At 62.9% G+C, this 112,721-nt stretch carries 115 protein-coding genes (2 of these 115 only partly in view); 73 read left to right on the forward strand and 42 right to left on the reverse strand.

What is annotated here, in order from left to right; genetic code table 11:
• Positions 1 to 2,046, forward strand: the 3' portion of a protein-coding gene (metE, locus tag ACWF6P_RS11565; RefSeq protein WP_452621103.1) for a 5-methyltetrahydropteroyltriglutamate--homocysteine S-methyltransferase. It extends 261 nt beyond the left edge of the window; the window shows 2,046 of its 2,307 coding nt (coding positions 262–2,307); its start codon lies off the left edge, out of view; it ends in the stop codon at positions 2,044 to 2,046.
• Between the two features lie 72 nt (positions 2,047 to 2,118).
• Positions 2,119 to 3,159: an NAD(P)-dependent alcohol dehydrogenase gene (locus ACWF6P_RS11570; RefSeq protein WP_452621104.1), complete on the forward strand. Its 1,041-nt coding sequence runs from the start codon at positions 2,119 to 2,121 to the stop codon at positions 3,157 to 3,159.
• A gap of 37 nt (positions 3,160 to 3,196) precedes the next feature.
• Here ACWF6P_RS11570 and ACWF6P_RS11575 read toward each other — a convergent pair whose 3' ends face one another.
• Positions 3,197 to 3,991, reverse strand: a complete 795-nt coding sequence (locus ACWF6P_RS11575; RefSeq protein ID WP_020906739.1) for an RNA polymerase sigma factor SigF — start codon at positions 3,989 to 3,991, stop codon at positions 3,197 to 3,199.
• Positions 3,988 to 4,419, reverse strand: a complete 432-nt coding sequence (locus ACWF6P_RS11580) for an ATP-binding protein (RefSeq protein ID WP_230816889.1) — start codon at positions 4,417 to 4,419, stop codon at positions 3,988 to 3,990. The genes ACWF6P_RS11575 and ACWF6P_RS11580 overlap by 4 nt, the downstream gene beginning before the upstream one ends.
• 391 nt (positions 4,420 to 4,810) lie before the next feature.
• Here ACWF6P_RS11580 and ACWF6P_RS11585 point away from each other — a divergent pair, with 391 nt between their 5' ends.
• A complete protein-coding gene (locus ACWF6P_RS11585; RefSeq protein WP_283304882.1) occupies positions 4,811 to 5,254 on the forward strand; it encodes an STAS domain-containing protein in 444 nt (147 codons plus the stop codon).
• Between the two features lie 68 nt (positions 5,255 to 5,322).
• Here ACWF6P_RS11585 and ACWF6P_RS11590 read toward each other — a convergent pair whose 3' ends face one another.
• Complete coding sequence (locus tag ACWF6P_RS11590; RefSeq protein WP_452621105.1) at positions 5,323 to 6,591, reverse strand: glycosyltransferase; 1,269 nt, start codon at positions 6,589 to 6,591, stop codon at positions 5,323 to 5,325.
• A 120-nt stretch (positions 6,592 to 6,711) separates the two neighbouring features.
• Between ACWF6P_RS11590 and ACWF6P_RS11595 the strand changes: the two genes are divergently transcribed.
• On the forward strand, positions 6,712 to 7,125 hold the full coding sequence (locus ACWF6P_RS11595) for a DUF6292 family protein (RefSeq protein ID WP_378447095.1): 414 nt from the start codon (positions 6,712 to 6,714) through the stop codon (positions 7,123 to 7,125).
• A 22-nt stretch (positions 7,126 to 7,147) separates the two neighbouring features.
• Here ACWF6P_RS11595 and ACWF6P_RS11600 read toward each other — a convergent pair whose 3' ends face one another.
• Positions 7,148 to 7,717 carry a DUF2231 domain-containing protein gene (locus ACWF6P_RS11600; protein ID WP_452621106.1) on the reverse strand — a complete coding sequence of 190 codons (570 nt, stop codon included), beginning with the start codon at positions 7,715 to 7,717 and terminating at the stop codon, positions 7,148 to 7,150.
• Positions 7,718 to 7,832: 115 nt separating this feature from the next.
• On the opposite strand from ACWF6P_RS11600, the gene ACWF6P_RS11605 reads away from it, so the two are divergent.
• On the forward strand, positions 7,833 to 8,054 hold the full coding sequence (locus ACWF6P_RS11605; protein ID WP_230816894.1) for a hypothetical protein: 222 nt from the start codon (positions 7,833 to 7,835) through the stop codon (positions 8,052 to 8,054).
• A gap of 16 nt (positions 8,055 to 8,070) precedes the next feature.
• Here the strand turns inward: ACWF6P_RS11605 and ACWF6P_RS11610 are convergent, their stop codons facing one another.
• Together ACWF6P_RS11610 and ACWF6P_RS11615 are read right to left on the reverse strand one after the other, a co-directional pair.
• Positions 8,071 to 8,925 carry a polyphosphate kinase 2 family protein gene (locus ACWF6P_RS11610; RefSeq protein ID WP_452621107.1) on the reverse strand — a complete coding sequence of 285 codons (855 nt, stop codon included), beginning with the start codon at positions 8,923 to 8,925 and terminating at the stop codon, positions 8,071 to 8,073.
• A 57-nt stretch (positions 8,926 to 8,982) separates the two neighbouring features.
• Positions 8,983 to 9,717, reverse strand: a complete 735-nt coding sequence (locus ACWF6P_RS11615) for a TetR/AcrR family transcriptional regulator (RefSeq protein WP_378537479.1) — start codon at positions 9,715 to 9,717, stop codon at positions 8,983 to 8,985.
• A gap of 171 nt (positions 9,718 to 9,888) precedes the next feature.
• Here ACWF6P_RS11615 and ACWF6P_RS11620 point away from each other — a divergent pair, with 171 nt between their 5' ends.
• The 5 genes from ACWF6P_RS11620 to ACWF6P_RS11640 all read left to right on the forward strand — a co-directional run bounded on the left by ACWF6P_RS11620 (position 9,889) and on the right by ACWF6P_RS11640 (position 14,146).
• Positions 9,889 to 11,169, forward strand: coding sequence for a DUF445 domain-containing protein (locus ACWF6P_RS11620; RefSeq protein WP_378447269.1), 1,281 nt, complete (start codon positions 9,889 to 9,891; stop codon positions 11,167 to 11,169).
• A gap of 103 nt (positions 11,170 to 11,272) precedes the next feature.
• Entirely contained in the window at positions 11,273 to 11,779 is a 507-nt protein-coding gene (locus tag ACWF6P_RS11625) for a helix-turn-helix domain-containing protein (RefSeq protein WP_452621108.1), read from the forward strand.
• On the forward strand, positions 11,772 to 12,599 hold the full coding sequence (locus tag ACWF6P_RS11630) for a heparin-binding hemagglutinin (protein WP_452621109.1): 828 nt from the start codon (positions 11,772 to 11,774) through the stop codon (positions 12,597 to 12,599). Before ACWF6P_RS11625 ends, ACWF6P_RS11630 begins: the two co-directional genes overlap by 8 nt.
• 95 nt (positions 12,600 to 12,694) lie before the next feature.
• Entirely contained in the window at positions 12,695 to 12,991 is a 297-nt protein-coding gene (locus ACWF6P_RS11635) for a DUF2516 family protein (protein WP_003941505.1), read from the forward strand.
• 123 nt (positions 12,992 to 13,114) lie between these two features.
• Complete coding sequence (locus tag ACWF6P_RS11640) at positions 13,115 to 14,146, forward strand: alpha/beta fold hydrolase (protein ID WP_378537482.1); 1,032 nt, start codon at positions 13,115 to 13,117, stop codon at positions 14,144 to 14,146.
• Between the two features lie 12 nt (positions 14,147 to 14,158).
• Here ACWF6P_RS11640 and purU read toward each other — a convergent pair whose 3' ends face one another.
• A complete protein-coding gene (gene purU, locus ACWF6P_RS11645) occupies positions 14,159 to 15,046 on the reverse strand; it encodes a formyltetrahydrofolate deformylase (RefSeq protein ID WP_003941509.1) in 888 nt (295 codons plus the stop codon).
• A 64-nt stretch (positions 15,047 to 15,110) separates the two neighbouring features.
• Between purU and deoC the strand changes: the two genes are divergently transcribed.
• Positions 15,111 to 15,776 carry a deoxyribose-phosphate aldolase gene (gene deoC / locus ACWF6P_RS11650; protein WP_452621110.1) on the forward strand — a complete coding sequence of 222 codons (666 nt, stop codon included), beginning with the start codon at positions 15,111 to 15,113 and terminating at the stop codon, positions 15,774 to 15,776.
• Here deoC and ACWF6P_RS11655 read toward each other — a convergent pair.
• Positions 15,773 to 16,543, reverse strand: a complete 771-nt coding sequence (locus ACWF6P_RS11655) for an LmeA family phospholipid-binding protein (protein WP_378447101.1) — start codon at positions 16,541 to 16,543, stop codon at positions 15,773 to 15,775. The two genes, deoC and ACWF6P_RS11655, sit on opposite strands and share 4 nt — an antisense overlap.
• 127 nt (positions 16,544 to 16,670) lie before the next feature.
• Between ACWF6P_RS11655 and ACWF6P_RS11660 the strand changes: the two genes are divergently transcribed.
• The 3 genes from ACWF6P_RS11660 (at position 16,671) to ACWF6P_RS11670 (ending at position 21,110) form a co-directional block, all read left to right on the forward strand.
• A complete protein-coding gene (locus tag ACWF6P_RS11660; protein ID WP_452621111.1) occupies positions 16,671 to 17,249 on the forward strand; it encodes a type IV toxin-antitoxin system AbiEi family antitoxin domain-containing protein in 579 nt (192 codons plus the stop codon).
• Between the two features lie 312 nt (positions 17,250 to 17,561).
• Positions 17,562 to 18,995 (forward strand): Ig-like domain-containing protein, encoded by a 1,434-nt coding sequence (locus ACWF6P_RS11665; RefSeq protein ID WP_452621112.1) that lies wholly within the window; start codon positions 17,562 to 17,564, stop codon positions 18,993 to 18,995.
• 81 nt (positions 18,996 to 19,076) lie between these two features.
• Complete coding sequence (locus tag ACWF6P_RS11670) at positions 19,077 to 21,110, forward strand: Ig-like domain-containing protein (protein ID WP_452621113.1); 2,034 nt, start codon at positions 19,077 to 19,079, stop codon at positions 21,108 to 21,110.
• Between the two features lie 69 nt (positions 21,111 to 21,179).
• Here ACWF6P_RS11670 and ACWF6P_RS11675 read toward each other — a convergent pair whose 3' ends face one another.
• The 3 genes from ACWF6P_RS11675 to ACWF6P_RS11685 form a co-directional block, all read right to left on the reverse strand.
• Positions 21,180 to 21,968: a class I SAM-dependent methyltransferase gene (locus tag ACWF6P_RS11675; protein ID WP_230816907.1), complete on the reverse strand. Its 789-nt coding sequence runs from the start codon at positions 21,966 to 21,968 to the stop codon at positions 21,180 to 21,182.
• 7 nt (positions 21,969 to 21,975) lie between these two features.
• Positions 21,976 to 22,476 (reverse strand): DUF2505 domain-containing protein, encoded by a 501-nt coding sequence (locus ACWF6P_RS11680; protein ID WP_378447105.1) that lies wholly within the window; start codon positions 22,474 to 22,476, stop codon positions 21,976 to 21,978.
• Between the two features lie 100 nt (positions 22,477 to 22,576).
• Entirely contained in the window at positions 22,577 to 23,074 is a 498-nt protein-coding gene (locus ACWF6P_RS11685; RefSeq protein ID WP_378537496.1) for a DUF2505 domain-containing protein, read from the reverse strand.
• 74 nt (positions 23,075 to 23,148) lie between these two features.
• Here ACWF6P_RS11685 and ACWF6P_RS11690 point away from each other — a divergent pair, with 74 nt between their 5' ends.
• From ACWF6P_RS11690 to ACWF6P_RS11705, 4 genes are all read left to right on the forward strand, one after another.
• A complete protein-coding gene (locus tag ACWF6P_RS11690) occupies positions 23,149 to 24,192 on the forward strand; it encodes a UDP-N-acetylmuramate dehydrogenase (RefSeq protein ID WP_378537498.1) in 1,044 nt (347 codons plus the stop codon).
• Between the two features lie 32 nt (positions 24,193 to 24,224).
• On the forward strand, positions 24,225 to 25,421 hold the full coding sequence (locus ACWF6P_RS11695; protein ID WP_378447108.1) for a L,D-transpeptidase: 1,197 nt from the start codon (positions 24,225 to 24,227) through the stop codon (positions 25,419 to 25,421).
• A 130-nt stretch (positions 25,422 to 25,551) separates the two neighbouring features.
• Positions 25,552 to 27,123: a hypothetical protein gene (locus ACWF6P_RS11700; protein ID WP_452621114.1), complete on the forward strand. Its 1,572-nt coding sequence runs from the start codon at positions 25,552 to 25,554 to the stop codon at positions 27,121 to 27,123.
• The gene (locus ACWF6P_RS11705) at positions 27,120 to 27,878 is read left to right on the forward strand and encodes an ESX secretion-associated protein EspG (protein ID WP_452621115.1); all 759 of its coding nucleotides are present in this window, start codon (positions 27,120 to 27,122) and stop codon (positions 27,876 to 27,878) included. The genes ACWF6P_RS11700 and ACWF6P_RS11705 overlap by 4 nt, the downstream gene beginning before the upstream one ends.
• 15 nt (positions 27,879 to 27,893) lie before the next feature.
• Here ACWF6P_RS11705 and ACWF6P_RS11710 read toward each other — a convergent pair whose 3' ends face one another.
• The 3 genes from ACWF6P_RS11710 to ACWF6P_RS11720 are packed head-to-tail and all read right to left on the reverse strand — an operon-like array spanning position 27,894 to position 31,972.
• The gene (locus ACWF6P_RS11710) at positions 27,894 to 28,643 is read right to left on the reverse strand and encodes an SDR family NAD(P)-dependent oxidoreductase (protein ID WP_452621116.1); all 750 of its coding nucleotides are present in this window, start codon (positions 28,641 to 28,643) and stop codon (positions 27,894 to 27,896) included.
• A 15-nt stretch (positions 28,644 to 28,658) separates the two neighbouring features.
• Entirely contained in the window at positions 28,659 to 30,998 is a 2,340-nt protein-coding gene (locus ACWF6P_RS11715) for an arylsulfatase (RefSeq protein WP_452621117.1), read from the reverse strand.
• Complete coding sequence (locus ACWF6P_RS11720; RefSeq protein ID WP_378537508.1) at positions 30,995 to 31,972, reverse strand: TauD/TfdA dioxygenase family protein; 978 nt, start codon at positions 31,970 to 31,972, stop codon at positions 30,995 to 30,997. The genes ACWF6P_RS11715 and ACWF6P_RS11720 overlap by 4 nt, the downstream gene beginning before the upstream one ends.
• Positions 31,973 to 32,314: 342 nt before the next feature.
• On the opposite strand from ACWF6P_RS11720, the gene ACWF6P_RS11725 reads away from it, so the two are divergent.
• Complete coding sequence (locus tag ACWF6P_RS11725) at positions 32,315 to 33,586, forward strand: ROK family transcriptional regulator (RefSeq protein WP_378447114.1); 1,272 nt, start codon at positions 32,315 to 32,317, stop codon at positions 33,584 to 33,586.
• 15 nt (positions 33,587 to 33,601) lie between these two features.
• On the opposite strand, the gene ACWF6P_RS11730 is transcribed toward ACWF6P_RS11725, so the two are convergent.
• The gene (locus ACWF6P_RS11730; protein ID WP_452621118.1) at positions 33,602 to 33,961 is read right to left on the reverse strand and encodes a YybH family protein; all 360 of its coding nucleotides are present in this window, start codon (positions 33,959 to 33,961) and stop codon (positions 33,602 to 33,604) included.
• Positions 33,962 to 34,031: 70 nt separating this feature from the next.
• On the opposite strand from ACWF6P_RS11730, the gene ACWF6P_RS11735 reads away from it, so the two are divergent.
• Positions 34,032 to 34,901 carry a LysR family transcriptional regulator gene (locus tag ACWF6P_RS11735; protein ID WP_452621119.1) on the forward strand — a complete coding sequence of 290 codons (870 nt, stop codon included), beginning with the start codon at positions 34,032 to 34,034 and terminating at the stop codon, positions 34,899 to 34,901.
• Here ACWF6P_RS11735 and ACWF6P_RS11740 read toward each other — a convergent pair.
• From ACWF6P_RS11740 to ACWF6P_RS11750, 3 genes are all read right to left on the reverse strand, one after another.
• Complete coding sequence (locus ACWF6P_RS11740; RefSeq protein ID WP_378549194.1) at positions 34,867 to 35,871, reverse strand: tocopherol cyclase family protein; 1,005 nt, start codon at positions 35,869 to 35,871, stop codon at positions 34,867 to 34,869. The genes ACWF6P_RS11735 and ACWF6P_RS11740 overlap by 35 nt on opposite strands.
• Positions 35,868 to 36,260 (reverse strand): PaaI family thioesterase, encoded by a 393-nt coding sequence (locus ACWF6P_RS11745; protein WP_003942017.1) that lies wholly within the window; start codon positions 36,258 to 36,260, stop codon positions 35,868 to 35,870. Before ACWF6P_RS11745 ends, ACWF6P_RS11740 begins: the two co-directional genes overlap by 4 nt.
• A 64-nt stretch (positions 36,261 to 36,324) precedes the next feature.
• Complete coding sequence (locus tag ACWF6P_RS11750) at positions 36,325 to 37,098, reverse strand: PIG-L family deacetylase (RefSeq protein ID WP_019744397.1); 774 nt, start codon at positions 37,096 to 37,098, stop codon at positions 36,325 to 36,327.
• Between the two features lie 111 nt (positions 37,099 to 37,209).
• Between ACWF6P_RS11750 and ACWF6P_RS11755 the strand changes: the two genes are divergently transcribed.
• The 8 genes from ACWF6P_RS11755 (at position 37,210) to ACWF6P_RS11790 (ending at position 45,700) form a co-directional block, all read left to right on the forward strand.
• Positions 37,210 to 38,436: an MFS transporter gene (locus ACWF6P_RS11755; protein ID WP_452621120.1), complete on the forward strand. Its 1,227-nt coding sequence runs from the start codon at positions 37,210 to 37,212 to the stop codon at positions 38,434 to 38,436.
• Positions 38,382 to 39,209, forward strand: coding sequence for an alpha/beta fold hydrolase (locus ACWF6P_RS11760; protein WP_378638103.1), 828 nt, complete (start codon positions 38,382 to 38,384; stop codon positions 39,207 to 39,209). Before ACWF6P_RS11755 ends, ACWF6P_RS11760 begins: the two co-directional genes overlap by 55 nt.
• A 42-nt stretch (positions 39,210 to 39,251) precedes the next feature.
• Positions 39,252 to 40,580, forward strand: coding sequence for a D-inositol-3-phosphate glycosyltransferase (gene mshA, locus ACWF6P_RS11765; protein ID WP_452621239.1), 1,329 nt, complete (start codon positions 39,252 to 39,254; stop codon positions 40,578 to 40,580).
• Complete coding sequence (locus ACWF6P_RS11770; RefSeq protein WP_452621121.1) at positions 40,577 to 41,074, forward strand: YbjN domain-containing protein; 498 nt, start codon at positions 40,577 to 40,579, stop codon at positions 41,072 to 41,074. The genes mshA and ACWF6P_RS11770 overlap by 4 nt, the downstream gene beginning before the upstream one ends.
• A gap of 139 nt (positions 41,075 to 41,213) precedes the next feature.
• On the forward strand, positions 41,214 to 42,815 hold the full coding sequence (locus ACWF6P_RS11775) for an AMP-binding protein (RefSeq protein ID WP_378549202.1): 1,602 nt from the start codon (positions 41,214 to 41,216) through the stop codon (positions 42,813 to 42,815).
• Positions 42,816 to 42,861: 46 nt separating this feature from the next.
• A complete protein-coding gene (locus ACWF6P_RS11780; protein WP_003941992.1) occupies positions 42,862 to 43,617 on the forward strand; it encodes a phosphoglyceromutase in 756 nt (251 codons plus the stop codon).
• A 161-nt stretch (positions 43,618 to 43,778) separates the two neighbouring features.
• Positions 43,779 to 45,014 (forward strand): sensor histidine kinase, encoded by a 1,236-nt coding sequence (locus tag ACWF6P_RS11785; RefSeq protein ID WP_378549206.1) that lies wholly within the window; start codon positions 43,779 to 43,781, stop codon positions 45,012 to 45,014.
• On the forward strand, positions 45,011 to 45,700 hold the full coding sequence (locus ACWF6P_RS11790; protein ID WP_003942020.1) for a response regulator transcription factor: 690 nt from the start codon (positions 45,011 to 45,013) through the stop codon (positions 45,698 to 45,700). Before ACWF6P_RS11785 ends, ACWF6P_RS11790 begins: the two co-directional genes overlap by 4 nt.
• 88 nt (positions 45,701 to 45,788) lie before the next feature.
• On the opposite strand, the gene ACWF6P_RS11795 is transcribed toward ACWF6P_RS11790, so the two are convergent.
• Positions 45,789 to 46,574 carry a hypothetical protein gene (locus tag ACWF6P_RS11795; protein WP_378537815.1) on the reverse strand — a complete coding sequence of 262 codons (786 nt, stop codon included), beginning with the start codon at positions 46,572 to 46,574 and terminating at the stop codon, positions 45,789 to 45,791.
• Between the two features lie 66 nt (positions 46,575 to 46,640).
• Here ACWF6P_RS11795 and ACWF6P_RS11800 point away from each other — a divergent pair, with 66 nt between their 5' ends.
• Genes ACWF6P_RS11800 through ACWF6P_RS11810 form a run of 3 tightly spaced genes read left to right on the forward strand, consistent with a single transcriptional unit; the run spans position 46,641 to position 49,598 of the window.
• The gene (locus ACWF6P_RS11800; protein WP_003941975.1) at positions 46,641 to 47,591 is read left to right on the forward strand and encodes a Ppx/GppA phosphatase family protein; all 951 of its coding nucleotides are present in this window, start codon (positions 46,641 to 46,643) and stop codon (positions 47,589 to 47,591) included.
• Positions 47,591 to 48,706: a hypothetical protein gene (locus ACWF6P_RS11805; protein ID WP_452621122.1), complete on the forward strand. Its 1,116-nt coding sequence runs from the start codon at positions 47,591 to 47,593 to the stop codon at positions 48,704 to 48,706. Before ACWF6P_RS11800 ends, ACWF6P_RS11805 begins: the two co-directional genes overlap by 1 nt.
• Positions 48,707 to 48,713: 7 nt before the next feature.
• Positions 48,714 to 49,598 carry a sugar phosphate isomerase/epimerase family protein gene (locus ACWF6P_RS11810; protein WP_452621123.1) on the forward strand — a complete coding sequence of 295 codons (885 nt, stop codon included), beginning with the start codon at positions 48,714 to 48,716 and terminating at the stop codon, positions 49,596 to 49,598.
• Here the strand turns inward: ACWF6P_RS11810 and ACWF6P_RS11815 are convergent.
• The 4 genes from ACWF6P_RS11815 to ACWF6P_RS11830 form a co-directional block, all read right to left on the reverse strand.
• Positions 49,578 to 51,011, reverse strand: a complete 1,434-nt coding sequence (locus ACWF6P_RS11815; protein WP_378647661.1) for an HAD-IB family hydrolase — start codon at positions 51,009 to 51,011, stop codon at positions 49,578 to 49,580. The genes ACWF6P_RS11810 and ACWF6P_RS11815 overlap by 21 nt on opposite strands.
• Positions 51,008 to 53,344, reverse strand: a complete 2,337-nt coding sequence (locus ACWF6P_RS11820) for a glycerol-3-phosphate 1-O-acyltransferase (RefSeq protein WP_452621124.1) — start codon at positions 53,342 to 53,344, stop codon at positions 51,008 to 51,010. Before ACWF6P_RS11820 ends, ACWF6P_RS11815 begins: the two co-directional genes overlap by 4 nt.
• A gap of 3 nt (positions 53,345 to 53,347) precedes the next feature.
• Positions 53,348 to 54,814: a wax ester/triacylglycerol synthase domain-containing protein gene (locus ACWF6P_RS11825; RefSeq protein ID WP_452621125.1), complete on the reverse strand. Its 1,467-nt coding sequence runs from the start codon at positions 54,812 to 54,814 to the stop codon at positions 53,348 to 53,350.
• A 155-nt stretch (positions 54,815 to 54,969) separates the two neighbouring features.
• A complete protein-coding gene (locus tag ACWF6P_RS11830; protein WP_452621126.1) occupies positions 54,970 to 55,593 on the reverse strand; it encodes a TetR/AcrR family transcriptional regulator in 624 nt (207 codons plus the stop codon).
• A gap of 153 nt (positions 55,594 to 55,746) precedes the next feature.
• Between ACWF6P_RS11830 and ACWF6P_RS11835 the strand changes: the two genes are divergently transcribed.
• The 7 genes from ACWF6P_RS11835 (at position 55,747) to ACWF6P_RS11865 (ending at position 61,191) form a co-directional block, all read left to right on the forward strand.
• Entirely contained in the window at positions 55,747 to 56,385 is a 639-nt protein-coding gene (locus ACWF6P_RS11835) for a MerR family transcriptional regulator (RefSeq protein WP_452621127.1), read from the forward strand.
• Positions 56,382 to 57,227: a thioesterase family protein gene (locus ACWF6P_RS11840; RefSeq protein ID WP_378447126.1), complete on the forward strand. Its 846-nt coding sequence runs from the start codon at positions 56,382 to 56,384 to the stop codon at positions 57,225 to 57,227. The genes ACWF6P_RS11835 and ACWF6P_RS11840 overlap by 4 nt, the downstream gene beginning before the upstream one ends.
• A 34-nt stretch (positions 57,228 to 57,261) precedes the next feature.
• A complete protein-coding gene (gene proC, locus ACWF6P_RS11845) occupies positions 57,262 to 58,077 on the forward strand; it encodes a pyrroline-5-carboxylate reductase (RefSeq protein WP_378550300.1) in 816 nt (271 codons plus the stop codon).
• Positions 58,078 to 58,203: 126 nt separating this feature from the next.
• Entirely contained in the window at positions 58,204 to 58,440 is a 237-nt protein-coding gene (locus tag ACWF6P_RS11850) for a helix-turn-helix domain-containing protein (RefSeq protein WP_003941845.1), read from the forward strand.
• 244 nt (positions 58,441 to 58,684) lie between these two features.
• Positions 58,685 to 58,786 carry a 30S ribosomal protein bS22 gene (locus ACWF6P_RS11855; protein ID WP_003402602.1) on the forward strand — a complete coding sequence of 34 codons (102 nt, stop codon included), beginning with the start codon at positions 58,685 to 58,687 and terminating at the stop codon, positions 58,784 to 58,786.
• Positions 58,787 to 59,023: 237 nt separating this feature from the next.
• Positions 59,024 to 60,157: an NAD-dependent epimerase/dehydratase family protein gene (locus ACWF6P_RS11860; RefSeq protein WP_452621128.1), complete on the forward strand. Its 1,134-nt coding sequence runs from the start codon at positions 59,024 to 59,026 to the stop codon at positions 60,155 to 60,157.
• A complete protein-coding gene (locus ACWF6P_RS11865; protein ID WP_452621129.1) occupies positions 60,154 to 61,191 on the forward strand; it encodes a lysophospholipid acyltransferase family protein in 1,038 nt (345 codons plus the stop codon). Before ACWF6P_RS11860 ends, ACWF6P_RS11865 begins: the two co-directional genes overlap by 4 nt.
• A gap of 39 nt (positions 61,192 to 61,230) precedes the next feature.
• On the opposite strand, the gene ACWF6P_RS11870 is transcribed toward ACWF6P_RS11865, so the two are convergent.
• Positions 61,231 to 62,226 (reverse strand): HAD family hydrolase, encoded by a 996-nt coding sequence (locus tag ACWF6P_RS11870; protein ID WP_378638147.1) that lies wholly within the window; start codon positions 62,224 to 62,226, stop codon positions 61,231 to 61,233.
• A 200-nt stretch (positions 62,227 to 62,426) separates the two neighbouring features.
• Between ACWF6P_RS11870 and ACWF6P_RS11875 the strand changes: the two genes are divergently transcribed.
• From ACWF6P_RS11875 to ACWF6P_RS11930, 12 genes are all read left to right on the forward strand, one after another.
• The gene (locus tag ACWF6P_RS11875; RefSeq protein ID WP_452621130.1) at positions 62,427 to 62,687 is read left to right on the forward strand and encodes a glutaredoxin family protein; all 261 of its coding nucleotides are present in this window, start codon (positions 62,427 to 62,429) and stop codon (positions 62,685 to 62,687) included.
• A gap of 141 nt (positions 62,688 to 62,828) precedes the next feature.
• Positions 62,829 to 63,716, forward strand: coding sequence for a redox-sensing transcriptional repressor Rex (locus ACWF6P_RS11880; protein ID WP_042923244.1), 888 nt, complete (start codon positions 62,829 to 62,831; stop codon positions 63,714 to 63,716).
• Positions 63,713 to 65,074: a glutamyl-tRNA reductase gene (locus tag ACWF6P_RS11885; RefSeq protein WP_452621131.1), complete on the forward strand. Its 1,362-nt coding sequence runs from the start codon at positions 63,713 to 63,715 to the stop codon at positions 65,072 to 65,074. Before ACWF6P_RS11880 ends, ACWF6P_RS11885 begins: the two co-directional genes overlap by 4 nt.
• Positions 65,071 to 66,045 (forward strand): hydroxymethylbilane synthase, encoded by a 975-nt coding sequence (gene hemC, locus ACWF6P_RS11890; RefSeq protein ID WP_378447131.1) that lies wholly within the window; start codon positions 65,071 to 65,073, stop codon positions 66,043 to 66,045. Before ACWF6P_RS11885 ends, hemC begins: the two co-directional genes overlap by 4 nt.
• 60 nt (positions 66,046 to 66,105) lie before the next feature.
• Positions 66,106 to 67,668, forward strand: a complete 1,563-nt coding sequence (locus ACWF6P_RS11895) for a bifunctional uroporphyrinogen-III C-methyltransferase/uroporphyrinogen-III synthase (protein ID WP_003941969.1) — start codon at positions 66,106 to 66,108, stop codon at positions 67,666 to 67,668.
• A gap of 74 nt (positions 67,669 to 67,742) precedes the next feature.
• On the forward strand, positions 67,743 to 68,717 hold the full coding sequence (hemB, locus tag ACWF6P_RS11900) for a porphobilinogen synthase (RefSeq protein WP_378537544.1): 975 nt from the start codon (positions 67,743 to 67,745) through the stop codon (positions 68,715 to 68,717).
• Positions 68,718 to 68,790: 73 nt separating this feature from the next.
• A complete protein-coding gene (locus ACWF6P_RS11905) occupies positions 68,791 to 69,453 on the forward strand; it encodes a hypothetical protein (protein ID WP_452621132.1) in 663 nt (220 codons plus the stop codon).
• A gap of 57 nt (positions 69,454 to 69,510) precedes the next feature.
• Positions 69,511 to 69,666 (forward strand): hypothetical protein, encoded by a 156-nt coding sequence (locus ACWF6P_RS11910; RefSeq protein ID WP_019744371.1) that lies wholly within the window; start codon positions 69,511 to 69,513, stop codon positions 69,664 to 69,666.
• Between the two features lie 15 nt (positions 69,667 to 69,681).
• Complete coding sequence (locus tag ACWF6P_RS11915; protein ID WP_378447134.1) at positions 69,682 to 70,119, forward strand: hypothetical protein; 438 nt, start codon at positions 69,682 to 69,684, stop codon at positions 70,117 to 70,119.
• Complete coding sequence (locus ACWF6P_RS11920) at positions 70,112 to 70,627, forward strand: hypothetical protein (protein WP_378447135.1); 516 nt, start codon at positions 70,112 to 70,114, stop codon at positions 70,625 to 70,627. Before ACWF6P_RS11915 ends, ACWF6P_RS11920 begins: the two co-directional genes overlap by 8 nt.
• The gene (locus tag ACWF6P_RS11925; protein WP_378447136.1) at positions 70,620 to 70,892 is read left to right on the forward strand and encodes a hypothetical protein; all 273 of its coding nucleotides are present in this window, start codon (positions 70,620 to 70,622) and stop codon (positions 70,890 to 70,892) included. Before ACWF6P_RS11920 ends, ACWF6P_RS11925 begins: the two co-directional genes overlap by 8 nt.
• A gap of 31 nt (positions 70,893 to 70,923) precedes the next feature.
• Positions 70,924 to 71,205 (forward strand): metal-sensitive transcriptional regulator, encoded by a 282-nt coding sequence (locus ACWF6P_RS11930; RefSeq protein WP_003942012.1) that lies wholly within the window; start codon positions 70,924 to 70,926, stop codon positions 71,203 to 71,205.
• A gap of 12 nt (positions 71,206 to 71,217) precedes the next feature.
• Here ACWF6P_RS11930 and ACWF6P_RS11935 read toward each other — a convergent pair whose 3' ends face one another.
• A complete protein-coding gene (locus ACWF6P_RS11935; RefSeq protein ID WP_378537550.1) occupies positions 71,218 to 71,829 on the reverse strand; it encodes a TetR/AcrR family transcriptional regulator in 612 nt (203 codons plus the stop codon).
• 254 nt (positions 71,830 to 72,083) lie between these two features.
• On the opposite strand from ACWF6P_RS11935, the gene ACWF6P_RS11940 reads away from it, so the two are divergent.
• The 9 genes from ACWF6P_RS11940 (at position 72,084) to ACWF6P_RS11980 (ending at position 81,658) form a co-directional block, all read left to right on the forward strand.
• Positions 72,084 to 72,830, forward strand: a complete 747-nt coding sequence (locus tag ACWF6P_RS11940; protein WP_452621133.1) for a 3'(2'),5'-bisphosphate nucleotidase CysQ — start codon at positions 72,084 to 72,086, stop codon at positions 72,828 to 72,830.
• Positions 72,827 to 73,732: a sulfate adenylyltransferase subunit CysD gene (cysD, locus tag ACWF6P_RS11945; protein ID WP_452621134.1), complete on the forward strand. Its 906-nt coding sequence runs from the start codon at positions 72,827 to 72,829 to the stop codon at positions 73,730 to 73,732. The genes ACWF6P_RS11940 and cysD overlap by 4 nt, the downstream gene beginning before the upstream one ends.
• Positions 73,732 to 75,633 carry a sulfate adenylyltransferase subunit CysN gene (gene cysN, locus ACWF6P_RS11950; RefSeq protein WP_452621135.1) on the forward strand — a complete coding sequence of 634 codons (1,902 nt, stop codon included), beginning with the start codon at positions 73,732 to 73,734 and terminating at the stop codon, positions 75,631 to 75,633. The genes cysD and cysN overlap by 1 nt, the downstream gene beginning before the upstream one ends.
• Before the next feature lie 24 nt (positions 75,634 to 75,657).
• On the forward strand, positions 75,658 to 76,017 hold the full coding sequence (locus ACWF6P_RS11955) for a nuclear transport factor 2 family protein (RefSeq protein ID WP_452621136.1): 360 nt from the start codon (positions 75,658 to 75,660) through the stop codon (positions 76,015 to 76,017).
• Positions 76,011 to 76,802 carry an SDR family oxidoreductase gene (locus ACWF6P_RS11960; protein WP_452621137.1) on the forward strand — a complete coding sequence of 264 codons (792 nt, stop codon included), beginning with the start codon at positions 76,011 to 76,013 and terminating at the stop codon, positions 76,800 to 76,802. Before ACWF6P_RS11955 ends, ACWF6P_RS11960 begins: the two co-directional genes overlap by 7 nt.
• 24 nt (positions 76,803 to 76,826) lie before the next feature.
• A complete protein-coding gene (locus ACWF6P_RS11965; RefSeq protein WP_452621138.1) occupies positions 76,827 to 77,972 on the forward strand; it encodes a sulfotransferase family protein in 1,146 nt (381 codons plus the stop codon).
• Between the two features lie 27 nt (positions 77,973 to 77,999).
• Entirely contained in the window at positions 78,000 to 79,061 is a 1,062-nt protein-coding gene (locus ACWF6P_RS11970) for a DUF1214 domain-containing protein (protein WP_378537567.1), read from the forward strand.
• A 23-nt stretch (positions 79,062 to 79,084) separates the two neighbouring features.
• Complete coding sequence (locus ACWF6P_RS11975; protein WP_452621240.1) at positions 79,085 to 80,713, forward strand: ABC transporter substrate-binding protein; 1,629 nt, start codon at positions 79,085 to 79,087, stop codon at positions 80,711 to 80,713.
• A gap of 69 nt (positions 80,714 to 80,782) precedes the next feature.
• The gene (locus ACWF6P_RS11980; RefSeq protein WP_452621139.1) at positions 80,783 to 81,658 is read left to right on the forward strand and encodes a TIGR03619 family F420-dependent LLM class oxidoreductase; all 876 of its coding nucleotides are present in this window, start codon (positions 80,783 to 80,785) and stop codon (positions 81,656 to 81,658) included.
• Here ACWF6P_RS11980 and ACWF6P_RS11985 read toward each other — a convergent pair.
• From ACWF6P_RS11985 to ACWF6P_RS12045, 13 genes are all read right to left on the reverse strand, one after another.
• Positions 81,649 to 81,834: a TetR/AcrR family transcriptional regulator gene (locus ACWF6P_RS11985; protein WP_452621241.1), complete on the reverse strand. Its 186-nt coding sequence runs from the start codon at positions 81,832 to 81,834 to the stop codon at positions 81,649 to 81,651. The genes ACWF6P_RS11980 and ACWF6P_RS11985 overlap by 10 nt on opposite strands.
• A complete protein-coding gene (locus tag ACWF6P_RS11990; RefSeq protein WP_452621140.1) occupies positions 81,747 to 82,208 on the reverse strand; it encodes a TetR/AcrR family transcriptional regulator in 462 nt (153 codons plus the stop codon). The genes ACWF6P_RS11985 and ACWF6P_RS11990 overlap by 88 nt, the downstream gene beginning before the upstream one ends.
• A gap of 639 nt (positions 82,209 to 82,847) precedes the next feature.
• On the reverse strand, positions 82,848 to 83,540 hold the full coding sequence (locus tag ACWF6P_RS11995; protein ID WP_452621141.1) for a hypothetical protein: 693 nt from the start codon (positions 83,538 to 83,540) through the stop codon (positions 82,848 to 82,850).
• A 1,386-nt stretch (positions 83,541 to 84,926) separates the two neighbouring features.
• Complete coding sequence (locus ACWF6P_RS12000; RefSeq protein WP_452621142.1) at positions 84,927 to 85,412, reverse strand: hypothetical protein; 486 nt, start codon at positions 85,410 to 85,412, stop codon at positions 84,927 to 84,929.
• Positions 85,413 to 85,710: 298 nt separating this feature from the next.
• Positions 85,711 to 85,917 carry a hypothetical protein gene (locus ACWF6P_RS12005; protein ID WP_452621143.1) on the reverse strand — a complete coding sequence of 69 codons (207 nt, stop codon included), beginning with the start codon at positions 85,915 to 85,917 and terminating at the stop codon, positions 85,711 to 85,713.
• A gap of 143 nt (positions 85,918 to 86,060) precedes the next feature.
• Positions 86,061 to 88,622, reverse strand: coding sequence for a cutinase family protein (locus tag ACWF6P_RS12010; protein ID WP_452621144.1), 2,562 nt, complete (start codon positions 88,620 to 88,622; stop codon positions 86,061 to 86,063).
• Positions 88,623 to 88,796: 174 nt separating this feature from the next.
• Positions 88,797 to 89,366, reverse strand: a complete 570-nt coding sequence (locus tag ACWF6P_RS12015) for a hypothetical protein (RefSeq protein ID WP_452621145.1) — start codon at positions 89,364 to 89,366, stop codon at positions 88,797 to 88,799.
• A 219-nt stretch (positions 89,367 to 89,585) separates the two neighbouring features.
• Positions 89,586 to 90,620 (reverse strand): hypothetical protein, encoded by a 1,035-nt coding sequence (locus ACWF6P_RS12020; protein WP_452621146.1) that lies wholly within the window; start codon positions 90,618 to 90,620, stop codon positions 89,586 to 89,588.
• Positions 90,617 to 91,819, reverse strand: a complete 1,203-nt coding sequence (locus tag ACWF6P_RS12025) for a sensor histidine kinase (protein ID WP_452621147.1) — start codon at positions 91,817 to 91,819, stop codon at positions 90,617 to 90,619. The genes ACWF6P_RS12020 and ACWF6P_RS12025 overlap by 4 nt, the downstream gene beginning before the upstream one ends.
• Entirely contained in the window at positions 91,816 to 92,475 is a 660-nt protein-coding gene (locus ACWF6P_RS12030; protein ID WP_452621148.1) for a response regulator transcription factor, read from the reverse strand. Before ACWF6P_RS12030 ends, ACWF6P_RS12025 begins: the two co-directional genes overlap by 4 nt.
• A 644-nt stretch (positions 92,476 to 93,119) precedes the next feature.
• Positions 93,120 to 93,293, reverse strand: coding sequence for a hypothetical protein (locus tag ACWF6P_RS12035; protein ID WP_452621149.1), 174 nt, complete (start codon positions 93,291 to 93,293; stop codon positions 93,120 to 93,122).
• Positions 93,294 to 93,467: 174 nt separating this feature from the next.
• A complete protein-coding gene (locus tag ACWF6P_RS12040) occupies positions 93,468 to 95,399 on the reverse strand; it encodes an acyl-CoA dehydrogenase family protein (RefSeq protein WP_452621150.1) in 1,932 nt (643 codons plus the stop codon).
• Positions 95,400 to 95,459: 60 nt separating this feature from the next.
• Positions 95,460 to 95,807, reverse strand: coding sequence for a hypothetical protein (locus ACWF6P_RS12045; protein ID WP_452621151.1), 348 nt, complete (start codon positions 95,805 to 95,807; stop codon positions 95,460 to 95,462).
• A gap of 110 nt (positions 95,808 to 95,917) precedes the next feature.
• Here ACWF6P_RS12045 and hemL point away from each other — a divergent pair, with 110 nt between their 5' ends.
• The 7 genes from hemL (at position 95,918) to ACWF6P_RS12080 (ending at position 103,930) form a co-directional block, all read left to right on the forward strand.
• Positions 95,918 to 97,243 carry a glutamate-1-semialdehyde 2,1-aminomutase gene (gene hemL, locus ACWF6P_RS12050; RefSeq protein ID WP_452621152.1) on the forward strand — a complete coding sequence of 442 codons (1,326 nt, stop codon included), beginning with the start codon at positions 95,918 to 95,920 and terminating at the stop codon, positions 97,241 to 97,243.
• Positions 97,244 to 97,309: 66 nt separating this feature from the next.
• Positions 97,310 to 97,969, forward strand: coding sequence for a histidine phosphatase family protein (locus ACWF6P_RS12055; RefSeq protein WP_378447149.1), 660 nt, complete (start codon positions 97,310 to 97,312; stop codon positions 97,967 to 97,969).
• Entirely contained in the window at positions 97,966 to 98,571 is a 606-nt protein-coding gene (locus ACWF6P_RS12060; protein WP_378447150.1) for a TlpA disulfide reductase family protein, read from the forward strand. The genes ACWF6P_RS12055 and ACWF6P_RS12060 overlap by 4 nt, the downstream gene beginning before the upstream one ends.
• Positions 98,572 to 98,573: 2 nt before the next feature.
• Positions 98,574 to 99,422 carry a cytochrome c biogenesis CcdA family protein gene (locus ACWF6P_RS12065; protein WP_283304941.1) on the forward strand — a complete coding sequence of 283 codons (849 nt, stop codon included), beginning with the start codon at positions 98,574 to 98,576 and terminating at the stop codon, positions 99,420 to 99,422.
• The gene (gene resB / locus ACWF6P_RS12070; protein WP_452621153.1) at positions 99,419 to 101,083 is read left to right on the forward strand and encodes a cytochrome c biogenesis protein ResB; all 1,665 of its coding nucleotides are present in this window, start codon (positions 99,419 to 99,421) and stop codon (positions 101,081 to 101,083) included. Before ACWF6P_RS12065 ends, resB begins: the two co-directional genes overlap by 4 nt.
• Entirely contained in the window at positions 101,080 to 102,042 is a 963-nt protein-coding gene (gene ccsB, locus ACWF6P_RS12075; protein WP_378447152.1) for a c-type cytochrome biogenesis protein CcsB, read from the forward strand. Before resB ends, ccsB begins: the two co-directional genes overlap by 4 nt.
• Before the next feature lie 619 nt (positions 102,043 to 102,661).
• Positions 102,662 to 103,930, forward strand: coding sequence for an AAA family ATPase (locus tag ACWF6P_RS12080; protein ID WP_452621242.1), 1,269 nt, complete (start codon positions 102,662 to 102,664; stop codon positions 103,928 to 103,930).
• A gap of 25 nt (positions 103,931 to 103,955) precedes the next feature.
• Here the strand turns inward: ACWF6P_RS12080 and ACWF6P_RS12085 are convergent, their stop codons facing one another.
• Positions 103,956 to 104,162 carry a hypothetical protein gene (locus ACWF6P_RS12085; RefSeq protein WP_060939066.1) on the reverse strand — a complete coding sequence of 69 codons (207 nt, stop codon included), beginning with the start codon at positions 104,160 to 104,162 and terminating at the stop codon, positions 103,956 to 103,958.
• 184 nt (positions 104,163 to 104,346) lie between these two features.
• Entirely contained in the window at positions 104,347 to 104,559 is a 213-nt protein-coding gene (locus ACWF6P_RS12090; RefSeq protein ID WP_230812117.1) for a BldC family transcriptional regulator, read from the reverse strand.
• A gap of 262 nt (positions 104,560 to 104,821) precedes the next feature.
• Between ACWF6P_RS12090 and ACWF6P_RS12095 the strand changes: the two genes are divergently transcribed.
• Together ACWF6P_RS12095 and ACWF6P_RS12100 are read left to right on the forward strand one after the other, a co-directional pair.
• Positions 104,822 to 105,208, forward strand: coding sequence for a DUF4229 domain-containing protein (locus tag ACWF6P_RS12095; protein ID WP_452621154.1), 387 nt, complete (start codon positions 104,822 to 104,824; stop codon positions 105,206 to 105,208).
• On the forward strand, positions 105,205 to 106,308 hold the full coding sequence (locus ACWF6P_RS12100) for a PLP-dependent cysteine synthase family protein (protein ID WP_452621155.1): 1,104 nt from the start codon (positions 105,205 to 105,207) through the stop codon (positions 106,306 to 106,308). The genes ACWF6P_RS12095 and ACWF6P_RS12100 overlap by 4 nt, the downstream gene beginning before the upstream one ends.
• Here ACWF6P_RS12100 and ACWF6P_RS12105 read toward each other — a convergent pair.
• On the reverse strand, positions 106,206 to 106,874 hold the full coding sequence (locus tag ACWF6P_RS12105) for a GNAT family N-acetyltransferase (RefSeq protein ID WP_452621156.1): 669 nt from the start codon (positions 106,872 to 106,874) through the stop codon (positions 106,206 to 106,208). The genes ACWF6P_RS12100 and ACWF6P_RS12105 overlap by 103 nt on opposite strands.
• A 122-nt stretch (positions 106,875 to 106,996) precedes the next feature.
• Here ACWF6P_RS12105 and ACWF6P_RS12110 point away from each other — a divergent pair, with 122 nt between their 5' ends.
• The 4 genes from ACWF6P_RS12110 to ACWF6P_RS12125 are packed head-to-tail and all read left to right on the forward strand — an operon-like array spanning position 106,997 to position 109,042.
• Positions 106,997 to 107,734 carry a lysophospholipid acyltransferase family protein gene (locus ACWF6P_RS12110; RefSeq protein WP_452621157.1) on the forward strand — a complete coding sequence of 246 codons (738 nt, stop codon included), beginning with the start codon at positions 106,997 to 106,999 and terminating at the stop codon, positions 107,732 to 107,734.
• Between the two features lie 55 nt (positions 107,735 to 107,789).
• On the forward strand, positions 107,790 to 108,041 hold the full coding sequence (locus tag ACWF6P_RS12115; RefSeq protein WP_230812121.1) for a helix-turn-helix domain-containing protein: 252 nt from the start codon (positions 107,790 to 107,792) through the stop codon (positions 108,039 to 108,041).
• Positions 108,042 to 108,046: 5 nt separating this feature from the next.
• A complete protein-coding gene (locus ACWF6P_RS12120) occupies positions 108,047 to 108,613 on the forward strand; it encodes a Clp protease N-terminal domain-containing protein (RefSeq protein ID WP_378638215.1) in 567 nt (188 codons plus the stop codon).
• A 48-nt stretch (positions 108,614 to 108,661) separates the two neighbouring features.
• A complete protein-coding gene (locus tag ACWF6P_RS12125; protein WP_003941998.1) occupies positions 108,662 to 109,042 on the forward strand; it encodes a phage holin family protein in 381 nt (126 codons plus the stop codon).
• 12 nt (positions 109,043 to 109,054) lie between these two features.
• Here ACWF6P_RS12125 and ACWF6P_RS12130 read toward each other — a convergent pair whose 3' ends face one another.
• The gene (locus tag ACWF6P_RS12130; RefSeq protein ID WP_452621158.1) at positions 109,055 to 109,924 is read right to left on the reverse strand and encodes a 1,4-dihydroxy-2-naphthoate polyprenyltransferase; all 870 of its coding nucleotides are present in this window, start codon (positions 109,922 to 109,924) and stop codon (positions 109,055 to 109,057) included.
• A gap of 49 nt (positions 109,925 to 109,973) precedes the next feature.
• Between ACWF6P_RS12130 and ACWF6P_RS12135 the strand changes: the two genes are divergently transcribed.
• On the forward strand, positions 109,974 to 112,721 hold the 5' portion of the coding sequence (locus ACWF6P_RS12135) for a BTAD domain-containing putative transcriptional regulator (protein WP_452621159.1). The gene runs 501 nt beyond the window's last position; 2,748 of the gene's 3,249 nt are visible here — the first part of the coding sequence; the start codon lies at positions 109,974 to 109,976; the stop codon falls past the right edge of the window.

The raw sequence follows: 112,721 nt of genomic DNA on the forward strand, positions 1-112,721 counted from the left end.
CGGTTCAAGCCGCTCGAGGGCGCACTCGATCCGCTCGATTTCTACTTCACGATGGCCCGCGGTCGCCCCGACTTCCCGCCTCTCGAGCTGGTGCGCTTCTTCGGCACGAACTACTACTACCGTCAGCCCGAGATCGACGCGAACACGGTGTTCTCGCTCAACTCGGAAGCACTGCTCGACGAGTTCGAACGTGCGAAGGCGCGCGGCATCGAATTGCGCCCCGTCATCATGGGACCCGTTTCGCTGCTTCTGCTCTCGAAGGTCGGGCCCGCCACCGAGAAGTCCGATCCGAACTTCACCCCACTCGATCTGTTGGACGCAATCCTGCCCGAGTACGAGAAGCTCTTCGAGCAGCTCGCCAAGGCCGGTGCCACCTGTGTTCAGTTGGACGAGCCTTCGGTGACCGAGGACCGCACCGCCGAGGAGCTCGCGGCTCTGGGACGTGCATACGAGAAGCTTTCGACGGCCCCGCTGCGCCCGCGCCTGTTGGTGACGGGCCCCTACGGCAAGTTCGGCGAAGCCCTCAACATCTTGGCGCCCACCAAGATCGAGGCCTTCGGTCTGGACTTGGTGCACGGCAAGATCACGGCCGAGGAACTGGCCGCGGTGCCGAACATCAAGCGCAAGCGCATCTACGCAGGCGTCGTCGACGGCCGCAACGTGTGGCGCGTCGACCGGTTCAACACCTTGACGTACCTGAACGAACTCAAGGACGTCGTACCTGACCTCGTCGTCTCCACCTCGTCGTCGCTGCTGCACGTGCCGTATGACGTGCTCTCCGAGTACGACATTCCGGGAGACGTCGCAGACCGTTTGGCTTTTGCGAAGCAGAAGGTCGGCGAGGTCGTCTCACTGGCGAAGGCGCTCACCGAAGGTCCTTCGGACAAGTGGCGTAAGCGTCCGACGAAGGTGCACTTCAAGCTCAAGCACGCAGTCCGTGCTCGGGTCAACGCGATCAAGCCCGAAGATCGTGTGCGTGCACCGTACGAGGAGCGTCGCAAAGCTCAGCAGGAACGGTTGAACCTGCCTTTGGTTCCGGCCCAGACGCTGGGTTCATTCCCGCAGACCGACGCGATTCGCCAGGCTCGTTACGAACTCGGCCAGGGGCGTTTGGAGTGGGACGACTACTACAAGCGCATCCAGGAAGAGATCGAGCGCACAATCCGTCTGCAAGAGGACATCGGTCTCGATGTTTTCGTGCACGGCGAGCACGAGCGCAACGACATGGTCCAGTACTTCGCCGAACTGCTCGAGGGCTATGCCTTCACGCACAACGGTTGGGTTCAGGCCTACGGATCTCGTTGTACGCGTCCGCCGATTCTCTACGGAGACATCGCACGTCCGAAGCCGATGACGGTCGAGTGGATTGCGTACGCGCAGTCGCTGACCGACAAGCCGGTCAAGGGCATGCTGACGGGTCCTGTCACCATGATCGCTCGTTCGTTCGTGCGTCAGGATCAGCCGCTCTACGAAACGGCAGAGCAACTGGCACTTGTGATTCGAGACGAAATCGCGGATCTCGAAGCCGCCGGAATCGCCATCATCCAGGTGGACGAGCCGGCAATTCGTGAACTGCTGCCACTGCGTGAGGACGGCCGGGAGGCCTACCTGGACTGGGCCGTCGACGCGTTCCGTCTGGCAACAGGTGGAGCGAAGCCGGAAACACAGATCCACACACATCTGACGTACTCCGCTCGGTCGTCGGTGGTCGACGCCATCGAACGGTTGGACGCAGATGTGACGGCAATCGTCGCGACCCGCTCCATCACGTGGGTTCTCGAAGCACTCAAGGGAGGCGCGCTCACACACGGCGTCGGCCCCGGTGTCTACGAATCTCGTTCGGCTCGGATTCCGGACATCGACGAGCTCGACGAATTGCTGACTGAGGCAAGCGAATCGATCTCCCTCGATCGTTTGTGGGCAAACCCGGACGGTGGCCTCAAGACCCGCCATCCGTGGCAGCTCGAGCCTTCGCTGCGCAACATGGTTGCGGCCGCGAGGCGCCTGCGTCGTCGGGCCGAGCAAGCGGAGCGCGACGCCGGGTAAGTCACGTAAAGAACAAGTCATGGAGGGGCCTGCGAGTTGCAGGTCCCTCCATGCACGGGTAGGCATGTGTGCATGGTTACTGCTGCTGCTTATGCCGCGACGTCCGCTGACGGTCCCCTCGAGAAGACCACCGTCGAACGCCGTGAGCTCGGTCCACTGGACATTCTCATCGACATCAAATTTGCCGGCATCTGCCATTCCGACATCCACACCGCTCGCAACGAGTGGGGCGGAGCCAAGTACCCGATCGTCCCCGGACACGAAATCGCCGGTGTCGTCGCCGCCGTGGGTTCCGATGTCACCAAGCACAAGGTCGGCGACCGCGTCGGCGTCGGCTGCTTCGTCGACTCGTGCGGGGAGTGCGAAGCCTGCACCGCCGGCGAAGAGCAGTACTGCCGCAAGGGTGTGACCGGTACGTACAACGCCACCGGCCGCGACGGTGAGCGCACTCAGGGCGGCTACTCGACGCACATCGTCGTCACCGAGCATTTTGTTCTCTCGATCCCCGAGGGCATCGAACTCGACGTTGCCGCGCCGCTGCTGTGCGCAGGCATCACCTTGTACTCACCGCTGCGGCACTGGAACGCCGGCCCCGGCAAGAAGGTCGCCATCATCGGTTTCGGCGGCCTCGGTCACGTCGGTGTGAAGATCGCCAAGGCGCTCGGAGCGGAAGTCACCGTCCTGAGCCAGACACTCGGCAAGAAAGACGACGGGCTTCGCCTCGGCGCCGATCACTACTACGCGACCAACGACCGTGAGACGTTCAAGGCTCTTCGCGGCGAGTTCGACCTGATCCTCAACACGGTCTCGGTCAATCTAGACATCGACGCCTACATGTCCCTGCTCGCCATCAACGGCACTCTCGTCGAACTGGGCCTGCCGGAGAAGCCGATCGAAGTTCGGGCATTCTCGCTCGCCGCAAACCGTCGTAGTCTCGCCGGTTCCATGGTCGGCGGTATCCCGCAGACACAGGAGATGCTCGACTTCTGCGCCGAGCACGGCATCGGCGCAGAAATCGAACTGATCCCGGCGAGCGACATCAACGACGCTTACGAGCGCGTGATCAAGAGCGATGTGCGATACCGATTCGTGATCGACACCGCAACGATCTGACCCGCTCGGTCCCGCTCAGTCGAATTGTTCGCGGAGCTCAGTCGAGTTGCTCGCGAAGATTACTCAGTGTCTTCGCGAGCAACCTCGACACGTGCATCTGGGATACGCCGACTTTCTCGGCGATCTGTGTCTGCGTCAGGTTTCCGAAGAATCTGAGCATCAACACCGTCCGCTCTCGTTCGGGAAGCTTGTCGAGAAGAGGGCGCAACGCCTCGTGATTTTCGACGTTCTCGAGTGCTGCGTCGTAGTCACCGAGTGTTTCCACGAGCGGAAGATCGTCGGTGTGATTGGACGCGGCACCGTCGACCGAGACGGTCTGGTACGCATTGCCGGCGATCAACGCCTGGGCGACTTCTTCGCGTTCGATTCCTAACGTCTCGGCCAACTCGTCGACGGTCGGGGCGTGCCCGAGTTGCTGGGACAGCTCACTGATCGCCTGCCCGAGTTGGAAATGCAACTCCTTCATCCGACGCGGAACTCGTAGCGCCCAACCGGTGTCACGGAAGTGTCGCCGAACTTCACCCATCACGGTGGGAACTGCGAACGAGACGAAATCGGAGCCGCGCGTGGAATCGAAACGGTCGACGGCGTTCACCAGACCGAGCCGTGCCACCTGAACCAAATCGTCGTGCGCCTCACCGCGCCCGTCGAATCGCCTGGCAATGTGCTCGGCCAACGGTAGGCACCTGGTGATGAGTGCAGTGCGCACTCGTTCGTACTCGGGGCTGTGGGGTTCGAGGGTCCGCATTTCCTCGAAAACTGGTATGACGTCCCGATATTCGTCGGTGGACCGCCGACGCGGGCGTGAGGGGCCGTCTGCGGAAGCGGTCACAGGCGCCCGCTGAGGGCCTTGGTGAACTTCATGGTCGTGATGTAGCCGGCACCGCCGAGGTTCTCTTCCTGGTCGAGCGAAATCGAATCCGTCAGTTCGGTGAGGATGTGCCACCCGAACGAGCGCTGACTGCCGTCCTCGTACTCCGTGGTGGTCGTCGAAACAGACACGTGCAGTTGTGGGGGAGTGAAGACGAACCGACACACCAGAACCGAATCAGGGGCAGCACGAACAATCAGATGCGTACAGATTTCGTCCATGGCCAGCTTGATGTCGGCTATGGCGTCGAGATCGAAATTTTCCTGAATGGCAACGGTGGCAGCCAGTGCACGCAAAATCGACAGCTGATCGAGAGTCGCTTGAATCCTCAACTCCACGACCGGTTGAGTCTGATCCTGATCGGGCTCGAGTGCGCTGAGGTGTGCCATAAGTTCTCCGGATCGTCGTACCAGGGGTCGCCGTGAAGTCTGGTGCCGAGAACGATACCCATCTCGACCTTCACAGTGACCCCCGAACACGAAATTTCGTCGATGGTGGTGCCGGGGTAATCGGCACAGTTCTGCTCACGACCGTTGGCGGTCGCAACATCGGATTACCTCGCGGAACCGCAGACCAAACCACATTTTTGTTCGGAACACCGAAACGAATGGTCGCAACGCACTTGTGACGTCGGTCATGCTGGCGTACTGTTTCAAACCGAGGTTGAGCACACAGCCGATGAGGGATTGATCCGTAATTCTGGAGACCCGTTCATCGTGCGTCTCCTTCGGAGGTCCCTTCTCTTTTGCAGAGTGTAAACCGTTGCGGGATGGGAGAACCATGACTGTTGTTCCAGGATCATCTATTTCAGGCTTTACGAACGCGGCGAAGGGATCGGTTGATTACGGACCTCCCGCGACCGGGACAGCGACCGCATCATTTCACGCGCACCGCATCAGTGCACAGACCGCTGTGATTCAAGTTCGTGGCGAGATCGACCTGATGAGCGCCAATGCTTTTCGTGACTACTTGACGTACCACGTGGCCGCGGACCGGACACTGGTCGTTGATCTCTCCGAACTCGAATTCATGGGGACGTGCGGCTTGTCCGTGCTGTCGGTGCTGTCGACGCGATCACGCGACGTGGGCGGCACACTGGCGCTCGTCTGCGCTCGCCCGGTTCAAAGGTTGCTCAAAGCAGCTGGTCAGGAGTCGATGTTTGCCTGCTACGAGTCGCTGGATCATGCGATCGGCCTCGAAGAGACCCGACGTTTCCCGGCTTGATTCCGCAGTTTCACTCCAAACTTCGTGAAATCAGCCTCGTGAAATCAGGTTCGTAGAGCCCGTCAGCGTCAGTGCACTTCACTTCGGTGAGTGCCCTTGTGTTGGCGGGCTCTCGGCGGTGCTGTGACGCACCGGCCGTAGGTTCGGACCACTTCGGTGGCGACGTGATCCCACGAATACGATTCGCACGCGCGAGCGCGACTCTGCCGTGCAAACGCTGCGCCTTCGTCCTCGTCGTCGAGAAGATGCCGGACTGCCCGCGCGGTTTCCACCGGATTGTTGACCGGGACCCGCCGCCCGGTGAGCCCGTCGATCACGGTATCCCGCAGTCCGCCAACAGGAGTCGCCACAACCGGCACTCCGCACGCCATCGCCTCCAGAGCCGCGATTCCGAACGGTTCGTATCTGGGGGTACAGACGAGGGCGTCGGCCGATCGCATCAGTTTCGGTAGTTGGCGGTGCGGAACCCGTCCCAATAGTTGGACTCGATCTGCGACGCCGAGTCGCTCGGCAAGCTTGACCAAGCGGATCGCCACCTCGTCGGTGCTCAGTTGTGCGACGGGCGGCCCACCGATCACTACCAACTCCGTATCCGGCAGCGAAGCCAGCGCGGCGACGGCAACATCGAAGCCCTTCTGCTCCACCAGCCTTCCGACGCAGATCAATCGATGCGGTGCGGTCTTCTTCGCGGCGGGTCCCTCAGGGGTGAACGCTTCGGTGTCGACGCCCGAGGGCACCATCGTGGTCCGTGATCGTGGTGATCCCTGCCGAACCAGATCGAAGATTTCGTCCGAACTGGTCGCGATGACATGGGTTGCGCCCCTGGCGATCAACGGTTCCAGGTGAGTCCGCTCCGAGGGGCTGTCGTCGGCTGCTCCGAGGTGGCGGTGCGCCGCAGATCCCAGGGAATGGAATGTCTGAAGTACAGGGATGCCGAGCGAGCGGGTCGCGAGTTCCGTTGCCACACCAGACATCCAGAAGTGCGAGTGCACCACATCGGGTCGGTCGGTACTCCACTGAGCGCGCAGAATGCTGGCAAAGGTTCCCAGGTGAGGGAGGATTTCGGCATCCGGGAGAGCCTGTGTCGGACCGGCCTCGAGATAGTCGACGCAGTACCCGGCGCGAGCGCGAACGCGGTCCGGTCCACCGACATGCGCCCTCCGGGTGAAGACAGTGACGTCGTGTCCGGCGCGAACCAAGGCCGCGGACAGTTCGTCGACGTGCAGGTTCTGTGCACCAGCTGCCGAGCAGCCCACCGGTGCGAGTGGATCGGCGTTGACCGACACCATGGAGATCTTGAGCATTCGTCCGGGAGCCATAGCGGGCGAGTACTTCATCGGGTCCCCTCTCCACTTGATCGGTTCGTCTGGGGATACCCGGAGTCCATGATCTGAACCGGGTTTCGGCGCGGTCAGCGCTGGGCACATTCCAAACACGATGGCGAGGAGTGAGGTTCGATGACAGAACAAATGCTGGTCGACGCAACCGTCGGACTCGGGTTCGAGCGGTACGTACAACGTGTGGCGGTCGGCGTGGGAGCCGGCATCGAGCAATGGTGCTGCAGGCGCGAGCACCCTCTGGAGGCCTACATCGCGTTGGACCGAACGGTGCCGCGTTTTCCCGGGCGTGAGGTGGCGTTGCTCTGGGAGGAGACGTGCGGTTGGGCCCTGGCCGTGGAGACTCGTTCAGGGGAGGACCTCATCGTTCTCGGATATCTGGGCGAACACGCGGTGCCGGCCCCCGGCGCCGTTGCCGACTTTGCCGCGACACTGGGCACCCGCAGCCCGCACTGGGTGATGAACAGGCCGCTGGCGGATTCGGACGAGACCGCGCGAGAACTGCGGAGCTATTCCGGAAGTGCTTACGCCTGAACAGTATTCAGATTCTATAAGCTCAGTTGACCACGTCCAGGATGGGATCGAGAACGGGCGTCGAGGCAGCTTCGACGCCCGGATCGTCCATGAGTCGAAAGACGATGTGACCGCCGAGCGCACCACCGACGCCGACCGCGGCGAGTCCCAGCGCCGAGAGAACTCTCGCCAGCGCTAGTGAGTCCTTCCCGCGCAGCCGGTACGACGCGGCAAAGGACCAGATGCCCACTGCATTCGACGCAGCGTGCACCAGTCCCACACGGCGGGCGACGTCGCCACGTTCGGACCAGTCCAGCCAGCCCGTCAGCAAAACCGGTGGCGTCGAGACCAACCCGAGCCCGATCAGCCGTCGTGCTGTCTGCGGATCGCCTAAAACATCGAAGATCAGCGACGCCGTCCAGGCGCCCGCCGGAATCGCCACGAGGGCGGGATGGATGGGGTGTCCGACGGCAGCGCCGCGGAGAAGCGCTGCGACAGTACGTGACCTGTCGGATCGCTCGGTGATCGCGAGGATCCTGCGCCTCATCCCAGTGGACGGACCGTCCAGTCCGCGCGCCGATTCGATTCCGCGATAAAGAGTTCCGATGTCCATGTAATTCGGCTACCCGGCGGGGTCGTCGGGAAACCTCGAGAGAAAGAGTGTCTTGTCGACCGTCATGGTCCGGCGTACGGTCGAAACGAAAGAGATCCGACCGGAGGAGCGAACGATGAAGCTCAATCTCTTTGCAGCGTGGGCGTCGTATTTCCTGGTGTTGGCCACAGTGGTCTGCCTCGGCAGTTTCCTGGTGGCGGCAGGTTCAGGACAGGGTGGTTGGGCATTGATCGCCGGACTCGCCGGCGTCGCGTCAATCGGCCTCGCGGTAGCCCTGTACGCCAGCACTGTGCGTCACGACCACAAAGTGCACCGCGAATCCCCACACCTGTTCTGATCAGGCCTGCTTCTGATCAGGACTGTGCGAGTCGCTCCTTTTCCGCTTCGATGTCGAAGTTGGCAGGAGGCCAGTCGAGGTCGAGCTTTTCGAGAGCGTCGATCAGCAGCTCCGTGACCGCAATTCGGCTGTACCACTTGCGATCACACGGCACGACGTACCACGGTGCGTGCTCGGTGGACGTCTTGTCGAGCATTGCCTGATACGCCTGCTGATAAGCCGGCCACAAACCGCGCTCGGTCACGTCGCCCGGGTTGTACTTCCAATACTTGTCCGGACGATCGAGACGCTCTTCCAGTCGCTCCTTCTGTTCGTCGAGCGAGACGAACATCGCGACCTTCACGATGGTGGTTCCGGCGTCGACGAGTTCCTTCTCGAACTGGTTGATCTCGTCATAGCGTTTGCTCCAGACATCCTCCGGGACAAGATCGTGAACGCGCACGACCAGGACGTCCTCGTAGTGGGAGCGATCGAACACACCAAGATAGCCGCCGCGAGGTAGTTCCTTCTTGATCCGCCAGAGGTAGTGGTGTTGCTTCTCCTCTTCGGTCGGGACGCCGAAAGCTGCGTGCTGAACTCCCGAAGGATCCACGTGACCGATCACGTGCCGGACCATGCCGCCCTTGCCTGCGGTGTCCATTCCTTGCAGGACCAGCAGAATCGAGCGGCTGTCTCCGGACCGGCCGTTGGCGTACAGCAACTCCTGCAAGTCGGACAGAACCGCGCCGCGCTCCTCGAGCAGGCGTTCGCCGTCAGCTTTGTTTCCGGTGAATCCCGGAGTGCTGTTGCGATCGAGTTGATCGAGTTCGAACCCGGGCTCTGCCCGCAAGGTCTTGGCGGCCGGTGTTTCCCACAGCGAGTCTTGTGCCATGCCGAAAGAGTGCCACAGGATCGACCCCTGTGGCTCGAAAGTTCGGTCTCGGGCGAGTCAGTCCTCGGCAGGCTTGACGAGGGGGTGCGGAACCGACTTGAACTTGGCCGGTGATCCGTTGACCGCCGCGATGCCGGTGATGCCGCCCCACGTCATCATCGTGAGGTAGTCGATCAGCGATTCTGCGGACATCGACTTGTTGGAGATCCACCAGTGCGTCGCGAGCTGAATTCCGCCGACGATCCCGAAGGCCCACGGCAGGGAGCCGCCGGAATCCATCTCCATCTCGCGCAGCCGATTGCCCAACACCGTGGAGAGCAATTCGGCGATCATGCGCTCGGAGTCGGCAACGACGTCGCGGTTGGCGCCGGCGCCGTTGGCCATCACGTAGAGGTAGATGTCCGGGTCGGATGCCACCGTCTCGACGTATGCGGTGATGCTGGCCTGAGTGAGTTCGAAATCGTCGAGATCACCGCTGATCGCCTCGTAGATGCGCGGCGAGAGGATGGTCTCGACGTACCGCATCATCGTGGCGGTGGTGAGGTCGCTCTTGTCGGCGAAGTAGCGGTAGAGCACGGTCTTGGAGACACCGATCTCGGATGCGATCTCGTCCATGCCGATCTCACGCCCGCGCGCCCGGATTGCGGCGATGGTGCCGTCGACGAGTTCCTCGCGGCGAGCGATCTTGTGCTCACGCCAACGACGCTTGCGGCCGTCGGATTTCTCGGGCTTCGCATCAGCAACGACTGTGCCGTCTACCTGCTCGTTGTCCTGCACGGCATTCTTGGCCACGAGTCATCTCATATCTGTGGTGCGAGCCACGTCCGATCGGTCTACTTTTCCGTTCCAGCTTAATGTCCGTGCCTTTATCTCGGGCACTCACATCCGCAGTTAGGGGGATTAGGTCCTGCAGAATCAGACATCGTGTCGCTCGCGCTACGCCGCGTCACACCTTTCGGCACAATGGCGAGGGTGCAGCAACTGAGCCTCTCCGCCTTCGACGACGCCGCCAAGCGTCGGGACCTTCGCAAGATGAAGGTCTTCGCCACGGGCCTCCTCGGCTTCGCGACGGTGGTCTACATCTTCTGCCGGTGGCAGGAATCCCGCGGTGCCGGAGAGTGGGTCGGATACGTCCGGGCCGCGTCGGAGGCCGGCATGGTCGGCGCACTTGCCGACTGGTTTGCCGTCACCGCACTCTTCCGTCATCCGATGGGGCTTCCCATCCCGCACACCGCGATCATCAAGCGCAAGAAGGACCAGCTCGGGGCCAGCCTGAGTTCGTTCGTCGGTCAGAACTTCCTGGCTCCCGAAGTTGTGTCGGCCAAGGTGCAGCAGGCGCAGATTCCGCTCCGACTCGGCACGTGGATGGCTGAACCTGCCAATGCCGCTCGCGTCGCCGCCGAGACGTCGACGGTCTTGCGCGGCATGGTCGAGGTTCTTCGTGACGAGGACATCGCCCAGATCATCGACAACACGATCGTGAAGCGTCTCGCCGAGCCGATGTGGGGACCACCGATCGGCCGAGTGCTCGGTGAGCTTCTCAAGGACAACAAGCAACTGCCGATCATCGAACTGCTGGCCGAGCGCGCGCATCAGTGGGCTCTCGGCAGCCAGGAAACGATCGATCGTGTGATCGTTCGTGATTCGCCGGCATGGTCGCCGAAGTTCGTCGACGCCATGCTGGGGGAGAAGATCTACAAGGAGCTCGTCGAGTTCACCTGGAAAGTCCGTTCCAATCCCGAGCACGAGGTGCGCCTCGCGGCCAATCGCTTCCTGATCGATTTCGCCGATGATCTGCAGAACGACCCGGAGACCATCAAGAAGGCCGAGGGGATCAAGGCCGAGATCATGGGCCGCGAGGAAGTGACCGGTCTGGCGTCGTCGACGTGGCAGGTCGCCAAGCGACTCATCATGGAGTCCGTCGACGATCCGAACAGCACCCTGCGAACCAAGGTCGCGGAGAACGTGGCCGGCTTCGGAGTCCGGCTGCGCGACGACGACTCCATGCGCGCGAAGGTCGACGGCTGGCTGGTGCAGGGCACCAAGTACATCGCGGAGAACTACACCGACGAGATCACCGGGGTCATCAGCGACACGGTCGAGCGGTGGGATGCCGACGAAGCAAGCGAAAAGATCGAATTGCAGGTCGGTCGCGACCTTCAGTTCATCCGTATCAACGGCACCGTCGTCGGGTCGATCGCCGGTCTGCTGATCTATACGATCTCGACGCTCATCTTCGGCTGAACTGTCCGGTATGTGACGTCCACCACGAGTGCTAGCAGTAGTGCTTGCAATAGTTAGCACCCTCTCCTATCCTGGGAAATGTCCACTGGAAAGGGAGGACGCAATGCCAGCGAAGTCGACGAACTCCGATGACGGAGATCGTGAATCATCCGGTGCCGCAGCCGGAGCAAGCGACTTGGCAGCTCGCGTCGTCAGCTCTGCGGCACACGACATCGGGGGGTTCATTCGTGCACAGCGGGAAGCCGCCCAAGTTTCGATGCGCCAACTTGCCCAACTCGCCGGCGTCAGCAATCCGTATCTGAGTCAGATCGAACGCGGATTGCGCAAACCGTCGGCAGACGTACTGGCGCAAATTGCCAAGGGCCTTCGAGTCTCCTCGGAAGTCCTGTACGTCCAAGCGGGATATCTCGAACAACGCCCGCACAGTCCCATCAGGGACGCGGTGTTGGCCGAGACGGCCATCAACGAACGGCAGAAGCAAGTACTGCTCGAAATCTACGACTCGTTCTGTCGCGAGAACGAGTCGACCAGACCAGCCGCAGCGCCCGATTCCGCTGAATCGGCCGCAATTCCAGACACCGAGACTTCACCAGGAGAAAAAGATGACTGACAAGAATGCCATCGACAGCGTCAAGACCTCGCTCTACGCCGCCGTCGGTGCAGGCGACCTCGTTGTCCAGGCCGTAGCCGACGTCGTTGCTCAGGTTCGTGAGCGCGCCGAGAACACCCAGGGTGACGTCAACGGCCGTGTCGACGGTGCCCGCGAGAAGCTCGCTTCCGTCCAGGGTGACGTCGCCGAGAGCGTCGAGGCACTGCGCGAGCGTCTCGCAGGCCTCCCGTCCGAGCTGCCCGAAGAGCTCGCCGAGCTGCGCGAGAAGTTCGCACCCGAGGAGCTCCGCAAGGTCGCCGAGGCATACCTCAAGGTTGCCGGCGACCTGTACAACTCCCTCGCAGAGCGCGGCGAAGACGCAGTCGAGCGCATCCGCAAGCAGCCCGCAGTCGAAGAAGGCATCGCTGCTGCAGAGTCGGCACTCGGCGACGCCGTCGAGCTGACCGAAGACGCACTCGGAACCGTTGCTCGTCAGACGCGCGCCGTGGGCGAGCAGGCTGCCAAGCTGGCCGGCCGCGCTGCCGGACGCATCTCCGACACCGCAGAAGAGGTCGGCGAGAAGATCTCTGACGCCGGCGAGAAGATTGCCGACGCCGGCGACGAGGCCGCACTGAAGGTCCTCGACCTCGGTGACCAGGCTGACGAGGCTTCCAAGGAAGCTGCCGCTCGCGTGACCGCTGCTGCTTCCGACGTCCAGGAGCGCGCAACTGCCGCCGCCAAGAAGGCCGCTCCGGCCAAGGCTGCACCCGCGAAGGCTGCACCGGCCAAGGCCACCGCGCCGGCTCCGGCCAAGAAGGCTGCTCCGGCCAAGAAGGCCTGATTTGCCCAGCTCTACCTGACGAAGGCTCCCGCGCTCAGCCGAGTGTGGGAGCCTTCGTGTTCGTCGGGAACCGGATGAGAACTTAGGATGTAGTTGTGACTCAAGTCGATGGGCTAGTCGGTCTGATCTTTCTCGCACTCAAAGTGCTCGCGTTGGTGGGCGCTGTCTACGCGATCGTTCATGCTGTCAGGCAGCGCCCGGACGCCTTCACCGCCGTCAACAAGTTGACCAAGCCGATCTGGCTGGGAATCCTGATCGTCGCGGCGTTGATCCTTTTGGCGACGTCCCCTGTCGGTCTCCTGGGCATCATCGCGGTCGTAGCAGTGTGCGTGTATCTCGTCGACGTTCGACCGCGGGTGGATGACATCCAGCACGGCGGTTCTCGCTGGTAGTGTGCTGCCCCACTCTTCGCTCCAACGCTGACAACAGGCGTTGTTCGAGTGATAGTGTCGGTTAACGACAGTCACACATAGATTGCATCCGTCTGTCGTCAGCAGCAGTCAGGGGTAAAACGTATGTCCAGTCGTTCGCGGACCACAGAGCTTCGAGTACTGGCAGGCGCCGTCGGAGTGGGAGCACTCGTCGCGGCGGTCGCTGGGATCCGTCATCGCCGATCCACTCGCGGTTTGACTCTCTCGAGCGACGTCGAGCCCAACGCACTTTTGAAGGCTCCGACGCTCAAAGCTGACATCAGTGAACTGACCACCGACGACGGTGCGATCATCAACATCCGGGCTTACGGTCCCGTCGACGGCGATCCGATCGTTCTCAGTCACGGCTGGACGTGCTCAACCGAATTCTGGTACCCGCAGGTCAATGCGCTTGCCGGCGAATACCGCGTCATCACCTACGATCAGCGCGGTCACGGCCGCAGCACCGTCGGCAATCTTCCGCTCGGGCCGGACGTCCTTGCCGACGACCTCTCTGCTGTGCTGGCAGCAACGGTTCGCGAGGACAAGAAGGCCGTCATCGTCGGTCACAGCATGGGCGGGATGAGCATCATCGCCTGGGCTGGTCGCCACCCCGACGAGGTCAAGAAGTACGCATCGGCGGTCATGCTCGCGAGCACCGCGAGCGAGAGGTTGATCGCGGAGACCACGGTCATCCCGCTGCCCAATCGTTTTCCTCGGGTGCCGGTCCCGGTGGGCCGCGCCATTCTCAGTTCGCCCGTTCCTTTCGTCTCCTCGGGCGCGATGACGAAGGCGATCCAATACGTCTCGATGTCACCGAACGCGACCAAGGCCGAGATTCAGTTCTGCGAGAACATCGTTCGCGAGTGCAAGCCCCGCATCCGTGGCGGTTGGGGAGCAGCGCTGAGCACCCTCGACATTCACGAGGGACTCGACAATCTCGAAGTGCCGACCACCGTGCTCGTCGGTTCGCTCGATCGACTCACTCCGCCGGTCCACGCGCGCAAGCTTGCGCAGGTCCTCGACGACGCCGGCAACCTCGAACGGTTGATCGTGTTGCCGGGTGTCGGTCACATGTCGTCGATCGAGAACATCGACGAGTTCGACAAGGAAATCGTGCGACTGCGCAACCTCTAGCGCACCGCTGCTCTAGCTGAAGACAACCGTCTTGCGCCCGTGGACCAGAACACGATCCTCGAGGTGCCAGCGCAGTCCGCGTGAGAGCACGAGCTTTTCGATGTCTCGACCTTGACGGACCATGTCGGCGACATCGTCGGCATGGTCCACACGGATCACGTCCTGCTCGATGATCGGACCGGCATCGAGTTCGGCGGTCACGTAGTGGCACGTGGCGCCGATCAATTTCACACCGCGCGCGAAGGCCTGGTGGTACGGGCGGGCACCGATGAACGACGGCAAGAAGCTGTGGTGGATGTTGATCGCGCGTCCGGCCCAGTGCTCGCACAGTGATTCGGGCAGCACCTGCATGAAGCGTGCAAGAACTACGGCGTCGGGGTTGTGAGCGTCGACCAGGGCGCGGACCTTCTCGAAGGACGGTCCCCGTTCAGCCGGGTCCTTGGCGAACGGAACGTGGTGGAAGTCGATCCCGTGGCGCTCGGTGACACTGCGCAGATCCTCGTGGTTTCCGATGACGGCGCTGATTTCTGCCGGAAGTTCTCCGCCCGCAGCGCGGCCCAGGAGATCATGCAAGCAGTGACCTTCCTTGCTCACGAGCAGCACGATCTTCTTGGGAGCACCCGAGTCGTGAAGAGTCCACTCGGTTTCCGGACCGATCTCGGCTGCAACAGCTTTGAACCGTTCACGAAGCTCGTCGATGCTCATGCTCACCGAAGACGCACGGACCGCCTGCCGCGTGAAGAACCATCCGGTGTCGGCATCGGCGTGATACGCAGCTTCCACGATCCATCCACCGACGTCGGTGAGAAAGGTCGAGATGCGTGCGACGATGCCCGTGGTGTCGGGGCAGCCGAGGGACAGAACATAGCGACGATCGTCGATCGAAGGTGCAGCGGTCATGCGGCCTAGTCTCTCAGGTGCGGCTGCGGCGACGGTCGTGTGGTGGTGTGCCAAGCTTTCCATCATGTCTGAAGCCGCACTTACTCGTTCCCACGTTGCCGCGATGGTGGACCACACTCTGCTCAAACCCGAAGCCACCGCGGCCGATGTGACGGCCCTGATCGACGAAGCACGCAGCCTCGGTGTGCTGGCTGTTTGTGTCTCGCCGTCGATGTTGCCGATTCGCGCCGACGGACTGGTGACGGCGGCCGTCGTCGGATTCCCGTCGGGGAAGCATCATTCGCTGGTCAAGGGCGCTGAAGCGCGACTGGCCGTAGATCAAGGCGCAGCCGAGATCGACATGGTCATCGACGTAGGAGCGGCGGTTGCCGGCGACTACAGCGCGGTGTTGGCAGACATCCTCACCGTCCGCGAGGCGATGGGGGAGAGTGCGATCCTCAAAGTGATCCTCGAAACCGCAGCGCTGTCCGACGAGGCCATCGTCGAATGCTGCCGCGCAGCCGTGCGCGCCGGGGCGAACTTCGTCAAGACCTCCACCGGATTCCACCCGGCAGGCGGGGCAACCGTCGAGGCCGTCGAACTGATGGCGCAGACCGTCGGCCCGGGCGTGGGAGTCAAGGCCAGTGGCGGAATACGTACGGCGCAGGCGGCGCTCGACATGATCGCGGCCGGCGCCACCCGCCTCGGATTGTCCGGAACCCGAGCAGTATTGGACGGACTGACCGACTAGGTCAGCAGGCCGCAGCTGTCCGGCACCGCCGAGGTGTTCTGGTTGTTCGCGTCGGCGACGGGCATGGCGTAGGCGCCACCCTCGAGCGAGATCTCGATAGCGTCGTCGGTGACGGTCAGCTTGGTGGGCTTCATGTCCAGCGGGTACGTCTGCAGGCTGTCGGTCAGTGTCTGGACGATGCCGTCGACCAGGTCGGTAGGCAGACCCAATCCGAGAATCTCGGCGCCGACGGTCTGAACGTCGACCACACCGTTCGTGACGGTGGGCTTGACCGTGAGCTTCGCGAGCCCGACGGGTCCGACGTCGAATGCGAGTGTTCCGGCGCTCGAGTCGGCGGTGACGCCGGAGACGAGGCCACCGAAGGTCTGCTCCTGCAAGGTGGCGAGAATGCCTGCGGTGGACCAGTTGACGTCGGCGCTCGAGCTGCCGATGGTGCCGCTGTTACCCGCCGAGGGCTGCAAGTTGATGTCGTTCACTTTCGCGTGAACCTGCATTCCCGTTGCGGGGCCGAACGAAGAGTCGTCACTGTCGATGCTGATGTACGGCACCTTCTTGTCGACTGCCTGCAGGAGTACGGGCTTCCAGCTCAACCCGACATCGACCTGGGATCCCAGTTCGCTCTGGAATTGGTCGGCCATGCAGGTCTTCACCTGGTTGCGTACGTACAGTTCTCCACCGACGAGTGCCGCGACGAGTACGGCGATCACCACGAGAAGGATGATGAGCACTCGGTTGCGCGGACGAGGGTTGTTCGCTGCGACAGTCATTCGCAAGATTCTTCCCGACGAGTCTGAACGAACTCTGTGAATACGCACTTCCTCATTCCTGTGATGCGCGACACAGTCGCCCGTAGTCTGTTCGAAACGGCGTTTTCGACAGTCACCGGAGGTGGTCATGGCTTCGGACTACGAGTCACTCGAGTTGCTGGCGCTACGACAGTGTGGATTTGTCACGGCTCTCCAGGCATCCGAACTGGGTTTCGGTCTGGCCCTGATGGACGAGATGACGGAATCCGGAGCTTGGACGTGTGAGTGTCGCGGACTCTTTCGCCTCGAACGCGTCAGACATACCGCCTTGGACGAATTTGCGAAGTGGTGCACGTGGTTCGCCGGTAGCGCCACTGTCTCCCACTACAGTGCCGCAGATCTGCATGGCCTCGGGCACCTACAACCTCGCTTCATTCATCTCTCCGTTGCGCACCCTCTCGCGGCGCCGACCCGCCAGGTCGCCCTGCACCGACTGCCGCTCGCGGACGACGAGTGTGAACAGATCGGACCTATCCGCATCACCACGCCGTTGCGTACCGTGCACGACCTCGCTTCCGGTGGAATTTCTCAAGTGCTGCTCAACGAAGTAGTCGCCGATGCGGTGGCGATCGGTCGACTCGACGCGCACGAGTTGTATCTCTCGTGCGAGAGCGCCAGTGTGGATGTTGCTGTTCGAGTGGAGTTGGCGCTCGCCGCAAGCCTGTAATCGAGATTAATTCTTTTATGCTTCTGCGACCTTCTGGCATCACGTCCGAAATCGAATATGACGCCGATTTCAGAGATTTGAGATGCGCTACGTCGGGGCGAACATTCTCTCTTTCTCGCAGGTAGAACGGTATTGCGGTCGGTGGTCTAGGACTTTAGGCCTAGGGTCACCGCAGCTCGGCGATGTCGCGGATGAACTAAATCTTCGAAAAGCGTAGTTACTTTACAGTCAATGGGATAACGTCACGGCATCGAAAGCAGACGGACGCTTGTCCTGGACGGCTGTCTGCCCCGTTTGTCGAGAGGGTTGTGGATGTCCGTGAGTGGTGTTCGTCGTGTAGTCGGTGGTTTGAGTGTGTTTGCTGTTGCTGCGGGTTTCGCGGTGGTGGCGGGCGTCGGGGTTGCTGGTGCGGCTCCGGTGACGGCTGAGTTCAATTCCGATGGGTACAAGGTGACTCGGACGATCAGCAACGGCACGCCGTCCGAGGGTGATGTGATCACGTCGAAGACGGTGTTCAAGCGAACTGCTGGGGTTCACAATCTGTATGCGGTACGCGATTTTCATCCGGCGTGTATGACGTATGTCGACGGTTCGGCGACGGTGAACGGTAGTGCGTTCAGGGTCAACGAGGTGGCGGCTAATTCTGTTCGGTTGAGTGCGGGACTTACGGAATGGCCGATGTGGGGCGGCGACGTGAAGACGTTCGAGTTCCAGTATCGCGTTGGTGCGGATTGTGCGCGTGGTACCGATTTGTCGACGACGGTGCATTTCGACGGCACGGTGCTCGTTGACGACACGACGAATGGTCGTGGTCCGTCGATCAATGTTCAGAAGAACATTTCGACGACTGCCGTGTCGCCGGTCAGTGGCGCTCAGGTGGGGCAACCGGTGACCTTGAGTGCGACGGTAACCGGTGGTGCCGACGGTGATTCAGTCGAGTTCTTCGACGCCGGTTCCAAGATCGGTGCGGGCACTCTTGCCAATGGTGTTGCAACAACAGCATGGACGCCGACCACCCGTGGAGATCACTCGATCACAGCGAAGTTCGCCGACACGGCGCGCGCCGTCGGTTCGGCTTCGGCTCCGGTGAACGTGAACGTTTCGCAGGCCGATGCTCAGTCCAGCACGACCCTGGCGCCGATCTCGGGCGCCCAGGTCGGCAAGTCGACCACTCTCAAAGCGACGGTATCTGCGTCGGGCACCGGTGGAACAGTCACGTTCAAGATCGGTGGAACGGTGCTGGCTTCGGTACCGGTGGCCGGCAACGGTGAAGCCACCTACGCCTGGGTTCCGACTGTTGCCGGCGCACAGACGGTGGAAGCAGTATTCTCCGGCCGATCGGGCGTCACCGGGTCGAGTACCACCGCAAATGTGACAGTTGCCGAACAGCCCGCTGGAACAACAAGTTCCACAACAGATCTCAGTGTAGGAGCGGGGCAGGTGGGCGTAGCGCAGACCATCTCCGCTCAGGTCAGCCCCGCAAATGCCGGTGGCACAGTCACCTTCAAGGACGGTGAGTCGGTCATCGGCACGGCAACGGTTGACTCTTCCGGAAAGGCCAGCATTTCGTGGAAGCCCGCAACTCAGGGTCAGCGAGTTGTCGCTGCCGAGTACTCGGGCGCCGGCACGGTGACGGCGTCGTCCGATCAGGTCTCCGTGCAGATCGCCGCACCGGTTGACGGTGGAGAACCCGGCACCGGCGGGACCGGTTCGCTCGGCAGCCTCGGCAACATCTTCGGCTCCTAGCCGCCGACACCTGGTGATGCCCCGCCCGCGTTCGGTGGTGGGGCATCACCCATTTCGCTCACTTCTCGAGAAGGAAAATCTATGTCTGTAGGTTCTGCACGCCGTGCAGTTGCAGGTTTGAGTGTGTTTGCTGTTGCTGCGGGTTTCGCGGTGGTTGCGGGTGTCGGGGTTGCTGGTGCGGCTCCGGTGACGGCTGAGTTCAATTCCGATGGGTACAAGGTGACTCGGACGATCAGCAACGGCACGCCGTCCGAGGGTGATGTGATCACGTCGAAGACGGTGTTCAAGCGAACTGCTGGGGTTCACAATCTGTATGCGGTGCGCGATTTTCATCCGGCGTGTATGACGTATGTCGACGGTTCGGCGACGGTGAACGGTAGTGCGTTCAGGGTCAACGAGGTGGCGGCTGATTCTGTTCGGTTGAGTGCGGGACTTACGGAATGGCCGATGTGGGGCGGCGACGTGAAGACGTTCGAGTTCCAGTACCGAGTTGGTGCGGATTGTGCGCGTGGTACCGATTTGTCGACGACGGTGCATTTCGACGGCACGGTGCTCGTTGACGACACGACAAATGGTCGTGGTCCGTCGATCAACGTTCAGAAGAACGTTTCGGCGACGACCCTGTCACCTGCGGACGCCGTAAAGGTAGGGCAGTCTGTTTCGCTGAAGGCGGCAGTGACCGGTGGTGCCGACGGTGATTCGGTGGAGTTCTTCGACGCCGGTTCCAAGATCGGTGCGGGCACGCTCGCCAATGGTGTTGCAACACTTGCCTGGACACCGGCTGACGTCCGAACGCACAGCGTGACGGCCAAATATCTCGGCAATGCGAAGGTATCGACCTCGACGTCTTCGGCTGTCAACGTCGTCGTCTCCGAAGCCGACAAGAGCACTGCCACCACGATCACCGGTCCCGCAAGTGCGGTGGCGGGTGAGTCCGTGACCGTCGAGGCTACGGTGTCGCCTACTCCGGCGGGTGGCACGGTGCAGTTCAAGGACGGTGCAACCGACGTCGGCGGCGCCGTCGCCGTCGATGCCAACGGCAAGGCTTCGCTGTCGAATTCCTTTGCAGAAGGCGCGCATTCGATCGTGGCGGTGTACTCCGGCTCGGGTGCGTACCAGGCCTCGACGTCTGCGCCGCATGCGTTGACGGTCGCTCCGGTAGTGGTCGAGGAGAGCACCACGACCACCCTCGTCGGCCCGTCGACAGGTTCGACAGGGGAGGCCTTGTCGTTCACCGCCTCCGTCTCGACCGGTGCTGCAGGCGGAACCGTGCAGTTCAAGGAAGGTGGCAGGGATCTGGGCTCCCCGATTCCCGTGGACGCCTCGGGTAAGGCAACAACCACGCCGACCTTCAACGTGGCGGGCGAGTACAGCATCACCGCTGTGTTCTCGGGCTCGGGCAACTACCTGGGTTCGACCTCGAACATTCAGACTGTGAACGTCAAGGCGCCGGCTCCCACCGACCAGCAGACCCAAACGGCCTTGACCGTTCCGGCGGACGCAAAAACCGGTACGGCAGTTGGTCTCTCCGTGATCGTCACGCCGACTCCGGTAGGCGGCACGGTGCAGTTCAAGGACGGCTCGGGCAATCTCGGCTCGCCGGTGTCGGTCGTCGACGGCAAGGCGTCGATCATGCACGAGTTCGCGAGCGTCGGCACGCATGACATCACGGCCGTGTACTCGGGTGCCACGGGATTCCTCACCTCTACCTCGGCCGCGCGGGCGGTTTCGGTTACGGCTCCGGCCGCGGAGGATCAGGAAACGTCTATCACCGTGAGCGCCCCGGCCTCAGCGGTCAAGGGCGCGAAGGTCGATCTTGTTGCGGCAGTTGTGCCTACGCTCAGCGCAGGAACGGTCCAGTTCATGGATGGAGCCACCCCGATCGGGGGACCGGTTGCCGTGGTGAACGGCAGGGCCACGCTCTCGCATACTTTCACCGAACTCGGCGATCGTCGAATCACCGCGGTGTTCAGCGGAACTGACGGCTACCTCGGTTCCGAGACCCAGGCTGCCGTCACCGTCAAGGTCACGGCAGAGTCTGACGGCGGCGATCCCGGCAACGGCGGCAGTTCGACCGGTTCGCTGGGAAGCCTGGAAAACATCTTCGGGTCCTAGCCTGACGCCGACACAAGACGCCCCGCTGCGGAGAACACCTCCGCGGCGGGGCGTTTCCCGTCTGTGAGTTCAGGGATTCGGCGCTACGACATGCCAGGGCACGGTCAAGATGCAGTCACGAAGGCGTCGACGCGCGGGTTGGACCGGAATTCCCTGTGCCCGAAGAATTTCCAAGGCGGCGGCCCACCGGTGGCGAGGGCCGAACGAGGCGTGCGGCGCAGCAGTGGCCCAGGCTCGATCGGCAGCGCTGAGCAACGCATGGATCGGTTCGCCCGGAACGTTGCGATGGATGAGAGCTTTCGGCAGTCGTTCCGCGATGTCGGACGGTCGCTCGATGTCGAAGGGGTCCCAAGCCAACGTCAGCGTCAGCGGACGATCGGCGTCGAGAAGTACCCAGGCGCAACGCCTCCCGAGTTCGTCGCAGGTGCCGTCGAGTAACAGTCCGCCCGGTGCGAGACCGGACTGGATGTGCGACCAGGCCGAATCGACCGCGTCCTCCGGGTACTGCCGGAGAACGTTGAATGCTCGCACGAAAACGGGTGTGAGACCGGCCAGTTCGAATCCACCGCGGGCGAAGCTGACACCGTCACGACTCTCGACCACGCGGGCGGGGTCGATCTCGAGTCCGATGACCCGTCGGTCCCGCCGGACAGCGGTGAGGCGGCTTGCCATCTCGAAGGTGGTATCCGGCCTCGCCCCGTAGCCGAGGTCGACTATCAACGGATCGGCTGCGTTGTTCAGGGCGTGCGCGATCGTGCGGTTGTGGACAATCCACCGGTCACTTCGTCGCAGTCTGTTGATCCCCGTCGTGCCACGGGTGATGACCCCCTCGATCTTCGGGGGTGGAGCCTTCTTCACGCCGGCTTCAGCGAGCGGCGAGCCAGGTCGCGGTGACCTGGGCCTCGGTGCGGAACAGATCTACGAGGTTGATCAGCATGAGCTGTTCCAACTTCGCGCCGATGAACGGGATGAATACCTTGGCCTCGGACGTGGTTCGCAGTGTGGACCCGGTATCGGTAGCGAACAACTCCATGGTTCCGGACAGACTTCCCGGCCCGGCGGGGATGGAAGCCTCATATGTTCCGGTCACGGTGTCACCGAAGGTGCCGTACGACTCCTTGCGAGTGATGACAAGATCCTTCTTCATCACCGTCTGAGCGATGTCCGGCAAATCGGTGCGCGGAAGAATGTGGTGGAGCACGAGATCGATTCCGGAATCGGTGACCTCGAAATGTTCCACATGGTTCTCGGAATGCTTGCGCATCTCCTCGACGCGGGCCTCCCAGTACGAACGGTCCGCCAGCGCCGCATAGACCTGCTCGGGGGAATGCTGATAGCGGGCGGAGTAGTCGATGCGGCGAGCCATGATCGGAAAGAATACCTGTTACACGCTGTGACAAGCCAAATTGGCCGTATCAAAAGACGCCAAATTGGCCGTATCCACAACAGTCGCCGCCCGCAGGGTCTTACTTCGCGATCCACTCCCGGGTGAAGTCCTGTTCGGCCTGGATGAGCCGGACAACCTCGTCGACTATCGCGCTCTCGATCTTTCCGCCGAGGAACGGGATCTTGACCTCGACCTCACCGTCGACCTCGAGAGTTGCGGAGTTCTCGTCACCCGTCAGAACCTGGGTGCCCTCGATCCGGGCGGGAACACCGTCGACGTGGGCGGAGAAGGTACCGGTAGCCCTGCCGTCTTTGAACGGAGCCATCGTTTCACTGCGCTTGATGACGATGTCGCCGTTGACGACCTTCGACACCATGCTCGGGAGGTGCTCGGCGGCAATGATCTGCGACATCGTGACCGCGACGGTCTCGTCGCGGACGGTCAGCTCTTCGATCGTTGCGCCGGGACCACCGACAGCGACGATTCGGTCGCGCCAGTACTGCTCGGAGGTCACCGCCTCATGGACCTTCTCGGCGGGGACTGTGTACTTCGACGAATGCTCGATGCGACGGCTCACGATTGTGGAGGCTACCGTTTATCGATGTGTGGGACGTAACCATTGGCAGACGCGTCGTGGAATCAGGCGCTTTCGTGTCCGAGAACGTTGACTTGTCAGGATTGACGACGCTGCGAATCGGGGGACCGGCGCGGCTGCTCGCAGAATGTCCGACGACGCAGTCGTTGATCGACGTCGTGACGCTGCTCGATCGCGAGCAGATCCCGACGCTGATTCTCGCCGGCGGATCGAATCTCGTGATTTCCGACGAGGGATTCGACGGAGTTGTCGTTCGTGTGGCCAACACCACCGTGAGCCTCGACACGGACCGCGTCGTTGCCGAAGCGGGTGCGGTGTGGGACGAAGTAGTCGGCCAATCCGTCGCCGCGGAGTTGGGTGGCCTCGAGTGTCTCTCCGGGATTCCGGGCTCCACTGGTGCGACGCCGGTACAGAACGTCGGCGCGTACGGCGTCGAGGTGGGCTCGCGACTCCGGCGAGTTCAATTGCTCGACCGGCGCAATGGCGAAGTGTCGTGGGTCGAACCGTCGAAACTCGAATTGGGTTACCGGTCGAGCGTCCTCAAGCATTCGGACGCAGCACTGGTTCTCGCCGTCGAATTCGACGCGTCGACCGACGGATTGAGCGCCCCGCTCGCGTACCGCGAACTGTTCACCGCGCTGGGGGCAGAAGAAGGCGCGCGGTTGCCTGCGTCGCAGGTCCGTGAGGCAGTTCTGGGACTTCGGACAGGCAAAGCGATGGTCCTCGATCCGTACGATCACGACACCTGGAGCGCGGGTTCCTTCTTCACCAACCCCGTTGTGCCGGGCGACAAGCTGCCTGCCGTGCTCGCAGCCATCGCCGAACAGCTCGGCGACGTCACCGTGCCGCAGTTCCCCGGCAGTGGTGGAACCAAGCTCTCAGCCGGATGGTTGATCGAACGGGCCGGATTCTCGAAGGGTTATCCCGGCGAAGATGCACCGGCCCGGCTGTCGACCAAGCACACCTTGGCGTTGACCAACAGAGGGTCCGCAACGAGTGCGGATGTGGTCTCGCTCGCGCGGGCAGTGCGCGACGGGGTCGAGGCCGCGTTCGGCGTCCGCCTGGAACCGGAACCGGTAACTGTGGGCTGCACCGTCTGATTCCTGACAGAGCCCGCAGGTAGCCTGTTGAAGTGCATGAGCTGGGTGGTCGGAGAAGTCGTTCGCGTCTTGTTGCGTTGGTAGCTGTATTGCTCGCTGTGATGGTGGCCGTCGTCGGCTGCACGATCGGCGGCAAGGACGGACAGGGCGGCGCGGCGGCCGCCGAACCAGCACCGGTGGCGACCGTGGTGTCGACGCCGGCGCCCGGCACCAAAGATGTCAGCCCGGTCGCCCCCGTCTCGGTAGCGGTGACCCAGGGAACGCTGTCCGACGTCAACCTCAGCAACGCGGCCGGTAAAGCCGTCGCCGGACAACTGTCGCCCGACAAGACATCGTTCACCGTCAGTGAGGCACTCGGCTACGGCACCACGTATTCGTGGTCGGGCTCGGCAACCGGAACCGACGGTAAATCCGTGCCAGTCCAAGGGAGCTTTACGACGGTTGCCCCGGAGTCGACCACCGGCGCCACCCTCAACATTGCCGACGGCCAGGAAGTTGGCATCGCGGCACCGATCACCGTGCAGTTCGACAACTCCGTCGTCGACAAGGCGGCCGTCGAGAAGGCACTTGTCGTGACCACCGTGCCGCCCACCGCCGGATCGTGGGCTTGGCTGGCTGACGACAACGGCGGATCTCGGGCCCATTGGCGCCCGGCCGATTACTGGGTGCCAGGAACGACTGTCCATCTGGATGCCAAGCTCTACGGCTTGAACTACGGCGGTGGCGCCTACGGCGACCAGGATCTCACCCTCGATTTCACGATCGGTCGCAGCCAGATCGTGAAGGCGAATGCACCGAGCCACCGCATGCAGGTGGTGCGCGACGGCCAGACGATCATGGACATTCCCGTCAGCTACGGCGAGGGCAACGAACCCCGAAACGTCACGCGCAGTGGCATTCACATGGTGACCGAGAAGTACGAAGACTTCATGATGTCCAACCCGCCGTTCTACGAGAACGTGCGCGAGCGTTGGGCTGTGCGCATCTCCAACAACGGCGAATTCATCCACGCCAATCCTGAAACCACCGGGGTGCAGGGCTCGTCGAACGTCACGAACGGTTGCATCAACCTGTCGACGTCCGACGCGCAGGAGTACTTCGGAACGGCCCTCTACGGTGACCCTGTCGAGGTGACCGGCACGTCGATCGACCTGTCCCCTGCGGACGGCGACATCTACGACTGGGCGATCGATCTGCCGACCTGGAAGTCGATGTCCGCACTGCCGTAAACCGATTTGTCGCTGTGAACCGAGCAATCTGGCGAAGTTCGGAACCATCCGGGCGTTGCTTGCGTCAGTACAGGTAAGTGCTGTCGGCTCGGGGGAGTCTGACGGAGGTTTCGACGTCAGGGGGACGGCAGTGGGCATTCCATTTCTGGAAGACGTGCTGGGCAGAATTTCCGAAGCGACGCAGGCCGTCCCTTCCGGCGTGGCGGCATTGCCAGTTGTCGGCATTCCCGTCGCGAGCGCAATCGCTACATCTGCTCTGGTTCAATCCGTGACCGACGACCGCGGCGCGTTCGACGGCGAGATGGCTGCTGCGACTGCTGACGCCGATGCAGAGCGCACACGAGCCTGGGGTGAGCGCGATGCCCTCACCGCTCAGACCTCGTCGTTGGAGTACAGCGAACATGCAATCGTGGACGACGATCCGTTCGACGCGATGTCGCACTCCGAAATCTTCGATCACGTCAACGAGATGGATCCGGCAACCCTGAGCGCAATCGGCGAGGCCTGGAAGGCAATTGCCGGCCGGGTGGAAGCCGGCATCGGGAAGTTCCAGAACGATGTGAACGGCGCGATCACCGAAGGCTGGCAGGGGCGGGGCGGCTCGGCTGCGTTGGAGGCTGTGCTGGCCTACTCGGCAGATGCGGGTGAGCTGAAGGTGCGGGTCGATCTGATCTCGAACAAGATCGAGGAGGCGAAGATCGCACTCCACGAAGCCAAACGCTCGATTCCGGCACCCGACGGCGCCTCGACGGTCGAGATGATCCTCAGCGTGGTTCCCGGGGCTACGTGGAAGCAGGCCCAATACGAAGCGGAAGAAGCCGAACGTCAAGCGCGCCAGGTGATGAAGGACGTATATCTGCCGTACATGAAGCGCGCGGACGACCAGGTGCCGATCCTCCCGGCCGCGTTCAATCCGGTCACCGGCAGCGGAGGCGCCGGCAGTGGAGGCGCCGGCAGTGGAGGGTCTGGGGGCGGCGCATCCGGTGGCGGTGGTTCCGGCGGCGAGAACACTTCGGGCTCGGGGAACGGACTCGGCACGCCATCTACATCGGGTGGCGGAGTTGGTGGAGGAGCGGACGGTGGAAACTCCGGCGGTGCAAACCCGGCCGCAGACGGTTCCGGTCAGAACCCATCCGGCGCGAATTCCGGAAATGGTGACAACCGTGGCGGCGTTGATGCCCAAGGGAATTCGGGTGCCGATGCTGCCCGGTTCGCAAACGATTCCGGCCCGGCCGGGACTGCCGCGGCACATGCCGGCCCGCTGCCGGCCGGTGCAGCGCCGGGTGGCCTGGCCGGTGCAACTCCGAATGGTGCTCAGCTCGGTTCCGGAGTGCCTTCAGGCCTCATGGGTAGCGGTTCGGGTGGTGGTTCCGCAGGTGGAATCGGTACCGGCGGCTTCGGGCCAGGTGGAACCGGAGGTGGCGCTCTCGGATCTGGCGGCCTCGCCGGTGGCGCTCTCGGCCCTGGCGGCCTCGCCGGTGGCGGGCGTGGGGGCGTCAACGGAACTGGCGGTACCTCGGCGGCGGGCGCGCAGAGCCCTCGGGGCGCGATGGGTGGCGTCGGCGGCATGGCACCGGGACGCGGACAAGGACAAGACGAAGACAACGTTCACGACACCCCCGGCTACCTCGTCACGGTCGAGAACGGCAACGCCCTGATCGGCGACCTACCCATGGTCTCCCCGGCGGTGTTGGGCGAATGACAACCAAGCAGTGGCAATTCACCGGCCTCGAATTCTCGATCCTCTGGGAAGCGGTCGGACGTGACCGCCTCCCGTACCCGCTTCGGTTCCGTTCGACGGCCGAAACCATGAACGAGCTGACAACGGAGCGCCGTCGAGCGGGAGCGCACCTGTCTTCCATGCTTGACGATCGGCTGCATCACGTTCTCGGAGCTCTTGCGAATCCCGCTGCTCGCGTCGAGGTTTCCGGTTTTCACGGGCCGAACATGAGTACAGTGACGCGATTGCACGGCGTTGTTGCCGGCGACCTGGGTGTGCTCGCAACCCAACTGCCCGGCAGGACTTCGGACTGCGGCTCCGACGTGGTTCTGAGCGTGGCGCATCCGTCGGCAATTCCGCGGATGCTGGTCGATCGACTGCCCGCCTGCTCCGCCGGATCGGAGCGCGGTGTGAGCATCGAGAGATCGAAACCTGCCGGGGGACAGAGTTTTCTGAGCCGTGCCGGCAGTGCACGCGGGAGCGAGGAAGTGAGCAGGTTCTTCGGCCGAGCACGGACCTCGATCGGTGAAGTCACCGCATACCCAGGCGCAGCCGTCGACAGCAGACCGACTGACGACGGAATAACGTTCCACTGGTACGACTATGCCGATGACGGTCGGTACATCATCACCGCGGGTGAAACCGTCAGTGCCCGCGGCGCTTCCGCGGAAATGACGGAGGCCGAGATTGCACGCAATCTCGGCCTCGTCCTACACCGGGCGATTCGCACTGGTTAGTCAGAACGATTCGAACTAGCTGGTGGTGCGGTGGAACCGGCCGGGGCTTGCCTGATCCCTCGGCTTGACGACGATCTGATCGAGGTTCACATGCGACGGCCGCGAGGCGACAAAACCGATGATCTCGGCGATGTCCTGCGCCACCAACGGTGTGATTCCCTCGTACACCTTGTCTGCCTTGTCCTGATCACCCTCGAACCGGACGAGTGAGAACTCCGTCTCGACGGCTCCCGGCGCGATTTCGGTCAGACGAACGGGCTTGCCCAACAGTTCACCACGCAACGTCCGATGAAGGACGGCTTGAGCGTGCTTGGCGGTGGTGTAGCCCGAGCCGTTGTCGTACGCCTCCAGCGCGGCCACCGAGGTGATGGTCACGACCAGACCATCACCCGAATCGATCAGCTTGGGCAGCAGTGCCTTCGTCACACGCAACGTGCCCAGGACATTGGTCTCCCACATCCACCGCCAGTCGTCCAGATCGGCGTCCAGGACCGTCGCCAGACCCTTTGCACCACCTGCGTTGTTGACCAACACGTCGACACGGGGGACCACGGCCGCGAACGCGTCGACGGAATCCTCGTCGGTGACGTCGAGTTCGAGAGCAGTACCACCGATCTCCTCGGCGATCTTCTTGAGACGATCGACGCGGCGAGCACCGATCACGACGTGGAATCCCTGAGCTGCCAGGGTGCGGGCGGTGGCCTCACCGATTCCGGAGCTGGCTCCGGTGACTACGGCGATGCGGGCATCGGAAGAAATGGTCATGATGCAATCGTAGGGCTAGTCGGCGGCATACTCTGCTTCCCGTTCGATGGATTCGATGTGACGACGCGGTACTTGTATCCGGCCGGGTGTGTAGGTGACGGCGCGCAGAGAGCCGCTGTACCGGAACGGTCCGTGGCGTCGGCGCACATCCCACGACACCGGCCCTCTCGCGTCGACGCCGACTGAAATGCCGGTCCACGGCGCCATCCCGACCAGTTGTACCTGCCCGAGTAGTTGACCCGCAGGGATTCCGTCGACACTGACGTGGAGATCCCAACGCAGCCGCGGTACCACCGTCAGGGACACGTCGATGCGCTTGCTGCCGATCGCCAATGGACCTGCGTCGACCACGGAGTAGGAACCGAATGCGTTGTATCCGAGATGCAGGTGCCCGTCCTCGACGTAGAGAAGATATCCGCCCTGTGGATCACCGTGAGCGACAAGAACACCGGCGTCACCTGCTCGGTAACCGTCGAGTTCGACGGTGATGTCGAAGTCGCGGAACCCGATCAGTTTGCTCGACCGGTAGCGCTCCAGTGGAGGTGTTCCGGCAAGCAGACGGACCGGGCGCGAGAGTGCCTCCTCCGCCGGCCGCCGAACTGCGCCCACCGAGTTGCCGAGTAGCGGAAAGACGGTGTTCGCCCACGCCGAGTGGTCCCAGGCTTCGGCGAGTTCGCGGACCTTGTCGGGAAACCGTGATGCGAGGTCGTCGAGCTCGGTCGGGTCGGCTCGGACGTCGAACAATTGCCACTGTGGTTGGTCGATACCCTGTGGCTTGTCGATGTCGTCCGGAGCGAGCGCCAGCAGTTTCCAGCCGTCCTTGTAGTAGCCGCGGTTGCCGGTCATCTCGGTGTACTGCTCGGTGTGAGTGCTCGGAGCGGCAGACGATCGCAGAACCGGTGCGGTCGAGACACCGTCGAACTCCTTCACCGGAAGCCCGTTGCGTACGCTCGGTGCGTCGATTCCGGCCAGGTCCAGCAGCGTGGGGGTCAGGTCGGTGACGTACGCGAACTGGTCGCGAATCCCGTTGTCGTCTGCTCCGGGTTTCAATCCCGCGGGCCACGACAGGACGAAGGGAACACGAATTCCCCCCGCGAAGGACTGCCCTTTGTAGAACCGGAAGGGGGTGTTGGACGTCTGCCCCCATCCACGTGGATAGTGGACGCCCAACTCCGGTCCGCCGATCAGGGATTCGTCGTGGGGGACATCGCCGACCCAGTCCGGATCCTGGATATGCGCGAATTGTGCGAAGTAGCTTCGGGTTCCGTCCGAACCGCCCTCGGCGGTGCCGCCGTTGTCCGAGGTGAAGACGATGATCGTGTTGTCGAGCTCGCCCAGCTCGTCCAGGGTGTCGACGATGCGTCCGACGCTCTGATCGATCGAGTCGACCATCGCCGCGTACACCTCCATGTAGCGGGCGAACCGAGACTGCACTTCCGGTGTGAGCGAATGCCATTCGGGGACGTCGAAGCCGGGTTCGGAGTTTCGCGGAGCCTGCCGTGTTCCGTCCGGAAAGAGTCCTTGCAGGAGCTGAGAGGCGAACCGAGACTCTCGGATTCGATCCCAGCCCTCGTCGTAGCGACCGCGGTATTTTGCCTGATCGGCCGGCTTGGCCTGCAAAGGTCCGTGCATCGCGACGTGCGCGAAGTAGAGGAAGAACGGCTTGTCCTGATCGTGGGCGCGCAGATCCTTGATGTACCCGACGGCCTTGTCGGTCAGATCGTCGGTGAGGTAGTAGCCCTCGGGATACTCGTCGACGTCGACCACCGAATTGTCGGAGATCAACTGATTGGGATAGTAGAAGGAATTGAGGCCTTCGAGCGAGCCGTAGTATCGATCGAATCCGCGCTGCGTCGGCCAGGAATCGCGACTTCGGCCCGGGGCGAGGTTTGCGTCGCGCACGAGATGCCACTTGCCCACCGCATAGGTTGCATAGCCTGCGCCGCGCAGGATTTCGGGGAGTGTCTGCACGTCGTCGGCCAATTCCAGACGCAGCCCGGGGTATCCCGGATCGGCGTTGGCGACAAATCCGTACCCGGCGCGGTGCGGATTGAGGCCGGTGAGAAGTGCGGCGCGTGAGGGCGAGCAGAGGGGGGTCGTGTGATAGTTGGTCAACCGAACACCCTGCGCGGCAAGCCGATCGAGGGTCGGAGTCTCGATCTCGGAGCCGAAAGGCCCGATGTCGCTGTATCCCATGTCGTCGATCAGAACCACGACGATGTTGGGTGATCCGGGAGTAGGGGTCGAGGCGGTGGGCCACGACGGGGCCGAATCGGCTGCGGTGCGGCCGATTCGGCCCTCGAAGCCTTCGTAACCGCGGGCATGCGGAGGAAGGATGGAATCCGGTGAAGTCATGGGAGAGTCGAGGCACCTTCGATAATCGAGTATTCGGAAGCGTCGCCGGCGATGCTGCTGCTTCGTTCCCCGTGGATGTTGACCGGAATGTCACCGGCAAGTGTGATGCGCTCCAGACGGCGGTACTGATCGTCGTAGTCGGCGATCGCGTAGTGCTGGGTGGCGCGGTTGTCCCAGATGGCGACATCACCCGCCGCCCAGTTCCAGCGCGTCGTGTATTCGAGCTTGATGGCGTGATCCTGCAGGAGCTTGAACACACCGTTCGACTGTTCGGTGCTCAACCCGACGAAGTTCTTGACAAAGTGTCCGAGGACGAGCGTGCGTTCTCCGGTTTCGGGGTGGACACGCACCACCGGGTGTTCCGTCTCGAAGTACGTGGACTGGAACTCTTCGCGGTAGGCGGCCGTGCGATCTTCGGTGAGCCGCTCGGCGCTGGTGGCCGCGTAGTCGTAGACGTTCGTGTGGCGGGCCCAGAGGTTCTCCGCGAGCGCCTTGAGCGGATCCGGGAGTCCGTTGTAGGCGGCTACCCCTGACGCCCACGTCGTGGAACCGCCGTATTCGGGTAGCTGCACCGCGCGCAGGATCGACGCCTTGGGGATGCGATCGACGAAGGTGACGTCGGTGTGCCAACTGTTGGCCTTGCCCAGGTCCGAATCGATGGGGAGGACTTTTGCGCCGTGCGACTTCACCGTGGGGTGGGCAGTGGTCGGGGTGCCCAGCAGCTGGGCGAACTCGTACTGCGAATCGTTGTCGAGGTGGTCTTGCCCGCGGAAGAAGATCACCTTGTGTTCGAGAAGTGCCTGTCGGATGAGCGAGATCGTCGCCGGGTCGAGGTGCCCGCCGAGGGTGATTCCGTCGATGCGGGCGCCGATATGCGCGCCGAGGGCGGTGACAGTGCCGCGAGCGGCGTCAGCAGCCGCTCCGTTCGTCGACGCCGCATTGGTGAGGGTCGGCTTGGCGAAAGCTGTAGACATGGTGCACCTTTCGTGGGGAGTGTGCCCACCCAAACACGCGAGATTTCGCCACGACAGGGTTGCGTTCAGTGTGATCGTTACCGCACCTGATTTGTGAATCTCGGTGAAGCTGCTACTTTTGGAGCCATGTCGACCGACCAGCCTGCCGCTTTGCGGGTCACCTATGTGACCGCTGCGCTTGGTTCGCGTCTGCCTCTGGCGCGAGAGCTGTGTTGTCGCCGCCGTTCTTTCTGCAGCTAATTTCTGCGCCTTTTCTGTCTACTTCTTCGTGTGACCAGTGGAAACGCTGATTTCTCGGTCGACAGAGATATGCGCCTTCTCCTCCTTCTGCAAGGGACAGCCATGTCGACACCCACCATCTCTGCCATTCCGAACATCCGATCGCGAACCGCGCTCTCGGGAACCCGGACCCGTACCCAGATTGTTGCGCCCGAACTGCGCATTGCCGACGGTCCGTCCGCGACTGTGTTGCGCATTGCTCGATCCCGCGGACCGCTCTCTCGCGATACCGCCGCGAAAGCGTCCGGACTGAGTATTGCCACCGTGAACCGGCAGGTCACGAGCCTGCTCGACCTCGGAATCCTGCGCGAACGCGCAGACCTGACAGCCTCCGGCGCCATCGGGCGTCCGCGGGTTCCGTTCGAGGTCAATCACGAGCCTTATCTGACCGTCGGCATCCACATCGGTGCCGTCGTCACCAGCATCATTGCCAGCGATATCCGTGGCAAGGTGCTCGGCGCCGTCGAGATTCCGACGCCCGCCACCAATTCCGCTGTCGCTCTTGCCACCATTGCGCGGTCGGCCAAATCGTTTGCCTCACGGTGGCACAAGCGTCGCCCGCTCGCCGTCGGCGTGGCCATCGGCGGTCGCGTCGATTCAGCGACCGGAGTAGTCGATCACCCGCGCCTGGGGTGGAAGGGCGCCAAGGTGGGATCCATCATCGGAGCAGGCTTGGATCTCCCCGTTTCGGTTGCCGCACACGTCGAGGCGATGGCCGCGTCGGAACTTCTGCTCAGTAACGACCGGGCAGAGGCCCCGACGCCGGGAACCACCGGTCTGTACTTCTACGCCCGTGAAACTGCCGGTATCGCAATCACTTTCGAAGGACGAGTGCACACTCCGTCCAGCGGTCCCGGTTCGATCGCGCACCTTCCCACCGGTTCGTCGGCGCGGTGCACCTGCGGCGCGGTGGGTTGCTTGGAAGCGACGATCAGCGACCGCGCGGTCGTCGCGCAGGCACTGTCTTCGGGCGCTGTGATCCAGGGCAGTGAGCGTGTCACGATCGCCGATGTCTATCGTGCTGCGTCGGCGGGTTCCATTCCGGCCCACGAACTTCTGGTCGATCGGGCGCGCGTGCTCGGCCGGACAGTGGCGATGTTGCGTGACCTGTTCAACCCGGATCGGGTGATCCTCGGTGGCCAGGCGTTCACCGATTATCCGGCCGGTGTGCCGCACGTCGCCGAGGCTTTCTCGTCGGCATCCTCCTTGGAGCGCAAGGACATTCGCATCACCGGTTTCGGCAATCGGGTTCAGGAATACGCCTCGACTGTCGTGTCACTGAGCTCGCTGTTCGCCGATCCGGCGGCGGCCATGCGGCGTGCGTCGGCCGTCTGACTGCGAAGAGGGCAGTCAGAGTTCCGGTCGATCGAGCACCCGCAACCACGAACCGTCGGGCTGGCGGCGCGCCACCTGTGTGCGTCCGCCGGTTCCGTCGGAGGGTTTGGTCGAGGTCATGGCGAGGTCGTCGCTGATTACCGTTGGTAGAGCTTCCTCGACGGTGAATGTCGGTGCTGCTGCGAGTATCTGAGAAATCACCTCGCGGATAGCCCGACGGCCGACGGTGAGAGATCCGGGTGGGAATGCCATCACAGCGTTTTCCTCGTAGAGTCCGGCTACGGCGTCTGCATCTCCGTCGTTCGCGAACTGGACGAAAAGTCGGGCAATGTCTTCGGGGGTTGCGGCCTTCTGAACTTCATGTGTTGTTGTCATGCTTCTATCGTGCAGGCACAGTTTTGATAAGTCCAAGATCTAGTTTGTCTCAAAGCTAGAATCAACAGTTATGGAACTTCGGCAGCTCGAATACTTCGTCACGGTAGCGGAGGAAGCCAATTTCACCCGCGCCGCCGAGCGGCTTCACGTAGCGCAGCCGGGTGTGAGTGCGCAGGTCAAACGACTGGAACGTGAGCTGGGGCAGGAGTTGCTCGATCGTAGTGGTCGAACCGTTCGTCTGACCGACGCCGGGCGAGCCGTCCTCCCACACGCCCGCGCTGCACTTGCTTCCGTCCAGAGCAGCCGCGACGTTGTCGAAGCTCTGAACGGACTGGTTCGGGGCTCCGTTTCGGTCGGGATGGTCACCGCCTGCGCTTCCGCCGATCTGACTGATCTGCTCAGTCGGCTGCACGCCAGACATCCCGGCTTGGACATTTCGCTAGCCGAGGACGATTCGCGCAGCCTGCTTGCCGGAGTGTTGGACGGAACCTTCGACATAGCCGTCATCGGAGTTGCGGGCGATCTGCCGGAAGGCCTCGAATCAAGGGTGATCACCGACGAACGACTGGTGGCCGGAGTGGCGGCGGATCATCCGCTGGCCGAGTTGCCGTCTCTGCCGTTTGCCGAACTCGCCACGCGATCGGTCATCTGTCTTCCGGAGGGAACCGGTATCAGGACGTGTCTGGACTTTGCGTGCGCCGCGGCCGGCACGAAGCCGACGGTTGCGCTCGAGGCAAGCAACCTCGGCATCATCGTCTCGTTGGCCGCGCAGGGGCTGGGAATGGCTGTGCTTCCCGAGTCGGCAGTGGGGGAGTTGCATCGGATCGATCTCGAACCGGAAGCTCGATCCCGGTTGGAATTGGTCTGGCGTTCGTCGGGCGGCAAGAACCCGGCGGCATCCGCTCTCATCGATCTCGCGAGAGCTGTTCCCGCCGAGTGAGTTCGGCCTGCGCCCGATCCAATCCGCCGTGCTCTAGGGCGGCCAATCGTGATCTGTCCTTCCAGACTATGGTGCCGCGTCGCCGGACGATAACCGACATGGTTCCACCGAGATGCTCGAGCGCTCCGGGTACGTTTCGACGCTCGGCGGGAATGGGAACCGGAAGTATGTGCGCGTCGGCGATGGGTGCGGTCCCGTCGATGTCGACGCTCCACTTTCGGCTGTAACCTCGAAGCGTCCAACGATCGTCGGACACGGTCGTCTCCACCTGTGACGTCAGCGGATTGCCCAGACGCAACACTGTGCCGTCTGGCAAGGCGACCACCACGGCGGTGACTTCGGTGCGCAGAGGCCCGGCGCTGACCTGGCCGCCGGCAAACGCCACGCAGGCCCGCGGATCGGTGAATCCCTGGGCCTGTCCCCACCACCAGGAATCCGGGAATCCTCCCTTTCCCCAGTTCTTCTCGCCGTACACCTGTGCTCCGCAGAGATCCCAGCTCTGTCCGTCGATGACGGCGCTTCCCTCGACCCGGCCGCCGAGCAGCCACGGATGCCAGTACTGATTGAGTGCGGGAACTGATTGGAAGTAACTCGATCCCCCGAAGCGGCGGTGCGGCCAGAATCGCTGATTACTGATCCGCACATCGAGATGGCTGTCGCCGAAATCGACCTGTAGTCGATCAGCATTGCCGCGGAAAGCGTTGTCGGCGTATGCCCCCAGGATGCGGGAATCGGCCGATCCGCTCGGGTGCTCGGCGGTCCGGAGGAATCCGCCCGGATGCGCCGCGAGACCGAGCGTCGACCAGTTGCCACCATCGGACTTGTTGATTCCGGCGAGCGCAATCACCACCCGCCCGCTCTCCGGCATCGTGAAACGCCAGAAGTAACCCTCCATCGCAACGTCATGGGAGGCAAGCAGATTGCCGAAAGGAAGGGTGGCACCGGAGGCGCGGTACGAGGGAAGCTTCACGGTCCCAGCACTGCCTGTGATGCGGTGACCTGAGCGACGAGACGGCCCTCGTCGTCACGAATCTCGGTCACGACCGCGACGGTGCTGCGTCCCGCGTGCAATGGACGGGCAGTTGCGGTGACCGTGCCTTTACGAACCCCGCGGGTGAACACGGTCGACGAACTGGTGGTGGACGTACTTGCGCCGGGCGGAAGATTGAGGAATGCACAGACGGCGCCGACGCTGTCTGCCAGCGTCATCAAGGCGCCGCCGTGCATTCCGTTGCCGGCGGTGGTGCGGTGGCTGTCCCAATCCAGATGGCCGACAACCTGTTCGGGTGCCGCGCTGTCCAACTGAATTCCGGTGTGAACTGCAAAAGGCATGCTCGCGACAAGTTGTTCGAGGTCCATGCCTACCGATGGTAACGAGCCGCCGAAACCTCCGTCGGGACTTCGGTTTATCGAGAGCGGTGACTCAGAGGGGCAGGGCGGTTTCCGACAGTCCCTCCGGCGCGTTTCGGCGACGGAACCACTCGGTGCCGAATGCCGCGGCGAGCTGCTCCGTCGGCATTTCGAGGAACGGGCCGAAATCGCCGACCTGCGTTGCGTGCGCGTACATGGCCGCGCGCTTGGACGAGATCACCGAACTCACGTCGACTGCGGTGGTGAGTTGGTCAGCCGGAAGCCCGAACGATTCGATGTCCGGCGGCTGCGCCTCCTCGGTCCACTCGGGGTTGGCCTGCATCAGCATCTTCATGTGATCGCGGTTGGTGGACGCCTCGTAAACGAACGGCGTGCCCGCGAGTTCTGCAGCACGAACGCCGACATGGTGGACCTGGATGTGATCCGGGTGGCCGTATCCGCCGTTGGGGTCGTAGATGGTCAGGACATCGGCGTTCTCCTCACGAAGAACCTCGGCCAGACGCTCGGCGGCCTTCTCGACGTCGACGTTGCAGAACGCTTCCGGATTCTCGTTCTCGGGCGTACCCACCATCCCCGAATCCGGGTAGTGCAGGGACACGACGCGATTGGCACCCAACGCGTCGGTGGACGCCTCGAGCTCACGGCTGCGGCGCTGAGCCAACGTCTCGTATTCGTCCAACAGTCCGTCGGGGAATTCACCGAGAGCACCGTCGGTAGCGGTGACGACTACGACGCGGTGACCTGCGTCGGCGGCCATTCTCATCACGCCGCCCGTGGTGAAAACTTCGTCATCGGGATGGGCGTGGAAACACACCAGGACACTCATTCGCGCAATCGTAAGGCAAGTTACCGACAGGTCAACCCGAGCGCACAGTGAAAACGATTTGTCGAGTCGGCCTCGGCTCTGTGAACCTTGTTCAGTGCACGAGAAGCTGACATGAGCGAATCCACCAACAAAGGCCTGCTGAGCGCCTACCGCGAGATATTCTCGGCCCCGGGATCGGTTGCCTTCTCGGCCGCCGGATTTGTCGCAAGGCTGCCGATAGCGATGATCGGCATCGGAATCGTGACGATGATCTCGCAACTTCGTGGTGACTACGCGCTCGCCGGGGCGCTCGCCGCGGTTTTTGCGCTCTCGTCGGCGATCATCGCGCCAGCGGTCTCGCGCGCGGTCGACCGCTTCGGACAGAGGGCGGTCCTGCCGATTGCCGCGGCTGTCAGCGTCACCGCGATCGGGGCACTCTTGCTCGCAGTCCGGATGGAAGCCCCCGACTGGCTGCTTTTCGTCCTGGTAATTCCCGGCGGCGCCACCCCGACGATCGGGGCGATGATTCGCGCCAGGTGGGTCGCGATCTACGTCGGAAAACCGCAGCTGCGCACTGCCTTCGCCTTCGAATCGGTGGTGGACGAGCTCTGCTTCGTGGCGGGCCCGGTCATCTCGGTGGGTCTGAGCATCGGACTCTTCCCCGAGGCTGGACCACTTGCAGGGTTGATTCTGCTGGTCACGGGGACCTTGCTGCTGGTGATCCAGCGCGGAACCGAGCCGAAGGTGCATCCGCGTCGACCCGGCCGCGGACGGTCGGTACTCGGTAACCACGTGATGTGGATCGTCATCGTGATCATGGTGATGCTCGGAACGATCTTCGGTGTCATCGACGTCGGCGCCATCGCGTTCACCAAGGAACAGAATTCACCTGGCTCCGCGACGCTGGTCCTCGCGCTGTTCGCCGGCGGTTCGGGAATCGCGGGACTGATCTTCGGATCGATGCACCCGGCGCGATCGCTGCGTGGGCAATTGATGATCGCGTCCGCAGCGGTCGCCCTTCTCAGTGTCCCGCTTCTCCTGGTCGGAAACGTGGCCGCACTTGCTGGCGCGTACGTCCTGGCCGGCGCGACCATCGCTCCGACGCTCATCATCGCGACAGCCCTGGTCGAGCAGATCGTCCCACCGGAAAAGCTCACGGAGGGAATGACGCTGACGGTCACCGGACTCGGGGTCGGCGTGGCGCTCGGCTCTGCGCTGGCCGGGCAGCTGATCGACCGCTACGACGTCTCCTCCGCTTACATGCTCGCCGTCGGCGCCGCAGTCGCAGCCTCTATCGTGACGGCATGTCTATTCGTGAAGCCGTCAGCGTCGACGGCACGTCCATCGTCTATCGAGTAACCGGAAATCCGGCGGGGACCCCGCTGGTGCTGCTGCACGGCTGGGCTCAGTCGTCACAGTGCTGGGGCGAGCAGGTCCTCGCGGACCTGGCAGCGGACTACCGCTTGATCGCCGTCGATCTGCGCGGCCACGGCTACTCCGATGCGCCCGAGTCCGGATACGACGACTCCGCGAACTGGGCCGGCGACGTCGCGGCGGTTCTCGCTGCCGAAGGTGTCACCGAGAACGCGATCCTGCTCGGCTGGTCGTACGGCGGTCTGGTGATCTGCGATTACCTGGCAGCACACGGAACCGGCGCGGTGGCGGGTGCGGTTCTCGTCGGTGCGATCACCAGCATCGGGCGCGGTGAGAAGGGCGGCAAGGTCGGCTCGGCAATGCGGAGTGCGGTTCCCGGCGCTATGTCCGAAGATCCCCGCGAGGCAATCCGGGCACTCGGCGCTTTCGGCAACGCTCTCACCGGCCCACCCGAGGGCAAGGGTGCAGCGTCGCAGGCCTTGTTCGGGTACAGCCTCTCGACGCGTCCGCGGGTGCGCGCAGCACTGTTCAACCGTGCAGTCGGTCACGACGACCTGCTCCGCAACCTCGACATCCCGGTCCTCGTTCTGCACGGGACCGAGGACTCCGTCGTCGACGTGAGCGCAGGTAAGCACGCCGAGGAACTGATTCCCAAGTCGCAGGCGTCGTACTGGGAAGGCTGCAATCACGGCCCGTTCGTGGAGGATCCGACACGATTCGTGTCTGAAGTGCGAACCTTCATCTCGAGCCTCGGTTAGAGTTCGCGCCCGGTGAGGGGGCAGTATGGAGTGGTGACGTCCATGCACATTTCGCGCCCTCGCCGGGTGGCCGTTCTCTCGGTCCACACCTCGCCATTGGCGCAACCCGGCACCGGTGACGCGGGTGGGATGAATGTCTATGTTCTGCAATCCGCCATTCAGCTCGCCAAACGTGGCGTCGAGGTGGAGATATTCACCCGCGCGACATCGTCTTCGGATGCGCCCGTCGTGGACGCCGCTCCCGGAGTACGGGTGCGTAACATCGCGGCCGGTCCCTTCGAAGGACTGGACAAGGCAGATCTGCCGACTCAGTTGTGTGCCTTCGTCGCGGGAGTTCTTCGGGAGGAAGCGCGCCGCGAACCCGGGTACTACAGCCTGATTCACTCGCATTACTGGTTGTCCGGGCAGGTCGGCTGGCTGGCCCGCGATCGTTGGGGCGTGCCCCTCGTCCACACCGCGCACACACTCGCGGCAGTGAAGAATCTTTCGCTGGCCGAGGGGGATACCCCGGAACCTGCAGCACGGCAGATCGGCGAGCAGCAAGTTGTCGCCGAATCCGATCGGCTGGTCGCCAACACCACCGACGAAGCCAAGGCGCTGCACGAGTTGTACGGCGCAGACCCCACGCGTATCGACGTCGTGGCTCCCGGCGCCGATCTCACCCGTTATCGACCGGGCGATCGCGATTCCGCCCGCGCGTCGTTGGGGTTGGACCCGGGCGAGATCGTCGTGACTTTCGTCGGCCGGATCCAACCTCTGAAAGCACCGGACGTTCTGCTGCGTGCTGCCGCCGAAGTGATCAGCCGTCGCCCCGAGTTGCCGTTGCGCATCCTCGTCGTCGGCGGGCCGTCGGGAACCGGTCTCGCGCGGCCGGACGTGCTGATCGAACTGGCACGCTCACTCGGCATCACGGCGCAGGTGACGTTCTTGCCGCCGCAGGCGCCGGAGCGTCTCGCCGATGTCTACCGTGCTTCGGATCTGGTTGCGGTGCCGAGCTATTCGGAGTCCTTCGGGTTGGTGGCCATCGAAGCTCAAGCCTGCGGAACCCCGGTGATCGCCGCCGACGTCGGCGGACTGGGAGTAGCCGTACGCAACGGTGAGACGGGCCTGCTGGTTCAAGGACACCGCACCGAAGACTGGGCCGGTGCCCTCGAATCTTTGGTGACAACGCCGACGCGCTTGGCCGAACTCGCCGCGCAGGCACCGCGTCACGCCGAGAATTTCTCGTGGGAACACACCGCGGACGGTTTGCTCGAGAGCTATCGCAAAGCCGCAGTCAACTACAACAACGGAACCGGTCCCAGCGACTTCTCGCCCCGCCGTGCGCGGGGTCTGTGGCGTCTGCGCCGGACCGGGGGAGTGCGTACATGAGCAGCATTTCGGACACTATCGAGCAGGCCCTCAGCGAGCGCGAACTCGAGTTCTCCAGAAAAGACGACGCGCATTTCATCGTCGAACTTCCCGGCGAGCACAAACTCAAGACGTCGACTCTGCTCACCGTCGGCAATCACGGCGTGCGGGTCGAGGCCTTCGTGTGCCGCAAGGTGGACGAGAACTTCGAAGGCGTCTACAAGTTCCTGCTCAAGCGCAACCGCCGTCTGTACGGGGTGGCGTACACACTCGACAAGGTCGGGGACATCTACCTGGTCGGCAAGATCGCCGAGCATGCCGTGACCGGCGATGAACTCGATCGAGTGCTCGGTCAGGTTCTCGAAGCCGCCGACGGTGATTTCAACGTCATCCTCGAACTCGGTTTCTCTTCGTCGATCAAGCGTGAGTGGGCGTGGCGGGTGTCGCGAGGTGAGTCGCTGGCGAATCTCGAACCGTTCAAGCACCTCATCGAGGAGGAGCCCGCGCAAAGCTGACCGAGCGGGGTGAGACACATCGCTGATGTGTCACGTAAAGTGACCTTTACTTGTGACTGTCGTCACGGAATAATACTGTTCCCGTGAGTCACAGTAAGTTGGTCACACCACCCTGCCGCGCAACTTTTCGAGGAGCACAGTGAGCTTCAAGAGTCCGTTCCCCGACGTTGAAATCCCCAACCTCAGCGTCTACGACTTCCTGTTCGGAAACACCGACCCCGCAGACCTCGACAAGACGGCATTCGTCGAAGGCAGTTCTGGCGCGGTCACCACATACGCTTCGCTGATCGCACAGATCAACGGCGTTGCAGGCGCTCTCGCTGCGCGGGGACTCGCCGTCGGAGACGTGGTCGGGTTGCATTCGCCCAACGTCCCGGCCTTCGGTTCCGTCTTCCACGGCATCCTTCGTGCCGGTGGTGTCGCGACCACGATCAACGCTCTCTACACCGCCGAGGACATCGCCAAGCAGCTCACCGATTCCAAGGCCAAATTCCTCTTCACGGTCTCGCCTTTGCTGCCGCAGGCCAAGGCAGCCGCCGATCAGGTCGGCATCCCCGCTGAGAACGTGTTCGTGCTCGACGGAGCCGAAGGCCACCTGTCGTTGCGAGATCTGCTCGGCGAGGGTGCAGCGGCGCCCGATGTCTCCTTCGACCCGGCCACCCAGCTCGCGGTTCTGCCGTACTCGTCGGGCACCACCGGCCGGCCCAAGGGCGTCATGCTCACCCATCGGAACCTCGTGGCCAACGTCTGCCAGATCATTCCGCGGATGGGCATCGAGACCGACGACAAGATCCTCGCGGTCCTGCCGTTCTTCCACATCTACGGAATGACGGTCCTGCTCAACGCGGCGCTGTACCGCCGCGCGAGCCTCATCACGATGCCGAAGTTCGATCTCGTCGAGTTCCTGCGGATCGTCGCCGAGCAGAAGTCGACGTACATCTTCGTCGCACCGCCCGTTGCCGTCGCGCTGGCCAAGCACCCGCTGGTCGACCAGTACGACCTCTCGAGCGTGCACACCATCTTCTCCGGTGCGGCCCCGCTCGACGCGGCGCTCGGCAAGGCCGTCGCCGACCGGTTGAACTGCCACGTCCGCCAGGGCTACGGCATGTCCGAGATGAGCCCGGTCTCGCACGCGATCCCGTTCGACCGCGACGACATCGCCCTCGACACCTGCGGTCCCACCATCGCCAACATGGAATGCAAGCTCGTCGACCCGGGAACGGGCGAAGAGGTCGCGTACCCGGCACTCGGCACGGACGGGGTCAGCGAGCCCGGTGAACTGTGGTGCAAGGGCCCGAACATCATGGTGGGCTACCTCGGCAACGACCAGGCCACCAAGGACACCCTCGACGACGACGGTTACCTGCACACCGGTGACATCGCGACCGTCGACGGAGACGGCGTCGTCAAGATCGTCGATCGCCTCAAGGAACTGATCAAGTACAAGGGCTACCAGGTTCCCCCGGCCGAACTCGAGGCTTTGCTGCTGACGCATCCGCAGATCGCCGACGCCGCCGTGATCGGTGTGCTCGACGCCGAGGGCGAAGAGGTTCCGAAGGCATTCGTCGTTCTCCAGGACGGCGCCGAGTTGACCGAAGCCGACGTGATCTCGTTTGTCGCCGAGCGCGTCTCGCCGCACAAGAAAGTCCGTCAGGTTTCGTTCATCAGCACCGTGCCGAAATCCGCGGCCGGAAAGATCCTCCGCAAGGATCTGCGAACTGCGGAAGTAGCCCCGAGCTGATTTCCAGACAGGGTTGACCAAGAAGGGTTCCGGTACTCGTGCCAGGATGAACGCCATGAGTATCGGAACCCTGGTCCTGCTCCGCCACGGCGAGAGCGAATGGAATGCACTCAATCTGTTCACCGGCTGGGTGGACGTACACCTGACAGACAAGGGCATGGCCGAAGGCAAGCGCGCCGGCGAACTGCTCGCCGAGCACAACCTGTTGCCCGACGTTCTCTACACGTCTCTCCTCCGCCGCGCGATCAGCACCGCCAACCTCGCGCTCGATGCGGCCGATCGCCACTGGATCCCGGTAGTTCGCGACTGGCGCCTCAACGAGCGCCACTACGGCGCTCTGCAGGGCAAGAACAAGGCTCAGACCAAGGAAGAGTACGGAAACGAGCAGTTCATGCTCTGGCGTCGTAGCTACGACACCCCGCCGCCCGCCATCGAAGCCGGCAGCGAGTACAGCCAGGACACCGATCCTCGGTACGCGAACCTCGACGAGGTTCCCTTGACCGAGTGCCTGCTCGACGTCGTCAAGCGCCTGATCCCGTACTGGGAGGACACCATCTCGCAGGAGCTGCTCGCCGGCCGGAACGTGCTGGTCACCGCGCACGGCAACTCGCTGCGTGCATTGGTCAAGCACCTCGACGGCATCTCGGACGAGGACATCGCGGGCCTGAACATCCCGACCGGAATCCCGCTGCGGTACGACCTCGACGAGAACCTGAAGCCGCTCAATCCTGGCGGCACCTACCTGGATCCGGAGGCCGCCGCTGCCGGCGCCGCCGCGGTGGCGAATCAGGGCGGAAAGTAGCAACCCGATGATGTGCGTCGAGGCCCCCGAACAGTGTTTTCGGGGGGCCTCGGCCAACAACAGATGAACGACGAACCAACGCCGTCCACCTGGCGGATTACACGGGTGGGAACGTCCGAACCCGCCGTAACCGACTCTTCGCGCGAACGTACGATTGCGCCGTGAGTGTCGTGATTGCAGTGCTGCTGGTCGTGGTCGCCGGCTTGGTCGGCTACCTCGTCGGCGGGGTGCTGGTGCCAAGGCTGTCGTCGCGCCAGAGTCAGCGCTCGGACGAACAGACCGGGCTCACGATGTCCCAGGTTCTCGACCTCATCGTGTTGGCTTCGGAAAGCGGTATCGCCGTCGTCGACGGTTTCCACGACGTCGTGCTCTTCAACCCTCGCGCCGAAGAACTCGGCCTGGTCAAGAATCGTCTGGTCGACGAGCGAGCGTGGCGGGCAGCGCAGGAAGTCCTGCGGACAGGTCACACCGTCGAGGTGGATCTGACAGCGCAGACCGCGCAGCGCGGCCGCGACAAGATTGCCGTTCGTGGCACCGCTCGGCTGCTCAGCAAGGACGACCGCAACTTCGTGGTCCTGTTCGCCGACGACGATTCCGAGCAGGTCCGCATGGAGGCGACCCGACGCGATTTCGTCGCGAACGTCAGCCACGAACTGAAGACTCCGGTCGGCGCGATGAGTTTGCTCGCGGAGGCACTGCTCGAATCCGCTGACGACCCGGAGTCCGTGCGCCATTTCGGTGAACGGGTGCTCGGTGAGTCGATTCGTCTGGGCAAGATGGTCACCGAATTGATCGCACTCTCGCGCTTGCAAGGTGCCGAGAAGCTGCCCGATCTCGACGTGGTCGACGTCGACACGGTGGTGTCCGAGGCGCTGTCGCGGTCGAATCTGTCGGCCGAGGCCGCCGGGATCACCGTCACCACCGACCATCCGAGCGGGCTGGAGGTGCTCGGGGATCAGACCCTCCTCGTGACTGCACTGTCCAACCTCATCGAGAACGCTATTGCATACTCGCCCAAAGGTTCTCCGGTGTCCGTCAGTCGGTCGGTGCGCGGCGACAATGTCGCGATCGCGGTCACCGACCGAGGTGAGGGCATCGCGAAATCGGATCAGGAGCGAGTGTTCGAGAGATTCTTCCGCGTGGACAAGGCGCGGTCACGGCAGACCGGTGGAACCGGTCTGGGGCTGGCGATCGTAAAACACGTCGCGGCCAATCACAACGGCTCCATCGAACTGTGGAGCAAACCGGGAACAGGGTCTACCTTCACGTTGCAGATACCGGCACACGTGGAGTCGGACGACGACATCGACTCTGACGACGCGGGAACCGCCGGTTCCACGCGGATCGGCAGACGAGAACAAGGCAGTAGAGAAAACGGCATGGAGGCCAAACGATGACGAGTGTGCTGATCGTGGAGGACGAGGAGTCCTTGGCGGACCCGCTGGCGTTCCTGCTCCGCAAGGAAGGCTTCGAGACCACCATCGTCAACGACGGACCGTCGGCGTTGGCGGAATTCGACCGCTCCGGCGCGGACATCGTCTTGCTCGACCTCATGCTGCCCGGCATGAGTGGTACGGACGTCTGCAAGGCGCTGCGATCGCGCTCAGGCGTTCCCGTCATCATGGTGACGGCGCGCGACAGTGAGATCGACAAGGTCGTCGGCCTGGAACTCGGTGCGGACGACTATGTGACCAAACCATATTCGGCGCGCGAGCTGATCGCCCGCATCCGTGCGGTGCTGCGCCGCGGGGTGGAGAACGAGGCAGACCTCGCCTCCGACAACGGTGTGCTCGAGGCCGGACCGGTACGGATGGACGTCGAGCGTCACGTCGTGCAGGTGGCCGGTAACCCGGTGACGTTGCCGCTCAAGGAGTTCGACCTCCTCGAGTACCTGCTCCGCAACTCCGGCCGGGTGCTGACCCGCGGACAGCTGATCGACCGCGTCTGGGGAGCCGACTACGTCGGTGACACCAAAACCCTTGACGTACATGTGAAGCGGTTGCGTTCGAAGATCGAATCCGATCCGGCCAAGCCGGAACACCTGGTCACCGTCCGCGGGTTGGGCTACAAGCTCGAAGCGTGATCGAACCTCGTCGAGAAGAAATGTCGAGAGAGAATTCAGCCGCTCACACGATCGTGTGAGCGGCTGAAATTTTTCGGTTTGCGTGGAGTCAGCCCTGAGCTTTGTTCTGAGCGATCGTGGTCGCCGGGTGGACCGCTATGAGGCCGAGGCCGGCGCGACGCCTGCAGAGGCGAGCCAGCTCGTCGTACGCGCGCTTTCCGAGAAGCTCCGTCAGTTCCGGCCCGTAGGACTGCCAGACTTGCCGCTCCCCGACGTGAGCGTCGGGGGAGCCGGAGCAGTACCAGGCGAGGTCGTCGCCGCCCTCACCCCAGCCGCGGCGGTCGTACTCGGTGATCGTGGTCTTGAGGATCTGCACGCCGTCCGGCCGGTCGACCCAGTCCTGAGTGCGGCGGATGGGTAGCTGCCAGCACACGTCGGGCTTGACCTCGAGTGGCTCGATGCCCTTCTTGAGCGCCATGGAATGCAGTGCGCAGCCCTCGCCGCCGGCAAAACCCGGCCGGTTGAGGAAGATGCACGCTCCTTTGTAGCGGCGGGTGCGCAGCGCGGGCTCGTCCTCGAGGTCGTCTTCTTCGACGTAGCCCTTCTTGCCGAGACCCTTTTCCATGTACTGCCAGTCTTCGGCTGTGAGCATTTTCACTGACGCATCGAGCTTGTCCTGATCTTCCTGATCGGAGAGGAAAGCGCCGTGCGAGCAGCAGCCGTCGTCCGGGCGGTCGCCGATGATGCCCTGACATGCCGGCGTGCCGAACACGCAGGTCCAATGCGAGAGCAACCACGTCATATCAGCGGAAATGAGGTGCTCGGAGTTCTCCGGATCGACAAATTCGACCCATTCGCGCGGGAAATCGAGATCGACCTCGGGGCTCGGAGTCATCTTGTGGGACCGGTCTGGGTTACCTGCTGTCACAAGGGCCGACGGTAGACCCAGTAACGTGGCGATGTGCGACTAGGGGTACTCGACGTCGGAAGCAATACCGTCCATCTATTGGTTGTGGACGCCCATCGGGGCGGCCACCCAACACCCATGAGCTCGACCAAGTCCACGTTGAGGCTGGCGGAGAACACCGACGACCGCGGCGATATCACCACGTCAGGAGCCGATCGGTTGGTCTCGACGGTCTCCGAATTCGCCGGTATCGCCAAGACGTCCGGATGCGAGGAAATGATGGCTTTTGCCACTTCCGCCGTCCGTGACGCCAACAATTCCGAAGCCGTGCTCGCCCGCGTTCGCGCGGAGACCGGAGTCAATCTCGAGGTTCTCTCCGGGGTCGACGAAGCCCGCTTGACCTTTCTGGCAGTGCGCCGCTGGTACGGCTGGAGCGCCGGACGCATCCTGAACCTGGACATCGGCGGCGGCTCCCTCGAACTCACCGCAGGTGGAGACGAGGATCCGGACGTCGCCTTCTCGCTGCAACTCGGTGCCGGACGGTTGACGCGCGACTGGCTCCAGGCCGATCCGCCGGGCAAGCGCCGGGTCGCAGTCCTGCGCGACTGGCTGGACGCGGAGCTGGTTGGACCAGCCAAGGAACTGCGCGCCGCCGGCGACTGGGACCGCACGGTCGGGACGTCGAAGACCTTCCGATCGCTGGCTCGGCTCACCGGCGCGGCCCCTTCTGCCGCAGGCCCCCGGGCCAAACGGACCCTGACTTCCAGCGGACTCAGGCAACTCATAGCCTTCATATCCAGGATGACGGCAGCGGACCGTGCAGAATTGGAAGGAGTGAGCTCGGATCGGTCACAGCAGATTGTGGCCGGCGCGCTCATCGCAGAGGCAACCATGCGGGCGCTCGGAGTGGACGAACTGGAAATTTGTCCCTGGGCACTGCGTGAGGGTCTGATTCTGCGAAAGCTCGACACAGAAATGGGCGGTGAATTGGTGGTGAGTGCTTGATGACCGAGGACAGTCAGCAGATTTCCGTAGCGGAACTGCTCAAGCGGAACGGTCAGAGCGTCGAATCCCGAGGTGGACGACGCCGGCGCGGCGTAGCCGGTGGCATCTCCGTCGCCGAACTGACTGGTGAGATCCCGATCGTTCGCCAGTCGGGATCGCGCGCGGCAGCCGAGCCCGAGTCGGCCGAACCAGCAGCGTCCGAACCAGCAGCGTCCGAGCCGGCAACCGCAGCGCCTGAAACTGCTGCACCGGCCGAGGCTGTTGCGGAAACCGCGAAGCCCACCGCGCCGGCACCGAAGGTTCCCGCCGACCGCACTGCCGCTTTCGCCGTTTCCTTCGACGACGACGATGACGACGAGCCGCAGGCACCCAAGGCCGAGTCGAAGCCGGTTGCCGCGCCGCCGACCACGACTCCGAAGCCGACTTCCACACCTTCGCCAGGACAGACCTCGAAGTCCTCGCCAGGACAGTGGGTGAGCCGGGCTCCGCTCAACTCCTCGTCGCCAACGCAGGTAACGCAGGAACCGGCACTGCTGTCGGGTCAGACCCTGGCAGGCGACCTGATGCGTCAGGAACGTGCCGCAACCCAGTCACCGTCGTTGCGTCCGCCGATCCTGCCGCCGCGTGTCCCCACTCCCGTCGCCAAGACACCTGCTCCGGCCGCTCCGGACGACAGCACCGAACTGATCGACAAGATCGCAGAAGCGGATTCCACCGAGGCCGAATCGACCGCAGTGGTCGATCTGGTCAAGGCGCCGGCAGTCACCGACAGTGCAAAAAAGTCCACTGCCGTCGCTGAGCCCGAGACTGATGTCGAAGCCGAACCGGCCGCGGAAGAGGCCGGCGAACGTAACTCGATCCGTGAATGGGCAGTGCTTGCCGGTCAGGTCGTTATCGCGCTGATCGTCGGCGGCGCGATGTTCAAGGGCTTCGAGAAGCTGTGGGACATGCTGCCGTGGGTGGCGTTGGTGCTCGCGCTGATCGTGATCGTCGGCTTGGTGGCCGTCGTGCGGGTTCTGCGCAAGACGGACGACATCACGAGTTTTGTGATCGCGGTGGTCGTCGGCATGATCGTGACGCTCGGTCCATTGGCGTTCTTGTTGACTTCGGGTTGATCGGACGATGATCGGGGGATCGCAGCGCAGAATTCGTCGGCCGATAGCCGTCGGCTTGTCGACGGCTTCGGTGTATCCGGAGAACACGGAAGCAGCATTTCGTTACGCCGCCGATCTCGGATACGACGGTGTCGAACTGATGGTGTGGGCCGAATCCGTCAGCCAGGACGTCGGTGCTGTTGCTGCCCTCGTTCGCAAATATGCGATCCCGGTGCAGGCTGTGCATGCGCCGTGTCTGCTGATTTCGCAGCGCGTGTGGGGTTCCGATCCGGTCGAGAAACTCGAGCGTTCGGTTCGCACCGCCGAAACCTTGGGTGCGACGACGGTGGTCGTCCACCCACCGTTCCGGTGGCAGCGCAAGTACGCCGAAGGCTTCGCCGAACAGGTTGTCGACCTCGAATCGAAGAGCAGCGTCGTCGTGGCGGTGGAGAACATGTTCCCCATGCGCGCGGACAGCTTCTTCGGCGGTAAAGACAAGTCTGCGGAGCGTCTACGCAAACGTGGCGGTCCGGGCGCGGCGCTGTCGGCATTCAGCCCGTCGTACGACCCGACCGATTCCGCTCACGCTCACTACACACTCGACCTGTCGCACACCGCGACGGCGGGCATGGATGCCTTGGAGTTGGCCTCCCGGATGGGTAGGGGACTCGAGCATCTGCACCTGGCCGACGGTCGGGGGGCGTCGATGGACGAGCACTTGATCCCCGGGCATGGTTCACAGCCGTGCGCGGAGTTGTGTCAGCAGTTGGCCGCGAGCGAATTCAGCGGCCAGGCCGTCATCGAGATCAACACTCAGAACGCGCGTACCAGGCGGGAGCGGTCGTCGATGCTGGCGCAGGCGCTCGCGTTTGCACGCGAGCACCTGGCACGTTCAGCGGTGGCCGGCAAGTAGCGCAGCTTCGAACTGCGCGCGTACCTTCTCGACGTGCGCGTCGAGGTCCTTGGTCTCCCAGCCTTCGGTCGAGATGGGATCGAGCACCGAGACGTAGACCGGGCCCGGATGGGCGACAAGCGAATTGCGCCACATTCTTTCGCCCGCGTTGTGAATCACCACGGGCACGATCGGCACACCGGCCTGGATCGCCAAGTGGAATCCACCTTTCTTGAACGGGCCCAGGCGTGGCGTCGGAGAACGGGTGCCCTCCGGAGCGATGACTATCGAGACGCCGTTCTTCAGCTTGTCGACCGCCGGTTGCAATGCGGCCTTCGCTTTGGTGGTGTCGGTGCGGTCGATGTAGGCGACGTCGAGCAGGGCGCCGACGGGCATGAACCGCGGATCGCTTGCCGCTTCCTTCTTCGCGACACCGGTCACGTCTCGCTTGATGACGGTGCCGAGGACCAACATGTCCAGGGAACTCTGATGATTGAACATGAATACCGCCGGGCGGTGGTCCCACACGTTGTGCTCGCCGTCGATCTCGACGTCGATGCCGAGTAGTGAGAGCGAGATGTCGGGGCCGTAGGTACCAACGAGGTTCGCGCCCAGTTGACGGTTGCCGGTGACGATGCCCGCCGACGCGCCGATGGCGGCGGTGGCCGCCAGCGCGCCCATGGCCGTTGCCGTTCGGATCGTGGAGATCGGCGTTGCGCCACGTTGCGGTTTACGCAGGTTGACCGAGGGCCAGTGATTGCGCAACGCGATCTTGGCCAGACCACGGTCGGGATTCAACGCTACAGGCCGCCCGACGGCCTCGAGCATGAAAACATCTTCGACGCCGTTGGAGTACGCAAACGCGTTCTTCAAGTCGGCGCCCATCGTCTCGGCATATCCCGCAAGAGCATTGGCTTTGGCCGGACCCCACAAAGCGGGTGAGGACAGTTCGCCGGTCAGCATTCCGTCGACGACTTCGGGTTCGGTGCACAGCACGTCTTCGATGTCGAGATCTTCGGCGACGTACTTGGCCTGGAACGGAGTCGCCGACGTGGCCATCACGATGGTGTGGCCGGCGCGCCGGTGCGCTGCCAGAAGCCCGCGTGCTTCCGGGTAGATCATCGCGGCGATCTCCTGCTTGAACAACCGTCGGCCCCAGTCGTTCAGTTCCTCGACGGTCCGGCCGCCCAGGGCGCGAACGCCGATGTCCATCAGTGCTCCGACATCAGCGCCGCGGAACTGGGTGTCGATCGCGGCACCGGTGGTGCGCAACAATTCGCCGACGCTGATGTCCAAGCGTCGCAGGCGGTCTCGGTACACGACACTGGCCGAGTACCCGCTGATCAAGGTGCCGTCGAGGTCGAAGGCGGCGATCGTCCCGGGCCCGGGCGGGGCGGCTTCGATGGCGGAGTGCAGACGCTCGAGTCCGGTCACAGTCCTACTTCCTCGTTCTCGGCGGGCGCTCGGTTTGCTTCTGGAATGGTCACTACCGCAGCGGCGTCCGGTACCGGCATCGCCACCTGATCGAGTCGCGCATGCGCGAGCGCGCGAAGGTGACGCAGGCGCTCGACCTGAACCTTGATCTCGGCAGCGAATGCCAGGCGCCGGGCCCGGACTCCGTCGTCGTCGACTTCGATCAAGTTACGGTTGCGCGCCAAATTCAGTGCGGTGGCGAACAATTCGCCGGAGACGGATTCGTTGCTGGCGATCTGCTGCCGCAGTCGACGCTGATGTGCGACGTCGATACAGTTGCTGATGAACGACTTCTCGTCGAACGACGTCGAAATCGGCGCGAGCACAAGCTGATCGGCGACAACCTGGTACGCCTCGAGGAACGGTTGGAGCACGCGGTGCGCGAGGTACGGGCGAACCGTCTCGATCATGTGCTCGGTTCGTTTGTCGTCGGCCATGACGGTTTCCCACTCGGGGTCGATCAACGTCAGCTCGGTCCGCATCTCCTGCTCGAATGTGTCCCGGTCGCTGAAGAAGAACTCGAATTTCAACAAATCTCGGATGCGCTTGGCCTCGGCCCACCCGTCCCCGATGGGGTCCTCGAACCGCTCTTCGACGGCTGCCTGAAGTACGAGTTCGGTGATGGCACGCACGACAAGAAAGTGAATCGTGTTGTTGCGGTAGAAGGCAGCGACAAGATGCTGGTCCTTGCCGAGGTAGAAGACCTGCTCGCCGCCCCGATCGAAGCGCTCGAGCACACCGGAATCGACGTGTGTCTGCAACGCCTTCTCGATGACACGCGGATCGGACAGTTCGACGTCGCCGGCGATCGGAAGGTTGCGCGCGGTGATGTACCCGAACAGCGGCGTGAGGATCGCCGTGAGTTCGCGAACGGTCAACGCCCGGTCTTCGATTCCGAGGAACGCCAACATCGCCAGCGAAGACACGGTCACCGGCGTGACCTCGTTGATTCGGTGACACACCTCGATTCCGGCCTTTTGAATGGCGAGGCGCTGGTCGGTCTCCTGGCTGAGTGCGTCCGCGAGTGAGAGCGGCCTGCCGATGGTCACGTGCGCGACGCCGTTGCGCTTGCCCTGTGCACGTACGTAACCCACCATCCAGCGTAGGCCTTCCGGTGTCTTCTCGGCGCCGAGCGCCTCGGCCGCCATGGCCCCGACTTCGTAGAGTTGGTCGTAGCTCAGCGCGACCGGGACGAGGTACACGTCGGATGCGCCGCTGACCTGAAAAGCCTTGGTCAGGTAGGTCAGGAGACCGAAGCGCGGCGGGCGCAGTTTCCCGGTGCGCCCGCGTCCACCCTCGATGTACCACTCCAGATTGAAGCGCTTGGTCAGCAGGTAGCGCATGTACTCGTGCATCGACCACTTGTAGACCTCGTCGTTGCCGATGCTTCGACGAATGAAGACGGTGCCGCTGCGCTTGAGGATCGAGCCCATGGGCCAGAAGCTGATGTTGAGGCCGCCCATGACGTGATTGAGCGGCAAGCCGTTCGCGATCAACGCCGGACGCAGGACGAGGGGATCGAGATACGAACGGTGACTGGGGAGGAAGACCAGTGAGTGTTCCTTGTTCAGCTCACGGAGTTCCTCGAAGCGGCTCGTGTCCACGTCCAGCTTGTAGGCGCGAGCGAAGTAGCGGCCCAGGCGATCCCACACCGCGATGGCTTGGCGACTCTGGGTGGCAACCATTTCTTCGAGAGCTTCACGCGCACGGCGATCGACGTCGGCGACCGCGATGTTCAACCGGTCGGCCAAAGCCATGATCTCGGTGGCGAACCGGCGGGTGTCGGTGATCTCGTCGACGACGAACCGCGACACCTTGTACTGGCCACCCAGTAGGCCCAACTCGGCGCGCTCGAGCGCCAGCGCCGCCTGACGACGGATGAACTCGGGTAGCGAACCGCCACCGCTCTTTTCGAGTCGACGCTCGAGATCGCTCAGTGGCGCGGGTTCACCTTCGATGACCTGGCACCGCGACGGGTCGGTGCGCAGGGTTCTGCGCTGCGCGCCGCGTCCGGGGTGGAGGGGGTCGCGTGGTGCCAGCGCATCGCGCACCCGCACCGCGACATTGTGTTTGGTATGGGTGTCCGGGATCCACACCACGCGAAGCGGCGCGAGCATCGGGTCGTCGGTCCGCGCCGCCAGTTCGGCCAGGGTCTTGTCGGTGATGTTGACGGTGACCGGCCGCGTTTCGGATGCGGTTGCCTTGTCGGCAAGCCACTTTCGCAGTACACCGGCCTCGGCCTCTGTCATGGTTTCGGTGAGGTACACGCGCGGGTTGGTCGTGTTTTCACTCATGACTCACGCACCTTCCGTTGGAACTCCGAGAGCCACGATCTCGTCCAGGCTCTCCTGCAGGCACTGCATCAGCAAGGCGGGTTTCGTGATCGCAGCGGTGTCGAGATTGATTCCGATGCAGCAGACTCCGACATGGGAGACCAGCGTTGCCATTGCCGCGCAACCGGGCGCCGGCCCGAACGGGAACATACGCTCGATCTTCGCTCCGGCGAGATACACCGGCACCGGTACGCCGGCGACGTTGCTCGCTTGCAGGTCCAGTCCAGTCGACTGGGACAGATACCAGTTCGCGAGCAGATAATTTGGCAGGCGGGCGAGGATCGGGGCAGCGACGTCGAGAGCGTCCAACGCCGGTTCCTCACGCAGACCCAGGACGATTTCTCGTACCTGCCTGATGCGTTTGGCCGGATCGGTCTCGGCGACCGGGCCGTTGAAGCGGACTGCTGCAAACCGGTTGCCGCCGTTGGTATCCGCGCCGGTACGCATACTGATCGGCATACCCATCGGAATGCTGTCGACGGATTGCCCGAACGATTCGTGGTAGCGACGGAACCCGCCGAGCAGGGCAGCAACGTACGCGTCGTTGAGTGAACCGCCGGCAGCTTTTGCCCCGGCCTTGAGCTCGGGAACACCCACCTCGAGAGTTCCGAACCACCGTCCGAGACCACGATCGTGGAGCAGTGGGGAACCGGAGCGAGCCGGGGGAGTGACGATCTTGCGGAGTGAATTGGCGTAACCGAGGACCTCGGAAGCCGTCGTGATCGGACTCGAGATCGCCGTGGTCGCAACATTGGTAGCGCCGCGGACCAGCTTGGCGATACGCGAGGGCGCCCGCCGGATCTCGCTGACGACCTCCTCGCCGAAGGCGCCTACCGAAGACAGGTGCTCAGGAGCCGGCGGCGTGCGGTCGGGCTTGTTCGGGGTGGGATCCGGGCGCCTGCTGTGCAGGAGCGTCATCATCTGGATGCCACCCATGCCGTCGGTGATGGAGTGGTGAGTCTTGACCACGAACACGGCGCGACCGTCGTCGAGACCTTCGATGAGCAGCGCGCTCCACGGCGGCCGAGCCTTGTCGAAGGGTTCGGTGGCCAGGTGGCGACACATGCGCAACGCGTGATCGAAATCCGCGGGTGCAGGCAAGCGAACCCGTCGTAGGTGATAGCCGATGTCGAACTCCGGATCGACGGACCACACCGGATTGCCCAACTGCATCGCCGGTTCCACCGCTCGCATACGAATGCGCGGAACCACGTGCGATGCCCACTCGACTGCGTCGAGCAGACGGTCCCAGTCCGGGGCGCGATCGAGAACCTCTACCGCAACGATCGGTGAGCGCAGTTGCGGCTGCGCTTCTTCCATCCGCCACATTCCAGTCTCGAAGTCGGACATCGTGCGGTTCGCCCCCCAGGCGACCGCGGAAAGGTCGACGTCGACCGCGCTAGGAGGAACAAATGGATTGCTGTTGGCCATACGTCAAGAACTCCCTCGGTCTGCGGATCCACCCCGCGCATCTCTGCTTCTAAGTGTGGACCCGCGACCGTGGGCGCGTCCCGGTTTCGGTGTCAGCCGGGAGGTGTGACGTTCGTCAGTTAAGGGCTATTCGGACATGCCGGGAAGTTCGGACGTCACGAAGTGACGCCGACGGCTTTCAGGGCTATTTCGCGGTAGAGGACACTGACTTCGCGTGGAGTTTGCGGTCCGTCGAGTCGATACCAGAGCACGACGGACTGACACATGCCCAGCAGTGCGCGGCCCGTTCCGGTGATGTCCGGGACCGTGAACTCACCGCTCTCGACGCCTGCCGTCAGTACGTCGACGAGTAGGTTCTCGAGCTTCTTTCGCTTGGCGGCGTAGCTCTTTCGTTCCGCCTCCTCGAGGTACCGCAGTTCGGAATCGAGGAAGGCTATGTCGGATCGACTGGTCATGTGAAGGACGCAGGCCTCGATGAGATTGCCGAACTGTGCCGTCGGCGACGGCCCGGCAGCGTCGACGGCAGCGCTCGCGCGCGCGGTGACGTTCTCGATTCCCGGTTCCATCAGTGCGACGAGGATGCCTTGTTTGTTGCCGTGGTGGTAATACAGCGTCGGCACGGTGACGCCGGCGCGTTTGGCTATGTCACGAACCGACGCTCCGTGGTAACCGAGTTCGTGGAACACCTCGAGTGCGGCGGTGAGCAGGGGAGTCAGCGCCAGTGGTTCGACGATGCGCCACTGTTCGTCGGGCTGAGCCTCCGACTGCAAATCCGTCATTCCGCCTGTTCGCTCCGTTCGGAAATTTCTGGTGGTGTGCGCAAAGAAGGTTCAACCCTAGCGCAAGGCGTGTCCTCCTTACCGATGCTCGGCCACCATTGGATAGCATCACTATCCAGTGATGGCCGAGCGAGTTGGACGGACGGAGGAGCGGTGAAGGTTTCCGAACTGGCCGCGCAGTCCGGCGTCGCACTGGCCACGATCAAGTACTACCTCCGTGAAGGTCTGCTGATGCCTGGTGAGCCGACCAGCGCAACGGGAGCGAGGTACGGCGAACAGCACGTCCGGCGACTCGCGTTGATCAGGGCCCTGGCCGGGGCGGGACTCGCGATTCCACGGATTCGCGCGGTGCTCGAATTGGTGGACAGTGACGAGCGATCCGAATTCGAGACTTTCGGCCGCGCGATCGCTCAACTACCGCCCTATGTCGAACCTGAACCGGATCCAGAGTTCCCCAGAGCTTGCAAGGTTCTGGAGTTTCTCGGTCAGGTCTTCGAGCCGAGGTACGTGGCGGTCGCGCACCTCGAGCGGGCACTGATCGGCCTCGAGGATGCCGGACTGAGCCTCTCGGACGAGCGATTGCGCGCCTACGGCGAGCACATCCGAGGAATTGCCGAAGTGGAAATCGAGCTGATGCCTACCAGTTCGACCGAGGACGGCATTCGCTATGCGGTCCTCGGAACCGCCATGTACGAACCCGTCCTGACAGCTTTGCGACGCTTGGCACACCAAGACTTGGCCGCACGACATTTCCCGCAACACCGAGAAAGCACTGAACAGGAAAATCGATGAGCACCAGCCCCTTTCAAGATCTCAATCGCCTCACCTCGCTCGGCGACGGGCGATACACCGCAACGATCGACCCGATCTGGACCATCGGGCCGAAAGTGCACGGCGGCTCCATGATGGCTGTGTGCGCCGCTGCCGCGCGTCAATGTCTGCGAGACGGCGCAGGTGAGAACGACTCGCTTTTGAAGATGCAGCCACTCGCGGTGAGCGCCAACTATCTCTCCGCCCCCGACCCCGGTGAAGTCGACTTGGAAGTGACGGTCCGCAAGCAGGGACGGCAGGTCGCGTTGTTCGACGTCGAATTGAGTCAGGCCGGTCGCAGCGCTGTTCGCGCGGCGGTCACGCTCGGATTCCCCGATGACGGCGACCCCACTTTCGTGACGGCCTCGTCGATCGACGACATGTCACCGGAACCGCCGGAGAGTGCGGTGGCCGTCATCGGTGATCATCCGATGGCTCAGGTCGTGCACGTCGGGCAGGGCTGCGACATGCGAATCGACACCACCTCGGCGCACTTCCTGACCGGCAGCCAAGGCGAGGCCGAGGTCAGGATGTGGGTTCGTCCTCGACCCGAGGACGAGAACGATCTGGACACCGCTGTGCTGTTCGCCATCATGGCAGGTGACATCAGCGCGCCGGTGACGATGAACCGCGGCTTGTTCGGATGGGCGCCGACAGTGCAGTTGACGACGTACCTGCGCCGACTGCCGACACCGGGATGGCTTCGCGTGCGAGCAAGTTCGGATGTTCTGGGCAGCACGTGGTTCGAAGAGGACCACGCAGTCCTCGATTCGGCGGGAGCGGTTGTCGTCCAGAGCCGTCAGCTGGCGATGATGCCCCGCTAGGGTCGATCGCTGCGGTCGTGGCAGGCTGTTCGCCATGACAAGAATTGCGATTATCGGTGGCGGCAAGATCGGCGAGGCGCTGATCTCCGGGCTGTTGCAGGCCGGCCACGCCATCAAGGATCTGGTTGTCGCCGAGCAGTATCAGCCTCGCGCAGACGAATTGATTGCCGAATACTCCATCCGCGTCAGCACGGTCGCCGATGCTGCGGAGGGTGCAGACGTCATCGTCATCGCGGTCAAGCCCAACGACGTCGAATCAGCGCTCACCGCGTTGACGAAGGTCGATCTGGACGGTGACCTCGAGCAGTTGATCGTTTCTCTCGCGGCGGGAATCCCCACCGGGTTCTTCGAAACGCGTCTGCCGGCAGGGTTCCCGGTCGTCCGCGTCATGCCGAACACCCCCATGTTGGTGGGGGAGGGCGTGAGTGTTCTGTCACCCGGACGCCACGTCAAGGCCGAGCATCTCGAGCTTGTGCGCGGCATCCTCGGCAGCGTCGGCAAGGTAGTCACAGTTCCCGAATCGCAGATCGACGCGGTCACGGCTGTCTCGGGTTCCGGGCCGGCCTACTTCTTCTTGGTTGCCGAAGCGATGATCGACGCGGGAGTCGGTCTCGGCCTGACGCGCCCGGTCGCTACCGAATTGGTGGTGCAGACGATGGTCGGTTCGGCAGCGATGCTCGATCGCACCGGCGACAGCGCAACGGATCTTCGCGCCGCGGTGACGTCACCGGGCGGAACGACGGCCGCAGCACTGCGTCAGCTCGAAGCGGGCGGCCTGCGGACGGCGTTCTTCGATGCCTTGGATGCCGCCAAGTCGCGCTCGGCCGCGATGGGTGCAGCTGCGGAATAGTCGTCCGTTTAGCCACACCCGTCGCTTTAACCCCACCAGTACAGCTAAGCTCGACTTAGTACGTACGTGTCTGTTCCGCCGGAGGGGAAGCCGGCGGCGCGAGTCGTGCTGGAGGTATGTGGATTAATGGTGTCTGCAAACAAGCCGTCCATGGGTTCGTCCCACGACGGAAAGCCGGCAGTGGCCGGCACGCAATTCCTCACTGTTGCTGAGGTAGCAACTTTGATGAGGGTGTCGAAAATGACTGTGTACCGGTTGGTACACAGTGGCGAATTGCCCGCTGTACGAGTGGGCCGTTCGTTCCGTGTACATGCGAAGGCAGTGCACGATTACCTCGAAACCTCGTACTTCGATGCCGGCTGACCAGCCGGTTCGAAGCGGATGACCTCGGCGTGAGCCGAGTCGCGGGCACAGCGGTTGCTGTGCCGGAGGCTCGGTTTATGCCGAGTGAGTCCACACCGGTACGATGAGTCACTGTCGTACCAGCAAGCTGGTGTCGTAAGGCGCTGAGCTAGTTAAAACGAGGGCCAGGCGCCAATTGCTTGGCGCAGGCGTACGTGACCGGCGTGCGCAGGAACGCTAGAGAAGAACGTGAGGGACACCCGCTATGGGTTCAGTGATCAAGAAGCGTCGCAAGCGCATGTCGAAGAAGAAGCACCGCAAGCTGCTTCGTCGTACCCGAGTGCAGCGCAGGAAACTCGGTAAATAAGCAATACCTGTTGATGCCCGCCGCCCCTTCCGGGGTGGCGGGCATCGACGTATTTCAGGGGAGGGGCGACGTATCTCCGGGGAGAGATGTGTCGGCCGTCTCATTGTCTGGGCGGTTTGTCTTGAATGACCGAAATCTGGGTAGTCAGCGCGGGACCCCCTCTGCCCGTAAAGTGGGGGAAAATCGCGGGAGGGACGCTTCGGCAGAGCGCGTTTCTACTGGATATGGGGGTACTTGGTGGTTGAAGGTGACAACACTTCAGGGGGCACGGCGCCTCGCGTCGTACTGGTGACCGGGGCGAGCAGATTCCTCGGCGGCTACCTGGTTACCAGGCTTGCGCAGAATCCGTCGATCGAGCGTGTCATCGCCGTCGACGCGGTCAGTCCGAGCAAGGACATGATGCGCAGAATGGGCCGCGCGGAATTCGTGCGAGCAGACATCCGCAATCCGCTGATCGGCAAAGTGATCCGAAACGCCGAGGTCGACACCGTCGTGCATGCGTCGACGCTTCAGAAAGCCCCCAAAGCCGGCAGTCGCGCCGCTATGAAGGACATGAACGTCATCGGCGCAATGCAACTGTTCGCGGTCTGCCAGAAAGCTCCGACGGTTCGCAAGGTGGTCCTGCGCTCGGCTTCGGTCGTCTACGGGTGCAGTGCCAAGGACCCCGCTCAGTTCACCGAAGAAATGAGTGCGCGCCGCCGGCCGCCGGGCGGATACGCCCGCGACAGTCTCGAGATCGAGGGATACCTCCGCGGGATGGGGCGTCGGCGTCCCGACATCTCGGTCGGGATTCTGCGGTTGGCGCCGCTGATCGGACCTCAACTGACGGCAACTGTCGGGCATTACGTCACCGCCCCGCTCGTGCCGACCATCGTCGGGCGCAACGCGCGTCTGCAATTGCTCCACGTCGAGGATGCTCTCGCAGCGTTGGAGAAGGCGACCATCGGACACGCCTCGGGTACGTACAACATCGCCGGCGACGGAGTGGTGATGATGTCGCAGGCGATCCGCCGGGCAGGCAGGGTCGAAGTTCCGATGCCACTCGCTCTGTTCCGCAGTGTCGGGAGCGCGTTGGTGGGATCGTCCATGAGGCTGTACACCGACGAGCAACTCGAGTACTTCCGGTTCGGCTGCGGACTCGACACCACTCGCATGCGCAGCGAAATGGGGTTCGAGCCGCGATGGACCACCATGCAGGCACTCGACGATTTCATGCGTGCGATGCAGACCCGCCGGATCATCAAGTCCGAGTGGATCGATCGGGCCGAGAATGCGTTGACCACGATCCTCGGCGGTGACGCCGCCGCGGCGAGCGCAAGTGCAGACGTGATGCACATGCCGTTGTCGCGGCAAAGTGCGGTGAAGGGGTGACTGACGTGGCGAAGGTAATTCCCCTGAGACCCAGCGCAACTCACACCGGAAAGTCGGCAACCTCGCGCTCGCGTGAGTCCGTCACGGGCACGGAGCGTGACATCCGTGAACAAAGTGAGCGTCGGCATCCGTCCGGAGTTTCGTCGGGGGCCGACCATGGCGGTGAGAGCACGTTCGTCGATGCGGCCAGGTCCGCGATCGTCGACCAGATCGGCTCGGCGGCAGAATTTTTCCGACGTCGGGTGTCCGGTGACTACGAGGTCGACGAGTTCGGATTCGATCCGCATTTCGCGGACAACGTCGTCATGCCGATGTTGCGGCCGTTGTTCGAGAAGTGGTTCCGCGTCGAGGTCAGTGGGATCGAGAACATTCCCCTCACCGGGGGAGCACTGGTGGTTGCCAATCACGCCGGTGTGATTCCGCTCGACGGTCTGATGACGTCGGTCGCAGTGCACGACCATCATCCGGCGCATCGCCCGCTGCGAATGTTGGCTGCGGACATGGCTTTCGAGATGCCGGTGGTGGGCGGTCTGGCGCGCAAGGCCGGTCATACGTTGGCGTGCAACCCCGACGCCGAGCGTCTGCTCAACGACGGTGAAGTCGCGGCGGTGTTTCCGGAGGGATTCAAGGGCATCGGGAAACCGTTCAGTGAGCGGTACAAGTTGCAGCGGTTCGGGCGCGGTGGCTTCGTGTCGGCCGCAATGCGTACCGGTGTTCCGATCATTCCGTGCTCGATCGTGGGTTCGGAGGAGATCTATCCGAAAATCGGTGATCTGACCACCCTCGCGCGTGTTCTCGGGTTGCCGTATTTTCCGGTGACACCACTGTTCCCACACTTCGGGCCGCTCGGCCTGGTTCCGTTGCCGTCGAAGTGGTACATCGAGTTCGGAAAGCCCATCGTCACCGACACTTTCGAGAGCGGTGCCGCCGACGATCCGATGGTCCTGTTCGAGGTCACGGACCACGTTCGAGAGACGATTCAGCAGACGCTGTATCGGCTGTTGGCCAAGCGTCGCAACGTCTTTCTCGGCTGAGTTCGGTCCGGATCGCCAGGGGATCCGGACCGAACCCGCTCAGGCGTTCTGTTCTTTGCGCCTGGCAAGAATTGCCGCGAGCGCCCCGCCGACCGCTCCGAGCACCAGCGCCGTCGGTACGCCGATCTTGGCGGCCTTTCGTCCGGTGCGGAAATCGCGAACTTCCCAACCGCGGTTCTTCGCGAGTTCACGAAGATCTGCGTCGGGATTGATCGCCACGGGCGTCCCCACCAACGAGAGCATCGGAACGTCGTTGTGGCTGTCGGAGTAGGCGGAACAGCGCTTGAGATTGAGTCCTTCACGTACGGCCAATGTCCGCACGGCGTGAGCCTTGCCCATACCGTGCAGGATGTCGCCGACGAGGCGGCCTGTGAAGACGCCGTCCTCACTCTCGGCGACGGTGCCCAAGGCGCCGGTCAGTCCAAGTTTCTCGGCGATGACCTGAGCCAGTTCGACCGGAGTCGCCGTCACCAACCACACCTGCTGTCCGGCGTCGAGGTGCATCTGAGCCAACGCTCTCGTGCCTGGCCAGATCTTGTCGGCGATGACCTCGTCGTAGATCTCCTCGCCGAGGCGGGCGAGTTCGGCGGTGGATCGTCCGGCCACGAAGGACAGTGCTTTCTCGCGGCCTTCCGCGACGTCGTCACTGCTTTCTCTGCCGGTAACTCGGAACTTGATCTGCTTCCACGCGAAATCGACCAGATCCGAGGTCTTGAGATACTTGCGAGCAGCGAGACCACGGGCGAAGTGGATGATCGATGCACCCTGCACCATGGTGTTGTCGACGTCGAAGAATGCGGCGGCCGTGAGGTCGCGCGGAACAGTCGGCGGCTCTTCGCCGGTTTCGGGTTCTGTGGGATTGGCAGCTTCGTGCAACGCCAGGGCTGCATCGGCACTCGCCTCGCCGGCGAGATTGGCTCGAACTTCCGACTCACTCGGGCCCAGCGGATTCTTCACATGGCGACGCCCGGGGAGTATGACCCCGGCCAGCCCTGATCCGAATCCGGAGCCGTTCGGTAGTGATCGCGCAGGCACCCGCACCTCCCGTGTTGCACTCTCGAGCAGAGAACTCTTCGAGTCAGCCTATCCTCCGCGATGAGGCCCGATGGGTTGGATGGCGACCTTCCCTGCGGTGTGTGACGTTCCTCTCCGCCGATTTGGTATCGAGTGGGGCTCTGGAGGCACACTCGACCGATCAAGTAGATGGCATCCCAGCAGAAGAAAGGTATGCGTCGATGACTGCAGCTACGCATGAAGTAACCCTGTTGACACGCGCAGGATGCGCGTCCTGCGTCGGCGCGGCGGAGGTACTACGACGGGTCTGTTCCGAGTTCGAGCTGGAATTGACGTGCATCGACGTAGACGAAGCTGCCACGACCGATCCAGAGCTGAGAGCGGAGTACGGAGACAGATTGCCGGTCATTCTTCTCGACGGACGCGAGCACGGTTACTGGGAAGTTGACGAAGAACGCCTCCGCGACGATTTACGCAAGTAAGGCAACCCTCAAAGTTGTGCGCGGAGCCGCTTTGCAGGTGAACGGCACATCGCACCCGTCTCGAGCAACTTTGTGCATGGGTTCACAAGCGGTTACCGTGGTGTGAACATTCCCCCCGGAGCATCGTGGAGGTCGACAGTCGTGTCGACCGGACGAGGAGCCAGCGACGTGACCGAACCGCACCAGACGCATGAGCCTGTGGCTCAGCGCGTCACCGGCGCTGCGGGCTCTTCTGTCACCGACGCTGCCAGCGCCTCGGTCACCGACCCGATCGCTCAGGATCGCGTCATCCCCCAGGCTACGGTGACGCGCTTGGCCGCATACCTGCGGGTCCTCGGAGTGATGTCCGACCGGGGTACCTCCATCGTCTCGAGCGAGGAACTCGCCCAGGCGTCAGGCGTCGGATCAGCGAAATTGCGTAAGGATCTGTCGTTCCTCGGACCCAACGGCGTCCGCGGCGTCGGGTACGACGTCAACAGGCTCCGCATCCGCATCGAGCGTGCACTCGGACTCGATCGCGGGCACAAGGTCGTTCTCGTCGGAGTCGGAAACCTCGGCAAGGCGCTGGTCGGCTACGGCGGATTCAGCCGCCGCGGTTTCGAGATGGTCGGACTCTTCGACAGTGACGCAGATCGAATCGGAAGCAGAGTCGGCGATCTCGTCGTGCGCAGCACCGAGGAACTGACCGTCGCCTGCCGCGAACTGAACGCGACCATCGGCGTCATCTCCACACCGGACGAGGCAGCTCAGGGCGTGTGCGACCAGTTCGTCAGCGCCGGGCTGCGCTGCATCATGAGTTTCTCGCCGATCGCCCTCGACGTTCCCGATCACGTGGAACTGCGACGCGTCGATCTGGCCGTCGAGATGCAGGTTCTCTCCTTCAACAGTGCGCGCAATGCCGATCAGGCATCCAGTGCGCCGCGAGTACGCGTGGCTCACGCCGCATCCGCTTCGTCAGTTCCATCCACCAGTTCACCCGCTCCGGTCGGAGCAGGTTCGACAAGAAACGGATCAGTGATCGCGCCGTGAGTGTTCTGCTTGTCGGGGTCTCGCATCGAACCGCGCCCGTCCCGGTGCTCGAGCGAGTAGCTGTGACCGACACCGATCGTCCGAAGCTGATCGACAAGCTTCTGGCGTCCTCGCACATCTCCGAAGCGATGATCGTCTCCACCTGCAATCGGGTGGAGGTCTACGCGGTGGTGGACGCGTTCCACGGTGCTCTCACCGAAGTCGGTGAAATCCTGGCCGACCATTCGGGTCTCGACCTGACGGCGCTGCACGCTCACGCTTACGTCCGCTACAGCGAAGCAGCGGTCGAACACCTCTTCGCGGTGGCCAGTGGCCTCGACTCGATGGTGATCGGCGAACAGCAGATTCTCGGCCAGATCCGTTCGGCCTACGCATCTTCGGATGCGCAGCAGGCCGCTGGACGGGTCGTCCACGAACTGGCTCAGCAGGCACTGCGCGTCGGTAAGCGAGTGCATTCCGAAACCGGAATCGACTCCGCCGGAGCGTCAGTCGTGTCCGTGGCTCTCGATCGTGCAGCCGGCATCATCGGCGAGGGTGGCCTGGCCGGCCGCACTGCCGTGGTCGTCGGGGCCGGCTCGATGGGCGGTCTGTCCGTCGCGCACCTCACCCGCGCCGGAATCGAACGCATCGTCGTCGTCAACCGGACGCAGGAACGCGCCGAGCACCTCGCCGAGACGGCACGCTCCAACGGCGTCGACGCCGACGGTGTTGCCTTCGACCAGCTTTCGGCAGCGATGGCGCAAGCCGACGTCATGGTCACCTGTACCGGCGCGGTCGGGGCAGTGGTCACCCTGGCGGATGTGCACCTCGCACTCGCCGAGCCCGATCGCGACAACACCAAGCACCTGGTCATCTGCGACCTCGGGCTGCCGCGCGACATCGATCCCGCCGTCGCCGGTCTGCCGGGTGTCACCGTTCTCGACATGGAGACGCTGCAGCGTGATCCGGCGGCAGGCGCCGCCGCCTCCGACGCAGATGCCGCACGCACCATCGTTGCCGGTGAGCTTGCGACGTACCTCGCGGGCCAGCGTCTCGCCGAGGTCACTCCGACCGTCACGGCTTTGCGTCAGCGCGCCGCCGACGTCGTCGAAGCCGAACTGATGCGGCTCGATTCGCGTCTGCCCGGCCTGGACGATCCGCAGCGCGACGAGGTTGCGCGCACCGTGCGCCGCGTCGTGGACAAGCTTCTCCACGCCCCGACCGTGCGCGTCAAGCAACTCGCGTCGGCCCCCGGCGGCGACTCCTACGCAGCAGCGCTGCGCGAACTCTTCGAACTCAGCCCCGGATCTCCCGCGGCCGTGGCCACACCCACCGATCTGGTGGACGGCGACCGCACTGGAAGGGACCTGCAGGCATGAGCGTCACCACCCCGCAATCGGGGAGCCCGCTGCGGATCGGCACTCGCGGAAGTCTTCTCGCGACCACCCAGGCCGGAACCGTGCGCGATGCCCTCATTGCAGCCGGACATCCCGCCGAGTTGGTCATCATCAAGACCAAGGGCGACCAGTCCACCGATCCCGTCCAGAAGATCGGCGTCGGAGTATTCACCGCTGAGCTTCGAGAAGCCTTGCTGGACAACCGCGTCGACGTCGCAGTGCATTCCTACAAGGACCTGCCCACCGCGCAGGATCCACGTTTTGTCATCGCTGCGATTCCGCCTCGTGAAGACCCGCGTGACGCGCTCGTCGCCCGCGACGGTCTGGTCCTCGGCGAGCTTCCGGCCGGTTCCAAGGTGGGAACCTCGGCGCCGCGACGTGTTTCACAGCTGAAGGCACTCGGGCTCGGCCTCGACATCGTGCCGCTGCGGGGCAACCTGCAGCGTCGCCTCGGCAAGGTCGAATCCGGTGAACTCGACGCCGTGATCCTCGCCCGCGCCGGCCTGTCGCGGATCGGCCTGCTCGATCTCATCACCGAGAACATCGAGCCCGTACAGATGCTCCCCGCTCCGGCGCAGGGCGCTTTGGCCGTCGAATGCCTTTCTGCCAATACGGAATTGGCAGCAATTCTGGCCGAGCAGGACGACGCGGGTACCCGAGCGGCAGTCACTGCCGAGCGTGCACTTCTCGCCGAGTTGGAAGCCGGATGCACCGCGCCGGTCGGTGCGATTGCGGAAATCGTCGAATCCCTCGACGACGACGGCAGAATCTTCGACGAACTGTCGGTACGCGGCTGCGCAGCCGCCATCGACGGCTCGGACGTCATCCGTACCGGCGCCGTCGGTGCGCCGGACAAGGCCGAGGAACTCGGCCGAGCGGTGGCGCGCGAGTTACTCGAACTCGGCGCCCGAGAGTTGATGAACGTGACTACAGGCGAGGCAGCCGATGTTTGACGCCCCACTTTGCACTTGCACCAAGTTCCCATTTCGATACAGCGCACTGGAGAATCACCGATGACCCGAGTCCGAAAGAACACTCCCGGACGGATCCTGTTCGTGGGATCGGGACCGGGCGACCCCGCCCTGCTCACCGTTCGCGCACGTGACGTCCTCACCGGCGCCGCAATGGCATTCACCGATCCGGACGTCGACAAGGGCGTCGTCGCGCTCGTCGGCATCGACATGGGTCGCGACGAGGAGACCGGCGAGCTGATCGCGGACGTGCGTCCGGCCCTCGGTGAGCCGGCCGAGGTTGCAAAGACATTGGTGCACGAGGCCAAGAACGGCCACGACGTTGTGCGTCTGGTCTCCGGTGACCCGCTGACCACGGATTCCGTGATTGCAGAAGTCACCGCGGTCGCTCGCACGCAGGTTCAGTTCGAGGTCCTCCCCGGTCTTCCGTCCGGTTCGGCAGTGCCGAGCTACGCCGGTATGGCGCTCGGCTCGGGTCACACCGAGGCCGACGTTCGTGGTGAGGTCGACTGGGCTGCTCTGGCCGCTGCACCGGGACCGTTGGTTCTGCACGCGACGTCCGGACATCTTGCCGAGACCGCCAGCGCGCTGGTCGAGAACGGTTTGGCTCCGCAGACACCCGCTGCCATCACTGTCCGCGGCACCACTCGTCAGCAGCGAACCGTCGAGGCAACTCTCGCGACGCTCAACGAAGCCGGATCCGAACTGGTGGGCTCGCTCATCGTCACCGTCGGCAAGGTTGTCGCGCAGCGCAACAAGATGTCGTGGTGGGAATCGCGCGCTCTGTACGGCTGGACCGTTCTCGTGCCGCGCACCAAGGATCAGGCCGGCGAGATGAGCGACCGTCTGGTCACTCACGGAGCCATCCCGATCGAGGTTCCGACCATCGCCGTCGAGCCGCCTCGCAGCCCGGCTCAGATGGAGCGTTCGGTGAAGGGCCTCGTCGACGGTCGTTACCAGTGGGTCGTCTTCACTTCCACCAATGCTGTTCGCGCAGTGTGGGAGAAGTTCGAAGAGTTCGGTCTCGACGCTCGCGCCTTCTCCGGTGTGAAGATCGCCTGCATCGGTGAAGCAACCGCAGCCAAGGTTCGCTCCTTCGGCATCAACCCAGAGCTGATCCCGACCGGTGAGCAGTCCAGCGAGGGCCTGCTGGCCGAATTCGCGCCCTACGACGATGTTTTCGATCCGGTCAACCGGGTTCTGTTGCCGCGCGCGGACATTGCGACCGAAACCCTTGCCGAGGGCTTGCGCGAACGCGGTTGGGAGATCGACGACGTCACCGCCTACCGCACCGTCCGGGCAGCGCCGCCGCCGGCCGAGACCCGCGAGATGATCAAGACCGGTGGATTCGACGCCGTCTGCTTCACCTCGTCTTCGACCGTGCGCAACCTCGTCGGCATCGCCGGCAAGCCGCACGCCCGCACGTTGGTCGCGTGCATCGGCCCGAAGACGGCCGAAACCGCCATCGAGTTCGGTCTGCGCGTCGACGTGCAGCCCGAGACCTCGCAGGTGGGACCGCTGGTGGAGGCTCTCGCCGAGCACGCAGCTCGTCTGCGCGCCGAAGGTGCTTTGCCGCCCCCGCGTAAGAAGTCTCGAAGGCGCTAGCGCACCCGTGAGTGGTTGGGGAGTCTGCGGACTCCCTAACCGCTCACAGGTCCCGACGAAGGAGGGCCCCTTCCGTGTTTCCCACTCATCGCCCTCGCCGGCTCCGGCGTACGCCTGCGCTCCGGCGGCTCGTGGCAGAGACCTCGCTCGAACCCCGGCACCTCGTGTTGCCGATGTTCGTCGCCGACGGCATCGACGCTCCGCGTGAGATCAGTTCCATGCCAGGCGTTTTCCAGCACACCCTCGATTCGTTGCGGTCCGCTGCGGTGGAAGCGGTGGAAGCCGGCGTCGGTGGCCTGATGCTCTTCGGTGTCCCCAAAGCGGAGGACAAGGATCCGCAGGGTTCCGGTGCCTCCGATCCCGACGGCATCCTCAACGTCGGATTGCGCGCTCTGGCAGACGAACTCGGTGATTCGACGGTCATCATGGCCGATACCTGCCTCGACGAGTTCACTGATCACGGCCACTGCGGTGTGCTCTCTGCCGACGGTGCTGTCGACAACGACGCGACCTTGATCCGATACGTCGAAATGGCTCTCGCACAAGCTGAATCGGGTGCTCACCTGCTCGGACCCAGCGGCATGATGGACGGCCAGGTGGCTGCAATTCGAGGTGCGCTCGACGCATCCGGGTATGTCGAGGTCGGCCAGCTCGCCTATGCCGCGAAATATGCGTCAGCGTTCTACGGGCCGTTCCGTGAAGCCGTTGGATCCTCTCTGCAAGGTGACCGTCGTACGTATCAGCAGGACGGTGCCAATCGCCGCGAGTCGATGCGCGAAGTAGACCTCGACATCGCCGAGGGCGCCGACATGGTGATGGTCAAGCCTGCGATGTCCTACCTCGACATTCTGCGTGAGACCGCCGACCGGTCTCCGGTTCCGGTCGCGGCGTACCAGATCTCGGGGGAGTACTCGATGATCACGGCCGCTGCGCAGAACGGGTGGATCGATCGGGATGCTGCGATTCTCGAATCGCTCACCAGCATTCGCCGCGCCGGTGCCGACGTGGTCCTCACGTACTGGGCGTCGGAAGTTGCCGGATGGCTGTGACGGTGTCACGCATGTTGTCTGTGACGGTGCCGCACATGGTGGCTGCGCCCGTATCGACCGATACGCTGGTGTCATGACCGAGCAGTGGCCGCCGTCGCGCCAGGAACCGCCCCGCCGGGAACCTCCCTACGAGAACCAGCCGTTCGAGAACCAGCCGTACCGCGAACTCGGACCGATGCCAACCGGTCAGATCCCGGGATACGGCCCCGGTTACAACGGATACCCAGGACTTACGCCGAAACCCGAGCCGCCGACGGACGTCGTGACTGCGATTCAGTTGTGGTGGGCTGTGACGGCGCTGGGGTTGGTTCAGGGCGGCGCGATGATCTGGATGCTGCTCGGGCAGAAGTCGATGTTCGTCGACGAGATGCTCAAGAACCAAGCGGCTGTCGACGCGGGCCTGACGCGTTCCGACGTGGACGGTATGTTCCCACTGGTCATCGTGTTTTCCGCGGTGCTGGTCGTGATCGTCACCGCGGTGTTCCTTCTGTTCGTGCGCTCGATGAGTCGCGGCAAGAACTGGGCTCGAATGTTGCTGACATTCTGTGGTGTCTTCATGCTGGTCTCCGCGATCCCGGTGATCTTCGGGCTCGGCGGCGACGGCGGCGCGGCCACGCTGCTGTTCGGCGGAGCGGAAATCCTGCAGGCAGTCGCTGCTGTCGGCGCGATTGTGATGATGCACCGAAAAGAGTCCAATCCGTACTTTCTTCGTTTCCCCCCGACGGGGAACCGGTAGGTAGCTCGGGGTACTGTGAAACGGGTCACTGCAGTAGTAGGGGAGAGGTCGCACGCGATGAGTTCTCAGGAAGCCCTGCGCACAGAAAGCACCCACGACGCGCCACTGCGCCAACGTGGTTCACGCACCGAAGTGATCTTGTTCGCGATCCTCGGAGCCTCTGTTCTGGTGACACTCTTGGTGCTCATGATTCCGGGCATCGTCAGCGGATAGCGCACACTTGAACCCGTGAGTATCTCTACGAAGGTCAGGCGCCCGACAGCCGTCGAGGCAGCATTTTGGCTGTGGATCGCCAGCGCGTTCCTACTCATACTCTTCGGCCTGATCAACGTCACCAGCGCGTCGTATTCGCTGCGTGAGCAGTTCACCGATCAAGGCATATCGGCCGGAAACATCGACATCTACGTCACCTTCGTGCGGGTGTCCGGGCTGGTTCTGCTGTTGACCGGTCTCGCGATCGGCGGCCTCGCCGGTCCCACGCGCGCCGGAAAACCTCTCTGTCGACGAATCCTGGTGATCGTCTCGGGAGTGTTCGCGGTGCTGCAGATCGCGCTGGTGGTGGCCGGGATCAGTACCGTGCTCGCGCTTGTCGTTCCCGTCATGCTGATCTGTGCCTGCATTGCGATCTACCGAGACACCACAAGAAGTTGGTTTGCCCGTGGCTGACCGTGCTCCTGAAAGCGGCCCGGACGTTCTCTACTACGAGCCGGGTTCGCGGTGGTGGGCCGTCGCGTTCGGTCCGATCTTCTGCCTGATCGCCTTGGTCATCGAACTGTTCACCGGCCCTGTCGTGCATTGGTTCGGTCTGGCGATGTTCGCTGTGATTCTCACCGGATTGGTGTACGTGCAGGTGATTGCCGCGCGCCGGCATGCGAGCGTACTTCTGACCGCGACTACTTTGCGTCAGGGAACCGAAGAGGTGCCGATCACCGAGATCGCCGAGGTGTTCCCAGAGTCCGACGACGCGGCCTACGAGGACGAAATGGAACCGTGGGAAACGGCACGTGCACTCGGTGAGCTGTCCGGAGTGCCGAGGCGTCGGCACGGTATCGGCTTGCGTCTGACCACCGGGGGATTGGTGCGGGCGTGGGCGAAAGACGATCGGGCACTTCGCGAGGCGTTGAGCCAGGTTGTCACGGTTGGTGTCGAACCGGACGGGTCTGCCGATGACTGAGTCGCAGCCATCTCCGCTTGTCGACGTGAAGACGTGGATCGGTGTCCTCGGCATCGTCGCCGCCACGATTCTGGCGATCGTGTGCTGGCGGTCGGGTACGACGACTACCGACTTCGGCCCGATCTTGGAGGGCGCTCCGCCGTTCGAGAGCACGCACTACGACGGCCTCTGGATCTCGGGTGCCGGGCTGTCGATTCTGGTTGCGGGGCTGATGGCCATCGATGTCGTGCGCCGGGTCCGGGTGGGCTTCGTCGCATCCCGCTAGCCCTCATACGGGTAGGGGGTATAGTTGCGGTATGAGTAGTTACAGCCCCGAGCAGGACGATCTGCTCAAGCGCCTTCGTCGTATCGAAGGTCAGGTAGCCGGAATCTCGCGCATGGTCGCAGACGACCGGTACTGCATCGACGTGCTCACCCAGGTGTCCGCTGCGACGAGCGCGCTGCAGTCGGTATCCCTGAAGCTTCTCGACGCCCACCTCGCAGGTTGCGTCGTCGAAGCTGCCAAGCAGGGTGGTCCGGAAGCGGACGTCAAGATCAAGGAAGCACAGGCGGCTATCGCTCGTCTCGTTCGTTCGTAAGGTGCCGGTCCGTCACTGTGTGATGGACCGCGCGAGCGCCCGGGCGGAGAAGTTTACGAAATGCTCGGGCGTGATCTCCTTGGCGATGTTGACGACGATGGTGTCCGACAGACCTTTGAGTCCGGAGAGCACGACGTGGATCAGCGCAGGGTCGTCGATCAGCCGACTTCCTTCGGCTGCAGCAGCTTCGGTGAGCGCTCGAATCAACGCCGAGTTGAAGACCGCGACCGATGCGTGAAGTTCCCGCATGCTCTCTCGGTCGGATCCGGCCATGCCTTCGATGTCGCGCCAGGTGGTGGTGAGTCGACCCACCCGTGCCCAGTGCCGAGCAAACTCGGAAATCATGGACGCGAGCAATGCGCTCAGTCCCTGCTCGCGGGGGAGCGAGTTCACGAAATCAGCCATTTCCAGCTGACTTTCGCTCAAGAGGGCTGCGAAGATGTCCTGCTTGTCGACGAAGTACTGGTAGATCAGCCCAGTGCTGGTGCCGGCTCGTTTGGCGACCGCGCGGATCGTGAGCGCGGAGTAGCCACCCTCGTCCAGTAGCGAGATCGCCGCGTCGAGTGTTCGGCGCCGACGCACTTCGGCGTCGCCGTAGATCGACTTGCTGCTGGTACTGCTCATTTGATCACCGTAGTCGCGGTGGTCGGCATCCTCAATTCACATCGAACACTGTTCGTTGTCGAACGCCGCACTCAATTGAATGTGATGTAGATCATAGAATGAACATTGTTCGAAATAGAATGAACATCGTTCATTCTGGTGTTACGGTATGGCGCAGACCACATCGAGGTCAGTGCAAAGCGCTGGACACTCTGCGGTCGGCCTGACCTTTCTTCCCGTATCGATCGGGAGGTCTACACAGTTGTGGAGTACCTATGACACGCACCAACGATGAACGCGCGGCGATCGACATCGCCACTGCGGCGGGAGAACTTCTGCTCGAACACCGGAAATCTCTCGGCGAAAACGACGGTGATGCCGCGACTTTCAAGAACGCCGCCGATCGGCTCAGTCACGAATTCATCGTCGCCGAACTTGCCCGACGCTTTCCTGCGGATGCAGTGCTGTCGGAGGAAGGCGCCGACGACCTCGCGAGGCTGGCTGCGGATCGAGTGTGGATCGTCGACCCGCTCGACGGCACCCGCGAATACGGCGAGGCTGGACGATTGGACTGGGCCGTTCATGTTGCACTGACCGAAAACGGTGTCCTCACAACAGGTGCGGTCGCAATGCCTGCCCTTGGCGTCACCTATTCGAGCAGCGATGATCGAACCGAGCGGGATGCCGCGACGCCGGTTCGAGTCGTCGTATCGCGGACGCGTCGTCCGGAACCGGTCATGCGCATGGCCGACTCGATGGGCGCGGAGTTGATCGAAATGGGATCCGCCGGAGCCAAAGCAATGGCGGTCGTCTCGGGTGACGCGGACATCTATGCCCATGCGGGCGGGCAGTACGAGTGGGATTCGGCGGCGCCGGTCGCTGTCGCACGCGCTGCGGGACTGCATGTTTCACGTATCGATGGCAGCGAACTTCGCTACAACCAGGAAAACCCGTGGTTGCCGGATCTGCTGATCTGCCGACCAGAACTCGCCCCGAAAGCACTGGAGGAACTGGGCCGATGACCACGACACTGACTCATCTCGAACGGCTCGAAGCCGAGAGCATCCACATCATGCGTGAAGCTGTTGCGCAGAGCGAGAACCCGGTGATGTTGTACTCGGTGGGCAAGGACTCCGCCGTGATGCTGCATCTCGCGCGTAAGGCCTTCTACCCGTCGAAGCTGCCGTTTCCGCTTCTGCACGTCGACACCACGTGGAAGTTCCGCGAAATGTACAAACTTCGTGACAGTACCGCTGCTGCAGGCGATCTCGACCTGATCGTCCATACCAACCCGGACTGCGTGAGGCAAGGAATCAACCCCTTCACTCACGGCAGCGCCGTCCATACCGACATGTGGAAGACCGAAGGTCTCAAGCAAGCCCTCGATCATTACAAGTTCGACGCGGCCTTCGGTGGTGCCCGACGGGACGAGGAAAAATCGCGTGCCAAGGAACGGATCTTCTCGATCCGATCGGCTGCGCACCGCTGGGATCCCAAGCAGCAGCGACCGGAGTTGTGGCGGATGTACAACGTCCGCAAAGCACCGGGTGAGAGCCTGCGGGTCTTCCCCCTCTCGAACTGGACCGAGCTGGATGTGTGGGAATACATACGCCAGGAAGAGATTCCGATCGTTCCGCTGTATTTTGCCGACAAGCGTCCCGTCGTCGAACGTGACGGCGCACTGATCATGGTCGACGACGACCGGATGCCGTTGCTGCCGGGAGAGACTCCGGAACTCAAGAGTGTTCGTTTCCGCACCCTCGGTTGCTACCCGCTGACCGGTGCCGTCGAATCCACCGCAACGAGCCTGACCGAGATCATCTCGGAAATGTTGCTCACCACCACTTCCGAACGCCAGGGACGGGTCATCGACCACGACTCCAGTGCGTCGATGGAAAAAAAGAAGCAAGAGGGGTACTTCTGATGACTGTTTCCTCGGACCTGATCGCGGACGACATCGAGGCTTACCTCGAACGTCATGCGAACAAAAGCATGCTGCGATTCATTACCTGCGGCAGCGTCGACGACGGCAAGAGTACCTTGATCGGCCGACTGCTCTACGAATCGAAACTCGTCTTCGACGACCAGTTGACGGCACTCGAGGCCGATTCACGCAAGAGCGGAACCCAGGGTGAGGGGCTCGATTTTGCGCTGCTGGTTGACGGTCTCGCTGCCGAGCGTGAACAGGGCATCACGATCGACGTTGCCTACCGCTACTTCACCACCGAGCGTCGTAAGTTCGTCGTCGCCGATACTCCGGGGCACGAGCAGTACACCCGAAACATGGTGACCGGCGCGTCGACCGCCGATCTTGCTGTGATCCTTGTCGATTCCCGCAAGGGCATACTGACTCAGACCCGTCGGCACTCGTATCTTGTGTCGTTACTCGGGATCAAGCACGTAGTGCTTGCCGTGAACAAACTCGACCTCGTCGACTACTCGCAAGAGGTCTTCGATGCCATCACTGCGGACTACACGGCCTTCGCTCACGAGATCGGGCTGGACGGATTCGTCGCCATTCCGATGTCGGCATACATGGGTGACAATCTCACCGAGCGCAGCGCAAATACCCCGTGGTACTCCGGGCCCAGCCTGATCGAGCATCTCGAAAGCGTGGACATCGACGATGCTGCCGCCGCGGCTCCATTTCGGATGCCGGTGCAGTGGGTGAACCGGCCCGACCTCGACTTCCGGGGATTCTCCGGCCAGATCGTTTCCGGCACAGTATCTCCCGGAGATCCAATCCGCGTGCTCCCCAGCGGAAAGACGTCCACCGTCGAGCGCATCGTGACCATGGGTGGCGACCTCGACGTTGCCGGTGCGGGCCGCTCGGTCACCATCACGCTCGCCGACGAGATCGACATCAGTCGCGGTGATGTGCTGTCCATCGGCGACAATCCGCCGGCCGTCGCCGATCAGTTCGAGGCCTGCATCGTCTGGATGGGTGAGGCTCCCATGCTGCCCGAACGGCCGTTCCTGTGCCAGATCGGTACCGTCACTCTCACCGCACGCATCACCAAACCGAAACACAAGATCAACGTCAACACTCTCGAGAAGACCGCAACGACAACCCTCGCGCTCAACGAAATCGGTGTGTGCAACCTCAGTTTCGATCGGCCCGTGCCGTTCGATCCGTACGTGGGCAACCGCGACACCGGTAGCTTCATCCTCATCGACCGCCTTACCAACGGCACCGTCGGTGCGGGCATGATCACGCATTCGCTGCGTCGATCGGACAACATTCACTGGCAGTACGTCGACGTCGACGAGGCCGCGCACACCAGACTCAAGGGACACCGACCCGCAGTTCTGTGGTTCACCGGTCTCTCCGGTTCGGGAAAGTCGACCATCGCCAACGACGTCGAGCGTCAACTGCACGCACTCGGCGCGCACACCTACCTCCTCGACGGAGACAACGTCCGTCACGGGTTGAATCGAGACCTCGGATTCACCGAAGCCGACCGTGTCGAGAACATCCGTCGCGTCACCGAGGTCACCCGACTGATGGCGGACGCCGGTCTGATCGTCCTCGCGTCCTTCATTTCACCGTTCGAAGCCGAACGTCACGCCGCCCGTGAATTGATCGGCGACGACCAGTTCATCGAAATCTTCGTCGATACCGCTCTTGCCGTCGCAGAGAAGCGAGATCCCAAGGGCCTGTACAAGAAGGCTCGACGTGGAGAGTTGGTGAACTTCACCGGCATCGATTCGCCGTACGAAGCGCCGCAGAACCCTGACATTCACATCGACACCAGTGTCACGACGACCGAGGACGCTGCGATCGCGATCATCGACTATCTCCGCGCCCGCGGAACCATTTCTTGATCCGCCTGAACACGAGGAGCCTCCATGCCTGACAGGGCTGAAATAGTTTCTGCCGTAGAAGATTACGTCAAGTGTCTCGGAAGTCACGACGTCGACGGCCTGGTTGCGCTGTTTGCGCCCGACGCAGTTCAACACGAACCGCTGGGCGTGACGACCTACCACGGAGCCGACGAGATTCGCGCATTCGACACCGCGAACGCGCAGGTCGACTTCACTGTGAGTCTGCTCGGCCCGATTTCGGTGACGGGAAAGTATGCAGCCATGCAACTTCGGGTGCAGCGAGTCGGTATCCCCGACTTCGCTGCCACCGACCTGTTCGAGTTCGACGAGAACTGCAAGATCACCTCTCTGAGCGTGGTTCTCGATCCGCAGGCGCTGTGCTGACCTGTCACGGCCTGCTGGCAGACAAGGTGGTCGTCGTCTCGGGAGTGGGCCCGGCGCTGGGTCGCTCGATTGCGCTGCAGAGTGCGGCGGCCGGAGCGAAAGTTGTCCTGGCTGCCCGCACACCCGAGCGCTTGGAATCGGTGGCAACCGAGATCCGTGATCGCGGCGGAATTGCACTTGCCGTTCCGACCGATCTCACCGACGTCGACTCGATCACGTCGCTGACGGAGACAGCGGTCGCCGAGTTCGGTGCCGTGGACTGCCTCGTGAACAATGCATTCGTCCAACCTGCGCAGGTCCCGCTCCTGGACGCTGACTTGGCGTCCATCCAGTCGGGTATCGACATCAACCTGCTCGCGGCGTTGAATGTCACGCGCGCATTGGTGCCTGCATTGACCGAGGCGCAGGGGTCCGTCGTGATGGTGACGTCCATGGTGCTGCGCAATCAGCTTCCCGGGTTCGGGGCGTACCGCATCATGAAAGCCGGCCTCCTGGCAATGGCGCGAAGTTTGTCGATCGATCTCGGACCCAAGGGGATTCGAGTGAACTCGGTTGCGCCCGGCTACATCTGGGCGGACTCGGTCAAGAACATGTTCGCGAAGAAGGCGGCGGCAGCAGGAGTCGACCCCAAGATCATTTACGACGAGGTCGCAGCGGGCGCCGATCTGCGCCGGCTACCAGAACCCGACGACATCGCCAATGCCGTCGTATTCCTCTTGTCCGATTCGGCCAGAGCCATCGCCGGGCAATGTCTCGACGTCAACTGCGGTCACACCCACCACTGAACACACCTCATACAAGGACTAGCCATGACACAGGATTACGACGGCATCGGTTCCATCGATGACCTGCACCAGGCTGCGCGCGAGGTGGCCGGGTACAAAAACTTCGGCAGCGACAGCTATCTCGAAGGGCTTCGAGTTCTCCTCGAGTCGTTCCAGAACGAGGCCGACCTCACTCCGCACGGCAAGGTGATCGCTCGCAAGATGATCGTCGGCGCGCTCGCGGGTCGCCTGACCAGTGAGGCGGGATTCGCGAAATATCCAGAGCACGTCGACGTTCCGATCGAGCGCCCGATCTTCGTGGTCGGGTTGACCCGCACCGGCAGCACCGCGCTGCACCGCTTGCTCGGCGCAGACCCGGCGCATCAGGGCGCCGAGATGTGGCTCGCCGAGTCGCCGCAGCCGCGCCCCGAGCGCGACAAGTGGTCGGAGAACGAAGATTACGTTCGCTCCGACGCCTTCTACCGTGCGCGCCAGCGTAACGAGGCAGACCTGATGAAGGTTCATTTCATGGGGGCGGAGGAGGTCGAGGAATGCTGGCGGCTGCTGCAGCAGACGATGCTCTCGACCGCGTTCGAGACCATCGCGTACGTACCGAGCTACACCCGGTGGCTGGCGGAGCAGGACTGGACCGAAACGTATGCGCGGCACAAGAAGAACCTGCAGTTGATCGGACTGCACGACTCGGACCGACGATGGGTGCTCAAGAGCCCGAGCCATGTCTTCGCGATCGACGAGATCATGTCGGTCTATCCGGATGCACTGTTCGTTCGGACCTTCCGGGACCCGTTGACGTCGATGGCGTCCACCTTCAGCCTTGCCGAGCAGGGCGGACACGACATGTCGAAAGCCTTCGACCGTCCGGCTATCGGACGCACCCAACTTGACCTGTGGGCGCGCGGTAACGCGAACTTCAACAGTGCCCGTAGCCGATACAACCCCGATCAGTTCATCGACGTCGACTACACGGACTTCATCGCCGATGCGGTCGGCACCGTCGAGAAGATCTATGCACAGTTCGCTCTGCCCTTCACAGACGACGCCCGCGCCGCGGTGGAGGCGTCACACCAGGCCAGCCTTGCCGAGCACCGTCGTCCGTCGCACCGCTATTCGCTCGAGGAGTTCGGCGTGAGCGCTGCCGACGTCGAAGCGAAGTTCGCCACCACACCCTGAAGCCCTGACCGAAACAAGGAGATTCACATGAATGCTGTTTGGGAAAAGTTCTGCGCAGATCTGCTCGAGGTCGGAAAGGTCCTGGAGGACGAGATCGTCCCTCAGGACCCGCTGACCCAGGCCGAGGGCGTTCGGTACCTGAGTCGGTTGCTTCGGTACGGCACGATCAACTGTGTCGAGTACACCGATCCACGCTGGCCACAGTTCTCGTCGGCTCCGAACCCGAACATGATGACGAAGATCGGTGCCGACAACCCGGACAACGTCTACATGCGCGCCAACATTTCCGGTCAGTACAACTACCGGATCATCGGCACCCGAGGCACCGTCCCGTTGATCACCTTCGGCTCGCGCGTCAATCGGTACCACATCGACGGCACCATGCTGCAGACCGGCGATCTGCATATCCAGGACCTCGAGGTCGACGAGAACGGCCGTTTCGAGTTCATCGCGAGCGTCGACAAGCCCGCTGAGGGGGCTTGGCTGCCTTTGGCGCCCGACAGCAACCTCATCTCCGTTCGGCAAACTTACAAGGATCGGCGCAACGAGGTCATCGGTGATCTGACCATCGAATGCCTGAACCCGGACGGGGAGTTCGTCCCGCTGACTCCGGAAGAGATCGGCGAGCGCCTCACCAAGTCCGTCGGGATCGTGAAGGGGATGGCGGAGACCTTCCTGGAATGGTCGCGCAAATTCCAGCCGCACACCAACGAGATCTTCGACTGGGGACAGGACTACTTCCAGGACGCCGGCGGCGATCCGACGATCTTCTACTTCCACGGCTACTGGAAGCTCGCCGAGGACGAGGCGTGGGTCATCGAGACCGAGGTTCCGAACTGCGAGTACTTCAACTTCGTGCTGCAGAACTTCTGGGTCGAGTCTCTCGACTACAACCGCACGAACATCTACATCAACAACCACACCGCGAAGCTCAACGACGACGGCACCATGACGATTGTCGTGGCGGCGAAGGATCCGGGCTACGGCAACTGGATCGACACCGATTCGCACGCCGAGGGGACTTGGGCGCTGCGCTGGATCAAGGCGGACTCGCACCCGATCCCGACGTCGAAGGTAGTCAAGATCTGACCCGCTGCCGAGATTGGGAACGTATGTACACCAAGAAGAATCGGTTCGTCCCTCGATTTGTCGCGCTCGGGATTGCCGGTGCCCTGTTGTTGGCCGGGTGCGCCTCCAGCAGTGGGGTCACCGTGGGATCGGATTCACCGAGCAGTAGCGGCGCAGCGGGTTTCGTGGGAGCTCGAGATACGGGGGAGCGGATCGACGGAGGTGTTCTCACATTCGGGTCCTATTCGTTCCCTTCCTCACTGGACCCCACTAGAACTCAAGCCGCCGGTTCGACCGGTGGAACCGAAATGGCCGCGATTTACGACACGCTGGTGCGCAGCGACTCCGCTAGCGGGAGCTTCGTGCCGAAACTTGCGAAGTCACTGTCGGGCAACAGCGACTTCACCTCGTATACCGTCACTTTGGCTGATGGTCTGACCTTCAGTGACGGAAGCCCGCTCGACGCGGAAGCGGTGAAGTGGAGTATCGAACGATTCGTGGCAGGTAAGGGTGATGTATCGCAGACCTGGCTCAACATCGTGGATCGGATCGAGACACCCGACGCCACCACTGTCGAATTTGTGCTCGAGCGGCCCTGGCGACAATTCCCGGCACTGTTGTCGCTCGGCCCCGGAATGATTGTTGCGCGAAGTTCCGACGCAGAGACAGTGGGAGGGGAAAAAGCGTTCACTCCGATCGGGGCGGGCCCGTTCACCTTGGCCAAGTTCGCGCCGCACGAAGAACTGGTACTCGCCGCACGCACGGATTATCAGGGCGGCAAACCGCCACTGGACACACTGCGGTTTGTCCCTACCTCGGGTGCACAGTCTCAGTACGAATCGCTGAAGAGCGGTCAGATCGACATGACGTACATTCTTCGCGACGAGGCCGTCATCAACCAAGCTCTCGATGACGGATACTCCGGCTACCTCAGTCCGACCGGACAGAACGGGATCGGCACGATCAACAACCGGGCGGGAAAGCCCGGAGCCGATGTGCGCATTCGTCAGGCGATCGCCTACGGGGTGGATCCGGCGGCGATCAATACCCGTGCGAACAACGGATTGGGCACCGCCAGTTCCGAACTGGTCCCGCAGACATCACGTTGGTTCAACAACACCGCAGGCATCCCGTTCGATCACGTGAAGGCAAAGGCGCTGCTCGATCAAGCGAAGTCCGACGGGTACGACGGGAAACTCCGCTACCTCACCACCTCGGAGCCGAGCCAACAGGCGACGGCACTGACGGTGCAGGCGTCGCTGAACGCGATCGGTTTCGACGTCACCATCGACTACGCCACCGATGTGACCGACCTGGTCCGACGGGTATACAAGGACCACGATTTCGACATGACCAGGGGCGGCGCTCCAGTCGGAGAAGAAGCGCCGTACCTCAACGTGTACAACAGTATGGCCAGTGATTCGAAGAACAACCCGTCGGGCTTCGCTGACCCTGAGATGGACGCACTGATCACGGCTGTGCAGACTGCACCGTCGGACGAAGCTGTCCGTGAGGCGATCAGCAAGGTGCAGGAGTACGCCAACGCGACTGTGCCTTACGTGATCTGGGGTCCCGCATCGGTGTTGACCGCATGGGACGGCAATATTCATGGCGTCGAACGCAATATCACCGACATCATGTTCTTCGACGAAGCATGGATGTCGTCGAAGTGAGTTCCTCTGAACGGAAGGGTGTTTCGACGTGCGAATGACGAAATGGTGTAGCGGCGAAATGGTGGAACGATGAAGTGGTCGTTGGCGGGCGCGATGATCGACGCTCTGGAACTGTGCGAATTGGCCCAGGTTGCAGAAGAGGTGGGGTTCGACGGTATCGCTATGCCGGATTCCGTGTTCTATCCCGAGCAGGTGTCGGCGCCATATCCGTACACCGCTGACGGAAAGCGGATGTGGGCTCCCGAGACTCCGATGCCTGATCCGTTCATTGCGATGACGGCAATGGCGGCCGTCACGTCGCGAATTCAGTTTTACACCAACGTGTTCAAGCTCCCACTGCGTGATCCTTTGTTGACGGCCAAGCAGGTCTCGACCATGGCAGTGATGTCGCGAAATCGCATCGCACTCGGCATCGGCTTGTCCTGGATCCCCGAGGAATTCACCTTTACCGGGACCGAGATGCGAACCCGCGGTGCGCGTACCGACGAAGCCATCGAGATCATCAAGGCCGTGTGTGCGGGACGTGGACCCGAATGGATCGAATACCACGGCAAGCACTACGAGTTCGACGCTCTGATGATCAGTCCTGCTCCGGAGATTGCGGTTCCGATCTACATCGGTGGGCACAGTGAACCGGGATTGCGCCGTGCAGCCAGGCTGGCCGACGGTTGGATGTCGGTGAACACGACCAAAGCCGAATTGGCCTCCGCCATCGATCGCCTCACGGAATTGCGGGTCGAGTACGGTCGTGCCGATCTTCCTTTCGGCGTCAACGTCTCGCCGACTGATGTTCGTGATCTGGACGGATATCGCGAACTCGAGACTCTCGGAGTCACGGAAATCAGAGTGTTGCCGTGGTATCGCTACGGAGTTGATGCCGGTGATCGTCAGGGAAGACTCGACTCCATTCGACGGTTTGCCGACGAGGTCATCGCTCAGTACTGATCGATCCGCGTCTGCATCGCCCGGCCGTAGAGCTTTGCCAACTGATCTCGATCTGCCGACTGAGGGATGCTCTCGTCGCTGAGAGCACTCAACAATCCGGACACCTGGGCGGAGACCAGGAGCGCGCGGGTGTATGCGTCTTCGCCTTGGAGACGAGCCGAGAATTGGTGGCGAATACTCCGGTCATCTCGCGCAGCCGCTCCCGGATGCGTGGACTGTCCGACGCCCGCATGAGCGCCGTGTACACCGACAGCATCCGAGCGTCGGCCTTATCCAGGACGAATTCTGCGATCCGCTCACCGAGGGTGTCGATCGGGCCGTCGAACTGGCCTTCGAAGTAGCCGGCGACCGGCGTGGTTTCCAGGAACAGTGCTTCTTTGGATCCGAAATGCCGGATGACCAGGGCCGGATCGATTCCGGCAACTTTGGCGATGGCGCGAACTGACGTGCCGCCGAACCCGTGCGCGCCGAACAGTTGGAACGCCGCCGCGCGAATCGCCTCGGATGTCGAGGGTTGCTCCTGCTCTGGCGTGTGCCTCGTGGGTGTCACGACATCGACCTCTGTGCTCGCTCGCCGACCTCGTTGTCAACGGCGTTGACTTAGGTGTCGTACTCCGAGTTCGGTCAGCTCGTGTGCGAGACGGTCGGCGTCTGACAGTGCCACCTCCGGACCGTGCGCGCCGTATACCTCGTCCAAGCGTTTCTGTGATCCTCACCACCAGGTCCTTGGCTGGTTTGTCGGAGGAAGGGACAGGCGCGGCCGGCGTCGGCTGTGCCGCGAGACGGGCAACTGTCTCCTTGCTCGAATCGAGCATCGAAGCGGTCTACAGTATGGTAACCCACTGGCGGACGGCACCTTGATCGCTTGCATCAGAAAGACATCGCTCGCTCCTTTCGTTTGACGGGCGGCATGCTTCAGGTCCTACACCGCATCGGAAGCGGCTTTGAACAGCTGGTTCACACAGCAACCCTGGCAAATGACGGGACGCGTAGGGCTATTCACTACCAGGCATGTCTAAATGGTGGGACATAATGGGCGATGGCAGAGACGCGGACATTGACTGGCATTATGCAATTTCGTCTCCGCTCGCACCCTCGGCAGCTGCTGCCATTGCGAGAGTAACGGACGGTCTGGAGAGCAACCGTTGAACTACGTCGAATACTGGCTACCTAGCGCTCGACGTGGCTACTACCGGTAGTTATCGCCTACGATTTCCTGATATGCCTCGTAAAACCATTGCGTGGGAGGCACTGCTCGATATGGGCCTGGCCGCTGAGGGGCCTGGATCTGAGGATCTTGCTCTCGGAGCCAGATCTGAAACGCACTACAGGAGCCGGGATAGGGCTGGATCTGAGTGGCGACCACGGTGGTTCCATTGATAATTACGTCAGATTGTGGGGCATGCTTCACTGCGACAGGCTTGGAGTGAAGGTACATTCCTGGATTCAATGTGCCCAGGCTCTCCGTGCTTCCTCCGTGTCTGCCTATCGTCCAAGAAATCAGTCCTTCGGTCGTAACCACAGTGTGTTCGGGAACCACCCAGGTGTCTATATATTCGTAGTCGTCCTTGGGTTGAATTCCCGGCGTTGAGTTACCGAGAACCCATCCTGCAGCCCCTTTAATAGGTGTCGAATTCCAGGTCTCCACCGTAGTTGTTTGGCCTCGCTTGAAAATTCCTCTTCGTGCGATGGGTTGATTCTCTGATGAAACTCGACCAATGCCCAACGGCTCAGGGAGGATTTCTGAATCCAACATCATCTGTGCAAACTCTCTGAAACACCGATCCAGTTCTGTCAAGCCAGCAATTCGGTACATTGCGATCTCATCGTTGATCGCGGCTTCGCTGCCCGAAAGCTTCTCAAATTCATCCTTTAGGCCCACGAGTCCAGCTACTCCTTATCTGATGCGCGCCGATCAGGGCGCCGCGGTGGAATTGAACGATTCTTCCTGGAATTGCCTACAAACTCTGCTCAAATCAACCCCTTTACAAGTATTGAGGACATGCAACTTCGTATACATTTAGGGTACTTTGATAAAGTTCCGGAATTTTGTTCCCGCGTAAAGGAATCAATTGGCATGCCATAAGCACATTCATCACTGCTCCTGCCGGATTCTTTAGATAGAAATCTGGGTCTTCATTTCCTAAATATTCGGAATTCGAGTGCATTTTGGAAAGTAGGTTCTCGCATAACATCTTTCCGGTAATCGCCGCAGTGTCAGGAGGGGAGACGGAGTATATGTCCTCTTTGCTTGCATGTGTTTCGTTCTCTCGACTGTAGAAAAAGAATTGACTATCTTGCCACTCCTTCTCGAAATGCTCTGGGGTAGATTGAGGATCCCGTGCATACATTTCTCGCATTGCGGCCTTGTAGTCGTCAATCAATTCTTCCCAGCTTGGATTTTTTCCTGAGTAGTGTTCACATCCATCCGTCTCCGATACTTCTTTAGATGAGCTATTTATCTCTATGTTCGAATTTGGTAGCGACGTCGACCCATCGGATTTTGGATAATCGACCTTTGGACTAGAACATCCAGTCGACAATGTCGCGCATACGGTGATAGTGAGTAGTCCTGATCCAATTTTTCGATACATGAGCTAATCCTTTCATTCAGGTAAATGGGTGGAGTGATGTACATTAGATCTGGTCGTAAAAGTTCTGATTAACATTCCGATCGCATCGTCGCACCTTTTTTTCGTACTGTCTGTCATCCATGTAGGTGACAGTTGTCGGGCTATTCACTCCTGATGGGCGGGCCGATAGGTTCGACTTCTTGAAGGGCATGACAGCCCCACTCCTTCGGAGCAGGATGGCTTCGGGGCAGGTCGGACTGACGACTCTCCTGACGCCGCCGACAGGCGGTTGTCCTTTTCCGGACGTGCCGACCTACCTGCGCACACACATGCGCAGGCGAGTGGGCTTGCGATGAACTCTGTCGAAAAATGGTTGAGTGAGAAATTTTCGAGAGATGTTGTTCGGTTATGCGCGAGTCTGCCTGTTCCGATGATCGCTGCGGCACCGCACATTGTCGTGGTCACCTCTCTACTACCAGCGCCCGGGATTGCGCAGTTCATGCGTGTGGTCTGGTAGTTTCTGTGTCGGCATATTCCGATTTCGGCTGCTTTGCCAGCTCCGAGCGGACCAACGATCACTTCGCCGGCGAATACTATTGTTGCGTTTAGTGTCCAGGTTGTCGGAGGTGCCGCAGACGAGGCCGAGGCTGGCGCAGATCGAGCTGAAAAGCGATCTGTGCCCGTTGTTGATCCAGCTATTTGTTGCGGGGTCGACAGCGGCGCTGGCGTTCCGGCGTACGCCAGTACCAGATTATCGTTGAGTTCGGCGAGTTGTCCGCCGATGCGGCCGGGGGTGTCCTACGCAGACGATGGATGTAACCTTTTTGAGGTCGGTGGTGTTTTTCGCGTTGGGCTACTGCGGCTGCGGTGTCGATCATGTCGGCTCCTTGCGAGTAGCCGGCCAGAATGATCTTGGTGCTTTTCCCATTTAAATCTCGGTTGATCGCATTGATCTCAGCGCGCAGGTTGATGGCGCCTTCTTTGAGAGATTTCAGGTACGCATCACCATCGAATAGATAATCCGGGACAGGTATTGGTCGGTAAACATCGCCGGCTCCCCGAAGGTCGTCTGTTTTGCCGAGGCTTTCGATCGTCAGTCGGAGTGCGGTGTATTGGGAGTCGATGGGTCCGCCCATACCGTGGGTGACGGTGCCGGACCGGTACGTCGATCCGGAGGCCATGGCGCCTAAGGGGATTCGCCGGAGCCGTGTACCCCGTGATAGTAACCGGTTTGCATATGGCGCCGTCGGTGTTCCCCCGTCGCTGTTCTCGCCGCCGCCGGTGTTCTTTGGGGCGTTGCAAATGATTCACCGGGACGAACTGAACTATCCCTCGGGGCGTCAACGTCTTGTTGTTCAGCCGTCATGTTTCGGATCGGTACATTTATCAGGCGTGGAATCGGTTTCGGACCGATTATGAGGGTTCGCTGACCCTGCACTTTCCCGGGTTGGACTCCGAATCGGAGCCCGACATTCAGGATTAGACGAAGTTGACGTCGTCGCCGGTCCGATTCTTTGCAAATACCTCATGAACTGCGGTGTGCGCAGCGATGATCAGCAACTGTTCTGCCCTGGATGCTCCGACGTAGAGGACCCGCCGTGCCGCGCCCTGCTCGGAACAAGACCATTGTGTGATGCCGTGCTCGTTGTCCGCCGTCGATGGTGACGGTTTCGGAATCACCAGCACCACCCCGGAGCCTAACCCATTTTTGTCGAAAGCCCTTGTCGAGTATCAGTTCCGGCGCGGTTGTCGACAAGTACTGGTCAGGCTGTCGTTGGGCTCGGATCTTTGGGAAACAAGTGTAGAAACCTGCTAGGCGCCACGGTGGGTCATGAGCCGAACAGGCTCCCTGTCGACCCGGAACCCGAACCGGTCTCGGGATCAGGCGGGTGCGGTGTGTCGGGATCTTCCGGGTACGGTTGCGGGTCGGGCGCATCCCCGTCGATGGTGAGCAGAAGCGATTCAGCTGTTCCGTCACCGGATGGTTCGACGATGATGGATCGGGTGAACGTTTCTCCGTCACCGCGCCGGAAAACAAGCGTGTGCTGACCGGGCGGGGTGTTCTCCGGGATAGTGAAGCTACCTACGGCGATGCCGTCGTCGTTGATCTCGAACGTACCCAGATCGATGGGTGTGGAGTACATGCGCAGGTTGAGAATCTTCGACGTCACCGTAGTGATAGATTTCCGCATCGGAGAAAAGAAATCGATCTTCTGCCCGGGACGGGTGTGGTACTGCAGATCAGTGTCGGTACTTGAGCCGTGGCCGTTGGTAGAACCCATGTACATCGGCCAGCCGAACTTCTGAAGGACCGCGTTCGCGCCACAGAAGATGGTGTTCTGCTGCAGAGCTGTGTACGGGCAGGCTATGTCACTGAGGACGTAGCTGGTGTGAACTCTCTTGCCGAGACTGTTGCCGAGATTGGTGCCCAGGAACGTGGTGGGGTCGCTGAGTCCGTCCGCGTAGGACGCATCGCACACGATGTCACCGGTTCGGCAGATGGATTCGACAACACCGGGATGCGCGTCCAGGAAAGCGTTGGTCCCGGCTTTCCTCGTGTGTATCAAGGCACCCGCTGTTCGGGCACCGCCGACGTTTTCGGGTCCGGAAGCCCGGTGAACGGGCGAGCCGAGGAGAACGACCTTCCTGATCATCACCGCAAGCTGTGGGTCCTCGTTATTGATCAACGCCAACGCATCTTCGACGACGTGTGCGCCTTGGGAATACCCGGACAGGACCACGTGCGGCAGATTCGCGTCGCCGCAGGACGCGTCGAGTAGTCTCAACACCGTCCGCAGACGTCTCGCGCCCAGATCAACAGATGATCTGTAGTCCTCGTTGTAACTCCACGAGGCGATATCGACGTCCACTGCTGGATAGGCGAGACCGAGCGGGATAATCCCGCCGGAGTTGCTCGCCCCGATGCCGATGACCCGTGCTACTTCTCCGACCGGTTCACCCATTCCGCTGTGTGGGCGGTCGGTGTTGTAGAACAAGTCCCGATCGGTCAAGTATGTGAACGCCGTTCCTGAGGGGAAGGAACCTGTCCGATCGCCGCCCGCCACCGGATCCAACTGCGGAGTTTCACCCGAGCCGCGAACACCGAAGAAGTACGTCGTACCCGCACACCCTTCGGACACCGGTTGCGGATCAGGATTCCCCGGCGCACCCGGGTCGATGATGCCTGCAAGGCCGACCACCTCGACCGGCGTAGATCGAGAGGGACTGGTGGTGCCGTCCCCGAGCTGTCCGTACCCGTTGTAGCCCCAGCATTTGGCGGTGCCACCGGACATCACCGCACACGTATAGAAAAAGCCGGCGGTGAGGGCGGTAGCGCCGGAGATGCCGACCACGTCGACCGGTGTCGATCGCTGGGTGGTGGTGCCGTCCCCGAGCTGTCCGGATTCGTTGTAGCCCCAGCATTTTGCGATGCCGCCGGGCATCACCGCACACGTATGGATGTTGCCGGCGGCGAGGGCGGTAGCGCCGGAGATGCCGACCACGTCGACCGGTGTCGACCGAGAGGTGCTGGTGCCGTCCCCGAGCTGTCTCCACCCGTTGTGGCCCCAGCATTTGGCGGTGCCACCAGACAGCACCGCACACGTCTGGCTGCCGCCCGCGGTGAGGGCGGTAGCGCCGGAAAGCCCGACCACCTCGACCGGTGTCGATCGCTGGGTGCTGGTGCCGTCCCCGAGCTGTCCGTACCCGTTGTCGCCCCAGCATTTGGCAGTGCCACCGGACATCAACGCACACGTATGGATGTTGCCGGCGGTGAGGGCGGTAGCGCCGGAGATGCCGACCACGTTGACGGGTGTCGATCGCTGGGCGGTGGTTCCGTCCCCGAGCTGTCCGTACTCGTTGTGGCCCCAGCATTTGGCGGTGCCGCCCGACATCAACGCACACGTCTGGCTGGCGCGGGCGGTGAGGGCGGTAGCGCCGGAGATGCCGACCACGTCGACCGGTGTCGATCGCTGGGTGGTGGTGCCGTCCCCGAGCTGTCCGGATTCGTTGTAGCCCCAGCATTTGGCGGTGCCGCCCGACATCAACGCACACGTCTGGCCGCGGCCAGCGGTGAGGGCGGTAGCGCCGGAGATGCCGACCACGTCGACCGGTGTCAACCGATCCGTGGTGGTGCCGTCCCCGAGCTGTCCCCACCCGTTGTTGCCCCAGCATTTGGCGGTGCCACCGGCCAGGAGCGCACATGCATGATCGCCGCCGGCAACGAGGGCGGTTGATGCCGGCACGGTCGCTGTTGTCGATGTGGTGACCGGATCGGCGTTCGCACGCGCTGTCACACCCGACGGCATCCCGATCCCGGACACCACGAGTATCGCAATCACCGCCGCAACCAACCACGACAACCGATGATCGAATACTGTGCGACGCAACATGACAGGTGCCTTCGGGTCGGGTGTCGTTCGTGAAACTGAAAAATTCGTTCGGACCGGTCAGTGCCTCAGATCCGTTGAACTATATGCAAGACAACGGAAGTCCAGTGATCGGCACGCATCAACTGGCTCGAGACACACTGTGTGGATGTGATCTGGTCTAGTCGATTCGTTGGGTCACGAGCCGAACAAGGATCCGAGGGAGCCGGAGTTTCCGCCGCCGGTGGGGGGATTTCCCGGGTCGGTAGGTCCTCCAGGTTCTTCGGTGCCGCCGATGGTGAACGACTTGAAGTGGGTGACGTCGTCGCCGGCGTAGTTGCCGTTCTCGTCGTAGGGCGTGCACTGTCCGATGATCGTGTACGTGCCGGTGGACAGCGGGATCGTGTTGATTCTTGGGCTCGTGAATCCCAGGTCGCGTACTCCTGCGAATCTCGGGGTCTCGAACAGTGCCGGGTCATGTGCGAGGAACTCGTACCCTCCTGTCCATCCCGGACCTGATGTTGGGTTTACAGGCAGGTTGCCTTCGGCCTGCGCATTGAGGTCTTCGGGTGTGCCTGGGACGATCAGACCTGCGTTGCACACTTGATAGGGGGGTGCGGTGAGCGTGATGGTCGCTGCGGTTTCGGTGGTCGTGATGGTGTAAATATCGGATTCGGGTCCGGTGAGGAGGGGATCCGCTGCCGCGGCCCCAGTTCCTGCGGCGACGAGTAGAGCGGTGAATCCTGCGACAGCGCAGACTTTGCGCATGGGGAAGTCCTTTCGGGAGGAGTGTTGGCCGACGTGCGCTTCTCGAGGTGTGTTTGTCAGCGGGAGCTAGGCGTCAGCGTGTGAGGGAGCGGATTGTCATCTGCACCAGCTGAAACCGACCAGTCGATCCACCTGGAATGGGTCAAAAGTAGTCGAATGGATCGATGGCGCACAGACCCCAAAAATGGTGGCACAGCCGCTATCAGCAAGCAGACCCGATCAGATACGTGGGGCGAGCGGTTGACCGTCCGGGTCGTACTCGACTCGGACGATGCCGTCGCGGGTGCTGTGGACAATGGTGGCGAGGACGTCTCGCCCGGGTGGGAGGATCCGGATCGTCAGTGTCCCGGATCGTGCGCGAGTGAGGGCGTCCGCGGCGGCGGCGATGACGCGGTCTCGCACTTCTTCGGGTGCGGTGTCGAGGGCGTGGTCGTCGAGCAGGATCACCTCGACGCCGCGTGTGCGGGCCGCACGCGCTTCGGCAGCGATGTGGGGGACGGCGAGGGTCGGCGCTCGCAAGGTGTCGCGTAGGTGCGCTTCGAGGAGTTGGCATTCGAGACGTTCCTGGCCGGTCAGTGGGTCGGCTTCGGTGATGCGTTCGAGGAGGGGTCGTGCGAGGTCATCCAAGCGTGTGAGTTGGGCATCGCGTTCGTCGAGAACGGCGGTGTCGGCTGCTTCGGCGGCGATGCGCAACGTCGCTTGTCGGCGGAGGGCAAAGATCTCGCGTGCGGCCGGCCGGATGGTCCAGGCGAAGAAGGTTGCCATCAGTAGCGGTGCGAGGTTAATCGCCGACATCGACAGCCCGTAAGCGGCGCTTTGACCGGTCCGCTCCGCCCAGAGCATGCAACTGGCCAGGACGGCAGCCATACCGATCCACGCCCACGCAGTGCGGCCTCGGACGCACATGTAGGTGTAGATCGCCGTCGACGCCGCCAGGGGCCACAACTGCAGGAGCCCGTCGATCGGAACGGGGACGACGACAAAGATCAGATTGACCGCGATCGGCCCGGACAGCGTCAGGTATGCGGTAGCCGGAGCCGCAAGCGGATCGCCCGGAACCCCGATGAGGCCCACTGCGCCGATACTGACGACGATCCAGGCTGCGAACTCGAACCATCCACCTCCGGGTGGATTCGTGGACCAGGCGACCAGAGCGAACGTCGCCACGAACGCGGTGACGACGGTTTTCGCTGCGATGGTGCGCAGACCGAGCAACTCTCGAACATCGTGAACATCGTTGTCGTGGTGAGTCATTCGGATTCCCACCCCAGATGTACTGTCGTGCCGACGCCGGGGCTGGTATCCACGTGTGCCGATCCGCCGGGGACGGCGCGCATGCGGCCGAGGATGCTGACGGTGATGCCGAGTCGGTGCGGCGCGACGTCGGAAGCAACGAAGCCGGACCCGTTGTCAGCGACCTCGATTCGGACGCCGGTCCTGGTCACTGCCGTGGTGACCGTTCGCAGTGCATCAGGTCCGGCGTGCAGGCGAGAGTTGCGCAGGGCCTCGGACAATGCCGACCCCAGTGCGCGAACACACTCGGCAGGCAGGAACGGCAACGACGCGGCAGCGGTGTCGATGACTTCGAACCTGGCCTGGGCGTCGGCGTCGGTGGCCGCGGTCCTCAGATGGACAAGTGCGTGTTCGAGTGAGAACGGTTGTGCTGGTTCGCTTCCGATACGGAGATCGTCGAGTTCCGCCAGCGTTGTTTCGGAGAGGTCGCGGAGAAGAGAATGCGGCTGCCCATGTGAGGCAGCCAGAAGCGTCGAGAGCACGCTGTCATGGATGAGCGCGTCGAAACGTTCACGCTCGACGATACGAGCACGTTGGGCGGCAGCGTCAGCTGCCGCGGCGTATGTCTCGTCGGTGGTGGCATCGAGGACCCTCCCGGTGCGTAGTGCCATCGCGGCGCCGCCGACGAACAAGGTGCAGAACATGATCGCGAAGGCGATCTCCGGGACCAACATCCCTGATTGCGCGCCGTCGCGGGCTACGAGGTTGATCAGCTGTACACCCGTGCACCCGATCGCCAGGTGAACGAATGCGGCCGGTGTCGACCAGACAAGTACAGCGGCGAGGCTTGCCAGACCGGGGAACGCGGCGAGCCACACGCCATCATTGGCGGGGAGGTCCGGTCCGTTCCACGCTGCCGGCCAGGTGGCCACCGCGATAAGAAACACCGTCGCCGCTAAGGCAGCGGCGGCGCGCATCGCCTGCGTCTCGGTTCGAAACGACAGCGCGCCGGGGATGAGTCCGGACCCGAACACAGCAACGACCATGATCGGCGTCCACCACGGAGCCATTCGCGGAGCGAGTTCGGTGATCGATGGCCACAAGATCACCAGGTATGCGACGTATCCGATGCTGGTGAACCTGGCGAACATTCGCAAGATCCGGTCGGTGTCTTCCGTCCGAACGGCATTCTGTGGAGGGCGAAGCGACTGACGGGTCATCGGATCGGATGCTCTGGAACCGGAAGCCAGCCGTCTTCGACGGCGCGTTTGAAGAGGTCTGTTTTCGTTCGCGCCGGCCGGCCGGCGTCGGCGTATTTTGTGCGGATCCGTGCGAGGTAGTCGTTGACTGTATTCGGAGTCAGCCCGGTCATCCGCGCTACGCGATCGGCTTTCTCTCCGGAGGCGTACAAGGTGAGGACGTCTTGTTGCCGTGGGCTGAGCCCGACGTCGGACAGGTCCGGATCGCCGTCGATGGCGGCGGCCCATTCGGTGGTCGCCACAGGGTGGCCGGCGGCGGCGGCGGCGATGGCTTCGATGATCTCCTCGGTCGGCGCCGACTTGCGGACAATACCCAGCACACCGGCCTTCGCTGCCAACCTGACCAGATACGGGTTTTCGGCACCGGTGAACACCAACGCTTCCAGTCCAGCCGCCCGCAGTATGTCGACATTCGCAGTCGGGGAGGAACCGTCGGCCAGTCTCAGGTCGAGCAGCACGATATCCAATGGAATCTGCTGATTCAGCAGGTCTGTGACCGTGGCAGCCGACGCAGCCACTACCAAATCGGGCTGTCCAGAGAGCATCGCTTGGACTCCCAGTACTACCGCGGAGTGATCTTCGACCACGCCAATCCGCTTCATGCCGGTCTCTGTCATCGCATCAGCCGTCCTCTGTCGAGGGCGCTGAACCGTTGTCAGCTACCCCTGTGCATCATCGATATTTCAGCACATCGGTACTCCGTTGGTGTTCGCTTACCGGACATGCGATCCTTGCGGATCGTCATCGCGGTCTGTGTAAGCAGCAGGCCAGAAGGCGAGCGAACGTCCAGTCCCCTGATTGCCGCCGCAGGGATGGCACGTACCCGGGGATGCTCCGAGTGTGCTCTCCCGGCTGATTCTGGTAGATGCCGGCAACTCCATGTTTGTCGGAAAGCCTTTAACTGGAGTAGTTTTCGACATAAGCTGTTCGGCTACGTACGAGTCTCAAGCGCAAATCAGAATTCTCAACAGGTCGATGCCCTGACACGGGCCGGTGTCTATGCCGCGAACATCCGCATGGACCATTCCGGAAGGTGCGAAAGCATCGCGCCCGCAACTTGATGCCGTTACGGCGCGGTTGCGGGTTGGGACACGTTGGTGATCACTCGCCTCGATAGGTTGGGCCGCTCAGTACTTCATCTGATCACCCTGCGGGGCGCAGCTGCGCGGGCGCGGGATCGAGTTGAAGGTTCTCGAGCAGGGAATCGACACATCGTCCGAGGAAGCGGGCGATGTTCGGGATGCTGTCGGTACTCGCGGTTTCAGTGTGAGCTGATTGCGGCGAACACGCGGCACGGCTTGGCCGCTGCGCGGGCGCGCGGCAGAAAAGGCGGGTGCCCCCGAAGCTCACCGACGATCAAATCGCCCGCGCCCGGCGGCTGTACGACGCGGGAGAGAACATGGTCGCGCAGATCGCTGCGATATTGAACGTCCATCTACTTCGATGGCAACGGTGCCGGACCGCACCTGCTCGTTCTGGGAATCTGGCTCGTCGCGGCACTCGGCCTGACCGGACTGCTCGCCTCACGCCAGTCCAAAAAGGCAGCAGCGCACTGAGTGTGGTGGGGTCGGCGTTTGCCGACCCCACCCGACCATCTACTTCAGACCGTCTACTTCAGCCGTACCGCGTCCGTACCTGGTCCGTCCAACATCGCCGACCCCAGCAGGATGTCCGGAATGCCGAACCCTTCGATCAGCGTCTCGACGTGCGGACGCAAGGTGCGGCAGCGCTCGTTGATTCCGCGCGTCACGGCCTTCGAACGCTCCACCGACAGATGCCGGTGCTCCATGAACCAGGCCTTGTCCTCCTCGATGACGGACAGTGCATAGAGGTCGCACACCTCGCCGAAGAGTTCCTTCGTGGTCTCGTCCTCACAGGAGTCGATACCGGCGACGAACGCTTCCAGGATGACACGCTCGATGTGTGCCTGAGCGGCTTTGAGCACGTGATCCTGCACGAAGTTGAACGCGTCGAAGGGGTTCTCCTCGCGCTTCTGTGCGGCCTGCAATCGCCTTGCCGCAGTAGCGAGTAGGTACTCCTCGCGGTCCTCGAACATCTTCATCTGGGTGCCGCGGTTGAAGAGGCTGCCGTCCTCTTCGTTGTCCTGGCGGGTGTCGACGATCGTCTGCAGAATCTGCTGCGCCGCCGTGCGCTTCTTGACCACGTCGGAGACCGTCGTAGCGGCGAAGCGCATCCAGTCGACCGGGCTCATGCCGCGTACTTCGTCGGCGTAGGAGGTGAGCAGTTCCTTGGCGACCAACTGCGTCAGAACGTGGTTATCGCCCTCGAACGTGGTGAACACGTCGGTGTCAGCCTTGAGTGCGGTGAGACGGTTCTCCGCGAGATAGCCTGCGCCGCCGCATGCTTCGCGTGCCTCCTGGATGGCCCGCGTGGCATGCCATGTGTTGGCGGCCTTGAGTCCGGCGGCGCGACCTTCGAGTTCACGCTGCTCCTGCGGATCCGGGTTGTCGCTGCTCTGGATGTCGTGCATCGCGGCGACAAGTTCGTTCTGTGCGAACTGCAGAGCGTACGAGCGGGCGATCAACGGCAGCAGACGCTTCTGGTGGACGAGGTAGTCCATGATCAGAACCTCGTCCTCACTCTTCGGAGCACTGAACTGCCTGCGCTGCAGGGCATATCGACCGGCGATGGCCAATCCGACGCGGGCGGCCGCTGCCGCCGAACCACCGACCGTGACACGGCCGCGCACCAACGTGCCGACCATCGTGAAGAAGCGACGGTTCGGGTTCTCGATAGCCGAGCTGTACGTGCCGTCCTCGGCGACGTCGGCGTAACGGTTGAGTAGATTCTCACGCGGGATGCGGACCTGGTCGAAGACGATGCGGCCGTTGTCGACTCCGGGTAGTCCACCCTTGAGCCCGCAGTCGGACGTCGTGACGCCGGGAAGGTCGTTGCCGGCGTCGTCGCGGATCGGCACGACAAAACAGTGGACGCCCTGGCTTTCGCCACCGGTGATCAACTGAGCGAACACCGCCGCGACGGTGGCGTGCTGTGCAGCGCCGCCGATGTAGTCCTTGCGCGAGGACGGAGTGGGGGAGTTGACGACGAACTCGCCCGTCTCGACGTCGTACGTAGCCGTGGTCTCGAGTTCTTGTACGTCGCTGCCGTGACCGGTCTCGGTCATCGCAAAGCAACCGAGTAGGTCCAGATCGATCAGCGGTTTGACGTACGCCTGGTGATGACGCTCGGTACCGAGGTTTTCGATGGCGCCGCCGAACAATCCCCACTGAACGCCGGCCTTGACCATCAGCGAGAGGTCGGACATCGCCAGCATCTCGATGCTGGTGACGGCGCCGCCCGCGTCGCCCGTCCCGCCGTGAGATACCGCGAAACCGTTTGCGGCGTAGCCGAGATCGGCTAGAACCCGCATCTGTTCGAGAGCCTTGGAACGCGCTATGGCGGTGTTGGGTGTGTAGTGCGGAGCAAAACGTTCGTCGTTCAATTCGCCGCGAACGCGCTCACGCACCTCCCGCCAGCGTCCGTCGAGTGTTGTCCTGAGGTGGTCCGCTGTGGTGGCCATGGAACCGACGATAGCGCGTAGCGCACCGCGGGCAACCCGGTTCGATCCCAACCCTCACATTCAGCAGGAGCCTGCGGCGCCCGCTTCGATTCCCTGACGGAAGAGTTCTTTCTCGCTCTCGGACATAGCCTGGTACGAAGGGTCGTTCTCGACGATCTTCAGGAAGTCGGCTCCCGCCGTCTGTGTCGACGTGTTGCCGCTCTGAACACGCTGCTGAACGTAAACGGACACGGCCGAACACCCGCCGAGAAACGCGGGTTCGGTGCTCGTCGCCGCGGTGGTTCCAACCGACTCCGCTGCGCTTGGCGGCGACGAAATTGTCGCCTTGTTGTCATTGGAAGCGTCCGAACCACATGATGTGAGAAGAATCGCAGCCGAGACCATCAGCGTCGTCAACAGTCGCTTCATGCCCGAAATCGTCTCACGTGAGGTCCGGTTCGACCGGAAAACTCGCCTCGAGCACCGAAGTCCTACACCCTGTCGTTGTCAGATTCGACAGAACTGGGACACTGGAAGCCGTGACTGTGTCTTCCGGTGATCCCGACGTGCATGCAACGAACTCCGCTCGGCTCTTCGAACGTGCCGGCAACGTGATTCCGGGTGGCGTCAACTCGCCCGTCCGTGCGTTCGGTTCGGTCGGCGGAACACCACGATTCATCCGCGAGGCGTCCGGTTACACCCTCACCGACGTCGACGGGAACAACTACGTCGACCTGGTGTCGTCCTGGGGTCCGATGATTCTCGGGCACGCTCACCCGGCAGTCGTCGAAGCCGTTCGCGAAGCCGCGCTCAGCGGTCTCTCCTTCGGTGCGCCGACGGAAGGCGAAGTTGCCCTCGCCGAGGAAATCGTCGCCCGCGTCGCGCCCGTGGAAAGGGTTCGCCTGGTCAACTCCGGAACCGAAGCCACGATGAGCGCAGTCCGCCTCGCCCGCGGATTCACAGGACGCACCAAGATCATCAAGTTCTCCGGTTGCTATCACGGCCACGTCGACGCCCTTCTCGCCGACGCCGGATCAGGCCTCGCGACGTTCGGACTGCCGACCTCGCCCGGTGTGACCGGCGCACAAGCCGAAGACACCATCGTCGTCCGCTACAACGATCTCGAGGCAGTGGCCGCGGCGTTCGCCGCCAACCCCGGCGCCATCGCGTGCGTCATCACCGAAGCTGCCGCTGGGAACATGGGCGCCGTCGCGCCGCTCCCCGGCTTCAACGAGGGCCTGCGTCGTCTCACCCGTGAGCACGGCGCACTTCTGATCATGGACGAGGTGATGACCGGATTCCGTGTCAGCGCCTCGGGTTGGTACGGCATCGACAACGTCGCAGGCGACCTCTACACCTTCGGCAAGGTCATGAGCGGCGGCCTGCCCGCCGCAGCTTTCGGCGGCCGCGCCGACATCATGGGCCACCTCGCACCCGACGGTCCCGTCTACCAGGCAGGCACCCTCTCGGGTAATCCTGTTGCCGTCGCTGCCGGACTCGCAAGCCTGCGCGCCGCCGACGCCGAGGTCTACGCCAAGCTCGGCCGGAACGCGACCGCCCTCGGCGACCTCATGACCCAAGCCCTCACCGCCGAAGGCGTCGAACACCGTGTGCAGTACGCAGGCACCTTGGTGAGCGTGTTCTTCACCGAGAACACGGTGACCAACTACGACGACGCCAAAGCCGCGCAGACCTGGCGATTCCCCGCCTTCTTCCATGCGCTGCTCGCCCGCGGCGTGTACCCGCCGCCGAGCGCGTTCGAAGCGTGGTTCGTCTCCGCAGCACTCGACGATCGAGCATTCTCGATCATCGCCGACGCCATGCCTCACGCAGCCAAGGCCGCAGCTGCTGCCGTCAAGCCCTGATCCGTTCCAGTTCCAGAACACCCGCACGCTTCCGACATCCATCATCTTCAGCGAGGACCCTCGACTGTGACCGACGCCGATCACCCCGACCACACGTCCACCCGCACCATCGTCCACGTCCTTCGCCACGGTGAAGTTCACAACCCGCGCGGGATCCTCTACGGACGGCTCCCGGGTTTCCGGTTGTCGGTGGCGGGCGAGGCCCAGGCTCGTGCGGTCGCATCCGTGCTCTCCGATCACGACATCACCCATGTGGTCGCGTCGCCGCTGCAGCGCGCACAGGAAACCGCGACTCCGATCGCCGAGGCGCACAAGCTCGACATCGTCACCGACGAGAACCTCATCGAGGCGGGCAACGAATTCGAGGGCCTCAAGGTAGCTGTCGGTGACGGTGCGCTCTCGCGTCCGCGTCACTGGTGGAAACTGCGTGACCCGTTCACCCCGTCCTGGGGCGAGCCCTACTTGCAGATCGCCCATCGCATGCTGGCAGCCGTCAACGCCGCACGCGTCGCGGCAGTCGGACACGAAGCCGTCGTCGTCAGCCATCAGCTTCCGGTCTGGACTCTGCGTCGATTCCTGCAGGGGGAGCGTCTCTGGCACGACCCCCGTCACCGTCAGTGCGGTCTGGCCTCGTTGACGTCGCTGGTCTACGAGGGCGACACCTTGGTCGACATCGTCTACTCCGAACCCGCCGGCGCCTCCGACCCGAGAGTGACAGGAGCATGATTTCGCGCCGCATCGCCGCAGCACTGGCAGCCGCTGCATCCGCGATGCTCCTTCTCTCGTCCTGCGCGACCGGCGACGACGCCGTCGCACAGGGCGGAACTTTCGACTTCGTCTCACCGGGCGGACAAACCAAGATCTTCTACGATCCGCCGTCCGACCGAGGCACCATCGGCAACCTCTCCGGGCCCGACCTGATGAACGAAGGCCAGAAGGTCGGCGTCGACGACTTCGAGGGCAAGGTCGTCGTCCTCAACGTCTGGGGTCAGTGGTGTGGACCGTGTCGGGCCGAAGCCGACGATCTGGAACAGGTCTACGAACAGACCAAGGATTCCGGCGTGCAGTTCCTCGGTATCAACGTCCGCGACGACACCAAGAACAAGGCGCAGGACTTCGTGGTCGACAACAAGGTCTCGTACCCGTCGATTTACGACCCGTCGATGCGCTCGCTGATCGCCCTCGGCAAGGGCTACCCCACGTCGGTCATTCCGACGACGATCGTCCTTGATCGCCAGCACCGCGTCGCCGCGGTATTTCTCCAAGAACTTCTCGCCGAGGATTTGCTGCCCGTCGTCCAGCGAGTAGCTCAGGAAGACGCGCAGTAGAGATGACAACCACGACCACCACGCTGCTGGCCGGCAGCGAAACACTGAGTGCCGGTGTGGGCGAAGCGTTTCAGAACGCGGCGTCGTCCGGTCCGCTGCTGCTGGCCCTCGGCGCCTGCGTGCTCGCCGGTCTGGTGTCGTTCGCTTCACCGTGCGTCGTGCCGCTCGTTCCCGGCTACCTTTCCTACCTCGCCGGCGTCGTCGGCGCCGACGCCCCCGCGATCACCGCCGACGAGGCGAGGACCCGGACGATCACCCGGAGCAGTCGACTGAGGGTCGCCGGTGCGGCCGGACTGTTCGTCGCCGGCTTCACCGTCGTCTTCGTTCTCGCCACCGCGTCGGTGTTCGGCGTGATCTCGACTCTGCTCGTCAACCGCGAGGTCCTGATGCGCGTGGGCGGTGTGGTCACGATCGCGATGGGCCTGGTGTTCATCGGACTGATCCCGGCGCTGCAGAAAGACGTTCGCTTCGAACCGCGTCGTGTGTCGTCGCTGGTGGGGGCGCCGCTGCTCGGGGGAGTGTTCGCGCTGGGGTGGACGCCATGCCTCGGACCGACATTGGCAGGCGTGATGTCCGTAGCCGCGGGAACCGACGGGATGACCGCCGCGCGCGGTGTCACGTTGATCGTCGCGTACTGCATCGGACTCGGGCTGCCGTTCATCTTTCTGGCGCTGGGGTCGGCGCGTGCGCTGACCGGCGTCGGCTGGTTGCGTCGTAATGCACGCACCATTCAAATTTTCGGCGGAATCATGTTGGTGGCAGTGGGAATCGCCCTCGTCACAGGCGCGTGGGACCAGTTCGTCGGCTGGGTTCGCGACGCATTTATCTCGGAGGTGACGCTGCCGATATGACAGCTGACGACAATAACGACAACCCGACACCCGTGCTGCCGAAGCAGTCGGTGATCGGTCGAGTCGTTGCACTCGGGCGCAACACCTGGCGCGGGCTCACCTCGATGCGGACCGCGCTGGTTCTGCTGTTCCTCCTCGCACTCGCTGCGATCCCCGGTGCCCTGCTGCCACAGCGAACCCTCAACGAGGGCAAGGTCGCCGACTACATCGCCGCGCGTCCGACGCTCGGCCCGTGGATGGACCGCCTCGAACTGTTCGACGTGTTCAGCAGCTTCTGGTTCACCGCGATCTACGCATTGCTCTTCATCTCGCTGGTCGGCTGCATCCTGCCGCGTTGTGTGGAGCACGCAAAGGCACTGCGCACCCGTCCGGTGAATGCGCCGCGTAACCTCGCTCGTCTGCCACACCACACCACGAGCGTCGTGGACGGCGAGACTCCCGACGAACTTGCCGCCCGTGTGTCGAAAGAACTGCGTGGTTGGCGCGTCGAAACGCGTCGCGGCGATACGAAATCGCGCCGCGAAGGTGAGATCACCATCTCGGCGGAGAAGGGATATCTCCGCGAGTTCGGCAACCTCGTGTTCCACCTGTCGCTGGTCGGACTGCTGATCGCGATCGCCGCGGGCAAGCTGTTCGGCTACGAGGGCAATCGCATCGTCATCGCCAACGACGGCCCCGGGTTCTGCACTACGTCGCCGGCGGTGTTCGACTCGTTCGTCGCGGGCCTGAGCCTCGACGGCACCGGCATGACTCCGCTGTGTGTCCGTGTGAAGAATTTCCAGGCCGACTACCTCGAGACCGGTCAGGCCGAGATGTTCACCTCGGACATCTCGTACCAGGCAGGCGACGACCTCGAGTCCGATACCTGGCGGGACACGACCATTCAGGTGAACCACCCGCTCCGGATCGCCGGCGATCGTGTGTACCTGCAGGGACACGGATACGCGCCGACGTTCACCGTCACGTTCCCGAACGGTGAGACCCGCACCGAGACGCTTCAGTGGCGTCCGGACGACGCCACGACGTTCCTGAGCAGTGGCGCGATGCGGTTCGACCCGCCGGGCGGTATGTATCCGGATGCGGACGAGCGTCGGAAGAATCAGATTGCCATCGAAGGATTGTTCGCGCCCACCGCGCTGTTCCACGGCAACCTTCTGTCGTCGAGTTACCCGGCGATGAACGATCCGGCCGTCGCGATCGACATCTACAAGGGCGACACCGGACTCGATACCGGTAACCCGCAATCGCTGTTCGAACTCAACACCGAACTGATCAATCAGGGTCGACTGCTCAAGCAGGACCGGGTCAACCTTTTCCCGGGGGAGAGCGCGACGCTTGCCGACGGAACCCAGGTGCGATTCGACGGTGCCGTCGACTTCGTGAACCTTCAGGTCTCCCACGATCCCGCTCAGGTATGGGTGTTGGTTTCGGCGTTGACGATGATGGCGGGGCTGCTCGTCTCGCTCGTGATCAAGCGTCGCCGCGTCTGGGCGCGTATCTATCCAGATGACGAACGACGTACTGTAGTAGAACTTGGTGGGCTTGCCCGCACCGACCACGCAGGCTGGGGCGACGAGTTCGACCGCCTCGCCGACCGCTTGCTGAAAAGCAATCCGACCACCGCGGTGACTGAACCGCACGCGCAGGAGAACGCCCGATGACAACCAACGAGACACTCGCGCAGTACAGCGACTGGGCCTTCAAGTCCGCCTTCACCGTGCTCGTTCTGGCGTTTGTGCTGCTCATCGTGCAGTACGCGTCGGCCAGAGCCAAGGCGGTTCAGGACAAGGAACTGGTCTCGGCCGGCGGAGTCGACGCTTCCGTGCCGGGCAGAGTCACGGAGACTCCGACCAAGTCGCTCTCGGAGCGATTCGGCGGAATGGGCCGAGCTGTCCTGGTCGTCGGAACGGTGCTGATCATCGCGTCGATCGTGCTGCGCGGATTTGCGACGGAACGATTCCCGCTCGGCAACATGTACGAGTTCGTGGCGATGGCGTGTGCGGCGTCGTTGCTGGTCGGGCACGTCCTGTTGATCAAGCCGGCGTACCGTCCGATGTGGGTATTCCTGCTGGTGCCGGTTCTGATCTTGATGTTCCTCGCCGGCACGGTCCTCTACGCCGACGCGGCTCCTGTGGTTCCGGCGCTGCGCTCGTACTGGCTTCCGATTCACGTGACGATCGTCAGCGTCGGCTCCGGCATCTTCATGATCGGCGGTATCGCGAGCCTCCTGTTCCTGCTGCGACTGAAGTTCCCGCCCGGTGACGAAGGCACGAGCATCGGCGGCCGGATTGCAGAGCGACTGCCGGACGCCCAGACTCTCGACCGCTTGGCGTACAAGAGCACGATCATCGCGTTTCCGCTGTTCGGCGCAGGCGTAATCCTCGGTGCCATCTGGGCGGAAGCTGCGTGGGGACGCTTCTGGGGGTGGGATCCCAAGGAGACGATGTCCTTCATCGCCTGGGTGATCTACGCGGCCTACCTGCATGCGAGGGCAACGTCCGGGTGGAGGGAGACGAAGGCTGCTTGGATCAACATCGCCGGTTTCGTTGCGATGCTGTTCAATCTCTTCATCATCAACATGGTCGTCTCGGGCTTGCACTCCTACGCGGGACTCAACTGATCCTCTCGAGGTACCGTGGGTGGCTGCCGACCGGTCTGTAGGTATTACCGGTAGGTAGGTCAGGGGCGGCACCAGCTACGATGCAGCTCGGTGAATAACTAGCTGTCTGGTAGCTGTGGGATCGACGAGGGGGAACGGCGAGATGGCCGACAAGATTGAAGACGCCGGAGCAGGATTGTGGGAGCCGGTGCGTCCTGCCGAGCCGACGCGGCGCGAGCCGCGCGCATCCGCGCCCGAGCCGTCATCCGACTCGGTTCCCAGCGATGTTCGCAGTCTCTTCGTGGCCCCGGTCGACTCCGGTCCGCTCCAGCAAGTAGGCGGCCAGGCGCCCAGTGCATCCCCCGCCCACCCGCCCAGTGCATCCCCCGCCCACCCGCCCAGTGCATCCCCCGCCCACCCGCCGCTGACGACGCCGGCAGCTCCGCCGGCGCCTGCGCCAGGCCCTAAAACTCCGGTCATCCAATACCCGGAAGCACAGCCAGGCCCCGTCAACGGCCAGTTCTCGACCTCGCCCGCGATGCCGATGCAAACCTACGAACCCGCGAATCGTGCGGGGCCGGTTCGGGATTCACGAGTCGCCGCTCCGCAATCCGTACAGAACTCGCAGCCTGTTCAGAACGTGCAGCCTGTTCAGAACGTGCAGCCTGTTCAGAACCAGCCCAGCCCGACCGCGAGACCGCTCCAGCAACCGCAGGCGCCTTCTTCGCCCGGCGTGCATCCGCCCAATTCCATGATTCGGCAGTTCGGTCATCCCGGCGCTGCGCCGGTGCAGAACGGCCACACCCAGCAAAATGGTCATCCGCTGCAGAACGGTCAAGCGCTGCAGAACGGCCACGCACCGCAGAACGGGCAGGCGATGCAGGTTGCTCCGCCGACGGTGGCACCGGTTCATCCTCCGATACAGCAGGCCGGATTCAACCCCGCTCCCGGCAATCCGGCTCTTCCGATGACGGCGCAAGACCTCTCGGCTGCGCTCCTCGTCAAGCCTGTCCGGCCCGCCCCGGCCGGTGGCTGGCGCAAAGCGCTATACACGATGTCCGGCCGATCGGTGAACCTCGGGAACGGCGCGAAGGATCAGCATGTCGTCGAGTTGACGCGCCAGATCAACCAGCCCCTGCAGGGCTGCTACAAGGTTGCGGTGCTCAGTCTCAAAGGTGGCGTCGGCAAAACAACGACCACTGCGACGCTGGGATCGATGTTTGCATCGATTCGCGGCGATCGCGTCGTCGCAGTCGATGCAAACCCGGACCGGGGAACCCTGAGTCAGAAAATCCCGCTCGAGACGCCGGCAACTGTGCGTAACCTGCTGCGTGACGAGAACAGTATCGAGAAGTACAGCGACGTCAGAGGCTACACATCGCAAAACCAGCACCGACTCGAAGTGCTTGCGTCCGACAGTGATCCAGCAGTCTCGGAGGCATTCAGCGGCGTCGACTACACGCGCACGGTCGACATGCTCGAGAAGTTCTACAGCATAGTCCTGACCGACTGCGGCACCGGCTTGATGCATTCGGCGATGCAGGCCATCCTCGAGGGTGCAGATTCGTTGATCGTCGTCAGTTCTGGATCTGTCGACGGTGCGCGTAGCGCCTCCGCAACTCTTGACTGGCTCGACGCTCACGGTTACAGCAGGCTGGTCACCACGTCCGTGGCCGTCATCAACGCGGTGCGGCCCCGCTCGGGCAAGGTTGATCTACCGCGGGTGGTCGAGCACTTCGAGCAGCGCTGTCGAGCGGTGAGGCTGATTCCGTTCGACCCGCATTTGGAAGAGGGCGCAGAAATCGATCTGGACCGGCTGCGTCCTAATACTCGGGAAGCGGTGCTGGAGTTGGCTGCGGTGGTTGCGCAGGACTTTCCGGCCTCCCCGTTCGGCTTCTCAGGGCGGTAATCGGGTAGCCGGGTGAGCCCGGACGCTACGTCGACGTGTCAGTCGGCGGTACGTCCGGCCCTTCCGTGCGCTTGCGTCGTGTTTGCTGGTTCACATTCCACAGGAATTCGGGATCGTCGTCCGGCCCGCGCACGCCGCTCACCGGGGCACGCGTCGACGGATCGGGCCCGAATGCCTTCCACATCAGAACGATCAATGTCACCAAACCCACCAACGCCAACAGATACAGCACGGCGCACCTCCTCAAGGAACTGAGGTCGAGCCTACTCAGTCTCCGGCCCGCATCACCAGAAGTGGTGCGGACAAGTCTTTCGGCTCAGTGCGTCAGTGCTGTATCTGTCAGGTACTGCGAAGATATGTCGGGTACTGCTGTATCTGTCGGGTAGTGCAGGTACTTCGAAGTGAGCTGAGAATGCTCAGTTGTGGTCCGCTTCCGTGGTCAGCGAGCGCAGAAGCTGCATGACCTCGGTCTCGCGGAATCGACGATGTCCCCCTGGTGTGCGAAGCGAGCCGAGTCGTCCTGCGTGTGCCCAGCGGGTCACGGTCTTGGGATCGACATGAAACAATGCCGCTACCTGTCCGGGCGTCATGAGTGCGTCTGCGGCGGTATTGAAGGTTGGTGCGCTCATTGTGAGGTCCTCCATGTTGATGTCGAACAGTGACTCTGAACAGTGATACCGAACCGGTGTGTCGAGCAGTTGCCAAAAACCTGCGTCGAGTTTGTTTCGAAGTCCTTCGTTCACATTCGACCGTTTTCTGAGTGGTAGCGCAATGTTTGCACAGATATAGCCGGGTAGTCGATCTTTCAAGACAAAGTAATGTTTAAGTAAAGGACAAAATGGATATAGCGGGCTCAGTGCTACCGGTATTCGGAATGGGTAACCTGAGAGGGTGAGTCAGTTGTCTGAAAACCCCGAAAATGTTCCTTCTGAGCCGGTCAAGGCCAGTAAACCCTCCGCAAACTCTGGGCACGCAAAGTCGGCCGCCGGGCCCGTGACCAAGGGTCAACTGGCCCGCGACGTGGTGCTGTACTCGGTCGCCCGATTGCTGCTGGTCGTCGTGATCGGTGCCATCATCATCGGCGGCGGAAAGCTCGCCGGCACCGACGTTCCCTTGGTCGTCGCGGCACTGTTCGCAGTTCTGATCGCGCTGCCGCTGTCGCTGCTGCTCTTCGCGAAACTGCGCAAGCGTGTCAATGCGGGCATCGCGGCCGTTGACGCCCAGCGTCGGTCCGATCGTGACGATCTTCGCTCCAAGCTGCGTGGAGACGGCCGGTGACCACGGAGTCGCTCGACGTCGACCGTCGGACGTCTCGTCAATGGGTCGACAACGCGGTGCGCTTGATCGAAGCCGATGCGCAACGCAGCGCGGACACTCACCTGCTGCGGTATCCGCTGCCGAGTAACTGGACCGTCCAGCTCTATCTGAAGGACGAGTCGACACACATCACGGGGAGCCTCAAGCATCGCCTGGCGCGGTCGCTTTTCCTCTACGCGATCTGCAACGGCTGGGTTACCGAGGAGACCACCGTCATCGAAGCGTCGTCCGGTTCGACGGCTGTCAGCGAGGCGTATTTCGCGAAGTTGCTCGGCCTGGATTTTGTCGCCGTAATGCCTGCGAGCACGAGTCCCGCCAAGATCGCGTTGATCGAGGCGCAGGGCGGACGTTGTCATTTCGTGAGCGATCCGTCCTCGATCTACTCGGAATCGCATCGGCTCGCGAATGAGTTGAACGGCCACTACATGGACCAGTTCACCCACGCCGAGCGCGCCACGGACTGGCGCGGGAACAACAACATCGCCGAATCGATCTTCACTCAGCTCGAGCACGAGGAACATCCGATTCCCGACTGGGTGGTCGTCGGAGCCGGGACGGGTGGGACCGGCGCCACGATCGGCCGTTTTCTTCGCTACCGGAAATTCGACACCGGACTGTGCGTTGTAGACCCGGAGCACTCCGTGTTCTTCGACGCGTGGCGAGCAAGCGATCCGTCGATCGTCGGTACTCGCGGCTCCCGGATCGAGGGAATCGGCCGTCCGCGCGTCGAACCGTCGTTTGTCGGTCAGGTGGTCGACCGCATGATCAAGGTGCCGGACGCAGGCTCGATAGCGGCAGCACGGCACGCCAGCGCCGCACTGGGGCGCAAAGTGGGTGGCTCGACGGGTACGAACCTGTGGGGGGCTTTTGCGTTGCTTGCGGAGATGATGGCCGCCGGACGCAGCGGCAGCGTCGTCACGCTGCTGTGCGACGGCGGAGAGCGCTACTCGGGCACGTATTACAACGACGAATGGGTGGCGTCGGAGGGGATCGACCTGCTCGGCCCGACGGCGGTGCTGGACGAGTTCGTGCGTTCGGGTGCGTGGACCGCCAACCCCTGAACCGCGTACTCCTGAACCGCATACTCCTGAACCGTGTACTTCTGCACTGCTGACATGTGACCGCGGGCGGGGCGGCTCATCGTCACGCGCGGCCACGCGTCAAGCCCGGATGACTGCTCGACCATTCTGATGCGGATGAGGCCGGGGGAGAGTGTGTTCTCGGCCAGGCGCACGAATCCGAGTCGCTCGTAATACGGCGCGTTCCACGGGACGTCGACGAAGGTCGTCAGAGTCACGAGATCGTGATGGTTGTCCGCCGCCCATTCGGTGACGGCATCGATCAGCTGGGCTCCGAGGCCTTTGCGGGCATGGTCGGGGTGAACGGAAACCTGCTCGAGATGTGCGCCGCCGTCCACGATCTCGACGAGTGCGTACGCAACGGGGATGTTGTTTGCGTCGGTCTGAACCCAGATGTGTTCGGCTGCGAGAAAATCGTTCAACTCGTCGAGCGTCGGCGGTGGATCGTCGGCGACGGCGTCCATCCCGATATCTCGGAACGGTTCGCCCGCGGCGATCTCGATCTGTTGCAGTGCGGGTAGGTCGGTGGATATGGCCGAGCGGATCACACAAACCGTTTTACCTCGAGAAGCGCGTTTCTCCCAGCGCTACGCCATGTGAAACACAAACCTACGCAACCGTAGGTTGTGTATCGTTTGTCCAAGGGGCACTTCTCCAGCGAGGGCGGATCATGGGCAATCCTGAAGTTTCACTCGACAACTACGAGGCTGTGTACGAGTACTACCGCAGTCATCAACAGAACCGGTTTGTGGCGAAGCTCGCCTATGCCGCATTGGCGCTCAAGTACCGCCCGCGGGTGAAGTATGCGCCGGGTGCGGAAGCCGCGCTGAAGACTCTGCTCGAACGCAAGACCCAATTGGTCGTGGCTGTCAATCATCTGACGGAGAGCGACCAATTCACGCTCGCCGCGACCGCGTGGCGTACTCCGTTGCGGCGAGCGATCGGACGGACCAGGGTCCTCGCCAAAGACGAACTCTTCGTTGACCCTTCGCAGCGCAAGAAGGTCGACATGATGGGCAGCATTCCGGTTTTTCGCAGCAAGAACTACGGCCTCCGCGCTGTTTCGGATGCAGGCCGCGTGATGATGGACGTCGCGGCCGAGCGCCTGGGCAACGGGGATTGTCTGGCGATTTTCCCGGAGGGGACGTGCAATACCGAGGATCCGACGCGGCTGCAGCATGTCAACAGCGGTATCGGCCACATCGTCGCCCGAGCCGAGAAGTTGGGATGCTCGCCGGCCTTGGTGTCGATCGGCATCAACTACGGCCGGGTGATTGGCGAGGTCAAGGCTGCGAGCGTCTTTGTCGGGATGCCCGTGATCGAACTTCCGGACAAGCCGATGGATATCGCCCGAGCTGTGCAGGCCGACTTGCAGTTGGCGGTGGACGGGGCGGTCGCCGCGTACTGACATGACGGTGTCAATTTTGGTTGACAGTAAGGAAATGTCAATCTAGATTGACAATATGACCGAAGCAACCTCTCTCGCCGCTGCCGCCGGCAGCCCGGATCCCGCCGAGGGATTGCGTGCCGTTCGAGCGCTGCGACGTCTACTCGAGAAACTCGAGGCCATTCAGGTCGCCAATGCGCGTCGTCACGGTTGGTCCTGGCAGGCAATCGCGGAAACCCTCGAGGTCAGCCGTCAAGCCGTCCACAAGAAATATGCGTCCGCGCAATCGGAATCGATGCTGCGTTCATTGCGCGAGAAGGGCAGGTAAGTGCCATGTTCGAAAGGTTCTCCGCGCAGGCGAGGGGAGTCGTCGTCGATGCTGTCGCCGGCTCCGGTCCTGTCACTCCGATGGAACTGTTGACCGCGTTGCTCACCTCTGATCGGGGCATCGCCACCGAGGTGCTCGCCGAGTCTGGTGTCACGCTCGACGTGATCCGCCACGCCGGCGCCGGCTCGAACGAAGGTAGCTCGAACAAGCTCGACGACGACGCCGAGATACTCAAGTCGATCGGCATCGATCTCGATGCGGTTCGGGAGAGTCTCGAGCAGTCCTTCGGCGAAGGTGTGCTGGACGAGACTCCTGTGCCAGACGGCGTCGACACTTCTCGCAAGAGCCGATTCGGGTTCCCTCGTTCACGATTCGAGAAGGACTCCAAGAAGGTGCTGGAACTCTCGCTCCGTGAAGCGCTCGCGCACAAGGACAATCGCATCGGCGCCGAACACATCCTGCTCGGCATCCTGCGTGTCGCCGACGGACCCACCCGTGAGGCCCTCGAAACGCAGGTCACGATGTCGGTGATCCGTGAGCGGTTGGAAGCGAAGATGAATCGCGCGGCCTAGATTCGGCACGGTTCCGCATGCACGGGAGGGATGTGCCAGCATTCAGACATGACATTTCTGGCACGTCTCATCATCAACGGCATAGCCATCTGGCTGGCGTCGGCGTGGGTCACCGGCATCACGATCGCCAACCACGACAACGGCACCTGGGGCACGGTTCTCGTGATCGCGGTGATCGCCCTGATCTTCACGGTGGTCAACGCCTTCATCAAGCCGGTAGTACAGCTTCTCTCGCTACCGCTGCTCATCCTGACGCTCGGACTGTTCACTCTCGTGATCAACGCCCTGATGCTGATGCTGACGGCGTGGATCTCGTCCGGAACGTCCTACGGCTTGACGGTCGACGGCTTCTGGACGGCAGTCTGGGGCGCGCTGATCATCTCGATCGTGAACTTCCTGCTCAGCGCGTTCGTCCCCGACAACCGTTGAGTGCGTCGACGTTCAGGCGAGACTGAGCGCAACTGCGGTCGCGGCACCCCAGACGAGCATGGCAAGTCCGGTGTCGCGCAGCGCGGGGATCAGGGCCATTCCCTGCCCGCCTGAACGCAGCGGGGCGTTGGCTCGGATTGCCAGTGGCAACGCGAGCAATCCGAGCAATGCCCACGGAGTGCGCAGGATCAGCAGCAGGGTCGCGACGAACGGAACGGCCAGCAGGATCACGTGCAGTGTTCGGGTCTTCGTGTCGCCGAGCCGTACTGCGAGAGTGATCTTTCCGGACTCGGTGTCGGTCGGGATATCGCGAAGATTGTTGGCAACGAGCACTGCGCTCGAGAACGAGCCGATGGCGATCGCTCCGGCCAGCCCGGCCAGATCGACCCGCTCGGCCTGCACGAACTGAGTTCCCAGCACTGCGATCAGCCCGAAGAAGATGAACACGGCGATCTCGCCGAACCCGCTGTATCCGTACGGCTTCTTGCCGCCGGTGTAGAACCAGGCGCCGATGATGCAGAACACGCCGACCGCGACCAGCCACCACGCTGTGGTCGCCGCCAGAACGAACCCGGCCACCGCGGCAACGGCGAAGCAGCTGATCGCTACGGCCTTCACGGCTCCGGGACTGACCAACTTCGATCCGACCAAGCGCAGTGGCCCGACGCGGTCGTCGTCCGTTCCGCGGATTCCGTCGGAGTAGTCGTTCGCGAAATTCACCCCGACGATCAAAGCCAAGGAGACGACCAGTGCCAGGAGCGCCTTCCACCACACTGCGAGGTCCAGGGATGCCGCGGCTCCGGTGCCGACCAGCACGGGCGCAATCGCGTTCGGGAGTGTGCGCGGCCTCGCGCCTTCGATCCATTGAGCAGCTGTTGCCATACAACGATCTTTGCACTGTGCAATACGATCGAACGCGGTGGATCAGCACATGACTCGAGACGTGAGTGAGCGCGCCAGGTACGCGCAGTCGGGCGAAGACCTGGCAGACATTGCCTTGCTCGGACCCGTTTCGACCAAAGTGGGCGATCGCCTGGTTCCGCTGCCGGGTCCGCGAGCTCGAACTCTGCTGGTTGCGCTGGCTCGCAATCCCGGTGAGCCACGCACCGCGCAGAGCCTGATCGACGACGTCTGGGGGCTGGAGCCGCCGCGCTCACCGATGAACGCCCTCCACACTCAGGTCTCGCGCCTGCGATCTGCACTCCCGGACGGGGCCCTCGAGGTCACGGCGGCCGGATACCGGCTCACTCTCGCCAGAGCGCGCGTCGACCTGGCCAGGGCAGCGGACGCGGCCCGTCGCCTGCACGCCGGCGACGCAGACGCGTCCGAGGCACTTGCGGCCGCGACCGAGGCGCTGCGCCTGTGGCGCGGCACACCTGGGAGCGACGTCGTCGGCGACGTCGCAGATCGTCTGGCGGTCGACGCGGGCCGCGTGTACGACGAACTGGAGACGGCGCAGATCGACGCGTTCCTCACGCTGGGGGAGTACGCGGCAGCCATTCCACTGGTGCGCGGACGGCACCTGGCGAGTCCATTCGACGACACGGCAGCCGAAGCGCTGATGCGTGCGCTCGCCGGAGCCGGCCGAGTCAACGAGGCACTGGAGGTGTTCGCGGAGTTCCGCAACCACCTCGCCAACCGTCTGGGCGCCGATCCGTCGCCCGCGCTGGTGACTCTGAACGCGAAACTTCTCGGAGCGCCGGCGGCTACGCCGAGGGCTGCGCGTGCGATCGGTTTGCGGGCTGCCCCCAACACCCTGCTCGGTCGCGACAACGACATCGACCAGATCGAATCCTTGCTCGCTCGCTCTCGCGTTGTCACGATTCTCGGTCCCGGTGGTGCCGGAAAGACCCGCCTTGCACACGAATTGGGTCTGCGTGCATCCGTGAACCACCCGGGCGTGTCGGTGGTACTGGTGGAGTTGGCGTCGTTGCGTAGCAGCGAAGATGTGATCGCGGCCATCGGCGGCACCCTCGGAATCAGTGAATCCGACCTGGCTCCAGGCAAATTGACCGTCGGCCGGACGCATTCGGCGCGAGAACGACTCAAAGAGGCGCTGTCGGCCGGTCCGATGTTGCTCATCCTCGACAACTGCGAGCACGTGATCGGCGCGTGTTCGGAGATCGTGGCCGAGATGATCGCGGCCGGCCGTCAGCTGACGGTACTGACCACCAGTCGATCTCCGCTCATGATCAGCGCCGAGGCGGTGTACCCGTTGCCGCCGTTGGCGATCGACGACGGAACCGGCTCGGCAGTCGAGCTCTTCTCGGCGAGAGCCCGCGCGGTGCGGCCTTCGGTTCATCTGGACGTCGACGCCGTCGTCAAGCTGTGTACGACGCTCGACGGACTCCCGTTGGCGATCGAACTCGCGGCCGCTCGGGTCCGGACGATGAGCGTTGACGAAATCGGTTCGAGACTGCGAGATCGGTTCGCGTTGTTGCGCTCCGATGATCCGACGTCTCCGGATCGGCATCGCACTCTGCACGCGGTGATCGACTGGAGTTGGAATCTGCTGGGCGGCGGCGATCAGATTGCGCTGCGTCGGTTGTGCCGATTCCCGGCAGGCTTCACGCTTTGCTCGGCGCAGGCCGTTGCCGGGTGGGGCGAGTTGACCGATGTGGCCGGTGCCGTCGAGGCGCTGGTGAATCAGTCTCTTCTTTCCGTCAGCGACGGGGAGGGTGAGCTTCGCTACTACATGCTCGAGACGGTCCGTGAATACGGCGAGGAGCAACTCGCCGCGTCCGGAGAGGGGCCGGAAGTGATTCGGCGCCTCGATGACTGGGCGATCGCGATCGCCGAGGACGCCGTCGTGCGTGCGCGCACCGATCAGCTGCGTCTGATTGCCGACCTGGACGCCGAGCACGACAACCTTCTCGCAGTTCTTCGCTGGGCAGTGGAGCGCGGTGACGCGGTCACCGTGGCCAACGTCTTTCCCGTCCTTGCGATTCTGTGGGCAGTGCGAGGATCGAACTCGGAAATCTCGAACTGGGCGTCGAAGATCGTCGGGGCTACCGCGGACAACGATCTGCGCGACGTGAACGCGGAACTGGTGGGTGCCACGTTCATCCTGGTGGCGATGCATCTCTATTTCGGGGAGGCCGATCGAAACCATGCCCGCGCACGGGTTCGTCTTCGAAAGTTGTTGCGTGAGCGTGATGATCTCGGTCCGTTGTTTGCGTTTCTGATCAGACTTTCCACGAGTGGGATCGCCAACCACAAACTTGCGCGGTTGGTTGCGGAGGGCGTTCGCAGCTCCGACCCCGAGACCCGAATGGCTGCGCTGTCCGCGCGTTCGAACATGCGGGAGAACATCGGCGATCTGCGCGGCGCATTGCTGGACGGGCAGGCTCTGTTCGACTACGCGACCAGTGTCGGTGACGAGTGGGGACTGGCGATGGCAGCCCAGCATGTCGGGTCGGTTCACAGCCAGTCCGCCCGCTACGGCGACGCCATTGCGTTCTACGCGATTGCGGCGGCGTCGATGGAACGTCTCGGCGCGCGTGACGAGGCGATGCAGCTCATCTGCTTCCAAGCCGGAGCGATGATCGCATCCGGTGACACCGCCGGCGGGCGAACACTTCTCGATCGGGCGCGCCCGGCCTTGGCGCACTCGACCGGGACCGGTGCGATCGAAACCGATCAACGGCGCGCGGCACTCATGGCGAGCATTGCCGAGGCG

This window comes from Rhodococcus sp. NPDC055024 (assembly GCF_053608585.1).

Bases quoted from the DNA above. Each gene is read 5' to 3' on its own strand.
- ACWF6P_RS11570 (WP_452621104.1), top strand. From the start codon at position 2,119: ATGGTTACTGCTGCTGCTTATGCCGCGACGTCCGCTGACGGTCCCCTC.
- ACWF6P_RS11580 (WP_230816889.1), bottom strand. From the start codon at position 4,419: ATGGCACACCTCAGCGCACTCGAGCCCGATCAGGATCAGACTCAACCG.
- ACWF6P_RS11585 (WP_283304882.1), top strand. From the start codon at position 4,811: ATGACTGTTGTTCCAGGATCATCTATTTCAGGCTTTACGAACGCGGCG.
- ACWF6P_RS11590 (WP_452621105.1), bottom strand. From the start codon at position 6,591: ATGAAGTACTCGCCCGCTATGGCTCCCGGACGAATGCTCAAGATCTCC.
- ACWF6P_RS11595 (WP_378447095.1), top strand. From the start codon at position 6,712: ATGACAGAACAAATGCTGGTCGACGCAACCGTCGGACTCGGGTTCGAG.
- ACWF6P_RS11600 (WP_452621106.1), bottom strand. From the start codon at position 7,717: ATGGACATCGGAACTCTTTATCGCGGAATCGAATCGGCGCGCGGACTG.
- ACWF6P_RS11605 (WP_230816894.1), top strand. From the start codon at position 7,833: ATGAAGCTCAATCTCTTTGCAGCGTGGGCGTCGTATTTCCTGGTGTTG.
- ACWF6P_RS11610 (WP_452621107.1), bottom strand. From the start codon at position 8,925: ATGGCACAAGACTCGCTGTGGGAAACACCGGCCGCCAAGACCTTGCGG.
- ACWF6P_RS11620 (WP_378447269.1), top strand. From the start codon at position 9,889: ATGGCGAGGGTGCAGCAACTGAGCCTCTCCGCCTTCGACGACGCCGCC.
- ACWF6P_RS11625 (WP_452621108.1), top strand. From the start codon at position 11,273: ATGCCAGCGAAGTCGACGAACTCCGATGACGGAGATCGTGAATCATCC.
- ACWF6P_RS11630 (WP_452621109.1), top strand. From the start codon at position 11,772: ATGACTGACAAGAATGCCATCGACAGCGTCAAGACCTCGCTCTACGCC.
- ACWF6P_RS11640 (WP_378537482.1), top strand. From the start codon at position 13,115: ATGTCCAGTCGTTCGCGGACCACAGAGCTTCGAGTACTGGCAGGCGCC.
- purU (WP_003941509.1), bottom strand. From the start codon at position 15,046: ATGACCGCTGCACCTTCGATCGACGATCGTCGCTATGTTCTGTCCCTC.
- deoC (WP_452621110.1), top strand. From the start codon at position 15,111: ATGTCTGAAGCCGCACTTACTCGTTCCCACGTTGCCGCGATGGTGGAC.
- ACWF6P_RS11655 (WP_378447101.1), bottom strand. From the start codon at position 16,543: ATGACTGTCGCAGCGAACAACCCTCGTCCGCGCAACCGAGTGCTCATC.
- ACWF6P_RS11660 (WP_452621111.1), top strand. From the start codon at position 16,671: ATGGCTTCGGACTACGAGTCACTCGAGTTGCTGGCGCTACGACAGTGT.
- ACWF6P_RS11665 (WP_452621112.1), top strand. From the start codon at position 17,562: ATGTCCGTGAGTGGTGTTCGTCGTGTAGTCGGTGGTTTGAGTGTGTTT.
- ACWF6P_RS11670 (WP_452621113.1), top strand. From the start codon at position 19,077: ATGTCTGTAGGTTCTGCACGCCGTGCAGTTGCAGGTTTGAGTGTGTTT.
- ACWF6P_RS11680 (WP_378447105.1), bottom strand. From the start codon at position 22,476: ATGGCTCGCCGCATCGACTACTCCGCCCGCTATCAGCATTCCCCCGAG.
- ACWF6P_RS11705 (WP_452621115.1), top strand. From the start codon at position 27,120: ATGACAACCAAGCAGTGGCAATTCACCGGCCTCGAATTCTCGATCCTC.
- ACWF6P_RS11710 (WP_452621116.1), bottom strand. From the start codon at position 28,643: ATGACCATTTCTTCCGATGCCCGCATCGCCGTAGTCACCGGAGCCAGC.
- ACWF6P_RS11715 (WP_452621117.1), bottom strand. From the start codon at position 30,998: ATGACTTCACCGGATTCCATCCTTCCTCCGCATGCCCGCGGTTACGAA.
- ACWF6P_RS11720 (WP_378537508.1), bottom strand. From the start codon at position 31,972: ATGTCTACAGCTTTCGCCAAGCCGACCCTCACCAATGCGGCGTCGACG.
- ACWF6P_RS11725 (WP_378447114.1), top strand. From the start codon at position 32,315: ATGTCGACACCCACCATCTCTGCCATTCCGAACATCCGATCGCGAACC.
- ACWF6P_RS11730 (WP_452621118.1), bottom strand. From the start codon at position 33,961: ATGACAACAACACATGAAGTTCAGAAGGCCGCAACCCCCGAAGACATT.
- ACWF6P_RS11735 (WP_452621119.1), top strand. From the start codon at position 34,032: ATGGAACTTCGGCAGCTCGAATACTTCGTCACGGTAGCGGAGGAAGCC.
- ACWF6P_RS11745 (WP_003942017.1), bottom strand. From the start codon at position 36,260: ATGGACCTCGAACAACTTGTCGCGAGCATGCCTTTTGCAGTTCACACC.
- ACWF6P_RS11750 (WP_019744397.1), bottom strand. From the start codon at position 37,098: ATGAGTGTCCTGGTGTGTTTCCACGCCCATCCCGATGACGAAGTTTTC.
- ACWF6P_RS11755 (WP_452621120.1), top strand. From the start codon at position 37,210: ATGAGCGAATCCACCAACAAAGGCCTGCTGAGCGCCTACCGCGAGATA.
- ACWF6P_RS11760 (WP_378638103.1), top strand. From the start codon at position 38,382: ATGTCTATTCGTGAAGCCGTCAGCGTCGACGGCACGTCCATCGTCTAT.
- mshA (WP_452621239.1), top strand. From the start codon at position 39,252: ATGCACATTTCGCGCCCTCGCCGGGTGGCCGTTCTCTCGGTCCACACC.
- ACWF6P_RS11770 (WP_452621121.1), top strand. From the start codon at position 40,577: ATGAGCAGCATTTCGGACACTATCGAGCAGGCCCTCAGCGAGCGCGAA.
- ACWF6P_RS11780 (WP_003941992.1), top strand. From the start codon at position 42,862: ATGAACGCCATGAGTATCGGAACCCTGGTCCTGCTCCGCCACGGCGAG.
- ACWF6P_RS11790 (WP_003942020.1), top strand. From the start codon at position 45,011: ATGACGAGTGTGCTGATCGTGGAGGACGAGGAGTCCTTGGCGGACCCG.
- ACWF6P_RS11795 (WP_378537815.1), bottom strand. From the start codon at position 46,574: ATGACTCCGAGCCCCGAGGTCGATCTCGATTTCCCGCGCGAATGGGTC.
- ACWF6P_RS11805 (WP_452621122.1), top strand. From the start codon at position 47,591: ATGACCGAGGACAGTCAGCAGATTTCCGTAGCGGAACTGCTCAAGCGG.
- ACWF6P_RS11810 (WP_452621123.1), top strand. From the start codon at position 48,714: ATGATCGGGGGATCGCAGCGCAGAATTCGTCGGCCGATAGCCGTCGGC.
- ACWF6P_RS11820 (WP_452621124.1), bottom strand. From the start codon at position 53,344: ATGAGTGAAAACACGACCAACCCGCGCGTGTACCTCACCGAAACCATG.
- ACWF6P_RS11825 (WP_452621125.1), bottom strand. From the start codon at position 54,814: ATGGCCAACAGCAATCCATTTGTTCCTCCTAGCGCGGTCGACGTCGAC.
- ACWF6P_RS11830 (WP_452621126.1), bottom strand. From the start codon at position 55,593: ATGACGGATTTGCAGTCGGAGGCTCAGCCCGACGAACAGTGGCGCATC.
- ACWF6P_RS11840 (WP_378447126.1), top strand. From the start codon at position 56,382: ATGAGCACCAGCCCCTTTCAAGATCTCAATCGCCTCACCTCGCTCGGC.
- proC (WP_378550300.1), top strand. From the start codon at position 57,262: ATGACAAGAATTGCGATTATCGGTGGCGGCAAGATCGGCGAGGCGCTG.
- ACWF6P_RS11850 (WP_003941845.1), top strand. From the start codon at position 58,204: ATGGTGTCTGCAAACAAGCCGTCCATGGGTTCGTCCCACGACGGAAAG.
- ACWF6P_RS11855 (WP_003402602.1), top strand. From the start codon at position 58,685: ATGGGTTCAGTGATCAAGAAGCGTCGCAAGCGCATGTCGAAGAAGAAG.
- ACWF6P_RS11875 (WP_452621130.1), top strand. From the start codon at position 62,427: ATGACTGCAGCTACGCATGAAGTAACCCTGTTGACACGCGCAGGATGC.
- hemC (WP_378447131.1), top strand. From the start codon at position 65,071: ATGAGCGTCACCACCCCGCAATCGGGGAGCCCGCTGCGGATCGGCACT.
- ACWF6P_RS11895 (WP_003941969.1), top strand. From the start codon at position 66,106: ATGACCCGAGTCCGAAAGAACACTCCCGGACGGATCCTGTTCGTGGGA.
- ACWF6P_RS11905 (WP_452621132.1), top strand. From the start codon at position 68,791: ATGACCGAGCAGTGGCCGCCGTCGCGCCAGGAACCGCCCCGCCGGGAA.
- ACWF6P_RS11910 (WP_019744371.1), top strand. From the start codon at position 69,511: ATGAGTTCTCAGGAAGCCCTGCGCACAGAAAGCACCCACGACGCGCCA.
- ACWF6P_RS11925 (WP_378447136.1), top strand. From the start codon at position 70,620: ATGACTGAGTCGCAGCCATCTCCGCTTGTCGACGTGAAGACGTGGATC.
- ACWF6P_RS11930 (WP_003942012.1), top strand. From the start codon at position 70,924: ATGAGTAGTTACAGCCCCGAGCAGGACGATCTGCTCAAGCGCCTTCGT.
- ACWF6P_RS11935 (WP_378537550.1), bottom strand. From the start codon at position 71,829: ATGAGCAGTACCAGCAGCAAGTCGATCTACGGCGACGCCGAAGTGCGT.
- ACWF6P_RS11940 (WP_452621133.1), top strand. From the start codon at position 72,084: ATGACACGCACCAACGATGAACGCGCGGCGATCGACATCGCCACTGCG.
- cysD (WP_452621134.1), top strand. From the start codon at position 72,827: ATGACCACGACACTGACTCATCTCGAACGGCTCGAAGCCGAGAGCATC.
- cysN (WP_452621135.1), top strand. From the start codon at position 73,732: ATGACTGTTTCCTCGGACCTGATCGCGGACGACATCGAGGCTTACCTC.
- ACWF6P_RS11955 (WP_452621136.1), top strand. From the start codon at position 75,658: ATGCCTGACAGGGCTGAAATAGTTTCTGCCGTAGAAGATTACGTCAAG.
- ACWF6P_RS11965 (WP_452621138.1), top strand. From the start codon at position 76,827: ATGACACAGGATTACGACGGCATCGGTTCCATCGATGACCTGCACCAG.
- ACWF6P_RS11970 (WP_378537567.1), top strand. From the start codon at position 78,000: ATGAATGCTGTTTGGGAAAAGTTCTGCGCAGATCTGCTCGAGGTCGGA.
- ACWF6P_RS11975 (WP_452621240.1), top strand. From the start codon at position 79,085: ATGTACACCAAGAAGAATCGGTTCGTCCCTCGATTTGTCGCGCTCGGG.
- ACWF6P_RS11980 (WP_452621139.1), top strand. From the start codon at position 80,783: ATGAAGTGGTCGTTGGCGGGCGCGATGATCGACGCTCTGGAACTGTGC.
- ACWF6P_RS12000 (WP_452621142.1), bottom strand. From the start codon at position 85,412: ATGGCCTCCGGATCGACGTACCGGTCCGGCACCGTCACCCACGGTATG.
- ACWF6P_RS12010 (WP_452621144.1), bottom strand. From the start codon at position 88,622: ATGTTGCGTCGCACAGTATTCGATCATCGGTTGTCGTGGTTGGTTGCG.
- ACWF6P_RS12015 (WP_452621145.1), bottom strand. From the start codon at position 89,366: ATGCGCAAAGTCTGCGCTGTCGCAGGATTCACCGCTCTACTCGTCGCC.
- ACWF6P_RS12020 (WP_452621146.1), bottom strand. From the start codon at position 90,620: ATGACTCACCACGACAACGATGTTCACGATGTTCGAGAGTTGCTCGGT.
- ACWF6P_RS12025 (WP_452621147.1), bottom strand. From the start codon at position 91,819: ATGACCCGTCAGTCGCTTCGCCCTCCACAGAATGCCGTTCGGACGGAA.
- ACWF6P_RS12030 (WP_452621148.1), bottom strand. From the start codon at position 92,475: ATGACAGAGACCGGCATGAAGCGGATTGGCGTGGTCGAAGATCACTCC.
- ACWF6P_RS12035 (WP_452621149.1), bottom strand. From the start codon at position 93,293: ATGGACGTTCAATATCGCAGCGATCTGCGCGACCATGTTCTCTCCCGC.
- ACWF6P_RS12040 (WP_452621150.1), bottom strand. From the start codon at position 95,399: ATGGCCACCACAGCGGACCACCTCAGGACAACACTCGACGGACGCTGG.
- ACWF6P_RS12045 (WP_452621151.1), bottom strand. From the start codon at position 95,807: ATGAAGCGACTGTTGACGACGCTGATGGTCTCGGCTGCGATTCTTCTC.
- ACWF6P_RS12060 (WP_378447150.1), top strand. From the start codon at position 97,966: ATGATTTCGCGCCGCATCGCCGCAGCACTGGCAGCCGCTGCATCCGCG.
- ACWF6P_RS12065 (WP_283304941.1), top strand. From the start codon at position 98,574: ATGACAACCACGACCACCACGCTGCTGGCCGGCAGCGAAACACTGAGT.
- resB (WP_452621153.1), top strand. From the start codon at position 99,419: ATGACAGCTGACGACAATAACGACAACCCGACACCCGTGCTGCCGAAG.
- ccsB (WP_378447152.1), top strand. From the start codon at position 101,080: ATGACAACCAACGAGACACTCGCGCAGTACAGCGACTGGGCCTTCAAG.
- ACWF6P_RS12090 (WP_230812117.1), bottom strand. From the start codon at position 104,559: ATGAGCGCACCAACCTTCAATACCGCCGCAGACGCACTCATGACGCCC.
- ACWF6P_RS12110 (WP_452621157.1), top strand. From the start codon at position 106,997: ATGGGCAATCCTGAAGTTTCACTCGACAACTACGAGGCTGTGTACGAG.
- ACWF6P_RS12115 (WP_230812121.1), top strand. From the start codon at position 107,790: ATGACCGAAGCAACCTCTCTCGCCGCTGCCGCCGGCAGCCCGGATCCC.
- ACWF6P_RS12120 (WP_378638215.1), top strand. From the start codon at position 108,047: ATGTTCGAAAGGTTCTCCGCGCAGGCGAGGGGAGTCGTCGTCGATGCT.
- ACWF6P_RS12125 (WP_003941998.1), top strand. From the start codon at position 108,662: ATGACATTTCTGGCACGTCTCATCATCAACGGCATAGCCATCTGGCTG.
- ACWF6P_RS12130 (WP_452621158.1), bottom strand. From the start codon at position 109,924: ATGGCAACAGCTGCTCAATGGATCGAAGGCGCGAGGCCGCGCACACTC.